The following is a 114,005-nucleotide window of genomic DNA, read 5'->3' on the forward strand; positions in this document are numbered from 1 at the left end:
CCAACTGCGGCTGATGCACATGCACCAACCCCTCCGCCGCCATGTCCGCGATCACCACACGAACCACACCCAGCGGAATCCGCAGCAACGCCGACACCTCCGCCACCGACCGCACCTGACGGCACAGCGTGCTGATCGCCTGGCGCTCCGGGGTGAGCGTGGAAAGGTCCTGGTGCATCGAGGTGGCGGAGGACACGAGTGCCTCCATCGCCAGCTGGAGGCGTGGCGTCGTCCGTCCTCCCGTCACCGCGTAGGGTCGGACGAGGGAGCTCTGCTCCGTCGGCGCCGGCCTCGGGACGGGGGTCGCACCGCCGTACTGCCGGTGGGCGTCGGCCACCGGCGGGTAGGGCTCGTTGTTCCAGCCGCCGCCTGCCACAACGTCCTCCTGACGTTCTTGTTGTCACTCCGGAATCCCGGTGGCCACCCCGTGCGCCCCGCTCCCGGGGCGCGTTTCCCGATCTGTCCTCCGCCGCGGTTCTCAGCTCACGGAACGGCGGGTCACCTCGGGTGGGACGACTGCAGCTCGGCCCGGACCGCGGGGGTCAGCACCTGCCCCGCACGCTCCACCAGCAACGTCATCTGATAGGCCACCAGACCGAGATCGGAGTCCGCCGCCGCCAGCACCGCCAGACACGACCCGTCACTGATCGACATGATCAGCAACAAACCCCGCTGCATCTCCACCACGGTCTGCGTGACGGGCCCGCCCTCGAACACCCGGGACGCCCCCTGCGTCAGACTGATCAACCCCGCGGCCACCGCCGCCAGCTGATCCGCCCGATCCTTGGGAAATCCGTCCGAGAACGCCAGAGGCAACCCGTCGGCCGACACCACCACGGTGTGCGCCACACCGGGCACGTTGTTCACGAAGTCCGTGATCAACCAGTTGATGCCGCGTGCGGCCTGACTCATCTCCCTCATCAGTCCTCCTTCTCACTGTCCTGGGCATCAGGCATGCCCAGGGACGCCGCCCCGGGGTATCCCTGGTCCTCTCCGGCCTCCCCGCGCGCGACCGCACGGCCCTGCCGTACGCCCTGCTGGAAGCTGGAGAGCCTGCTGCGCACCCGCTCGGGCGAGAGCACGGGCGGGGGTGGCGGCGGGGTGGCCGCCGCCGCGGGGGCGGGTTCCGCGGAGGGCGCGGGAGCGTTGGCAGAACCCGGCACGAGGTTGGCCTTGGGCACCCGCTTGGGCAGACCCGACGAGGTGACTCCGCCGAGGGCCGGCTCACTGGCCGCCTGGGCCGCCTGCCAGCCGACGTCGGCCGGGGACGACCAGGCCCTGCTCTCCGCGCCGTCCTCGGCGGAGTCGTCCTTCTCCTCCGGGCCGTCGGCCTTCTTGAACCAGTCCGACTCGACCGCGGCGAAGATGGGGAGGTACTCCTCCTCCGACTCCAGCGGCGAGCTGCGCACCACCGGAAGCGGGCCGGTGTTGTCCTCGCCTTCGAAGGAACCGCGTCCGGCCCACCCGGGCCAGCCCGCGCCGCCCTCCTCCTGCCCTCCCGGCCAGGAGGCGCTCCCCGGCGGCGGCAGGTGGCCGGGCCAGGGCGTGTCGACGGGCGCCTCACCCACGCGGCCGCGGTTGAAGGGGTTGGTGTCGAAGGGACTGGACTCGAACGAGCCCGCGTCGAACGCGCCCGAGTCGAACGGGCGTGACTCGAACGCGCGTGAGTCGAAGGGTCCGGAGTCGAAGGTCGTGGTCTCGAACGGGTCCCGCTCGGCCGGCGTCTTCTCGAACGGCGTCCTGTCGGCGAAGCCCCTGTCGGGGGCCTCCTTGTCGAGGGGCGTCTTGTCGAAGGCCGCCCGGTCGAAGGGGCCGGACTCGAACGGGCTGCGGGCGAACGGGTCGGGCTGGCCGAACCCCCCGCTGTCGAAGGGGTTGCGGGCGAAGGGATCCGGCTCCGCGGGGCGCTCGAAGCCGCCCGATTCGAAGGGGTTGCGCGCGAAGGGGTCGTTGCCCGCGTTCCGCTGCGGCGGCTCGAACGGATTGCGCGAGAACGGATCGGGGTCGAAACCGGTCGTCTCGCGCGGGAAGGTCTCGAAGGGCCCGCGCTCGAAGGAGGCGGCGGCCGGGGCGCCGACCCCTGGCGCGTCCGCGCCGAACACGGGGGTGCGCGGCGGGTTGTCGAACGAGGTCGGGCTGGCGAGGGCCGGCGCGCCGAACGCGGGCTCGCCGAACGCGGGGGCGCCGAACTGCGGCCCGGTCCCGACGGCCGGCATCGGGCTGGTCAGCTCCGGCTGGGGCATGCCCGGCACTCCCGGGAAGGCCGGGCCGGCGTGGGCCAGCAGCGACTCGGGCAGCAGCACCATGGCCGTCAGGCCGCCGCTGTCCTGCTGGCGCAACTGCACCCGGACGCCGTGGCGCAGCGCGAGGCGGCCGACCACGAACAGGCCCATCCGGCGGGACACCGACACGTCCACCACCGGCGGGTTCGCCAGGCGGTAGTTCGTCTCCGCCAGTTCCTCGGGCGTCATGCCGATGCCGAGGTCGCTCACGGAGATGATCAGGCCGCCGCCGTCGATGCGGTTGCTCGACACGGTGACCTTGGTGTCGCGCGGCGAGAAGGAGATGGCGTTCTCGACCAGCTCGGCCACCAGGTGGACGACGTCGTTGACCGCCTGGCCGACGATGGACGCGCCGGGCTGCACCTGGATGTCGACGCGCTCGTAGTTCTCGACCTCCGACAGGGAGGCGCGGACGATGTCGACGATGGGCACCGGCTGGCCCCAGCGGCGCGCGGCCTCCTGCCCGGCGAGGACCAGCAGGTTCTCACTGTTGCGGCGCATGCGGGTGGCCAGGTGGTCGAGCTTGAACAGGTTGCCCAGCCGGTCCTCGTCCTGCTCGCCCTGCTCCAGTCCCTCGATCAGGGACAGCTGGCGTTCCACCAGGGTCTGCGTGCGCCGCGACAGGTTCACGAACATCGCGTTGACGTTGCTGCGCAGGCGCGCCTCGTCGCCCGCGAGGCGGATGGCCTCACGGTGGACCTCGTCGAAGGCCCGCGCCACCTCGCCGATCTCGTCACGGCCGACCACGCCGATGGGGACGATGGCCGGCACCTGGGCGTTGTCACCGGCCTCCCGCAGCTTCTGGACGGTGTCGGGCAGGCGCTGCCCGGCGACCTCCAGGGCCTCGCTGCGCAGTCGTCGCAGCGGGCGTACGAGCGAGCGGGCGACGCCGGCGGTGACGAGCAGCACCGCGATCAGCAGGAGCGCGACGGCGACGGCGATGACGACGGCCCGCTGCTGCTCGTCGTCCTTGAGCGACTGGCCGCGGGCCACGATCGCCGACGTCAGCTTGGCCTCGACGGTGCGCATCCGGTTGATCGGCTGCGAGATCGCGTCGAACCACAGACGGGTGTCGTCGCGTACGGACTGGTCGAGGCCCCTGAGGTCGAAGCCCGAGTTGGCCCGGTCGAGCACGAGCGTCCGGAGGAACTCCGCCTGGTCGACCCTGCCGCCGGAGACCGTGTTGTCGTAGTCGGTCCGTTCCTCCGGCGTGGCGCTCTTGCGGAACGCGCGCAGCTCGCTCTCCTGGGCGGACATCGCGCCGAGGAAGCTCTGGAGCTGGGCCTGCTCGAACCGGCCGGAGGTCAGCACCGTGGACAGCAGGCCGCGCTGCTGGGAGGCGCTCTCCTTCGCGCGGGCGAGTGCGGCCAGGGTGACCGACATCGCGCCGAGCCGGTCGTCGACCGTGCCCTTGGCCAGTTCGTCCTGCAGGGCCAGCAGGTTGTCGATGACGAGGGTGTACTGGTCGAGCACCGCCCGCGGCTGCAGGTTCCCCTCCGCGGCCTGGCCGCGCAGCGACTCCACGCCGTCGAGCTTGCCGAGGATGTGCTCGATCTCGGCCGAGGCCCGGTCGCTCACGCCGGTCCTGATCTCGTTCGCCAGGTCGCGTACGGCGGTGGCCGCCTTGTTCGTGAGGATGGTCTGCGCCTTGACGGCGGCGGCCGCCTTGGCCGGGCGGCCGATCGTGGCGTTCCACGCGGCCCGGTCCCGCTCGGCCTGCAGTTCGTGGGTGAGGTTCGCGACGCGGTCCACCAGCCGGGCCAGCTGGCTCGTCTGCTGGTACTGCGCCGCCGTGGCCACCGAGGTCACGATGCGGAACCCGCCGAGCACCAGTGCGGCCAGCGTGGGTATGAGGATCAGCGCCACCAGCCGGGAACGCACCCGCCAGTTACGCAGGAGGAAACGGCTTCCCTCGTCGGGCTCCTGCTCAGCCGGAACCCCGTTCCCGGGGCTCTCGTCGGTCCGGGGGTCTAGTGTCCTCACAGGCTTCGCAACCTCTCGCCGTATGTGCGCACAGGGGGAGTGTCTCGTCACGGATGTGGTCGGCGTGACACGGGAGACGTCCTGCAGGCGAGGGTAATTGCAGCACACCGACACCAGGGAGGCCAACCGAACACCCGTGCACAAACAACCTATACAGGCACGGAGATGATGTTATTTGAGCAAATATCGGGTCGTCTTCATTACCGGATTCTGCCCTTCCGGCTAGGTCACCATCTCACGAAACCACAGGCAGAAGGCTGGGAATCCGGTGACGCGGGCGGCCCGGACGGGCGCGGCCGCTGCCGGACGCCACGAAGGGCGGCACCCCCCGGGGGTACCGCCCTCGCCGCCCTCTCCCCGAGGGCTCACGGGACCGCGCTCAGTACGTCCTGCCGTAGGCGGCCCGGACCGTGAGCACGTACTCGACCAGGCTGATGAGCGTGGACTTGACGGCGTCCCGCGACCTGGCGTCCGTGCGGACGACCGGAACGTGCGGGGGCAGGGACAGCGCCTCGCGGACCTCGTCCTCCGAGTGGAGGAACTGCCCCTCCCAGCCGTTCATCGCGACGAGGAACGGAAGCTGGGCCTCCTCGAAGTAGTCGATGGCCGGGAAACAGTCGGCGAGCCTGCGGCTGTCCACGAGCACGACCGCCCCGATGGCACCGCGGACGAGGTCGTCCCACATGAACCAGAAGCGGTGCTGCCCCGGAGTGCCGAACAGATAGAGAATGAGGTCCTGGTCGAGCGAGAGCCGGCCGAAGTCCATCGCGACCGTCGTGGTCGTCTTGTTCGGCGTGAGCCCCAGGTCGTCGATGCCGGCGCTGGCGTCGGTCATCACGGCCTCGGTCGTCAGCGGAAGGATCTCGGAGACGGCACCGACGAAGGTCGTCTTCCCGACGCCGAACCCACCCGCCACGACGATCTTCGTCGAGGTAAGACCACGACTAGAGCCTGCGTAGTCCACTGAGCACCCTTTCGAGCAGGTTGAGGTCTGGCTGTCCCTGGTTGAGCTGCGGCATGTGCAGGCGGACCAGACCCTCGTCGGCCATGTCGGCGATGAGCACACGGGCCACGCCGAGCGGGACCCGGAGCAGCGCCGAGATCTCCGCGACCGATCGTACGGTACGACACAGCATCATGATCGATTCCTGCTCCGGACCGAGCAGGGAATAGTCATTGCTCTTCAAGGCCACCGATGATACGAGCGTTTCCATCGCCAGGTGATAACGCGGCTCGGCTCGCCCACCGGTGACGGCGTACGGACGGAACAGAGGTTCGTCCTCTGTCCCGTCACGATCGCGCATGCCTCACTCCCATGGTCATCGCCGCGATGTCTGCAGCTCGGCGCGCAGCGCCGGGGTGAGCACCTGTCCGGCCCGTTCCACGAGCAGGGTCATCTGGTAGGCCACCAGACCCATGTCGCAGTCCGGGGAGGCCAGCACGGCCAGGCAGGACCCGTCGCTGATCGCCATGACCAGCAGCAGGCCGCGCTGCATCTCGACCACGGTCTGGGTGACCGAGCCTCCCTCGAACACCCGCGAGGCGCCGACGGTGAGGCTGAGCAGGCCGGCGGCGACCGCCGCGAGCTGGTCGGCTCGGTCAGGGGGGAAGCCGTCCGATTGGGCCAGCCGCAGGCCGTCCGACGAGACCACCACCGCGTGCGCCACCCCAGGGGTGGTGCCGACGAAGTCGGTGATCAGCCAGTCGAACCTGCGTGCTTCCACGCTCAGCTCAGTCACGAGCCCTCCTCCTCTTTACCCGACCCTTCGGTGAGGCCGCCGGCCGCTTGGGCCCGGCCCCGCCGCACACCCTGCTGGAAGCTGGAAAGGCGGTTGCGCACCGCCTCGGCCGAGACCGGCGGACGCGGAGGCGCGGCGCTCTCCGTGCCGACCGAGCCGGGCACCAGGTTGGCCTTCGGCATGCGCTTGGGCAGTCCGGCGGCGGTGACGCCGCCGAGCGACGGGTCGCGCACGCTCGCCGCGGCCTGGAAACCGCTGTCGGCCCGCGACCGCCACAAGCCGGTGTCGCCGGACTGCTCGGCGGCGTTCGCCCGTCCGTCCGCCGGCCCGTCCATCGGCCCGGGGGCCGGTGCGGGGGCCGCTGCGGCCCGGGGGGTTCTCGCGATCTCTCCTGTGGTCTCCGCCGCGGTCTCCCCGTCCGCGGGCGGGACCGCGGTGGGACCGGTGTCGGAAGGACGGCGGAACCAGGCCGACTCGACCGAGGCGAAGATCGGCAGGAACTCGTCGCCGCGCTCCAGCGGCGAGTCCTCCGCCTCCGGCAGCGGACCGGTCGCCGACGCGAGGTCCCCCGCGCCGCCGGCCCGCGCCCTGGCGGGCGGCGGCGGGAAGGCGGTCGGCCCGGTGTCTCCCGGCGATCTCGTGACTCCCGGCGCCGGAGTGAAAGCGCTCACCCCCGTGCTTTCCCGAGCGAAGGCGTTCGGACCCGTGCTCTGCGGCGACGGCGAGACCGCGTTCGGCCCGGTGCTCTGCGGTGACGGGGGGAACGCGTTCGGCCCGGTGCTCTGAGGCGAGGACGGGAAAGCGTTCGGCCCGGTGCTCTGCGGTGACGGGGGGAACGCGTTCGGCCCGGTGCTGTAAGCAGAGGGTGCGAGCGCGTTCTCACCCGTGCTCTGCGGCGGCTGCGGGAACGCGTTCGGCCCGGTCGTGCCGGCCGGCGTGGCCGCGTCCCGCCGCGGGAGCGGGGTCGGCCCGGTGGGCAGCGACGGCCAGGAGGATTCGGACCGGCCGGGCGCGGGCTCCTCATCGAGCGGCGTGCCGAACGCCGGGGGCCACGACGCGCCCGCCTGCCCGCCGAAGGCCGGGCGGAGGGAGTCCGCGTCCGGAGACCCTCCCGGTGCTCCGGGCATCGGCTGCGGGCCCGAGTTCCCCGTGTACGTATTACCGGTGGCCGTGTTTCCGGCGTATGGGGTCTCGGCCGGCGGCGCCTCGGCGGGACCCGGCGCGCCGTACGGGTGCTCGGGCGGCGCGGGCGCCTCCCTGACCGGAGCGCCGAACGCGGAGAAGCCACCCGAGCCGTTTCCGCCGGACCCGGCGCCGCCGGCCACCGGGGGGCGGCGCGATCCCACGCCGCCGGCCGCGCCGTTGCCGGGGTTCCACGGCTCGAACGGGCCCGCTCCCGGCGCCTGGCCGGTGGGGTTGGGCTCGGCGAACGCCTGCCGGGCCGGCAGCCCGGCCGCGGTCTGCCCGACCGGGACCGACGGACGCGGCATGAGGGGCTGGTCGGCGTTGGAGATGAGCTGCGCGGGGAACAGCACCATCGCGATGATGCCCGCGCCGTCACCCCGGCGCAGCTGCACCCGGATGCCGTGGCGCAGCGCGAGGCGGCCGACCACGAACAGGCCCATCCGGCGGGACACCGACACGTCGATCGTGGGCGGCTCGGCGAGGCGGCGGTTGATCTCCGCCAGTTCCTCGGCGGACATGCCGATTCCGGCGTCGGTGACCCCGAGCATCACGGCCCCGCCCTCGACCGGGCTGCTGGAGACCACGACCTTGGTGTTGCGCGGCGAGAAGGCGATGGCGTTCTCGACGAGCTCGGCCAGGAGGTGGACGACGTCGTTGGCGGCGTGCCCGGCCAGGGCGATGCTGCGGGGAATCCGGACGACGACCCGTTCGTAGTCCTCGACCTCCGACAGCGAGGCGCGGACCACGTCGACCAGCCGGGCGGGCTGGCTGCGCTTGCGCGGCGGCTCGTGGCCGGCGAGCACCAGGAGGTTCTCACTGTTGCGGCGCATGCGGGTGGCGAGGTGGTCCAGCTTGAACAGGTCGGCGAGGCGCCGGCCGTCCTCCTCGCCCCGCTCCAGGCCGTCGATCAGTGAGATCTGACGCTCCACCAGCGTCTGGGTGCGGCGCGAGAGGTTCACGAACATCGAGTTGACGTTGGCCCGCAGGCGCGACTCCTCGGCGGCCAGCCGTACCGCCTGCAGGTGGACCTCGTCGAAGGCCTGGGCGACCTCACCGATCTCGTCGGTGCTGCCGACCGCGATCGGCTGCACCTGCGACTCCCGGTCGGGGTCGTCCGACTCGCGCATCCGCCGTACGATCTCGGGCAGCCTGCGTCCGGCGATGTCGAGCGCCTCCACCCGCAGGCGGCGCAGCGGCCGGACCATCGAGCGCGCGATGAGCGCCGTGGTGGCCAGCACGAGGACGAGGAGGGCGAGGATCAGGGCCCCGGCGATGAGGGCGTTGCGCTGCTCGGCCGACTGCAGGTCGCGGGTCCGGTCCTGCACCAGCGACGACACGCGGCCCTCGACGGCCGCCATCTGCTCGATGGTCTTGGTACTGTCCTGGAACCACCGCTGGGCCGTGTTGTCCCTGCTGCGGTAACGGCTGAGCGACTGGTTCTGCAGGCCCAGCCTGAGCGCCCACGACTTGGTCAGCTCGCCGTTCACGACGCCCGGATCGGCGAAGAGGGTCACCAGGCGGGTCGCCTCGGCCTGCGGGGCCTCCGAGTAGAACGTCGCGAGGTAGCTCGCCTGGCGCGACTGGGCGGCCAGGAAGTCCTGCAGCTCGAAGGTGGTGAAGGTCTGGTTGCGCTCCATGAACTCGCGGGTGAGGGCGGCCCGCTGCAGGGCCACCTCCTCCTTGGCGTGGGCGAGACCGCCCAGGGCGCGGACGTCGCCCACGATCTCGGGGGCGCCGTCGCTCGTGCCCAGCTCGTCGTGCAGGCGCAGGATGTTGGCGATCAGCGCGCTGTAGTCCTCCGGCGCGCCGTTGGCGCGGATGCCGGCGAGGCTGGCGAAGCGGCTCGTGAGCTGCTGGGCCTGCTCCCCCGCCCGCGCGCCGTAGTCCGCGTCGACGTTCTTGAGGTCGGCCCTCACCTGCTGCACCAGGGGGTCCACCACCGCGCGCTGGTCGGCGCGGGTCAGCTCGGTCTGGCCGTCGATGTCGAACTTGCGCCTGCTGTTGCCTCCCCAGACGAACAGGTCGCGTTCGAGGGCGAGCTGTTCGGCCAGGTCCCGCAGGTGCACCGAGTACTCCGCCGCCGACCTGGTCCGCTGGTAGGCGGTCAGGCTGTCCATCGAGCTCACGACGCGGAGGCCGGCGAGGAGCACGGCCACGAGCGTCGGAGCGAGGATCAGCGCGGTCAGGCGTGTGGGAACCCTCCAGTTGCGCGGTGAGAACGGGCTCCTCCGCCTGCGGTTATCGGTATTCGACTGCTTCATGCTCACCGGCCCCGCCATCGTTCGGCCTGCCTTCACGCGTCTGGACAGCATGAAGTGACACAGCTATATAAGCGGGGACAATTCGACCACAAGGTCATCAAGGCGAGCGGCCCTACCCCTGCCGCAGCGCCCCAATTGTTACCAAGAGGTGAGGATCGTGACCCTTATCACCTGAGGGCCGCGAGGACGTGCTCACGCACCTGGATCCGCTGCTGTTCGTCCACAATGGGGCGGCCCGTACGATCCGCCACATAGAAGACATCCACCGCTTCTGCGCCCAGAGTCTCCACACGCGCGGCCCGTACGTCAAGTCCGCACTCGCCGAAGGCACGGCCGATACGCCACAGCAGACCAGGCCTGTCGTGCGCTCTCACCTCCACCACACTCGCCGTGTTGGACTCGTCGTCAAGTAGCGTGACGCGCGGCGGCGCCACCGGCACCCGGGAAGGGCGCATGGACCTCGCCCGCCGGGCCAGGCGCTGCTCGATGTCGAGCCGTCCGGCCAGGACGAGGCGCAGATCGGCCTCCAGCGTCGCCGGATCCGGCGGCGAGCCGTACTCGGGAACGACGACGAACTCGATCACGGCGGTCGACCCGGCGGACGCGGCGGAGGCGGCGCGCACCGCCATCCGGTGCGCCGCGAGCACCCCGGCCGCCCGCCACAGCAGGCCCGGCCGGTCGGGCGCGACCACGGTGACCGCGCTGCCGTTGACCCGCACCGCTCCGCCGCCGTGCCGGGCGAGCGCCGCCTGCTCGGCCGACAGCGCGGGCGCCGGCGCCGGCGGGGTGCCGGACAGCACCGACCTCACCCGTCTGACCAGGTCGGAGACCAGGGACGCCTTCCAGGAGTTCCACGCGGCCGGGCCGGTCGCGGTGCCGTCGGCCACGGCGAGCGCGGCCAGCAGTTCGAGGACCTCCCGGGAGCCGATCGCCTCGGCCACCCTGGAGATGGTCACCGGGTCGTCGAGGTCCCGCCGGGTGGCGGTCTCGGGCAGCAGCAGGTGATGCCGCACCACTGTGGCGAGGATCTCCACGTCCGCCTGCGGCAGGCCCATCCGGGTGCCGATGTCGCGGGCGACGATCTCACCGGTGGTCGAGTGGTCGCCCGGCCAGCCCTTGCCGATGTCGTGCAGCAGCGCCGAGATCAGCAGCAGGTCCGGGCGGGACACCTCGCGGGTGAAGGCGGCGGCTCCGGCCGCGGTCTCGATGAGGTGCCGGTCCACGGTGTACCGGTGGACCGGGTTGCGCTGGGGACGGTGCCGCACGCGCTCCCAGTCGGGGATCAGCTTGACGAGCACGCCGGCCTGGTCGAGCTCCTCCCAGACCGGTACGGCGGCGCGGCCCGCGCCGAGCAGCGCCACCAGCGCGCCGCGTGCCTCCGGGGGCCACGGCACGGGCAGCGGAGGCGACTGGGCGGCGAGCGCGTTGACCGTCGCCGGCGCCATCGGCAGCCCCGCCTCGGCGGCGGCCGCCGCCGCCCGCAGCACGAGCGTGGGGTCGGAGCGCGGGGTGACGCCGCGGGCCAGCACGACCTCGCCGCCGTGTTCGACGACGCCGTCCGCGAGCGGCCGCCGCCCGCGCGGCGCGGGACCGGTCAGCAGCCGGTCGACGGTGCGCCAGGTGGCGTCGAACGCGTGGGAGATGGTGCGGCCGGCCTCCGCCAGGCGGCGCATCAGCGCCTCGGCGTCGAGCATGCCCAGCGTCCCGGCGACCGCGTCCTGCTCTTGGAGCACCAGGCGGTCGGTTCCCCGGGCGGTGACCAGGTGCAGCCCGTGCCTGATGTCCAGCAGCAGTTCGTACGCCTCGCGGACGCGGGGGCCGGGGGCCGAGGCCACCCAGGCGGCGGCCACGGCCTGCATCGCCTGCACGTCACGCAGGCCGCCCCTGGCGTCCTTGAGGTCGGGTTCGAGGAGGAAGGCCAGCTCGCCGCCGGTCTCGGCGCGTTTGTCCGCCGATGCCCGCAGCTCGGCCAGCCTGCGCCGGGAGTCGGCCCGCCACTCCACGAGCACCGCCTCCCGGGCGGACCGGGTCAGTTCGGGATCGCCCACCACGTGCCGCGCCTGGATCAGCCCGAGCACGGCCTTGAGGTCCTCCCTCGCGACCTTCACCGCCTCGTCCACGGTGCGGACGGAGTGGTCGAGACCGATCCCCGAGTCCCAGATGGGGTACCAGATGCGGTCGGCGATCCTCGCCACGTCGTCGCGGCCGTTGTGGAGCAGGACGAGGTCCAGGTCGCTGCCGGGGGCGAGTTCGCCCCGGCCCAGGCTGCCCACCGCGACCAGGGCCACGCCGCTGATCCCGGTGGGAGCGGCGGGGCCTCGCTCGTCGGGGAGGCCGCCCTTCCCTCCCGATCCCTCCTCCCGCGCGTACGGCCGGGTGGCCGCCGTGCGGAACAGATCGGTGAGCCATCTGTCGATGTCCGCGGCCCGGTCCTTGCGGGTCGCGGCGAACGAGCGCGCCTCCCCTCTCATCATCCGGTTACAGCGCCTCCGGTCCGCGCTCCCCGGTGCGGACCCGGATGACCGTGTCCACGGGAACCGACCAGACCTTGCCGTCGCCGATCTTCCCGGTCTGCGCCGCCTTGACGATGACGTCGATGACGTCCTCGGCGTCGTCCTCCTCGGCCAGGACCTCGACCCGGACCTTGGGCACGAGGTCGACCTGGTACTCGGCGCCCCGGTAGACCTCGGTGTGGCCACGCTGGCGGCCGTAGCCGCTGGCCTCCGAGACCGTCATTCCCTTGATGCCGAACTGCTCCAGGGCGGCCTTCACGTCGTCCAGTTTGAACGGCTTGATGACTGCGGTGATGAGTTTCATGCGTCGACCTTCTTCGCCTGTGCCGCGGAAACGGGCCCGTTGACGGAGGCCACTCCCGAGGAGTGGACGGTGCCGAGGTCGTACCCGGTCTCGGCGTGGGTGGTGATGTCGATGCCGGTGACCTCGTCCTCCTGCTCGATCCGGAAGCCCATCGTCTTGTCGATGATCTTCCCGATCACATAGGCCATGATGAAGGAGTAGAGGCCCACCGCGACAGGGCCGAGCGCCTGGACGCCGAGCTGCGAGATCGGGCCGCCGTAGATGAGGCCCTGGTTCTGGCCGTCGGCGAAGGGGTAGCGGGCGATGAGACCGAGGGAGACCGCGCCGATCGCGCCGCCGACCAGGTGGACGCCGACCACGTCGAGCGAGTCGTCGAAGCCGAAGCGGTACTTCAGGCCCACGGCGTACGCGCAGACCGCGCCGGCCAGGAGGCCGAGCACGAGCGCCGCCCACGGGTCGACGAAACCACAGGCGGGGGTGATGGCGACCAGACCGGCGACGGCGCCGGAGGCGACGCCGAGGGTGGTGGAGTGGCCGTCGCGCAGCTTCTCCACGAGGATCCAGGCGCCGGCGGCGGCGGCCGTGGCGACCTGGGTGTTCATGAACGCGAGACCGGCGGTGCCGTCGACGGCGAGCTCGGAGCCCGCGTTGAAGCCGAACCAGCCGAACCACAGCAGGCCCACGCCGAGCAGGACCAGGGTGAGGTTGTGCGGGCGCATGGGGTCCTTGCGCCAGCCGGTCCGCTTGCCGAGCACGAACGCGAGCGCGAGGCCCGCGGCTCCGGCGTTCACGTGGACGACGGTGCCGCCCGCGAAGTCCTCGATACCGAGACCGGCCAGCCAGCCGCCGCCCCAGACCCAGTGCGCGACCGGGAAGTAGACCAGCGTCGCCCAGGCGATGCCGAAGACCACCCACGCGCCGAACTTGGCCCGGTCGGCGATGGCGCCGCTGATGAGGGCGACGGTGATGATCGCGAAGGTGAGCTGGAAGGCCGAGAACACCAGGTTCGGCATGCCGGTGCCGTCGTCCTTGGTGGCCGTGTCGATGAGGCTCTGCAGACCCAGGGCGTCCCCGCCGCCGATGAGCTTGTTGATGACGTTGTCCCCGTCACCGAAGGCGTCAAAGGCCAGCGAGTGGCCGTACAGGACCCAGGTCAGGGTGACGGTGATGATGCTGACGAACGACATCATCATCATGTTCAGGACGCTCTTCGCCCTGGTCATGCCCCCGTAGAAGAACGCGAGCCCGGGCGTCATCAACAGCACCAGTGCGGTTGCTGTGATCATCCAGGCGGTGGTACCGGTATCGATCTTCACCGACGCGGCCCTCCTTACATTTGGCGTGTGGCCGGTTATCACTCCCTCAGTGGCGTCGTCCCGGGCTTCCTCGGCCGGCTGGCTCACTGACGTTGGCGAAAGCGTGTTCTTCCGCCGTTTCAGCTCATGACCATGCGTGTTTCACATGTGTGAAACTCGCCCATCCCGTGTTTCGGCCAAGTTTCGGACGTGCTGGGAACGACAAAACGCGCACCCCTGGGGGGTGCGCGTCGTCGTGGGCGGCACGCCGGCCGCTAAGGGTGCCGCCGGGGTTCACCGAGCCGCTTCAGGGGCCGCCCGGGCCACCCGCCGGGCCACCCCGGTATGGCCAGGTCGTCAGGCGGCGCTGGCCATCTTCCGCAGCCGCGTCAGCGCGTCGCGCTCGATGCGCCGGGCGCGGTCACGGCCGATGCCGTAACGCTCACCCACCTCGGTGAGGGTGTGCTCGCGGCCGTCCACCAGGCCGTACCGCCAGCGGAGCATGTCGCGGATCTGGCCCTCCAGGCCGGTCAGCCACTGCTCCAGGCGCTCCTTCTCCAGCGTGGCCATGGCCTGCTGCTCAGGGTCGGCCCAGGTCTCGTCGGCGATCATGTCGCCCAGCTCGGTCTCGTCCTCGTCGCCCACCCCGAGCTGGAGCGAGACGGGGTCGGACGCCCAGCGGCGCAGCTCCTGCACGCGCTCGATCGGCAGGTCGAGCACCTCGGCGAGGTCGGCGTCGGTCGGCTCGGCGTCGAACTCGGCCAGCATGTCCCTGCGGACCCGCATGAGCCGGGTCATCTGCTCGCCCGCGTGGGTGGGCAGCCGCACCGGCCGCGCCTGCTCGTGGATGGAACGGCCGACCGACTGCCGGATCCACCAGGTGGCGTAGGTCGAGAACTTGTACCCCCGGCGGTAGTCGAACTTCTCCACCGCCCGGACCAGCCCGAGGTTGCCCTCCTGGACCAGGTCGATCAGGGGCATCCCCCGCCCCGAGTACTTCCTCGCCACGGCGACCACGAGACGCAGGTTGGCCTGGATGAACTCGTCCTTCGCCCGCCGCCCCGAAACGGCGAGGCGCTCGAGCTCCTCGTCGGTCGCGTCCGCGATCTTGGGCTCGGCCCTCCCGCCGTCGAGCAACTGCTCGGCGAACAACCCCGCCTCGATCCGCTTGGCGAGCTCGACCTCCTGGTCCGCGGTCAGCAACGGAACGCGGCCGATCTCGGCCAGATACGTCCCCAGCAGATCCCGGTCAGCGATCTGCTGCTCCTGCGTCCGATTCCCCGTCGCCATACGATGGCACCTCGTTCCGCCGCCACGATATGCAATATGTGAGCCGGTGACCGGACACGTCCGCCCCGTTCGGCGTGGCCCCCGGCTTCCTGCTCCTGACCCGGTCAACGGCCGGTCCATGGCAAAGATTCCCCAAATGAATACGACCGGGGAATGGTTTCCAGTTCCTCCCCAAGGAGGATGCGGGGCCGGGAAAAAAGCCGTTTACCCAGGTGTCCCGGGTCTAAACAAGGCGGCGTCCCCCTCGCCACACCTGTGCCACCAGCGGCACGCCGGGCCGGTACGCCAGGTGGACGTACGAGGGCGCCTCCAGGATGACGAGGTCCGCGCGGCCGCCCACGCACAGGGTGCCGACATCGGTGCGCCGCAGCGCCCGGGCACCCCCGCGGGTGGCCGCCCGTACGGCCTCCAGCGGCGTCATGCCCATCTCCCGGACGGCCAGGGCGATGCAGAACGGCATCGACGTGGTGAACGACGACCCCGGGTTGCAGTCGGTGGCCAGCGCCACGGCGACCCCCGCGTCGAGCAGCCGCCGCGCGTCGGGGTACGGCGACCTGGTGGAGAACTCCGCTCCCGGCAGCAGCGTGGCGACCACCCCGGAGGACGCGAGCGCGTCCACGTCGGCGTCGCCGAGGAAGGTGCAGTGGTCGGCCGACGCCGCCCCCATCTCACAGGCCAGCCGCACGCCCGGCCCCTCCCCCAGCTGGTTGGCGTGCACCCTGACCTGGAGCCCGGCCTCGCGGCCCGCCGCGAGCACCCGCCTCGCGTGCTCCTCGCCGAACGCGCCGCGCTCGCAGAACACGTCCACCCACCTGGCGTACGGCGCGCACGCCTCCAGCATCGGGCCGGTCACCAGCTCGACGTACTCGTCGGCGGTGGTCTCCGGCGGGACGACGTGCGCGCCCAGGAACGTGGTCTCCTCGGTGAACTGCCGGGCGATCTCCAGGCTGCGCCGCTCGTCCTCGACGGTGAGGCCGTACCCGCTCTTGATCTCGAAGGTCGTCGTGCCCTGCATCGTCATCTCCGAGACCAGCAGCGCGGTCGTGGAGACGAGCTCGGGGATGGTGGCCGCCCGGGTCGCGGCGACGGTGGCGCGGATTCCGCCCGCCGTGTAGGGCCGGCCCGCCATCCGCGCGGCGAACTCCGCGGTGCGGTCGCCCGCGAACACCAGATGGGCGTGACTGTCGACGAACCCCGGGATGACGGCGCGTCCCTCGACGCCGACCCGCTCGTCGGCGGGCGGTGCGCCGGCCGTGGGCCCGATCCAGCGGACCACCCCCTTCTCCGCGACCAGCGCGGCGTCCCGGATCTCCTCTCGTTCGGGATCTCCCGTGAACAGCAGTCCGATCTCGGTGAACACCGTGGAAGTCGCGTCGCTCGGCCACACGTCTCCTGATCCTCGCCAGGCCCCGCGCCGCGCAAACCCGCCGGGCCCGCCTGGAATCCCCTATTCGGGGCCGAGCACGGCGCCCGCGCGCCCCGGGCCGGCCGCGGCGCCGGTCAGGGGACGAGCGGGGCGAGCGCCTCGCGCAGCAGCGCGCCCGCGTCGCCGAGGACGTGCCGCCCGTCCGTCACGACGCGCCGCCCGCCGGACACCACCGAGTGCACGTCGGCGGCCGTCGCCGCGAAGACCACCGACGCCGCCGCCGACGCCCTCGTCGCCCCCGCCGTGCGGACCGAGTCGAGCCGTACGGAGACGAGGTCGGCCCACGCGCCGGGCACCAGGCACCCCGCGTCGGGGAAGCCCAGGGACGCCTGCCCGGCGGCTGTAGCGGCGTGCAGGAGGTCGGCGGGCGGCCAGTGGCCGCGCTCCCCCGTGACCAGCCGCTCGTCCAGCTCCACCGCCCGCGCCTCCTCGAACAGGTCGATGACCGCCTGGCTGTCGCTGCCCAGCGTGACGGGCGAGCCGGCGTCCAGGAGCCGGCGGGCGGGGCCCACGCCGTCGGCGAGGTCCCGCTCGGTGGTGGGGCACATGCACACGTGGCTGGTCGAACCGCCCAGCAGCGCCACGTCCACGTCGGACAGGTGGGTGGCGTGCACCGCGGTCGAGCGCGGCCCGAGCGCGCCGTGGTCGTGCAGCACCTGCACCGGTGTCGCCGCGTACGCCTCCACGCACGCCTCGTTCTCGGCCCGCTGCTCGGACACGTGGACGTGCAGCGGGCCGGTGTGCCGGTGGGCGAAGTCGACGACGACGTGCATCTGCTCGGGAGGCACCGCGCGCACGGAGTGGATGGCCGCGCCGATCTCCACGTCCCGCGCCCCCTCGTGCGCCCGCGCCAGTGCCTCGGCCCTGGCCGCCCAGCGCTCGGCGTCCCCGTCGCCGAACCGCACCTGGGCACCGGTGAGCGCGTCGCCGATGCCGCCGGTCAGGTAACAGGCGTCCAGCAGGGCGATGCGCAGACCGGCCCGCCTGGCCGCCTCGACCAGCGCCTCGCCCATCGCGTTCGGGTCCGCGTACGGCGTGCCCCCGGGGCCGTGGTGCAGGTAGTGGAACTCGGCCACGGCGGTGATCCCGGCGAGCGCCATCTCCGCGTACGTCGCGGTGGCCAGCGCGAGGTAGCGGTCCGGGTCGAGCGTCTCGGCGACCGCGTACATCCGCTCCCGCCAGCTCCAGAAGTCGCCCCGGCCCGTCTGGGTGTGGCCGCGCAGGGCACGGTGGAAGGCGTGCGAGTGGCAGTTGGCCAGACCGGGCAGGGTCAGCCCGGCCAGCCGCTCGGCGCCCGGCGGAGGCGGCACACCCGGCCGGACGTCCCCGATGCGGGAGCCCTCGATCGCCACCGCGACGCTCTCCACGACCTCGCCGGGCGGCAGCCACGCCATCTCGCACCAGTAAGTCACGTGCACCGGTCCTCCAGCTGGGCGGCGTGGCTGGCGCCACGGCCGGTCCGACGGGCCGTCAGCGGGTCGGTCCCGCCGCCGGCCGCACGGTGATCTCGGTGACATGCGCGTCCGGGGTGGCCGTCACCGCGGTCAGCACGGCGCGCGCCACCGACTCCGCCTCCAGGTACCTTCCCGGCTCGTACGGCTCACCCTCCTGCTCGCGCACGTCCCTTTGCATGTCCGTGGCCACCCGGCCGGGGAAGATCGAGGTGACCCGCACGCCGTTCGCGTGCTCCTCCTCGCGCAGCACGTCACCGTACGCGCGGAGGGCGAACTTGCTCGCGGCGTAGGAGCCCCAGTTGGGGTTGGCCCGCTGCCCCGCGCCGGAGTTGATCAGCACGACGTGCCCTCGGGCCGCCCGGAGGGCGGGCAGCAGCAACCTGGTCAGCTCGGCGACCGCGACGACGTTGACCTCCAGCGTCCTGCGCCACACCTCGACCGGCGTGTCGGCGAGGTGGCCGAGCCTGGCGATCCCCGCGCTGTGCACCAGCAGGTCGAGCCGTTCCACCCCCTCCACCTCGGCGGGGGTCAGGTCGGTGAGCTCCACCGCCCAGGGACGGGACCCGGGCAGCTCGTGGCACATCGCGTCGAGCGCCGTGCCGTCCCGGCCGCCGAGCAGCAGGTCGTACGTGGGGGCGAGGGCGCGGGCGATCGCCGCGCCGATACCGCGCGAGGCGCCGGTGATCAAAGCCGTGGGTCGCATGGAGCACTACCTTAGGTCGCCACGCCGGGTCGCCGCCGTCCCGCCCCGCGCACGCCGGCCCGGCCCGCGTTTCCGGTGGACCGCTCTGGAACGTGGCGGGGCGCCCCGGCCCACTGACCGGGGCGCCCCGCCTCCGGCCCGGCCACCGGGCGCGCCCGCACGCGCGTTGCCCCCGGCGTCCGGGGCGGTGGTGAAGGAGAGGTAACGCACCTCCTGCCTTCCCGGCTCCCGGTCGAAAGAAGCTGTGGTCAGGTGTAAGGGCTGCTCACGGTTCCCCATCACCCGTCCGATCGCCCGTCCGGCGGCCCGTCGGCGCGGGCCCGCCGGTCGCCGGTCAGGTCGCCACGAGGAACTGCGTGGCGGCGAGCTCCCGGTAGAGCGCGTCGGCCGCGACGAGCTCGTCGTGGGTGCCCCAGGCCCGCACACGCCCGGCCTCCATCACCACGATCCGGTCGGCTCCGGTCACCGTGGACAGGCGGTGGGCGATCACCAGGACCGTCGTCTCCCGCGCCACCTCCGCCACGACCTCCCGCAGCCGCAACTCGTTGACGGCGTCGAGCTGGGACGTCGCCTCGTCGAGCAGCAGCAGCCTCGGCCGGCGCAGCAGCGCCCTGGCGATGGCCACCCGCTGCCGCTCCCCGCCCGACAGCAGGACCCCGCGGTGGCCGACCGGCGTATCCAGCCCCTCGGGCAGCCGCTCGACCAGGTCGTCGAGGCGGGTGCGGGCCAGGGCCCGGGCGATCTCCTCGCCGGTCGCCTCCGGCGCGCCGAAGACCAGGTTCTCCCGCAGCGTCCCGGCGAGAACGGGGGCGTCCTGCTCGACGTACCCGAGCATGGCCCGCAGCTCGCCGAGCGGCCAGTCGCGGATGTCGCGCCCGCCGACCGCGACGGTGCCCTCGCTGGCCTCGTAGAACCGCTCGATGAGGCCGAACACCGTCGACTTGCCCGCGCCTGAGGGCCCGACCAGCGCGGTCATGCCGCCCGCCGGCACCTCGAAGGTCACGCCGTGGTGCACGACCGGCCGGTCCTCGTCGTACCGGAAGACGACGTCCGTGAACGTGACCCCGACGGGCGCGCCGCCCGCCGCCGGGGCGGGCGCGGCGACCGGCTCCGCGGGCAGCAGGGCGATCTCCTGGATGCGCGTGACCGCGGCCAGGCCGTTCTGCATCTGGGTGAGGCTCTGGATGATCTGCCCGATCGGGGAGACCAGGTAGAACAGGTACATGAGGAACGCGATCAGCGCGGAGATCTCCATCTCCCCCGACGCGACCCGGGCGCCGCCCACTCCCAGCACCGCGAGGAAGGCGAGCTGGATGGACGTCCACGCGCCGACCCCGGCCAGCGACGTCCACCCGGCGGCGGCCACCCCGCGGTCGCGCGCCTCGGTGGCCGCCGCGGTCACCACCGCGGTCTCGCGGGCCTCCGCGCCGCTGGCCTTGACCGTACGGAACGCCTGAAGCGCCCGGTCGAGCATCGAGCCCATCTCGCCCAGCGCCTCCTGGGCCCGCAGCGAGGCCCGTCGGATGCGCGGGGCGATCACCACGCCCATGACCGCGACCAGGGCGACGACGGCCAGGGTGACCCCGAGCAGCAGGCCGTCCATGATCGCCATCATCACCGCCGCGCCGAGGAACGTGAACGCGCCTCCGACCAGCGACGCCAGCGCGTCCGTGCAGACGGCCCGCAGCAGGGTGGTGTCGGAGCCGACGCGCGACAGCAGGTCGCCGGGACTGAGCCGGTCCACCTCGGGCACCCTGAGCCGCAGGATGCGGTCCACCAGGGTCCGGCGCGAGGCGAGCACGATGGTCTCGCCCATGCGTTCGAGGAGGAAGCGCCCCGCCGCCGCGACCAGCGCACCCGCCATGACCGCGGCCGAGAGGCCGAGCACCGGCCCGGTCATCGTGCCGCCCGCGCCGAACGCGTCGATCACCCGCTTGGCCATCAGCGGCATCGCGAGCCCGGCGAGGCTGCCGGCGAGGCTGAGCAGGCCGCCCAGCAGGAGCGTCCGCCGATGCGGCCGGACCTGGTCGAGCAGCACCCGCCAGGCGGCCCGGTCCCCCAGTGACGCCTTGCGCGGCGGAGCGGGTGAACCGTCGTCGTCGCCGTCCGTCGCCACCGCAATCTCCTCCGCGAGAGCCCACCGTGCGATCTTCCGGGGACCCTAACGCACCGGAAAGGCCGGTGCGCGCGGAGATTCCGCGTCTCTGGCCGGCGCACCCGGCCGGCCCGTGACCTCGGGCCGCGCCGGCGAGCGACCCCTCAGCCTCCTACGCCGTAGAGCAGCCGGATGTCCCTGATGGTGTCCATGATCTCGTACCAGGTGAGGCACAGGGAGGCCTCGGCCTCCTCGGTGCGCGCCTCGGCGGCCATCAGGCGGTCGCCGGTGAGCAACGCCGCCTCCTGTTTGAGTTGCGCCGCCATTTTCCGGAACACGAATCGCCCGCGAGACTCCATGCCGACCCTCCCGCCCCCCGCCAGCTTTTACATAAGCTGAAATACCCACAGAATCCGACGAAATTCTTTTCGTCCGATCAGCGGACCCTCGTTCCCGGACGCAGCGGGTTCCCGGGCGCTCAAGGGGGCTCCCGGACGCTCAGCGGGCCCGGGGGCGGCCCGACCGCCAGTGCCGCCCGGCCCGCTCCGTCCCCCGCCGGGGACGCGGGGCCACCGCCCGCCGCCGGTGGCGCCGTACGGGCGACGCGGGCGCGGGAAGGTCGTGACGGCCGGAGACGAACTCCTGGATGGCGATCTTCACCCGGATGACCGGCCGGCGCCAGCGCTCCTCCCGGTGGATCGCCTTGGCCATGAGGCGGGGCCGGGGGCGCCGCGCCCGCTCCGAGTAGAACCAGCGGGCCCACGGCGAGCCGGGGCGGGCCACCCGCACCGCCCCCACGTACAGCGACGGCGGCACGAACAGCCCCAGCAGGCCGCTCCAGATCTTCCCCTTGAGCAGGGTGATCACGGCGAAGACGAGGTTGACCACGAGGAAGGCGGGGGCGGTCCCGCCGTCCCAGCCGAGCGGGTGCAGCCCGAACAGGAGCAGGCCGGTGGCGGCGATCGCCACGAAGACCGCGTCGACCGAGGTGCGGCCCTCCTCCTGCCAGTAGACGTCCCGCAGGTGCAGGATCAGCGCGAACTCGTCGAGCACGAGGGCCGCGCCCACGCCGAAGACGGCCGAACTGAACGAGTACCACCCCTGGGAGACGCCCGACAGGACCAGCCCGGCCACCCCGCCGAGCAGGGTGAGCACCACCCCGAAGACGACGTGGTGGATGTGCATCTCGCCGACGCTGACGTTGCCGAACCACCGCGTCCTGGCCCTGATCAGCCGGACGTTGACCCGCGTGCACAGGAACGCCGTGATCAGCGCCACGAAGAAGCAGAACAACGGCAAACGGTGCGCGTCGACGACGCGTTCGCGAAACCAGTCGGCCATACGGCTATCCATCCCCTGGTCCCCGATGCTACGGCCCGCATCGCAGTGGTCGGGCAACGGTCATGCGGTGCGCGCCGGACCCGGCGGCGCTCAGGCAGCGCTTCACGCGGCGCTCAGGCAGCGCTCACGCGGTGCTCGGGCAGTGCTCACGCGGTCCCAGGCGGCGCTTACGCGGGGCTCAGGCGAGGAAGCCGCGCAGGAGCGCGGCCGTCCCCTCCAGGTGCTCGGCCACCGCCCGGCCCGCCGCCTCGGGGTCGCCGTCCAGGATCGCGGCGGCGATGGCGGCGTGCTGCACCGCCGCGTGCTCGATGTTCGGACCCAGCACGGGGATCGCGTCGAGCAGGTCGGTGACCCGCAGCCGGGCGTCCGCGCACGCGGCGGCCAGCAGCGGGGAGCCGGTGAGCTCCCCGATGGCGAGGTGGAAGGCGATGTCCCTGCGGCGGTAGTCGGCCGGGGCGGCGTCGTTCACCCCGGCCAGCCGGGCGTTCAGGGTCTCCCGCCGGTCCGGGGTCAGCTCGGTCGTCGCGAGGACCCGGGCCGCCCCGCACTCCACGGCCATCCGGAACGTCAGGGCGTCTTCTAGCTCGTCCTCGCCCATCCGGGTGAGCGCCCTGCGCAGGTCGCCCTTGCGGGGGCGCGGCGGGCGGTAGACGACGAACGCGCCGCCGTACCTGCCGCGCCGTACGTCGAGGTAACCGGCTTCCTGCAGGGCGCGGATCGCCTCACGAAGGGTGACCCTGCTGATGCCGAGCCGGTTCGCGAGCTCCCGCTCGGGCGGCAGCTTCTCCCCGTGCGCGACGACACCCAGCTTGATGGCCTGGAGCAGGCGCTCGACGGTCTCCTCGAACGCGTTGCCCGCCCGCACCGGCCGCAGCAGCGACACCCCGCCCGTGAGCGCGCCGTCCGCCGCCCTGTCCCCGGCCTTGGAGTCCTGCCGTACGGCGGCCCGCGGCGCGGAGGCCGGGCGCGGCTCGGGGGCGGGCCGGGGGGCGGGCGCCCGCGCCGGGGTGCTGTCCATGCCTCGCCGTCCCTCCGCCCCTTCTCCGCCCTGACACGCCGTGCCCGCGCGTCCCGCCGTATCCCCCGCGCGTCCCGCGTGAACAGCGGCGTGTCCACCGGGTCCTCCGCGCGGCGATGGCCCGCCACACGATCGAGGTTAGTCCCGCGTGTTGTTGACGACGAGGGGAGCAGGGTGCTTGCATGCCTTCAATGGTCTGATTCTAGACATTTGGACGGGAGGCGTCGTGCTCGCCGTGGAACGACTTCGCGACGATGTCGAGGCGGGCCGGGTCGACACGGTCCTGCTCGCCGTCACCGACATGCAGGGACGACTGCAGGGCAAGCGGCTGTCCGCGCGCTACTTCCTGGAGGAGGTGCTGGACCACGCCGCGGAGGGGTGCAACTACCTGCTCGCCGTGGACGTCGACATGAACACCGTGGACGGTTACGCCATGTCGTCCTGGGAGCGCGGCTACGGCGACTTCGTGATGCGGCCCGACCTGTCGACGCTGCGCCGGGTGCCGTGGCACGAGGGCACCGTGCTGCTGCTGGCCGACCTGGTGTGGGAGGACGGCTCGGACGTCGTGGCCTCTCCCCGGCAGATCCTGCGCCGCCAGCTCGCCCGGCTCGCCGAACGCGGCTGGACCGCCCAGGTCGGCACCGAGCTGGAGTTCGTCGTCTACGACGACAGCTACGAGCAGGCCTGGCAGCGGGGCTACCGCGACCTCACTCCGGCCAACCTCTACAACGTCGACTACTCGCTGCTCGGCACCTCCCGCATCGAGCCGCTGCTGCGCAGGATCAGGCTCGGCATGGAGGGCGCCGGGCTGTACGTCGAGTCCGCCAAGGGCGAGTGCAACCTCGGCCAGCACGAGATCGCCTTCCGTTACGCCGACGCGCTCACCACCTGCGACAACCACGTGTTCTACAAGAACGGCGCCAAGGAGATCGCCGCCCAGGAGGGCAGGTCGATCACCTTCATGGCCAAGCCGAACCAGCGCGAGGGCAACTCCTGCCATATCCACCTCTCGCTGCGGGACGCCGACGGCAGGCCGGTCATGGCGGGCGACGAGCCGTACGGGCTGTCGGAGACCGGGCGGCGGTTCGTTGCCGGCCAGCTCGCGGGGCTGCGCGAGCTCACCCTCTCCTACGCCCCCAACGTCAACTCCTACAAGCGCTTCGTGCCCGGCAGCTTCGCGCCCACGGCCGTGAAGTGGGGGGTGGACAACCGCACCTGCTCGATGCGGCTGGTCGGCCACGGGTCCTCGTTGCGGGTGGAGAACCGGGTGCCGGGCGGCGACGTGAATCCGTACCTCGCGGTCGCGGCGATGATCGCGGCCGGGTTGCGCGGCGTCGACACCGGGCTCGATCTGGAGGAGCCGTTCGGCGGGAACGCCTACGACTCCCCGGCCGAGCGGGTGCCGGCCACCCTCCGCGACGCCCTGGCCCTCTGGGAGGGGTCGCGCATCGCCGAGGAGGCGTTCGGCAAGGACGTGGTCGAGCACTACGCCAACAACGCGAGGGTCGAACTGGCCGCCTTCGACGCGGCGGTCACCGACTGGGAGCTCTATCGGGGGTTCGAGCGGCTGTGAAGATAGTCAATCCGGCGACCGAGGAAGTGATCGCCGAGGTCGAGATGGCGGACGCCGCCGAGGTGGACCGCGCCGTCGAAAGAGCGCGCGCCGCGTTCCCCGCCTGGCGGGCGGTCGCGCCGGGCGACCGGGCGCGGCTGCTGCGCCGCTTCGCGCGGATCGTGGACGAGCACGCCGAGGAGCTCGCACGGCTGGAGATCACCGGCGCGGGGCACACGGCCGGCAACGCGCGCTGGGAGGCGGGCAACGTCCGCGACGTGCTCGACTTCTACGCGGGCGCGCCCGAGCGCGACCACGGCAGGCAGATCCCGGTGCCGGGCGGGGTGGACGTCACGTTCGCCGAGCCGCTGGGCGTGGTCGGGATCATCGTGCCGTGGAACTTCCCGATGGTCATCATGACCTGGGGGGTGGCCCCGGCCCTGGCCGCCGGCAACACGGTGATCGTGAAGCCCGCCGAGTGGACCCCGCTGACCGCGCTGCGGCTGGCCGAGCTCGCCCTGGAGGCCGGGCTGCCCGAGGGCGTGCTCCAGGTCGTCCCGGGTGAGGGGGAGGTCGCGGGAGCCCGGCTGGTGGAACACCCGGACGTACGGAAGATCGTGTTCACCGGGTCGACCGAGGTCGGGAAGCTCATCGGAGCCAAGGCCGCCGAGCAGGTCAAGCGGGTCACGCTGGAGCTCGGCGGCAAGAGCGCCAACATCGTCTTCGCCGACTCCGACCTCGCCAGGGCGGCGGAGTCGGCCCCGATGGCGGTCTTCGACAACTCCGGACAGGACTGCTGCGCCCGCTCGCGCATCCTCGTGCAGCGTTCCGTCCACGACGACTTCCTCGCGCGGCTCACCGAGGCCGTACGCGAGGTGAAGGTCGGGGACCCGGGCGACCCGGCGTCGCAGATGGGCCCGCTGATCAGCGCCGAGCACCGGGAGCGGGTCGCCTCGTTCGTCACCGAGGCGGACGTGTACGCGCGGGGGTCGTGCCCGAGCGGGCCGGGCTACTGGTTCCCGCCCACGGTGCTCGCCGGGTCGTCCTCGGAGTCCTTCCGGCGGGCCTTCACCGAGGAGATCTTCGGGCCGGTGGTCGCCGTCGTGCCGTTCGAGGACGAGGCCGACGCGGTGCGGATCGCCAACGACACGGCGTACGGCCTGTCGGGGTCGATCTGGACCCGCGACGTGGGCCGGGCGCTGCGCGTGGCGCGGGCCGTCGAGGCGGGCAACCTGTCGGTCAACTCGCACTCCAGCGTCCGCTACTGGACCCCCTTCGGCGGCTTCAAGCAGTCGGGCCTGGGCCGCGAGCTCGGCCCCGACGCCCTGTCCGCGTTCACCGAGACCAAGAACGTCTTCATCTCCACGGAGTAGATCAATGCAGCGTTTGCAGGACCGCGTCGCCGTCATCACCGGGGCGGGCAGCGGCATCGGGCTGGCCACGGCCCGCCGGTTCGCCGAGGAGGGCGCGAAGGTCGTGGTCGCCGACCTCGACGAGACGGCCGGCGCCAAGGCCGCCGACGAGGTGGGCGGCCTGTTCGTCCGGGTGGACGTGGCGAACGAGGACGACGTGGCCCGGATGTACCGGACCGCGTCCGAGGAGTTCGGCGCCGTCGACATCGCGTTCAACAACGCGGGCATCTCCCCGCCCGACGACGACTCGATCCTGGAGACCGGGATAGACGCGTGGCGGCGGGTGCAGGAGGTCAACCTCACCAGCGTGTACCTGTGCTGCAAGCACGTGATCCCGTACATGCGGAGGCAGGGCAGGGGCTCGATCATCAACACCGCGTCGTTCGTCGCGGTGATGGGCTCGGCCACCTCGCAGATCTCCTACACCGCGTCCAAGGGCGGGGTGCTCGCGATGAGCCGTGAGCTGGGCGTCCAGTTCGCCCGCGAGGGCATCCGGGTGAACGCGCTGTGCCCCGGGCCGGTGGACACCCCGCTGCTGCGGGAACTGTTCGCCAAGGACCCCGAGCGCGCCCAGCGCCGCCTCGTCCACGTGCCGATCGGGCGCTTCGCGCGGGCCGAGGAGATCGCCGCGGCGGTCGCGTTCCTCGCCTCCGACGACGCGTCGTTCATCACCGCCTCGGAGTTCCTGGTCGACGGCGGCATCTCCGGCGCGTACGTCACTCCGCTGTAGGGGGCTCGGCGGAGGTCTTCTGTGGTCAGACGAGGGGGAGGCAGGGCATGTCCCGTCCGGTCATCGGCGTCACCTGCTACGTGGAGCCGGCGAGGTTCACCGTGTGGGACATGCCGGCGGCGCTGCTGCCGTACATGTACGTCGACCACATCGTGCGGGCGGGCGGGCAGCCGGTCATCCTGCCGCCCGCCGGGGAGCCCGCCGCGCTGGCCGGCCGTCTCGACGGGCTGATCATCGCGGGCGGGGGCGACATCGACCCCGCGCGGTACGGGGCCGTCCCGGCCGAGCAGACCGGCTACATCCGGAAATTTCGGGACGATGCCGAGTTCGGGCTGATGAGCACCGCGCTGGCGGCCGGGCTGCCGTTCCTGGGCATCTGCCGGGGCCTCCAGGTGCTCAACGTGGCACTCGGCGGCACCCTCCACCAGCACCTTCCCGCGGTCGTGGACCACACCGGCCACTCCCCCGCCCCCGGGGTCTTCGGCCGCCTCCCCGTACGGCTCTCGCCGTCGCTGGCCAAGGTCTACGGCGACGAGGAGCTGGCCCCGGCGCACTACCACCACCAGGCGATCGACCGCCTGGCCGACGGCCTGGAGGTCACCGCCCGCTCGGACGACGGCACGATCGAGGCCGTCGAGGTCACCGGCGCGGCGTTCGCCCTCGCCGTCCAGTGGCACCCCGAGGCCGACGAGGACGGCCCCTTGTTCCACGCCCTCGTCGAGGCCGCCCAAACTCGCTCCTGATCGTCTGGCGGCGGTCAGTCCGCCGTCCACAGGTACCAGCCGCCGCCGAGGTGACGCACCAGGTCGTCGAGTTCCCGTTCGTCGCCGGGACCCTCAGGCAGGTAGGCCATGCCGTACCGCTCCAGGGACAGGAACGACCCCGACCGGGCGATGGCGAAGCTGACACCGCCTCCCGTCAGCCGTTGCGGGGAGGCGACCGTGAAGACACCGACCCTCTTCTGTCCTTCACCGGCGGTCCCGGCCGCCACCGCGTGCGCGTAGTCGTTCAGGGCCGCTTCGGACAGCTTGAAGCCCGCCCACGTGCACGCCCCGCTGAAGGCCGCCACCAGCGTGACCAGCGCGATGAGCGGCGTCAGCGCGACCGCGGGTGCCGGCCGATGTCGCCTGCTCACCAGTATCGCCGTGAGCCAGGCGCAGAACAGCAGAAGCCAGCCGAGCGCGATCGGCTCACGAAACAACCACCTGACGCCGGGGGTGGCCGCCGCCGTCATGGTCACCATCGACAGCAGCGTGGTCGCGACCGGCACCACAATCCACACCGCCCGGGCGGCCCATGGAACCGTTCGCATCGAATCCACTCCCGACATGGCACGGCAATACAGAGCCGACACGACAGTCATCCGGGTAGGGGCACGCTCGCCCGTACGGAAACCGAGGCGGGGCCCTCAGCGCCTACGGCTGCCTTCTATTTTCCCTATTCGTGCGACCTCATGAGGACCGGAGCCGCACATCCACACACTGACGCCGTTGAGCACGTCCGGTTTCAAACCGAGGCGATGACCAGGACACAAGGGCCAGACCCGCCAAAACTCGTCGATGTAGTCCCCTTGAATGCCCGCCGCGATCTCTACCAGAGTGTCCTGGAATCCGATCCCGAACACCTCCCACCCGTGGACGACCACTCCCTCCCGAGCGGGTTCACCCATCGAGACTGTGGGAGCGATGTACCAGTCGAGGGCATCAGGAAAGTCCGAAAGCACCAGCCGAAGAGCTTGCTCGGCATGGGCGAACCGCAGGGCCAGCAATCGCCTCCGAAGGTCGTCCCCGAAGAGCAGACCATCTTCGGCGTAGATTCTCCGCAGTTCTGTGATGGCCTCCGTGCCGAGGCGATCCACCTCGGCGTCAAATGCCTCGTCCTCTCGCAGCAGCGAGATCCACTGCGCGAACTCATCATCGGGATTCAATCGTTCCCCTGTGCTCGAGACCGGCGACCCGCAGTCGTATCCAGCAGCAGGCGGTGGTGACGCCTCCAGCCCGGTGCCACATCGGCTACTTCAGATACTCCCACCCGGGAGCCACCTCACCAATTCGTCGTCACGACGTTGAGGCAAGCCCAGAAGACCGGCCAGACAATCCAGGGGACCGCCGATCTCATGTTCTCGCGCAGCGCGAAGATCGTCACGACTGCCACGACCTGAATAACCGGAATCGCCCAAATGATCGCAATGATTACGATAGGCCCAGGCGCCATGGTGAATAACAGGAACGAGAGCATCACATGCGTCGCGAAAGAGAAGAAGATTTTTAAAAGAAGCCTTCCCGCCCTGGGGACGAGGTCGGCAGGCTCACTGTTCTTCTTCGTTGAAAGACTCGTCACCGCTCGGTCTGCCGGCCTAGGAGACGTCACGATTCCCACCAGCGCATATCACTAGGAGGACCGAAATCGGGCCGCTCGTAGACCGTCGGCTCTTCAACTAGATCCTTGCCCTTCCCTCCTCAATTACCGTCTTGATTCTTAGAGGGCGGATCACGAAACATATCGGCTATGATCATCACGCTTGCGATGAGGATACCCGGAATAATCCCGGCCGCCAGACCGCTGGCGACCGTCCCCTGATTGAGGACAGCCACGACGGCGATCACCAGAACCGTCCCGGCGCCACACAGTGCTGCGAAGGCAACTTCTCGCCCCGTCACCCTACGTCGAGCCATAAGCGACCTTCCTGCGAACGAAGGGGCGGCCACACCAGGTGCGGCCACCCCCGAGTTTTATTCAGCTACTTGTTGTTGTTCGCGTGCTGAACACTGTAGATACCTGAAAGGATATAGCCGACCACGGCCGACATGACGATGGAGACCTGCCTGCCCGCCTTCGTACCGAGCGCCCAGCGAATCGCCCGGGTAAGAGCAGAGCCAAGCTTGTTGGCCAAGGGGCGTATCTTTCCGATCAGCCACTTCCCCCACTTCGTCCTGAGGAACTTGCTGGCTCCAGGAATAGCGAGAGCTGCTTTGACGACGGAACCGGCAAGCTTGCTCCCAAGCGTTCCCCAGGTGAACCCGCCGTCCCAACGCGTCTCCACCCAGTAACTGATACCTGTCGCCGCTGCCACCGCGACGACATGGCAGAGCGCGATTCCAAGGCCGGACGTGGCGCCGCCGCAGGCGGCGAGAACAACCGTTTCGACTATACCGTCGACCGCTGCTACGGCGACGTTGCAGGCAACGCTCGACCAACTCCACCCATTGGGGCATCTCCCGTCGAGGTCCCTGCAGTTTATCGGGTCTGAATTGCAGTAATCGTAGGCGTTGGCACTCGCCCCGACCACCGGATCGACCTGAAGGAATCGGCCGGTCGCGGGGTTGTAGAGGCGGACGCCCATGAGGACGATGTCGCCGACGGTGTCGCTGGCACGTTGGGCGCCTCCCAGCCATTCGTAGCGGTCGCTCGTGTTGGTCGCACGGTCGAGGCCATATTCGGTCTGTTCCGCGTAGTTGTCCACACCTGTGGCGCCACTGTTGTCGGCACAGGTCGCGATCACGTCCCCATGCAGGTTGGTGAGTTGCAGTGTGAGCGTGCCGCCGCTGGTCTGCGTGGCCGACAGGCCGGTGAACGCCGTGACGTTGCGGGTCCAGCTGCCATTGACCTCGCCGATCCAGGCCGGCGAGTCGCCGCCACCGGTGTAGTGGTTGGTCTGGGTGCCGGCCGAGGACGTGGTCTGGCGGATGCGGCCGAGAGGGTCAAGGGTGAAGGTCTTGGTCGTGGACGCCTGGGTGAGTGTCCTGACCATGTCGCCCGCGTAGTAGCCGGCCGTGACCGCCGCGCCGTTGGCGGTAGACGAGGCCGGTACAGCGGTCGTACGGCCGAAGGCGTCGTAGGAGTACCCGGAATCGGTGATCCGGTCCGCCGAGTCGAAGGTGTGAGTTGCGGTCGTCGGTGTTGTCGAGGTGGAGCAGGAGCCGTCGTCGGCCGCAGGGTAGCTCGCCTGGGAGGTGCGGTTGGTGTCCACGTCGAACCCGTAGGTGCGGGTCTCGCACGACAGGTTGTAGGTGTCGGCGACCTTGGTCAGGCGTCCGGCGGTGTCGTAGGTGTAGTGCTGCAGGCTGCCGTTCGGCCCGGCCGTCTCCACTGTCCGGCCCTCGACGTCCGGAGTCGCCGTGAATGCCAGCCAGGTCGTGCCCGACTTTGCGTAGGTCAGGCCGGTTTGTTTGCCGGTGCCATCCCACGTGCTGGTGGCGGTCAGACCGTTCGGGTACACCTGCTTGCTGAGGTTGCCGGCGGCGTCGAAGGCAGCCGTGAAGGAGCCGATTGTGGAGACCGCGATTCCCGTGGGCACGCCGCGCCGCTCGGCCTTCCCCGCGGCGTCGGTGCCGTCATAGGCGTAGGTGTAGGTGCCCTTGCCGTCGTTCACCGAGGCCACCCGGCCCGCTGTGTCGAATGTCGTGAGGGCGGTGTTGCCGTCCGCGTCTGTGGTCGAGTAGGCCCGGCCCAGGGCGTCGTACGCGGTCGTGACCGAGACCCCTCCGGCGGTGACCCCGGTCCGCAGACCGGTGGCACTGTCGTAGGCATAGGTCCGGTCCGGCAGCGCGCTGCTGCCGGCGCCGGTCTCTGTCACGCTGGTCTGGCTCGCGCGGCCCGCGACGTCGACCGTCACCGTCGATGTCCGCGTCGCTGAACCCGACGTCTCCACGGTCTGAGCGGTCTGGCCCCAGTAGCCATAGGTGGTAGTGGTGACAGGCAGGGTCCCGCCACCGGAGGGGCTGGCGGCGGCGGCAGTGCGGCACACGAGCCCGGACCACTGGGGTTTGCCACCGCACGAGGGGTACGTGGAGTTGGCCGCGGCGGTGTAGTAGGTCGTGGTCGCGGTGCCCGCATCCGAGCCCGAGGAGGACGGCATCCGCCGCTCAACCTGCCGGCCTGCATCGTCATAGCGGACCTTGCGGATGATATCCGCGCCGCCCGCGACGACGGTCTTCTGGCTGGTCGGTTGGAAGAGGTCCCAGCCGGAGGGGTCGCCGGAGACGATCGGGTCGTAACCGGTCTTCTCAGCATGGGTGTCGCCCGCTGCGACCACGCCTGCTCCGTTGACGACCAGGGGCTTCACCGTCGTTGTGGTCACGAGGTGGTAGTCGGTGTCCGGATCGGGCTTGCCCTCGTCATAGGTGTAGTCGGTGTGCTGGCGGGCGGACACAAGCGTGCCGTCCGTGAGCATCGCCTGGTGGGCGGGTCCGTCACTGCTGACGACATCCCCGTCGTCGTTGTAGACGGTGACGTCCGCCAGCAGGTCAGCGCGCTCGGCGGTGCTGGCGCGCCCGGCCACATACGCGTCCGTCGAGGACGTGGGCGTCAGAGCCTCGGTCCGGTTGCCCGCGGACAACTCCCAGATGGTGTTGCCGTCGTCGTCGTACCGCGTCGCCGAGACCTGCCACGCGCCCGCGCCGTACGTCGCCGTGTTCACAGCACGGCCGTTGACGTCCATGTACGTCAGCGCCGCGTACGGGTAGTCGGCCGCCGCCGGTGTGTAGGACCCGTCGCCGGCCTGCGGGGGCACTCGCCACGCCGGGAAGACCGCGCTGCCGGTGCGGGGCAGGTCGGTGGTCTGCGACCAGGTCGCGGCCGTGGCGCCGGTGACGTCGACGGGCGAGTTGATCGGCACCCCGTACGAGACGGCCTGGACGATGTCGGTGGCGCCTGCCTCGCGCTGGACGTCGGCGACCCGGCCCGAGGTGTCGTAGTTCACCCGCCAGGGGTTGAGCCCCGGCGGGGTGATCTGCGAGATCCGACCGGCCGCGTTGTAGTAGTAGGTGAAGGTCAAATTGGTGCGGGGATCGGTCACCGTACGCAGGTGCCCGGTGGAGTCGTAGGTGTAGGCGGCGAGGGTGGTGGTCTTCATCGCCGAGGTGGTCGGGTCGTAGGCGGTGTAGGAGATGGACTTGGTGAGGCCGGTGTAGTCGCCCCAGCCGCTGGACACGCCGCTCGCCGTGGTGCTTGCCGCGTAGGTGATGTCGAGTGTCTTGCAGCCGGCGACCAGGGTGGTGCAGGTGACTCCCGCGGGGACGGGGGCGAGCATCCGGCTGACCCGGCCGGAGGCATCGTAGGTGTAGGTGGTGGTGTTCTCGGCGCCTGCCTCGTCGATAGAGCTGACCGTCCATGCGCCGCCGGAGGCGGTGAAGATGGTCTTGGTGCCCTCGGTGTCGGTGTGGGTGAACTGGGTGCCCGAGTCCTTGGTCACCGTGGAGCCGTCGGAGGCGTCGGAGATGCCCTTGTAGGTACCGTCCGATTGCACCGTGTAGGTCTCGGTCGAGCCGTCGGTGCCGGTGAACAACACGTACCCGGCGCCTGAGTGGTCCTCGAACCTCATTCCCGACACGCTGGAGGCACCGCCGGGGAAGGACGCGGTCCAGCCGGGGCCGAACACTCCTGCGACGCCCGACGCCGTGGCGGGGGCCAGAGTGGTGTGACCGCGCGAGACCGACAACCCGAAGGCCGACACGTCGGTGGCGGAGACCGAGTAGTCGCCGGTCAGCAGGGAAACCTCGCCGGGGCCCAGTTGCTGGGTGGCGTAGGAGGAGCCGAAGGCGGCGCGCTCCAGGGTGAACTCGCGTGCGTCGGAGCAGGCCTCGCCGGAGGTCTTGACGAAGCAGGCGCGCACCTGCACCGGGCCGTCACCCCGGCCGGCCGCGGCCATCGTCGCCGCCACGTCCCAGTACAGCGAGCCGAAGACCGCGCTGGTTCCGGTGGTCACGGTGGTGTACGGCCAGCCGGAGATCGGCGTCGCCGACCCCGGCACGGTGACGTGCGTGGTCGGGATCGCCGCCCACGTCCCGGAGCCGCTGACGTCGGCCTTGTATTCGTAGCGGACCCCGGTGGCGCCGGGGGCGGCCCGGGAACCCAGCGTGACGGCGGCCTGGGTGCGGTCGCCGGCCAGCGGCGCGGTCACCTCACCGGCGCCCGCGCCGAAGCTGTAGGTGGTCACGGTGGAGGTGCGCAGCGCCATGTCGCGGGCCTTGACCGACAGCGTGTGCCAGCCCTGGGCGGGGTCGATCGTGATCGTCTTGGCGTCACCGCCGCCGTCGTTGTCCTCGACCAGGGTCGGCGCCGAGGCGTCGTCCAGGCCCCAGTAGTAGCCCGCGCCGTCGGCGGAGGTGGTGTCGAGCGTGCAGGTGACCGGAGCGGACGCCTTCGCCGTCCAGACGCCCGAGGCGTAGTCCGGGCAGGAGATCGTCGGCGCCGCCGGGGCGGTCATGTCGACGGTGAAGTACCGGTAGGAGGAGTAGTCGCGGGAGTAGTCGGTGCCGTCGTCGCCTCTGGCCCGCCACCGGTAGTGGTACCCGTTGACCAGCTTGCCCGACGGGACGGTCACCGTGCCCAGTTCGCCCTGCAGGATCCCGGTCACGCTGCCGGTCCACACGCTGCCGGTGCCCTCGGCCGGGTAGCTCGGGTCGTGTTCCAGGTAGAAGCTGATCGTCTCGGTGTCCCACTCTCCGTCCCCGACCATGCCGGTCATCGTCGGCGTGAGCGAGGTGACGAACGTGCCGCCGTTCGTGCCGCCCGCGCTGGGGTTGACGGTCAGATGGTGCGGGACGGTCGGGTAGGAGTTCCACTGGATCGTCAGCCGCGGGCCGTCCGCGCCGACGGTGTTCTCGGAGGAGCGGTACATCCGCCAGTTGGTGGCCTGGGTCTCCGACACCGCCCGGACCTGCAGGCCGTAGTTCTCGGCCGGGTGGTCGGTCCAGTACTGCACGATGTCCTCGATCGACCACAACATGTCGTGTTCCGGACAGCTGGAGTCGTACCCGTAGGCCTGGCTGGTGTTGTCCACCATCCCGGTCGTGGTCGAGGTCGGGTGGTTCGACTGCGTCAGCGTGGACGACGACCAGGCCGAGGTGACCCGCTTGACCCGGATGCCCAGACCGGCGGCCACGCCGCCGCAGGCGTTGGCCTTGTAGTTCGACAGGTACAGGTCGGCGTTCATGATGTGCTTGCTGACCAGGCCGCCGAGCTTGAACTGCAGGTAGGTCCGGGCGGTCTTCGTCCCCGACCCGAACCGGCCCACGTGCAGCCAGGTCGCCGAGGTCGCCGAGTTGGGGTAGTCGTCGGAGACGAACGTGTCGGTCTGCAGGGTCATCTGCATGTACGGGTCGATCGTCACCGGGTACGTCACGTCCGGCGCGTTCAGGAAGTCCATCGACGGCTTCAGCACCAGGACCGGGCCGTCGGAACCCTTCTCGATCGCCGAGCCGACCTCCGACCGCTTGCCCGCGTCCGGTGAGTCGGCCGCCGCCGCGTCCCACATGTGCGGCGGCGGCGCCGCGGCGACCAGGTCACCCTTGCCCTTGCCGGCGTTGTCGACCAGCTTCAGCCGGTTCCTGGAGTCCTTGGACAGATCGGCTCCGGCCAGCTCGACCGGCAGCCGGATCTCCACCGGCGCGGTCGGCTTCCGCTTCAGCACCACGTAGTGCACGAATCCCCGCGGCTGCGCCTGCACCACCAGGTCCGCGCCGGGCGCGATGTCCGCCCACGTCGCGGTGTTGCCCGACACCTGCGGCCCGCCCAGGGAGGTCGGCCAGCGCACGCCGAACCGGTGCTCGTCCTTGCCCGATCCCGTGACCAGCTCGGCCAGCGGGCCACTGCCCCCGGCCGAGATCTCCACCTGCGCCCCGGCCGCGGCCGCCTTCGGCTCCAGATGGCCGTTCCGCTCCACCAAGGTGGTGTCCACCGGCGTCCACGCGCCGTTCTGCTTCACCCGCACCGGACCGGCGAAGATCTCCGTCCTCGCCGAGCCGTCCGGCAGGTAGACCGTGGTCGAGTCCTCCGTACGCGCCGACAGGTCCTCGACCGGAGAGTTCTGCAACCGTGCCGACAGCGCCGCCGACGTCGCGTCCGGACGCTCGGAGACCGGAGCCGGGGATGCCGGCGCCGCCTTGGCCACCGGCACGGCGACCGCGGGCGGCACCACCAGCAGGGCCGCCACCATGGCCAGGCCGGTCACCACCGCCGTGAGCCGTGTTCGTCGCTTCACCTGCCGATTCCGAGCGGTGACAGCGAACATCTGCCGAAGAGGGGGGATCATATCGACGCTCCACAGGCCGGGGGCATACGCGCCAGACGCTACGGATCATCGACATACAACCAACACATTTCTGATACACGTCACCTATCCCGCCTCCTCGCCAGCGGGGGCGCGGCTGACGTCCTTCTTCCTCCGTGACAGCCGTGGGCGGGGCCAGAGCTCACCGGCACCGTGCACGAAACGACATCAAGTGTGCAGAAAAAGACAAGACACTTATGTCCGTTCCTTGCATGCTGATTTCAGCGGACACCGGGGAAGCCGTCGAAGCGGAAAAACGCTCACTAGCCGCCATGCGCGAGGGGGACCGTGCTGTACGCGCTGCTTGGACCGTTCCTGGCCTTCGACGTCCAGGGCGAGGTCATCGCGGAGCTCACGCCGAGGCAGCGGCAGCTCCTGGCGTTGCTCCTGCTCAACGTGAACATCGTCATGCATCGTGACAGGCTGATCGACCTGCTGTGGAACGGCCGTCCGCCCGACTCCGCCCGCCGCAATCTCACCACCTACATCGCGCGCCTGCGCCGCCTGCTCTCCCCTCGCGAACCGGCGCACTCCGCGCTGCGGACGGCCGGCAGCGGCTATGTCCTTTCCGCGCCCTCGGCCTCCGTGGATGTCGACAGGTTCAATTATCTGACAATGCACGGAAGAACGGCCCGGGACAATCGCGATTACCACAATGCGGCCGAACTGCTGGGAGACGCCCTGCGGTTGTGGCGGGGCGACGCCCTTCTCGATCTCAGGCGCGTCGACGCACTCGCGGTGTGGGCCGATCGGCTCGACGAGGACCGGCGCACCGTCACCGAGGACCTGTTCGACGTACGGCTGGCAGCCGGGCAGCACCACGAGGTCGTCGGCGCCCTGGCCCAGTGGGCGTCGACGCACCCGTTGCGTGAACGCCCTCACCAGCAGCTCATGCTCGCCCTGCACAGATCCGGTCGGACGCATGAGGCGTCCATGGCCTACCAGCGCCTTCACCGGACTCTCGTCGACCAGATGGGCGCCGGGCCCGCTCCCGGCACGCGGACCCTCCACCAGCGCATCCTGGCCGACGACCCGGAGATCGGCGGGTCCCTCGCCTACGTGTCCACTGCCGGGTGAAGCACCGCGCGTCCGTCCCCGGTCCAGCCGCCGAGGAAATGACTTAACCAGTGTCAGCGCCGTGACCCCGGCCCTCGGCGGCAGGTCGAGGGCGACACCGAGCGCGCGCAGGCACGAGGTGCGACAGGAACGCGCCCGCGGCCAGTGAGTACAGGCTCACCGAACGACGCGCACGCGGGAGTCGCCGGCCGTACCGGTGTCGGCGTCCTCCTCCCGCCTCATCGGCCCGCGTAACCACCACCCAGATCAACCACGCCTGTGCCGCGAGGGTCGCCGCGAGCACGATCGCGACGGCGACAGGAGGTCCGGGAGGGCGCCTCGTGGGACCGGGTGGCCGGGCGTTCGTCCCGCCCGGCAATCATCGCCCGGTGGGGATCCCTCTTGCCGCCTTTTGCACCGCCTCATGGCGAATCCCGGTGATGTAACCGATTTCATAAGATGCACGTGCATGTTCGCAGGGCATTCATGACTTTACGGAACGCAATGCCGAGTGGCCGACAACACATCTACGGGCGGCCGGAAAACGCGTAATTTTGACGAATGAAGGCGGGGAGAGATATCGTCAAACGCCGATCAAAGCCGCCGTCGTCGGCGCGTTCACGCTGCCTTGCGCGAGGGGAACCGTGTTATACGCCGTGCTCGGACCGTTTTCGGCCATGAACGACCGAGGAGACGCCATCGCCGGCCTCGCCGCGAGACATCGGCAGCTCCTGGCGCTGCTCGTCCTTAATGCGAATATCGCGCTGCACCGGGACCAGCTCACCGCACTACTGTGGAATGGCCGTCCCACTATTTCGGCGCCGCGCAATCTTACCACCTACGTCGCCCAGGTACGGCGGCGGCTCTCCCCTCGCGACCCCGGCCTTTCTCCGGTCCGTACGGTGAAGGGCGGATACCTTCTTTCCGTCCGGCCCGGCTCCGTGGACGTTGCAGAATTCAACCAATGGGTGGCACAGGGCAGAATCGCTCGCGAGAATGGCGATTACCACAATGCGGTGCGGTTGTTCGAGAACGCGCTGAGCCTGTGGCGGGGCGACGCCCTCCTCGATGTGCGGCAGGTCGACGGGCTCCGCGTGTGGGCCGAACGGCTCGACGAGGACCGGCGGGCGGTGACCGAGGACCTCTTCGACGTACGGCTGGCGCTCGGGCACCACCGCGAGATCGTCGGCGGCCTGGCCCAGTGGGCCACCCGGCACCCGCTGCGCGAACGCCCCCACCGGCAGCTCATGCTGGCCCTCCACCGCTCGGGCCGGACCCACGACGCCTTCGCCTCCTACCAGCGGCTGCGCCGCACCCTGGTCGACCGCCTCGGCACCGAGCCGTCCCCCGACACCCAGGCCCTCCACCAGCGGATCCTCACCGGCGACGCCTTGAGCGCCTTTCCCGCCCGTGGCCGCACGACCCCCAGGGGCATCACCCCGAGCGCGAACTAGGCACCTGAAAGCGGGCGACCCGGCAGGTTACGGGGACGGCGGCGAACCACTAGGCTGGCAGCGCACCGATCATCCCGTGCGGGAGAGCGTCCTGGCAGCCGGTCAGGGCCCCTGAAGGAGCAAGCCCTCCCCGCGAACCTCTCAAGGCAAAGGACCGCGCGGGCCAGGTGACCTCTGGAAAGAAGGCCGCGAGGCCTCGCCGAAGGTGAAAGTCCGGCAAAGATCGGACGAAGCTCTCAGGCGCCGATGACAGAGGGGGAGGATGCCCGATAGTTCAGTGCAGCATCCGTCCTTTCCGAGGTCCGCATGTCCCGATCCACCCCGCTCCGCGGGGTACACGAACGCCTAGGCGCGACCCTGACCGACTTCGCCGGATGGCAGATGCCGTTGCGGTACGGCAGCGAGTCGGCCGAGCACAACGCGGTGCGCACGGCCGCGGGCCTGTTCGACCTGTCCCACATGGGGGAGATCTTCGTCACCGGCCCGCAGGCGGGCGAGGCGCTCGACCACGCCCTGGTGGGCCACCTCAGCATCCTCGCTCCCGGCCGCGCCCGCTACACGATGATCGTGGACGAGGACGGCGGCATCCTCGACGACCTCATCGTCTACCGTCTCGACGAGGACCGGTACATGGTCGTCGCCAACGCCTCCAACTACGCCGTCGTGGCGCGTGAACTGGCCGCCCGGTCCGAGGGGTACGACGCGCGGGTGACGGACCGGTCCGACGAGTACGCGCTGGTGGCCGTGCAGGGGCCGCGTGCCGCCGAGATCCTGCGCGGGCTGACCGACGCGGACGTCGACGGCCTGAAGTACTACGCCATCCTCCCCGGTGTCGTCACCGGCGCGCCCGCCCTGATCGCGCGGACGGGCTACACCGGCGAGGACGGCTTCGAGCTGTTCGTCCTCAACGAGCACGCCGTCCCCCTGTGGGACGCGCTCGGCGAGGCGGGCCGTGACCTCGGGCTCGTTCCCGCGGGGCTGTCGGCCCGCGACACGCTGCGCCTGGAGGCCGGCATGCCGCTGTACGGCAACGAGCTGACCTCCTCGGCCACCCCGTTCGACGCCGGCCTCGGGCGGGTCGTCCGCTTCGACAAGCCGGGCGACTTCGTGGGCCGGTCCGCCCTGGAACGGGCCGCGCAGAACGGCTCCACTCGGCGGCTGGTCGGGCTGGTGGCCCGCGGCCGCCGGGTGCCCCGCCACGGCTACCCCGTCACCCGGGAGGGCGCCGTCGTCGGCGAGGTGACCAGCGGCGCGCCGTCGCAGGCCCTCGGCAAGCCGATCGCCATGGCGTACGTCACCGAGGACGCCCTCCGCGAGGGCGGCCTGACGGTCGACATCCGGGGCAGCCATGAACCGGTCGACGTCGTCGATCTGCCTTTCTACAGGAGGAGCAAGTGAGCAGCATTCCCGAGGAGCTGAGCTACACCAAGGAGCACGAGTGGGTGGCCGGGATCGACGACGGCCTCACCGTGACGGTGGGCATCACGGAGTACGCCGCCGAGCAGCTCGGCGACGTGGTGTTCGTGCAGGTGCCGGAGGCGGGCACGACGGTGGCGGCCGGTGACGCGGTCGGCGAGGTCGAGTCGACTAAGTCGGTGAGCGACATCTTCGCCCCGGTCGGCGGCGAGATCGTCGAGATCAACTCCGCCGTCGTGGACGACCCCTCCCTGCTCAACACCGACCCGTACGGCGACGGCTGGCTGTTCCGGGTGCGCGTGGAGGGGGAGCCGGAGGACCTGCTGTCCGCGGCGGAGTACGGCACCCTCACCTCCGGCGAGTCCTGACGGTCCCGGCCGCGCACGGGAAGGGCGACGATCAATGGCGATCAGCGTCTTCGACCTGTTCAAGGTGGGGATCGGGCCGTCCAGCTCGCACACGGGCGGCCCCATGGCCGCGGCGCACAGGTTCGCCCGCGGGCTGCACGAGGACGGGCTGCTGGAGAAGGTCACCCGGGTCGAGGCCGTCCTGTACGGCTCGCTCGGCCTGACCGGCAAGGGTCACGGCAGCGACAAGGCGGTCCTGCTCGGCCTGTCCGGCGACAAGCCCGAGCTGGTCGACGTCGACACCGTCGACGAACGGCTGGCCGCGATGCGGGCGAGCGGCACGGTGACGCTGCACGGCCTCCGGGAGATCCCGTTCGTCGTCGGCGAGCACCTCGTCTTCGAGCGCAAGGTGTCGCTCCCCCACCATCCGAACGGCATGCGGTTCACGGCGTACGCCGACGAGGCCGTGCTGCGCGAGAAGGTGTACTACTCGGTCGGCGGCGGCTTCGTGGTGGACGAGAACGCCACCGGCGCCGACCGGATCAAACCCGACGACACGGTGCTGCCGTACCCCTTCACGACCGGGCGGGAACTGCTCGCGCACTGCGCGGAGACCGGCCTGTCGATCTCCGGGCTGATGATGGAGAACGAGCGGGCCTTCGGCCGTACGCCGGAGGAGATCCGGGCCCGCCTGCTGCACCTGTGGGCCGTCATGGCCGAGTGCGTGCGGCGCGGGACCACCCGCGAGGGCGTCCTGCCGGGCGGGCTCAAGGTGCGGCGCCGGGCGCACCAGCTCCACCGCAAGCTCCAGGGCGAGGCCGACGGCGCCGACCCGCTGCGGGCGATGGACTGGATCACGCTGTTCGCGCTGGCCGTGAACGAGGAGAACGCGGCGGGCGGCCGGGTCGTCACCGCTCCCACCAACGGCGCCGCCGGGATCATCCCGGCCGTCCTCTCCTACTACACGCGGTTCCTTCCCGGCGCCGGAGATGACGGCGTCGTCCGGTTCCTGCTCACCGCGGGCGCTATCGGCGTGCTGTTCAAGGAGAACGCCTCCATCTCCGGCGCGGAGGTCGGCTGCCAGGGCGAGGTCGGCTCCGCCTGCTCGATGGCCGCGGCGGGCCTCACCGAGGCCCTCGGCGGCACCCCCGAGCAGGTGGAGAACGCGGCGGAGATCGGCATCGAGCACAACCTCGGCCTGACGTGCGACCCCATCGGCGGCCTGGTCCAGATCCCGTGCATCGAGCGCAACGCCGTCGCCTCGATCAAGGCCGTGACCGCCGCGCGCATCGCGCTGCGCGGGGACGGCCGGCACTTCGTGCCGCTCGACAAGGCCATCAAGACGATGCGTGACACGGGCAGGGACATGCTCGACAAGTACAAGGAGACCTCGCGCGGCGGCCTCGCCGTGAACGTCATCGAGTGCTGATCCCCCTTCGCGGGCGCGGACGGCACGCCGGCGGACGCCCAATAAGGTGGTGATCTCGCCGACGAGGAGGAGGGCCGTCACGTGAGGTGGCGCGAGGCGCTGCGCCCGCATCGGGCGTTCCTGGTCCTGCTGGCGGCGGGCGCCGCCCTGCGCGCGCTCGCCGTGCTCGGCTACCGGCCCGCGCTGTGGTTCTGGGCCGACTCGTTCGCCTACCTCAGCTCCGCCCTCGACCTGCGGCCCCTGCCGTCCCGGCCGTCCGGCTACTCGCTGTTCCTGTGGGCGCTCAGCCCCCTGCACAGCGTCACCGCGGTGGTGGTCGTCCAGCACCTGCTCGGCCTCGGCATGGCGGTCTGCGTCTACGCCCTGCTGCGCCGCCGTACGCGGCTGCCGGGCTGGGGGGCGGCGCTGGCCGCCGCGCCGGTGCTGCTCGACGTCCACCAGATCCAGCTCGAACACCTGGTCATGGCCGACCTGCTGTTCACCGCCCTGGTCGTGGCCGCCGTGACGATCCTGCTGTGGCGGCCCCGGCCGGGCGGGTGGCTCGTCGTCGTGGCGCTGCTGCTGCTCGGGCTGGCGACGGTCACCCGGACCCTCGGGCTGCCGCTGATCGCGCTCGCGCTGCTCCCGGCGCTGTTCGCCCGGCGCTGGCGGACCGCGCTCGCCGGGCTCGCGGCCGCCTCGGCCGTCCTCGGCGGGTACGCCGTCTGGTTCCACGACGCCCACGGGTCGTACGGGATGGGCGGCAGCAGCACCTGGCTGTGGTCGCGCACGATGACCTTCGCCGACTGCGCGGTGATGAAGCCGCCGCCGGACCTCGCGGTGCTGTGCCCGTCGGGGCCCCGGCTCGCCGCGCCCGCCTACATCTGGGACGCCCGCTCCCCCATCCAGCGGGTCAAGAAGGACCGGGAGCGGCTGGCGGGCGAGTTCGCCTCGCTGGCGATCCGCAGCCAGCCGCTCGACTTCCTGGCGACCGGCCTGCACGACGCCCTGTGGGCGTTCGAGTGGGACCGCAGGCCGTACCCCTCCCCGGGGCCGCAGAGCGCGTACGTCTTTCCCGCCTCGGTGAAGCCGTTCACCTCCAAGGTGGCCTCCGGCGGCCGTACGGCGGCCGAGCTCACCACCGCCTACCAGGGCGCCTCGGGCGGCACGCGGGTGGCCGAGCCGTTCGCGGGATGGCTGCGCGCCTACCAGGAGCAGGGCTTCCTGCGCGGGCCGCTGCTGGCGGTGGTGCTGCTGGCCGGGCTCGCCGGGGTGCTCGCGCGGCGGTGGGCCGCGCTGCTGCCGTGGACCGCCGCGATGGTCCTGCTCCTGCTGCCGCCCCTGATCGCCGCCTTCGACCACCGTTACGTGGTGCCCGTCGTGCCGCTCGCCTGCCTGGCCGCCGGGCTGGCGCTCGGCGCCCCCGTGGCCCCCGTGGCCTCGACCGGCTCCTCCGCCCGGACCGCGGCCGGGGGCCGGAGACGGTCAGCGTCCGCGAACGTGCAGGCGGACGACGGCGGGCGCGTCGTCCCGGCCGACCGTGCGGCGAAGGCGTGAGACCGCCGACTCGTCCAGCCGCCTGATCACCTGCCGCAGGTCGGCCGATCGCTGCAGGGACACCGACACCCGCAGCCTGCCGTCCCCGACGACTCTGACCGACAGGCGGCCGATCCCCTCGACGCCCTTGAGCGCCACGCCGAGCATCGCGATGCCCGCGCCGGTGCGCCTGCCGAGCCGTCCCCAGCCGAGGGCCAGGACGAGCCAGCGGGTCGCGACCAGGGCGACCAGCATCGCCGCCCCGGCCAGCAGGGGGAGCGCCCACGGCCGGCCGCCGAGCACGCCCACACCGACCGGCGGCGATCCGGGCCGCCGTACGACGGCCAGCAGGCCGAGTCCTCCCGCGACCAGCACCAGACCCACGAGGAGCAGTCCGACGCGGTTTCCGAGACGCGGGCGCATGTCAGTTTCCCCTCCCCCGGAGCCGTACGACCACCTCGTGGCGGGCCTGGACGCCGAGGCCGGCCAGGCGGTCGCCCACGGCCGCGCCGACCTCGCGCAGGACCGCCCCGGTCCTGGCCGTGCCGGTGACCACGGTGACCTCGATCCGGCCGCGCAGGATGTGGACGTTGGCGCGCCGGACGTCCTCGACCTCGCGGGCCGAGGAGATGAGCGTGCGACGCAGCCCGACGCGGGTCAGGCCCATCGCGAGCAGCGGGTCCTCGCACCGCAGGGGCACGAGACGGGGACGGCCGGGCACGACGGCGAGAGCCACCAGGCCCGCGCCGCAGACGATCATGCCGACCGCGGCGAGCGGGACGGCCGGGTCGGCCAGGGTGAGGTTCAGCAGGCGGGGCGGCAACCGCCAGGGCACGGGCACCCTGAGCATGACGGCGACGGCCTGGGCGGTGAGCGCCCAGCCGAGCAGGGCGAGCACGGCGGCGACGACGATCGCGGCGGGAGTGCGTCCCGGCCGCAGGACACGTGCGACGGTGCGACGACCGGCCGTGCCGTCCTCCGGGACCGTCGTGCCGCCTCTTCCGGCGCCCTCGTCGCTCCGGGCCCAGCCGGCGGGTCCGGAACGGATGGCGGTTCCGCCTCCCGTGGCGCGTACGGCGTCCTCGGCGTATTCCGCGCGCATGTCGCCGCCGGCGCCCGTGACGCCTCCGGCATCCCCGGTGCCACTGGTGGTGGTCCTGGCGCTCCTGGCCGACGAACCCGTCAGGATCTCCTGCAGGATGCTCATCAGCCGCTCACCCCTCCCGCGCACCGCGCAGGGCCCGCTCGGTAGTCACGTACTCATGGGTATATCGGCGCCGCGCCGCGCCGGGCGGGACACCCGCCCGGATGGGTGATCATGGCGGCTTCCCGGCCGAGATTTTGCCTGGGCCAAGTAACGTGAACCAGGCTCATGTACTCCGCGTTAGGCTGCCCCCATGGACGACCGGCAGCGCCTCGACCGGGCGACGGCCCACCTGGAGCCCCCCTTCGCGGTCCTCGACATGGACGCCCTGCGGGCGAACGCGGCCGGCATGGTGCGCCGGGCCCGGGGCAAACCGATCCGCGTCGCGAGCAAGTCGATCCGCTGCCGGGCCGTGCTGGAGCGGGTCCTGGACATGGACGGCTTCTCGGGAATCATGGCGTTCACGCTGCCCGAGGCGTTGTGGCTGGCCTCCACCGGCCTGCGGGACGTGCTCGTGGCGTACCCGACGGCCGACCGGACGGCCCTGCGCGCCCTGGGGTCGGACGAGGCCGCGGCCCGGGAGATCACGGTGACGGTCGACTCGCCCGAGCACCTCGACCTGATCGAGAGCCTCCGGACGCCTCACCCCATCCGCGTCTGCCTCGACATCGACGCGGGTTTCACGGCCTTCGGCGGCAGGTTCCGCGCGGGCGCGCTGCGGTCGCCGGTCCGCGAGCCCGGGCAGGCCGCCGCCATCGCCGCCGACGTCGTCCGGCGGCCCGGGCTGCGCCTGGCCGGGCTCATGGCGTACGAGGCGCAGATCGCCGGGGTGGGCGACGCCGTCCCCGGGCCGTACGGCGGGGCGGTGCGCTGGATGCAGCGGCGGTCGCGCCGCGAGCTGGCCGTACGGCGCGGCCGGATCGTACGGGCCGTACGGCAGGTCGCCGACCTGGAGTTCGTCAACGGCGGCGGCACGGGAAGCATCGAGAAGACCATCGCCGAACGGGCGATCACCGAGGTCGCGGCGGGGTCGGGGTTCTTCCACCCCCGGTTGTTCGACTTCTACCGCGGCTTCACCGGCCGGCCCGCGGCGCTGTTCGCCCTGCCGGTGGTGCGCCGGCCCTCGCCGGAGGTCGTGACCGTGCTCGGCGGGGGCTATCCCGCCTCCGGAGCGGCGGGACCCACCCGGCTGCCCCAGCCGTACCTGCCGCACGGGCTCCGTTACCACCCGGACGAGGGAGCGGGCGAGGTGCAGACGCCCCTGCTCGGGGAGGCCGCGGCCGGGCTGCGCCTCGGCGACCGCGTCTGGTTCCGCCACGCCAAGGCCGGGGAGCTGTGCGAGCGTTTCCCCGTCCTGCACCTGGTCGAAGGGGACCGGGTGACCGAGGAGGTCCCGACCTACCGGGGCGAGGGCATGACGTTCCTCTGACGCCCTGCCCTCCGGTCTTCGTGATCGGTGCGGGCCGGTCAGCGGGACCGGCGGCGCAGCAGCACGATCGTCGCGCCGACCGCCACCACGATCCCCACGCCGATCAGCACCGGGGCGAGGCTGCGCGCCGGATACTCGCCGGGCTCGGCCTCGGCGTCCCCCGGGCCGTACGTCGTGATCCCGCGCGGCGTGCCCAGCACCAGGTCCTCCACGGACGCGACGAAGTCCATCGCGTTCGACTTGGCCTTCGCCACGCCGCGCTCGGCGACGCGCTTCGGGCTCACCCGGTCCGCGATGGCGTCGACCGTGCGAGCGAGCTCCGCCCGCGTGCGCTCGATCCTCTTTTCCAGCGCATCGGGATCGGTGTCCGCCATGCGATCCCCCTCCTGTGGTATTCGTGTGTGATCAGTCTGCCAGGTCCGGCGGTCGCCCCGTGCAGCGGCCGAGCCGGTAGTTTGGTTGTCGCTTGCCCGCCGATCGCCGCGGGTCACCTTTTCCGGAGGACGTGATGAGCAAGCTCCAGCCCGGCGACGCCGCGCCGGACTTCACCCTTACCGACGCCGACGACAACGAGGTCTCGCTGGAGTCCTTCCGCGGCCGCCGGGTCATCCTGTACTTCTACCCGGCGGCGATGACCCCCGGGTGCACCAAGCAGGCCTGCGACTTCCGCGACAACCTCGGCGCCCTGACCGAGCAGGGTCTCGTGGTGCTCGGCGTGTCCAAGGACAAGCCGGCCAAGCTGCGGCAGTTCCGCGAGCGCGACGCGCTCACGTTCCCGCTGCTGTCGGACACCGGTCTCGACGTGCACAAGGCCTACGGCGCGTACGGCGAGAAGACGAACTACGGCAGGACCGTGATGGGCGTCATCCGGTCCACGTTCGTCATCGACCCCGACGGAAAGGTCGAGAAGGCGCTCTACAACGTGAAAGCCACCGGCCACGTCGCCCGCCTCGTAAAAGAGCTGGGAATTTCCTGATCCACCCCTTTCGCGAAGCTCCCGGAATTGTCGGCGACGGCCGATACATTCCGGGGCATGGCGAAGTACAAGTACACCCGCGAACTGCTGACCGAGGCGGCGGCCAACGCCGTGAGCATCGCCGACGTGCTGCGTTATCTCGGCGTTTCGTGGTCGGGCGGCAGCCACGCCCACATCAGCCGCCGCCTCAAGCACTTCGGTATAGACACCTCCCACTTCCTCGGTCAGGCTCATAGGCGGGGCCAGCCGTCACCGCGACGTAGACTGCCGGCGGACGTGCTGGTTCTGCAGCCCTCAGGTGCCCCCCGCGAGAAGCCGTCCAAGCTTCGGCGGGCCCTGCTCGAAGCCGGAGTGTCCTACCGGTGCTCAGACTGTAAGATAGACGGCACTTGGCAGGGCCGATCGCTCACATTGCACATCGACCACGCCAACGGAAACTGGCTGGACAACAGGAAAGAGAATCTGAGATTTCTCTGCCCGAACTGCCATTCTCAGACCGAGAATTTCGCGGGAAAGGGAAGAGGAAAAGGGGTCGTAGTCCAACGGCAGGAGACCGCGGCTTTAGGTGCCGTACAGTGCGAGTTCGAATCTCGTCGACCCCACCAGAATTCAAATAAAAATAGCGGCGCATTTGATGCGGCGACACAGGGCGATTCTTCCGGCGGAAGGAGAACGGCGCCCGCGAAAATGGCCGTGATGGTTTCGGCGGACGACCTCGCCTTTCTCGAGCGGTATGTCGCGGCGGAAGAGGCCCCCTCCCGGTCCTCCGCGATCCGCACGGCCATCGCTCTGCTGCGTGCTCGGAGTGAGCGGGAGTGACGTCGTGCGGAGACTTCCACGGTGGCGGCCGAAGGGCCAGTTGTTCGACCGTGGCCGCCTGCTGTTGGGCCGTCTGTCACGCGGCGTCCCTAACGTGCCCGTCATGAGAAAGCTTTCGATCACGTTGGGTGCCGCCGCGCTGGCCCTCGGACTGTCGTCCCCCGCCATGGCCGTTCCCCGGCCCGCGGACTTCGGCCAGGCGACGCTCACGGGATTCGCCGTCCTGCCCGCCGAGACCTTCGTCCCCGGCAGCGAGCCCTCGGGGTCGGCCATCGGCGCCGGGCCCTTCAACGGCATCGCCGCGCCCTTCTCCGGGCAGCCCGTCCAGGGCTTCAGCGGCGTCGTCAGACGAGGTGACGGCACCTACGACGTGCTGTCCGACAACGGCTACGGCAACAAGGCCAACAGCGCGGACTTCCTGCTGCGGGTCCACCGGATCAGGCCCGGCCTCAGGGACGGGAAGCTGAAGGTGCTCGGCGGGTTCAACCTGAGCGACCCCGACAAGCGCGTGCCGTTCGCCCTGACCCGGGCGGACCGCGTGCTCACCGGCGCCGACTTCGACGTGGAGTCGATCGTGCGGTCGTCCGACGGCACCTACTGGATCGGCGACGAGTTCGGCCCGTTCCTGCTGCACTTCTCGTCCTCCGGGCGGCTCCTGCGGGCTCCGATCCCGCTGCCCGGGGTCAAGGCTCCCGAGAACCCGGACCTGAACGGCGGGCAGCCGAACATCCGCAGCAGCAAGGGGTTCGAGGGCATGGCGCGCTCGGTCGACGGCCGCCACCTCCACCCCCTGCTGGAGGGGACGGTGGATGGTGACACCCCCGGCGACCTGCGCATGTACGACTTCGACCTGCGCACAGGCCGGTACGGCTCAGCATGGCGGACCTATCGGCTGGAGTCGCCGTCGAACGCCATCGGAGACGCGATCTCCGTGGACGACAACCGTTTCCTGGTCATCGAGCGGGACAACGAGCAGGGTGACGCCGCGGCCTTCAAGCGCGTCTACCTGGCGGACGCCGCCGACCGCGACCACGACGGGCGCATGGACAAGACTCTCGTCGCCGACCTGCTGAACCTGGCCAACCCCAGGGGTCTCGGCGGCTTCGGGCGGACGTTCCGCTTCCCGTTCCAGACGATCGAGGACGTGGCCCTGCTCGACGACCACACGCTCGCGCTGCTGAACGACAACAACTTCCCGTTCTCGTCCGGCCGCACGGCGGGCAAGGCCGACAACGACGAGTTCATCACCGTACGGCTCGCGCGGCCCCTGCACGCGGACCGGCGCGCGCTCCAGTGATCCTCGGCTGATCCGCCGGGCCCCGTGACCCGAGGCACCGCGGTGGTTCCGCGGACCCGGTGAGCATCGGGCCCGCCGGGAGAACATGCAGGCGCGTGCCGGCCGCCCCGTCGGCACGCGCCTGCCGGAAACGACGTCTCAGCCGTTCGGCCGGCAGACGATGCCGGTCTCGGTGCGCCGGCACCACTGGGGCAGGCGGCCGTCCTCGCCGCCTGGGAGGTTCCCGCCACGAGGAAACAGGCCGTCCTGATCGCCGCCGGCCTCCCGGGTCGCCCCGGCGTGCGTCTCATCCCAGATCAGACCGGTGGCGGCTACGACGCCGCCGCCGAGGAGCGCTCCGACGAGCGCCGACGCGATGCCGACGGTGATCAGCCGCCCGGTCTGGCCACGCGGCAGCCGCTCCGTCAGGCGTCCGCCCAGGCCCCCCGGCGACCGGACGGACTCGCTTCGCAGGGCGCCCGCGGGGTGCGTAGCCGCTTCCCGCCAGCCGGGGGCCTGCCATCCGGCCCCTCCGGGGCCGAACGCCGACCCGCCGCCCAGCGGAGGGATCGAGGTGGTGCCCGGCGGAAGGATCGCGGGCCTGCCCGAGGGAAGGGCGCGGCGCGCGTTCGCGTAGCCGGCCGGACGTGGTCCTGGGGCCCCCGGCGATATGCCCGCGGGGCCGACGAATGAGGGCGGTCCGAGAGGGCTCGCAGGACCGGGCGGAGACACCGGCTGCGGCATGGCACTCCCCTGCGGCACGATGCTCACCTCCGTTACAGCACTCCCCTGCGACATGGCGGCCGACTCAGGGCGCGGGCCGCGCGGCTCGTCCTCAGCACCGCGCGGCACCGCGTCCTGACCCGCCATTCAGATCTCCCTTTACCCCGCTTCCAAGAAGCGTTCCCGGTAACAAGGATGCGCCGTGATCCGTAAGAATCGCGTAAGGGCCGCCGTCGACTGCGACCTGAGTCGTACGGCGGTATCCGTCGCAAGGGTGAGACCTTTGTGAACAGCCGATACGTATCGTTGGGTACGTGTTCGGCAGTATGCGCGCCTGGACTCGGCGCCACAGCAGGATCGTGGACACGCTGGCGATCTTCCCGCTGGCGCTCTTGTGCGTGTCGACGGTCGAGGCGTTCAGTCGCACCAGCGGGATGATGCACGCGCGGCACGTCGGCGTGCCCGTGCTGCTGCTGCTGTCCGCCGCTCTCGTCGTGCCGCTGCTGTGGCGCCGCAACCACCCGCGTGAGGTGTTCGCGGTGGTGTCCGTGGTCAGCTTCGCGCAGTGGCTGCTGAACATCGCCGTCCTGCCCGCGAACCTGGCGGTGCTCGTCGCGATGTACGGCGTCGCCGCCCGCTGCCCGCGGCGGTGGGCGCTGGCCGCCGGGGTGGTCGCCGAGGGAGGGCTGCTGCTCGCCATGCTGAGCTGGTCTCCCGATCCCATGCGGGCGTGGCCGTCGGCCTCGGTCTTCGTCGTCGCCGTGTGGATCGGCGGCATGTACGCCAACACCCGCCGCCGTTACGTCGAGAGCCTGGTGGAACGCGCCGAGCGGGCCGAACGGGAACGCGACCAGCAGGCCCGCATCGCGGCCGCCGCCGAGCGGGCCCGCATCGCCCGCGAACTCCACGACGTGGTGGCGCACAACGTCAGCGTGATGGTCGTCCAGGCCGACGGCGCGGCGTACGCGATCGACAGCGACCCGGAACAGGCGCGCCGCGCGATGCAGGCGATCTCGGCGACGGGACGTCAGGCGCTGGCGGAGATGCGCAGGCTGGTGGGCGTGCTGCGGCAGGACGCGGGCAGCCCGGCCGAGGAGTACGCGCCGCAGCCCGGCGTCGCGCAGCTGGACGAGCTGGTCAGGCAGGTCAGGGACTCGGGGCTGCCGACGGAGTTCACGGTGTCCGGCACGCCCCGCACGCTCCCGGAGGGCGAGCAGCTCGCCGTCTACCGGATCGTGCAGGAGGCGCTGACGAACGCGATCAAGCACGGGGGGCCGGGCACGCGGGCGCGGGTGGAGATGGCGTACGGCCCTGGGCTGATCGAGCTGCGCATCAGCGACGACGGCAGGGGCGCGGCGGCGCCGCGGGTGGTCGGCGGCCATGGTCTGATCGGGATGCGGGAGAGGGCGGCGATGTACGGCGGGAGCATCGAGGCGGCCCCTCGCACGGGCGGTGGCTTCCGGGTGGTCGCCCGGATCCCCGCCGGAATGGCCGCCTGAATCCATGAGCCGCCCGAAGCCCGTACCGGATTCGCCGGCGCCGCGTCAGCCGTCCGGGCCGGACCGGGGAAAGACGGGGAGCCTGACCGCCGGCGGGCTCGCGTACGGTGTCGGAAGCGCGACGGTGACGAGCGGAGCGAAGTGGCAGTGATACGCGTCATGCTGGTCGACGACCAGGAGCTGGTGCGGACGGGGTTCCGGATGGTCCTCGGAGCGCAGCCGGACATCGAGGTCGTGGGTGAGGCGGCGGACGGGCAGGCCGCCGTCGAGGTGCTGCGCACGGTCGAGGCGGACGTCGTCCTGATGGACGTCCGCATGCCCCGGATGGACGGCGTGGAGGCGGCCCGCGTCATCTGCGCCGCGCCCGACGGCCCGAGGGTGCTGATCCTGACGACGTTCGACCTGGACGAGTACGCGTTCGCGGCGATCAAGGCGGGCGCGGCGGGGTTCCTGCTCAAGGACGTGCCCCCGGCCGAGCTGATCAGCGCGATCCGGTCGGTCCATTCGGGGGACGCGGTGGTCGCGCCGAGCACGACCCGCCGGCTGCTCGACCGGTTCGCCGTGCTCCTGCCGGAGGGGGACCGGCGGCGGCAGGACACCGGCGCGCTGACGGCGCGGGAGCGGGAGGTGCTCTACCACGTGGCCCGCGGCCTCTCGAACACCGAGATCGCGGCGCGGCTGCATCTGGCGGAGGCGACCGTGAAGACCCATCTCGGCCGTGTGCTGGCCAAGCTCGGGCTGCGTGACCGGGCCCAGGCGGTCGTGTACGCGTACGAGACCGGGGTGGTGGCCCCCGATCATCCGAGGGGCTGAGCCGGGGGTACCCCGGAAGTCGCACCCGCGCTTCGCCTCCCGGTCCCGGGGCCGCAGATCGAGAACGTCCGCGAGGCCGAGGAAACGCCCTGATCACGCCCATAGCGTGAACTCATGAGCACAACAACTCAGACCCGCACCGCCGTGGTCGCGCGCGGCCTGACCAAGGTGTACGGCGCGGGCGACGCGGCGGTGCACGCCCTTCGCGGCGTCGACGTCGACTTCGCCGCCGAGGCGTTCACCGCGATCATGGGGCCGTCCGGCTCCGGCAAGTCGACGCTGATGCACTGCCTGGCCGGGCTCGACACCGTGACGGACGGGCGGGTCGGCATCGGCGACGCCGAGCTCACCCGGCTGAACGACAAGCAGCTCACGCTGCTGCGGCGCGAGCGCGTGGGTTTCATCTTCCAGGCGTTCAACCTGTTGCCGACGCTGACGGCCGAGCAGAACATCCGGCTGCCGCTGGAGATCGCGGGCCGCCAGGCCGACCAGGCGCTGTTCGACCGGGTGATCGAGACGGTCGGCCTGCGGGACCGGCTCGGGCACCGGCCGAGCGAGCTGTCGGGCGGCCAGCAGCAGCGCGTCGCCGTGGCACGGGCGCTGATCAGCAAGCCTCAGGTGATCTTCGCCGACGAGCCGACCGGCAACCTAGACTCGCGCAGCGGCGCGGAGGTGCTGGCGTTCCTCCGCAGGTCGGTACGGGAGCTCGGGCAGACGATCGTGATGGTGACCCACGACCCGGTGGCGGCGTCGTACGCCGACCGGGTGATCTTCCTGCGGGACGGGCTGCTGGTGAGCGAGCTGGAGCGGCCGACGCCGCAGACCGTGCTCGACGCGCTGATGGCGCTGGAGGCCTGAGCCGTGCTCCGGACGACTCTCGCCGGGCTCCTGGCACACCGGCTGCGCCTGCTGCTCACCTCCCTGGCGATCGTGCTCGGGGTCGGGTTCATCGCGGGCACGTTCGTGCTCACCGACACGATCGACGCCGGGTTCTCCCAGTCGTTCGCCGCGGACGCCGACAAGGTGGACGTGGTGGTGACGCCCGCCGAGGACGACGGGACTCTGCCGGAGCGCGCGCTCGCCGCGGTCAGAGCGGTGCGGGGCGTCCGGGACGCCCAGCCCGTGCTGTCCGGCGACGCGCCGCTGATCGGCAGGGACGGCAAGGTCGTGGGCGACTACCCCACCGCCGGCGTCTCCATCCCGGCGAGCCGCATGAAGCTCACTTCCGGTAGGGCGGCCTCCGCCGCCGGTGAGGCGGTGCTCGACGAGAACACCGCCAAGGCCCAGGGTTACGCACCCGGGGCCACCGTCGCGGTGCTGGACAAGGCGGGCGAACGGCACGAGTTCCGCCTCGTCGGGACCTTCGACGTGGGTCTCGACCCGGACCTCGCCTACCGGGGGGCGGTCGCGTTCACGCCGGAGACGGCCCGGCTCGTGACCGGCGCGAAGGGCTTCACCGAGATCGACGTCCTCTCCTCCGGTCCCGCGCCGGAGACCCTGCGTACGGCCGTCGCGGCGGCCGTGGGGAGCGGCGCGAAGGTCGTGACCGGGCGGGAACGCGGCGACGAGCTGGCCCGGCGCAACCACGTGGACACGGCGTTCCTCCGGACCGGGCTGCTGCTGTTCGCCGCGGTCGCGCTGCTCGTCGCCGCGCTCGTGATCTACAACACCTTCGGCATCCTGGTCGCCCAGCGGACCCGCGAGATGGCGTTGCTGCGCTGCATCGGCGCGACCCGGCGGCAGGTGTTCGGCTCCATCGTGCTGGAGTCGGCCGTGGTCGGCCTGCTGTCGTCGGTGCTCGGCCTGCTGACCGGCCTCGGCCTCGGGGCCGCCGCGGTGGCGGTGCTGAGGGCCACCGGTACGGACGTCCCCACGGGCACGGTGAGCCTCTCCCCGCAGACGATCGCCATCGGGCTGTGCACCGGCGTCGTCGTGACGGTTGCCGCCGCGCTGCTCCCCGCGCGCCAGGCCACCCGTGTGCCGCCCGTCGCGGCGCTGGGCACGCAGACCGAGGAGCACACGTTCCGCACCGGGGTCGTCCGGGTGGTCTTCGCCACCCTGTTCACGGTGGCGGGGGCCGGCCTCACGGCGGCGGGCGTGCTCCAGAACCCGGGCCAGGTGGCGCTGCTGACGGTCATGGCCGGCGGTGTGCTCGTCTTCTTCGCGGTGCTCGTCCTCGGCCCGGTGATCGTACGGCCGCTGAGCGGGCTGGCGGGCTGGGTCCCGGCGCGGCTGTTCGGCGTGCCGGGGCGGCTCGCGGTGGGCAACTCCCGGCGCAACCCCAGGCGCGCGGCGACCACCACCGTGGCGCTGACCGTCGGCGTGACCCTGATGACGTTCATGTCGGTCCTGACCGCGACGGTGCGGAGCACCGTGAGCGACCAGCTCGACCGGCAGTTCCCGGCCGACTACATCCTGACGGCGCAGACGGGCGGCATCCCCCGCTCGGTCGCCGACACGTTGCGCGCGAGCCGCGACCTGTCCGCGGTGACCGAGTTCCGGGGGAAGAAGGCCAAGGTGAACGGCCACGACTACGAGGTGGGCACCGTCACCCGGTCCGCCCTCGGCACCTCCGTCAAACCGGAGGCGTCGGCCGGCACGCTGGACGGCCTCGGCGCGGGTGATGTCGCGGTGGCCGACTTCGTGGCCCAGGACCTCGGCGTCAAGGTCGGCGACCACGTGACCGTCACGTCCGGCGGGCGGAGCGTCCCGCTCACGGTGGTGGCGGTGCTGAAGGCCGGCGTTTCCCTGCTGCCGCCGTTCACCATGGCCGAGCAGGCCTTCGAGCAGCGCTTCGGCAGGGTGGACGACGCGCAGATCCTGCTGAACGCCGCCCCCGGCGTGCCCGCCGAGCGGGCGCGCGCGGTCGTGGACGACGCGACCGCGGCCTACCCGGCGGTGAAGGTCGGCAGCACGACCGAGATCCGCGGCCAGTTCGACGAGGCGATCGACACCGTGCTCATGGTGGTCACCGGGCTGCTGGCCCTCGCGATCGTGATCTCACTGCTCGGCATCGCGAACACGCTGTCGCTGTCGGTGCACGAGCGCACCCGCGAGTCGGCGCTGCTGCGTGCGCTCGGCCTGACCCGGCCGCAGCTTCGGGGGATGCTGTCGGTCGAGGCGCTGGTCCTCGGCCTGGTGGGCGCGATCGTCGGCGTCGTGCTCGGGGTGCTGTACGGCTGGGCGGCCACGGCGACGCTGACCAGGGACGTCTCCTTCCGGCTCCCGGTCACGCAGATCCTGGTCTTCATCGCCGCGTCGGGCCTGGCCGGGGTGCTCGCCGCGGTGCTGCCCGCCCGGCGCGCGGCCCGCGCGTCGGTCGTCGGCGCGCTGGCGGCCTCCTGACGGGCCTTCTCTCGTGAATCCGCGCCGCGTCCGCCGGATCGGGTGGACGCGGCGCCCACACACGCCGGGAGCGCCGATGCGCACCGCGTCCTCCCGGGCAGGCTTGCCTCGCGTCGGCTACCGCCTGCCGACGGTGTAGGTCAGGTGGGTCACCCGGGATGACGCGTCCGTGCGGGTCTGTTCGAGGGCGAGGCGGGCCGGGTCCACGCGGTCGAACAGGCGGATGCCGGTGCCGAACAGCACGGGCGCGAGGGTGATCGAGAACTCGTCGAGCAGACCGCTGTCCAGGTACTGCTGGATCGTCTCGGCGCCGCCGGCGATGCGGACGTCGCGGTCGCCCGCGGCCTCGCGGGCCTGGTCCAGTGCGCTGGAGACGCCGTCGTTGACGAAGTGGAAGATCGTGCCGCCCGGCCGCTCCCACGGGTCACGCTTGGTGTGGGTCACGACGAACACCGGGGTGTGGAACGGCGCCTCCTCCGGCCAGGCCGGCTCGCCGGCGTCGAACATCCGCTTGCCCATGACGCTCGCGCCGGTGCGCTCGTACGTCGCCCGAGCGATGTCGTTGTCGAGTCCTTCCTCACCGCCCTCGCCGAGCTTGAGGTTCTCCCGGATCCACCGCTGCGGGAACGCCCACGCCTGCAGTTCCGACCACTTCGTCATCCAGCGCTGGACTCTCGGGTCGTTCCGGCCTTCGGGCGAGAAGACGTCCTCGACAGGCACGGCCTCCGGCGCCATGAAGCCGTCGAGCGACATCGTCACGCTGAAGAACACCTTCCCGGCCATCAGTCCTCCGCTCCCTTCGGTGTGGTCTCGTTCCGGGTGAGTTCGGCGACGTAGGCCGCCAGGTTGCCCAGGGTCTGCTCGCCGCCCTCGATCGCGTGGTATTTCTGCACGGCCTCCTCACGGAGCTCCTTGGTGGGGAACACGGTGCGCATCGTGATCCTGGTCTTCTCGCCGACCAACTCGAAGGTCAGGACTGACTCGAAGGCGTTGGGGTCGTCGCGGTACTCGCCGTGCACCAGCGCGATCCGCTCCGGCGGGACGATCTCGGTCCAGGTGATCCACTCCTGGTAGTCGGTCCCGTCCGGCCCGTGCATCACGAAGGCCCAGGCCCCGCCGACGCGGAACTCGAAGGACCGCGTCGTGGTCGTGAACCCCTCCGGGCCCCACCACTGCGACAGGTGCCGGACCTGCGTGAACGCCTCGAACACCAGCTCCCGCGGGGCGCCGATGGCCCGGGAGAGCACGATCTCGCGGTCCGTGGTCGTGTGGTCGGGCTCGCCGCCGCTACCGGTCGTCGCCATCCGGTGGTTCCTCCTGCCTTGCCTGTTCCAGATTTCGCACGTACTCGTCCAGCCGGTCGAAGGTCTCGTCCCAGAATCTCTCGAAGCCGCCCACCCACTCGTGGACCGGCCGCAGCCCGCGGGCGTCCAGGCCGTACAGCCGCTGCTTGCCCGCCCCGCGGACCCGCACCAGCCCGACCTCGCGGAGCACCCGCAGATGCTTGGACGCCTGTGGCTGGCTCATCCCCAGGTCCCGCGCCAGTTCGGTCACGGGCCGCTCGCCACCCCGCAGCAGCACCAGGATCTCCCGCCGCTGCGGCTCGGCGATCGCGTTGAACGCGTCCGAGGTCGTTGCCGCTCGTGCCATGACCCCATCATATGCCTATATCGGAATGCGTAAGACGGCCTGTGCTCGACGACCGGCTCGGGCTGGTCCGGCTTGGCAGGCCGTGTCTGTGGCGGCGTTCGGTTCAGACCGCGTCACAGACGGCGGCCCTGGCGGTCGACGACCACCGCGAAGACGCCCGTGACGTCCTCGTACGGCGGGTCCACCGCCATGTGACCCCGCTGGGCGTCGATCCACACGACCTCTCCCCGGCAGTTCACGGCGTTCCACGCGTGGCTGCCGCCCCCGGCCCACCGGGTGATGAGGACGGCGGCCGCGCCGTGCCCGCCGAAGATCAGCCGCTGCGCGACGGCCACGTACGCCCGGCGGCCGTGGCCCACGTACTCGAAGCGGTGCCCGAGCCACTCCTCGGCCCGCGCGACGCCCCCGGTCTCCCCGGTCAGCAGCGGCCGACCCGACGGGTCGTACTCCGGGTGCCTGCGCGCCGCCACCACGGGCTCGCCGTGCCAGGTCGACATCACCGACAGCGCGCAGTCGACGGCGTTGTTGGACCTGAAGGCGTCCTCCGTCGGGCCCTCGGCGTTGATGAGGCGGATCCAGGTGCCGCGCGGGTCCGGGAAGCGCCCGTTCACCGCCTGTGCCAGGCTCGCCTGACCATCCGGGTCCGCCTCGGCGAGGCCGCCCGGCCGGCCGTACGTGCGGGTCTCCTCCAGCCGCCGCGGACGATCGGGGCCGTCCAGCCAGTCGCGCTCCGTCTCGTCCCGCAGGACGGCCGACCAGAAGTCGTCGCCGTCCGCGAACTCCTCCATGCCGGCGCCGCTCCCGTGAACCGTCACCGCGTCGAGCTCGGGGCCTGCCTCGGAAGCCGCCCCCGCGCCCGCCTCGGGGTCGTCGCCGGGCGCCTCGTCCCGGCGGGTTCCGGCGGTCTCGTCCACGTGCCCGCGACGGTCGGTCTCCTCGTCCGGCCACGCGCACCCGGCCGAAGCGGTCTCATCCGTTTCCCCGGGGACCGGTCGCTCTCCCTCCGGGGCATCCGTCGCGCCGCCGTCCACCACGCCGTCGCCGGCGTACGGGAGATCGGCCTCGGCGCAGGGGGGATCGGCCTCGGCCGTCCCGGTGAGAGCGTCCTGGTCGTCCTCCACGGGCGCGAGCGCGCCGGTGTCCTCCACGCCAGTCGGCAAGCCGTCGGGAACGGCGTCGGCGGCGGTCCCCCCGGCCGTCGCCTCCGACGTCTCCCCGGTGGTCTCCGCGGTGGCCTCCCCGATGGTCTCCCCGATGGTCTCCCCGATGGTCTCCCCGGTGGTCTCCCCGGTGGTCACGGCGACCTGAGGATCACCGGCGTCCGCGGCGGGCGTCGTGGCGGCCACGGCGTCCCACACCGCCGGCGGCCCGCCGCGGCGGCCGGTCAACGTGCTCATGCCGTGGCCCGCGTTGTCGCCGTTCCTGGCGGCGGGGACGACCGGCACGGCCCCGGTGTCCGCGCCCAGCGGCAGTGCCGCGATCCGCACCTCCAGGCGGCGGTCCCCCAGCGAGGGAGCAGGCGCCTCGGCCGCCTGCTCGTAGTCCCGCCATCGCCGGCCGTCGGCCGCGACGACCGGGTTGTACACACCCGACGGCAGCCGCCACCTCGCATGCCGGCGCGCCTTCTCCTGGTTCACGCGTTTGGCCCCCCTCTTCGCGCCCCATCAGGGTGCCGATGGTAGGGGCGGGCCGTACGGGGCGCGGCGGGTTTTCCCAACTCCAGACCCGGCCCGTTGTGAGCGCCTCAGCGGGCCGTGACGGTGATGGAGTGATACCCGGTCGCGCCGTCCGGCGCGGGCGGCGCCTCGTCCGCGGTCTGGGTGTAGCCGGTGGCGTCGGTGGCCCGCACCGAGATCGTGTGCCTGCCCGGCGTCAGGTCCACCTCGGCCGACCACTGCCGCCAGGTGTCGGGGCCCGTGACGTCGGCCAGCTTCGCCTGCCGCCAGCCGGCGCCGTCCACCCGGACCTCCACCGCGTCGATCCCCCGGTGCTGGGCCCACGCCACGCCGGCCACGGTCGTACGGCCCGCCCGCACCTTGTCCCCGCCGCGCGGCAGGTCGATCCTCGACTGGGTCTTGATGGGGCCCTTCGCGGCCCATCCGCGGGGCGTCCAGTACGCCTCGTCCCGGTCGAACCGGGTGACCCTGATCTCGGTGACCCACTTGGTCGCCGAGACGTACCCGTACAGGCCGGGGACGACCTGACGGACCGGGAAGCCGTGCTCCTCGGGGAGCACCTCGCCGTTCATCGCGACGGCCAGCAGCGCGTCCCGGCCGTCCATGACCACGTCGACCGGTGTGCCGCAGGTCCAGCCGTCCTCCGAGACGCTGAGCAGCATGTCGGCCTCGCGCCGGATCCCGGCGTCGCGCAGCACGTCGGCCAGGCGCGCGCCGAGCCAGCGCGCGTTGCCGGCGTACGACCCGCCGACCTCGTTGGACACGCACGTCAGCGTGACGTCGGCCTCCGTCAGCGGCCGTTTGAGCAGGTCGGCGAAGGTCAGCTCGACCGGCCGGTCCACCAGTCCGTGGATCTTCAGCGTCCAGCGGGCCGGGTCCACCGTCGGCACCACGAGAGCGGTGTCCACCCGGTAGAAGTCCGCGTTCGGGGTCACGAAGGGGGTGAGGCCCGAGATGCGCAGGTCCGCCCCGGCCGGGATGGGCGCGGCCGGTCGCGCCGCACGCGGAAGGATCTTCGCCACGCCGCGCCTGGCCAGCTCGCCGTTCTTGCGCCCGGACAGCAGCCATCCGCCGAACCCGCCGGCCCCCGCGACCACGACGCCCGCCGCCACCCCGTTCAGCAGCCTGCGCCGGTCGAAGGCGTACGGCTCGGCGGGCTGCGCGGAAAACGGCGCGGAGGACGGCGCGGGGACGGGTGACACAGGGCCGGGTGACACAGGGCCGGACGACACAGGGCCGGGCGACACGGTTCCCGCCCGCATCACGGCCGGCTTGGCCGGGCTGATCGGGCTGCCGACCGGGCCGGCGTCGCCGACCGGCTGGGCCGGCGTGCGGCTCCGCACCTCGGCGGCCCTGTAGGAGGCCCTGTCGGCGGCCCTGCTGGCGGTGACGTATTCGTCCTCGTCGCTCCGCGTGGCCCGGCGCCACAGCCGCGAGAGGGCGTACGCCCCGGCCGCCGCCCCCGCGAGCGAGGGCAGCACGTGCGCCGCTCCCGCGTCCGGCCGGGACAGCGCCGCGGCGGCGCCGACGAGCCCGAAAACGGCCAGCCCCGCCATGCCGTACGCGGTCCGGCGGCGGGCGAGCAGCCCCAGGCCGGCGGCGACGAGCGCGAGCACGACGACGATCCCGGTCAGCAGCACCGGTTTGTCGGCGGAGCCGAACGTGCGGATCGCCCACTCCTTCAGACCGGCGGGCGTGGCGTCGATCACGGCGCCGCCCACCGCGACGACCGGCGCCGCGGCGGGGTCGACCAGACCGGCGACGAGCTGGGCCGCCCCCAGCGCCACCCCGGCGGCGACGAGACCGGTCAGGACGGCGGCCCAGGCGGGCACGCCGCTGCCTTCGCGGGCGCCTTCGCGGATGCCTTCTGCGTTCACGGTCCGAACGCTACGCCCGCCTCCGCCCCGGCGGTCTTACGGCGCGATTACGAGACGACCTGACCGATCACCGGGGCCAGCGCGCGGAAGGCCCTGCCCCGGTGGCTGATCGCGTCCTTCTCCCCGGCCGACATCTCCGAGGTGGTCCGGGTGTCGCCGTCCGGCACGAAGATCGGGTCGTAGCCGAAGCCGCCCGTGCCGCGCCGCTCCCGGATGAGGAAGCCGTGCATGGCCCCCTCCACCACGTGTTCCTCGCCGTTCGGCAGCGCGAGCGCCGCGCAGCAGGCGAAGTGGGCCTGGCGGCGGCCGTCCGGCACGTCGCCGATCTGCGCCAGCAGCAGGTCGAGGTTGGCGTCGTCGTCTCCGTGGCGGCCGGACCAGCGGGCGGAGAAGATGCCGGGCATGCCGTTCAGCGCGTCCACGCACAGGCCGGAGTCGTCGGCGACAGCGGGCAGGCCGCTCTGCGAGGCGACCGCGTGCGCCTTGAGCAGCGCGTTCTCGGCGAAGGTGAGGCCGGTCTCGGCCACGTCGCCGATGTGCGGGAAGGCCTCCAGGCCCAGCAGTTCGACCGGCACCCCGGCGTCGGCGAGGATCCGGCGCAGCTCGACGATCTTCCCGGCGTTCCGGGTGGCCAGGACCACCTTGTTCATGCTCTCGTCCTCGGTGCTCGTCAGGTGCTCGTCAGGTTAGGAGAGGGCCTCGGTCTGCAGGCGGGTGAGGTCGGCGCAGCCGCTCGCGGCGAGGTCGAGCAGGCCGTTGAGCGTCGTGCGGTCGAAGGGCGTGCCCTCGGCCGTGCCCTGGACCTCCACGTAGTCGCCCCTGCCGGTCATCACCACGTTCATGTCGGTCTCGGCCTTGACGTCCTCGCTGTAGTCGAGGTCGAGCATGGGCTCGGTGCCGACGATCCCGACCGAGACGGCGGCGACCGAGTTCACCAGAGGGTCGCCGGGGCACATCCGGCGCTGCCGCATCCAGGTGATCGCGTCGGCGAGCGCGACGTACGCGCCGGTGATGGCGGCGGTGCGGGTGCCGCCGTCGGCCTGCAGCACGTCGCAGTCGAGCAGTACGGAGTTCTCCCCCAGGGCCTTGTAGTCGACGCAGGCGCGCAGGGAACGGCCGATCAGCCGGGAGATCTCGTGGGTGCGCCCGCCGATCTTGCCGCGGACCGACTCGCGGTCGGTGCGGGTGTTGGTCGACCGGGGCAGCATGGCGTACTCGGCCGTCACCCAGCCCAGCCCGCTGCCCTTGCGCCAGCGGGGCACGCCGCTTTCGACCGTCGCGGCGCACAGCACCTTGGTGCCCCCGAACTCCACCAGTACGGAGCCCTCCGCGTGGGCGAGCCAGTTCCGGGTGATGGTCACGGGGCGTAGCTGGTCGGATCGACGACCGTGTGAACGAGCCATACGGGTCACCCTAGGTCATACACGGCGCCGCTCCGTGCCAACTCCATCGGCCCGTCGAAACCGCCGCGTGAGGCGTCCTCCAGGACCCGGGCCTTGTCGTACCACGGCACGAGATGGGTGAGGACGAGCGTGCCCGCCCCGGCCCGCGCGGCGTGCTCGGCCGCCTGCCTGCCGCTGAGGTGCAGGCCGGGCGTGAGGTCCGGCCCGTCGAGGAAGGATGCCTCGCACAGCAGCACGTCGGCGTCGTGGGCGAGCTTGACCAGTTCGGCCGACTCCCCGGTGTCCGCCGAGTACGCCACCGAACGGCCCCTGCTGGACACGCGGAAGCCGTACGTCTCCACCGGGTGGTTCATGGGGGCGGCCGTCACCTCGAACGGGCCGACGTGCCGCGTGCCGGGTGACAGCCGCAGGAAGTCGAAGGAGTTCTCCAGCACCGGCTCGTCCGGCATGGCGTACGCCGCGTTGAGCCGCTTGGACGCTCCGGCGGGGGCGTACACCGGGATCTTCGGCAGCGGGCCGTCCGGGGTGTAGGTGCGTACGACGTGGTAGGCGCACAGGTCGAGGCAGTGGTCGGCGTGCAGGTGGGACAGCAGGACGGCGTCGACGTCGTAGAGCCCCGCGTGCCGCTGGAGAGCGCCCAGCGACCCGCTGCCGAAGTCGACGAGCATCCGGAAGCCTTCGGCTTCGAAGAGGTAGCAGGAGGACGGGCTGTCTGGGCCGGGGAAGCTGCCCGAGCACCCGACGACGGTCAGCTTCATCTCGGACTCCCCACGCCGGTCGCCTCGCCGAGCCCGGGGGCGGTCCGCTCCACCGACTGCAGCTCCGGGCCGAGGAACCGCTGGCCGAGCCGTTCGAACAGTTCCGTGTCGCCGGTCGCCCGGAAGCGGTGCCTCGGCCGGCCCGCGCCGTTGGACAGCCCCCGGTCGTGCAGGATCCGGTAGACGTCCTTGGCGGTCTCCTCGGCGCTCGACACGAGCGTGACCCCGTCTCCGGCGACGTACGACAGCGCGCCGGTGAGCAGCGGATAGTGGGTGCAGCCGAGGATCAGCGTGTCGCAGCCCGCGTCCTGGATCGGCTTGAGGTAGCCCCGGACCACCTCGATGAGGTCGTCGCTCATCGTCTCGCCGCGCTCGACGAACTCCACCAGCAGGGGGGTGGCCACCGCGACCAGTTCGACGTCGGGGGCCGCGGCGAAGGCGTCGTGGTAGGCCATCGACTCGATGGTGGCCCGCGTGGCGATCACGCCGACCCTGCCGTTCCCGGTGGCCCGCACGGCCCGCCGCGCGGCGGGCTGGATCACCTCGACGACGGGCACGTCGTATCGCTCCCTGGCGTCCCTGAGCACGGCGGAGCTGGCGCTGTTGCACGCGATGACCAGCATCTTCACCCCGTGCTCGACCAGGTGGTCCATCACCTCCAGCGCGTAGGCGCGGAGCTCGGCGATGCGCTTGGGCCCGTACGGCTGGTTGGCCGTGTCGGCCACATACAAGATCGATTCGTGGGGCAGCTGGTCGATGATCGCCCGGGCGACGGTCAGGCCGCCCACCCCGCTGTCAAAGATCCCGATCGCCCTGCTGTTGTCCTCCGGCACGCTTCCCAAGGTTAGGGGACCGGTCCCGGCCACCGGCGGTAAGAAAGCTCACATCGCGAGCCGCCGCGCCGGAGGCCCGGCGATCGGGCAGCGCCGCCGCGCCGGAGGCACGGCGATAGGGCAGGGCTCAGCCGCGGCCGAGCCGGGCGAGCTGGCGCGACTGGGCGACCAGCCGGCCCGCCGAGTCCCACACCTCGACCTCCTCGTCGAACCAGCCGTCGCTGATCAGCCGCCCGCCACCGATGAGGGTCAGCCACCCCGGGGCGGGCAGGGCGCGCAGGTGCCAGGTCAGCTCGACCGTGGGGGCCCATCCGCGCGCCCCCGCCGAGAACACGACCGGCGGCAGCGCGTCCACCGCCATCGCCAGCACGAACGGGTCGGGGTCCTGCGGCTCGGCCAGCCGGAAGTAGGCCCGCGACTCGGGCCGCCCGGTGGGCTCCCCGGTCAGCCAGCCGATCGTGGGCGGGTCGAACCGCATCTCCATCCGCGCGCTGAAGTTCATGGCCGACGCTGCTTTCGGATCGGGCAGGCGCACGCAGTCCGCCAGGCCGGGCATGGCCACCGAGGGGCCGTCCGACCAGTCCGGGTCCGCCGACCCGTCGAGCGTGGCGGTCGCGACGAGCATCTCGACGAACGCCTCGCCGTCCCGCACGAGCCGCGCCCGGGTCATCGCCGCCGTACGGCCCGACTTGAGCTGGTCGAGCACGACCTGGGCCGGGCCCGGCCGGGCCACCCGCAGGAAGTGGGCGCTGGTGGACACCGGGTGCGGGTGCGCCGAGGCGTCCGCCACCGCGCGCAGCACGGTGGCCATCAGATAGCCGCCGTTCAGCGGCCCGCCCATCGAGTATCCGTCGTCGAGACACACGTCGTAGGTGGTGTCGTCGACCCGGATCGCCCGCGTGGCCTCGTCGAACTTGGTCATGCGCCCCTCGCCGCTCTACCGAATGATGTTCTGCTGGTTACTGTAGCGTGGCGCTCTCCGCCGCAGCGGGCGGGGATCACCCGGTCATCACCTGGGGATCAACTGAGCGCGACGGTCAAGCGGGCTGCAAGCGCCCTTCTAGCGGCCGCTCCTAACCTCCGGGCGACGACGCCTCCGGGCGTACGACCCGACGACGCTAGTGAGTGAGCCAATGCCCGCCGACCGCTCCCCCCGGCAGCCGGACCCCCGGACTCCGCACCCCCGACACGCCGAACCGGCGTCGGGCCCCTGGAGCCCGCGTGACGAGAGCGACCTCGACCGCACCATCTCCTACCGGTTCCCCCGCCCCTCGGCCCGGGAGGCGCACACCGTGCGGCTGCCCGGCTGGAGCGAGCAGGAGGAGATCGGCTTCACCACCGTGGCCGAACCGCCGCCGCACGCGCCGGCTCCGGCGCCGGCTCCGGAAGGTCGGCGGGGAGCACGCGGCTGGATCCTCGCGCTCGTCGCCGCCGTGCTCGTCGGAGTGGTCGGCGGGGGCGGCGTGTGGGCCGCCTCGAAGCTCAGCGGCGGCGGCACCCAGCCGCAGGACGTGCTGCCCGCGGACGCGATCGCCTACGTCCGGCTCGACCTCGATCCTTCCGCCGACCAGAAGCTCGCGTTGTTCGGCATCGCCCGCAGGTTCTCCGCCACCCGGGACGCCTTCGGCGGCGACGACCCGCGCGAGGCACTCGTCACCGCCCTGGGGAAGGACGGCTCCGGCCTCGCGAAGGTCGACTACGCCAGGGACGTCGAGCCGTGGCTGGGCGACCGCGTCGGCCTCGCCGTGCTCCCCTCGGCCGGCGGCGGCGACCCCGTCGGCGCGATCGCCGTACAGGTCAGGGACGAGGCGGCGGCCAGAGAGGGCATCGCGCGCCTCGGCCTGCGCGACGGGAAGGGCGGCCTCGCGTTCCGCGACGGGTACGCCGTCATCGCCCCGACCCAGGAGCTGGCCGACCGGTACGTCACGGCGGCGCCGCTGTCCGGCGAGCCCCGCTTCGCCGACGACCTCCGCACGCTGGGTGAGCCGGGCGTGCTGTCGTTCTGGGCCGACGTGGAGAAGGTCGCCGCGGCCGCGTGGCCGTCGGCGAACGGCGCGGAGCCGCTGCTCGACCGCGTCAGGGACATGCGCTTCGCCGGCGCCCTCCGGTTCTCCGGCGACTACGCGGAGCTGGCCGGGATCACCCGCGGCGGGAAGACGGCGCCGGGCCGTCCCGAGCCGGTGCGGATCGGCGAACTGCCCGCGTCCACGGTCGCGGCGGCCTCGTTCTCCGGCCTGGGCGACCTGCTGCGCGAGCAGTGGTCCTCGATCGAGCGGGCGGCGGACGGCGCGGGCGGCGGGCCGTACGCCGAGACGCTCGACGCGGCGCGGCAGTACGGCCTGTCCCTGCCGGACGACCTGGTGACGCTGCTGGGCAGGAACCTCACGCTCGCCCTCGACGAGCAGGGCCTGGACGGCTCCCAGCCCCACTTCGGCGCGGTGCTCACGACCGACGCCGCCAAGGCCCAGGACGTGGTGGACAGGGTGAAGGCCTACCTCGACGGCATCGAGCGGCCGGCGGACTTCGCCACCGCGAGCGGCGACGGCCGGTTCGTGCTCGCGACGACCCCGGACTACGCCGCCACGCTGGGCGGCGGCGGCGCGCTCGCCGAGTCCGAGACGTTCCGGCTGGCCGTCCCGGACGCCGGGAACGCCACCTACGCGGTGTACGCAGACCTCGACCGGCTGGAGAAGCTGTACCTGAGCGGCGCCGGGGACGCCGGGCGGCGGGACCTGGAGAAGCTGCGGGCGGTCGGCCTGAGCGGCGCCTCGGGCGAGGCCGGGTCGAGCTTCACCCTCAGGGTCGTGTTCGACTGAGCCCCCGGCCCGCACGGCCGCGCCGCCGTCCGGCGGGTGGCGCGGCGGCGGGCCGGAGTCAGGCCCAGAGCTGGCCCTCCAGTCGGTCCTCGGCCTCGTCGAGCGTGCCCTCGTAGGCGCCGGTGGACAGGTACTTCCACCCGCCGTCGGCCACGATGAACACGATGTCGGCCCGCTCCCCCGCCTCCACGGCCTTACGGGCCATGCCGAGGGCCGCGTGCAGGGCGCAGCCGGTCGAGATGCCGGCGAAGATGCCCTCGGACGCCAGCAGCTCACGGGTGCGCCGCAACGCGTCGGCGGAGGTCACCGAGTAGCGGGTGGTCAGCACGGACGCGTCGTACAGCTCGGGGACGAACCCCTCGTCCACGTTGCGCAGGCCGTAGACCAGCTCGCCGTACCGCGGCTCGGCGGCCACGATCTTCACGTCCGGCACCTGCTCGCGCAGGTAGCGCCCGACGCCCATGAGCGTGCCGGTCGTGCCGAGCCCGGCGACGAAGTGGGTCACACCCGGCAGGTCCGCGAGGATCTCCGGCCCGGTGGACTCGTAGTGGGAGCGCCAGTTCGCCGGGTTGCCGTACTGGTAGAGCATCACCCAGTCGGGATGCTCGGCCGCCAGGCCCTTGGCCACCCGTACGGCCTCGTTGGAGCCGCCCGCGGCCGGCGAGGAGATGATCTCCGCGCCCCACATGCGCAGCAGCTGGCGGCGCTCCTCCGAGGTGTTCTCGGGCATGACGCAGATCAGCCGGTAGCCCTTGAGCCGGGCCGACATCGCCAGCGAGATGCCGGTGTTGCCGGAGGTCGGCTCCAGGATCGTGCAGCCCGGCGTGAGCAGCCCGTCCTTCTCGGCCTGCTCGATCATCCACAGCGCCGGCCTGTCCTTGACCGACCCGGTCGGGTTGCGGTCCTCCAGCTTCGCCCAGATCCGCACGTCGGCGGACGGCGAGAGCCGGGGCAGCCCCACCAGCGGGGTGTGCCCGACCGAGTCGATCAGCGAGTCGAAGCGCATCTAGCGCGCTCCGCCCGCGACGGCCGGGAGCACGGTCACGGTGTCGCCGTCGGCGACCGGGGTGCCGAGCCCGCCGAGGAAGCGCACGTCCTCGTCGTTGAGGTAGACGTTGACGAAACGGCGCAGCCCCGACTCGTCCACCAGCCGGCTCTTCAGGCCGGGGTGGCGCGACTCCAGGTCGCCGAACAGCTCTTCGAGGGTCGATCCCTTGGCGTTGACCGCCTTGGCGCCATCGGTGTAGCTGCGGAGGATGGTAGGAATGCGGACCTCGATGGCCATCTCGGCTCAATCTCCTTGATCTGTGGTCGTCGTTGTGGTGGGCGTCCGTTTACTCACGTCCGCCGGGCGCGTCCGTTCATCTGGATGGAACATGGCGGGACGGGCGGCGATTCCAGCCGGGCGGCGGCAGCCGGCCGGGGCTCAGCGACAGTCGTAGACGACGACGGACGGCGTGTGCGCGAAGAGGAACGCCTGAACAGGAGATTCCGGGCGTACCCGGCGCATCAGGACAGCCGGTGACGACACAGGACGAGCGTCATCGTAAGGCATGGTTCAAGTTTAACCGTACGCCTCGACGATCTTGACGTCCTCCTCCGTCACAACCCCGTCATTGATCCGGAACGACCGGAACGGCGTCTCCTCCTCGGAGGCGGTCGAGACCAGCACGTAGTGGGCGTCGGGCTCGGAGGCGTAACCGATGTCCGTGCGGGAGGGGTACGCCTCGGTGGCGGTGTGGGAGTGGTAGATCACGACGGGCACCTCGTCCCTGTCGTCCATCTCCCGCCACACCCGGAACTGCTCCATGGAGTCGAAGCGGTAGAACGTCGGGGACCGCTCGGCGTTCTCCATGGGGACGAAGCGCTCGGGACGGTCCGATCCGGCGGGCCCGGCCACGATGCCGCACGCCTCGTCCGGGTGATCGGCCCGCGCGTGGGCCACGATCCTGTCGACCAGCTCGCGTGAGATCGTCAGCATGCCGGAAAACCTACCAAAGGGCCCGGACGAGGCTGTCCTGCAGGTAGGTGAGCCAGTCGTAGGTCACGAACGCGGGATAACGCGGGTCGTCCTCGGACATCGAGGCGATCTCCTCGTGGACCTCCTCGGTCACCTCCAGGCGCACGCCGAGCGCGAGGCGGACGTCGTTGAGCGCCCTCAGCCACGCCTGCCCCTGCTCCGCGGTCAGCGTCAGCCGCCCCGGCGCCGCCGTCTCCAGCAGGGTGGTCGCGTCGGCCCGCTTGCCGTCGCGCAGCGTCGCCTCCGTGTAACGCCGGAACTCCCCCGCCGCCTCGTCGTCCTCGGCGTACGCCGAGGGGAACAGCCGCGCGAGCACGGGGTCGTCCGGCGGGGTGGCCGAGCCGATGCCGAGCGCGCGCTCCAGCGGATCGTCCCCCGTGGTGCCCGGCTCCACCAGGCCCAGCACCTGTGACACCAGCGAGCGCAGGATCGACACCTCGCCCGCGTCGAGGTGGATCGAGACGCCGTCGCGTGCCGCCTTGAATCCCGTGCTCATCATCTGTCCTGCTGGACGGTCGCCCACAGGCCGTAGGAGTGGAGTATCTGCACGTCCCGCTCCATCTCCTCCCGGGTGCCGCTGGAGACCACGGCCCTGCCCTTGTGATGGACGTCCATCATCAGCGTCTCGGCCTTCTGCCGGGGATAACCGAACACGGTCTGGAAGACGTACGTGACGTACGACATGAGATTGACCGGGTCGTTCCACACGATCGTGAGCCACGGCAGATCGGGGCGCACGTCCGACGACGGACGCTCTACCTCGGCTGGAGCTGTGCTACCCACGTAACCATCCTGCACCACGACCGTCGTAGTCTTCGACACGTGCGCATGACCACGGGCACGGCCCTGCTGACCGACCAGTACGAACTGACGATGCTCCAGGCCGCGCTGGCGGGCGGTGCGGCGCACCGGCGGGCGGTCTTCGAGGTGTTCGCCCGGCGGCTGCCCGGAGGACGGCGCTACGGCGTGGTGGCCGGCACCGGGCGGTTCCTCGACGCGCTGGAGGACTTCCGCTTCGACGAGCAGGACATCGAGTTCCTGTGCTCCGCCGGGATCGTGGACGGGCCGACGGGCGACTTCCTCGCCGGCTACCGCTTCTCCGGCAACGTGTACGGCTACCGCGAGGGCGAGGCGTTCTTCCCCGGCTCACCGATCATGGTGGTGGAGGGGACCTTCGCCGAGGCCGTGCTGCTGGAGACGCTGATCCTGTCGATCCTCAACCACGACTGCGCGATCGCCGCCGCCGCCTCCCGCATGGCGCAGGCGGCCGGCGACCGGCCGCTGATCGAGATGGGCTCGCGCCGCACCCACGAGTGCGCCGCGGTCGCCGCCGCCAGGGCGGCCTACCTGTGCGGCTTCGCCTCCACCTCCAACCTCATGGCCGGTCACCTGTACGGCGTGCCGACCGCGGGCACCGCCGCCCACGCGTTCACCCTGCTGCACGACTCGGAGGCGGAGGCCTTCCGGATCCAGATCGAGTCCCTCGGGCTCGGCACCACCCTGCTCGTGGACACCTACGACGTGGCGAGGGCCGTACGGACGGCGGTGGAGCTGGCCGGGCCGGACCTCGGCGCGGTCCGCATCGACTCCGGCGACCTCGCCGTGGTGGCCGTCGAGGTGCGCCGCCTGCTCGACGACCTGGGCGCGGACCGGACGCGGATCGTCGTCACCAGCGACCTGGACGAGTTCGCGATCGCCGCGCTGGCGGCGGCGCCGGTCGACGCGTACGGCGTCGGCACCGCCCTGTCCACCGGGTCGGGCCACCCGACGGCCAGCCTGGTCTACAAGCTGGTCGCCAGGGAGGACGCGTCGGGCGTCCTCCAGCCGGTCGCGAAGGCGTCCGTCGGCAAGCCGAGCGTCGGCGGCCGCAAGTGGGCCTACCGCAGGACCGGCGGCGGCACCGCCACCGCCGAGGTGATCACCCGCGAGCCGGTGGAGTCCGAGGACCGCCCGCTGCTGGCCGAACTCGTCCGGGACGGCAAGGTCGTGGGCCGGGAGAGCCTGCTGACCGCCCGCGAGCGCCACCGGGCTACTTCGGCGGAGTTGCCACTCGAAGCCCGCAGCCTCTCCCCTGGAGACCCCGCAGTCCCTACTATCTTCAAGTGATCGCGGAGGACCGGCGCATGAGGACGACGCCGGTCCTCCGTGATCGCCACTGTGAGGTGACCCCATGAAGACCGCGCTCATCATCGTGGACGTGCAGAACGACTTCTGCGAGGGCGGCAGCCTGCCGGTCGGCGGGGGCGCCGGGGTGGCCGCCGCGATCGGCCGCCACGTCGACGAACACGGGTACGACCACGTGGTGGCCACCCGTGACTACCACGTCGATCCCGGACCGCACTTCGCCGCCGAGCCCGACTACGTCGACACCTGGCCGCCGCACTGCGTGGTCGGCACCTCCGGCGCCGACTTCCACCCGGCCTTCGACACGGCGAAGGTCGAGGAGATCTTCAGCAAGGGGGCGCGGCAGGCGGCCTACAGCGGGTTCGAGGGCGCCACCGCCGACGGCGTGGGGCTCGCCGCGTGGCTGCGTGAGCGGGGAGTGGAGGCCGTCGACGTGGTCGGCATCGCCACCGACCACTGCGTCCGGGCCACCGCTCTCGACGCGGCGGCCGGCGGCTTCTCCGTACGGGTCCTGCTGGACCTGACCGCCGGCGTCGCCAGGGAGACGACCGAGGCGGCGCTCTCCCGGCTGGCCGAGGCCGGCGTGGAGCTCACCGGGGAGCCCGTCCTCCAGTCCTGATCCACGCCGCGCCGGACGTCAATTCCTTCACCGCGAAGCGTCACGGGTGTATTACCTGGAGTGACGACCCTTCGTGGATTGGCGGCCCGATGTTCGCGTTCTCGCTCGGCCTGTGCTGGCTCGTCCTCACCCCGGCCTGCGTCTGGCTGCTCTTCGGCCGCGGCCACCGCGGTGCGCTTCGCGCCGCGGGCGCGCTGACCCTGGCGGCGCTGCAGGCGGTCACGATCGCCCTGGGGTTCGCCCAGAGGCCCGAGGCGACGCCCGCGCGGACGGTCGCCGTCCGCGACACCGGCGCCGCCACACCGAAGGAGCGCCCGCCGGCCGCACCCGGGCAGGACGAAACGGACGGCCAGAGCGGGAAGGACGGCCAGAGCGGGCGGGAGGCGCCAGGCGGCCCGGCGGGCCCCGTCACCTCGCCGGCGTCACCCCCGCCCCTGGCGAGCGGCGGGTCCGCCTGCGACGAGCGCGTCGCCACCCCCGACGCCGTACGGCTGTCGTTCCACGGACGGGCCCTGCACGGCCTCACCGTCTACTGGCCCGCCACCACGGGGCAGTGCGACACCGCGACAGTGGCGGTGCACCAGGCCGGGCACCGCCTGCGCATCTGGGTGCGGGAGGGCGCGGAGGACGGGCGCCAGGAGGGGACGCACCGCGTTCCGATACGCGTGGAGGGGGGCGTCGCCTCCCTCAGCCTCCGGCTGAGCCCGGCCACCCGGCACCATCGCCGCTACGTCGCCATCGACGGCCACACCGGCGACCGAATTCCGCTCAGGTCGCACATGTCCTAATGAATGGCGATTCACGTTTCTCGGCTTCCCGGTGCCGGTAGAAAAAACACACGCGCCGCTCCCGCTTCCGGTGGCCATTCATACACCGGTGTGGACAACCCTTATCCCGCCCAGGAAGCGCGGCGAATTTCCTGAATCCTCGCCCTCCCATGACGGTTCGAACCTGATAGCAATGTCCTCCGCGCACCCCGCCTTCGCAGCGCACCCCGGCAGCGCTGCCCTAAAGTTGGAGGACGCCCTATGGCCATGCCCACCCTCAAACAACGCGTCAAGCGCTTGGAGAATGACTTCATGGAACTCAGCGTCCATTGCCGCAAGCAGGCGGCAGAGCACGCGTACGACGCGATGCAGATGACTTGGGACAAGATCGATGCGATGAGCGACCGCCTGCTCCGGGTGGAGCGGGTCGCCGCGGAGACGAGAGCTGACGTCGGCATCCTCAAGCGGCAGATGGGCGTCGTGACCATCCGGCTCGACCGCATCGACGGCGAGATCAGCCGCCTGGACAGCAACGTCTCGGCCCTCAACGTCCGAGTCGATGGACTCACCCACCAAGTCGGAGACCTCACCAAACGAGTCGACGGCCTCAACGACCGAGTCGACGGCCTCACCAAACGGGTCGACGGCCTCAACGACCGAGTCGACGGCCTCACCAAACGGGTCGACGGGCTCAGCGACCGAGTCGACGGACTGACCGAACGCGTCGACGGACTGACCGAACGCGTCGACGGCCTCAACGACCGAGTCGACGGCCTCACCAAACGAGTCGACGGCCTCAACGACCGGGTCGACCACCTCACCCGGCGCGTCGACAGCCTCCACGACCGGGTCGACGGGCTCAGTGACCGGATGGACCGGATGGCGGAGTCCAACGCGACGATGTTCGAGGCCGTTCTCCAACGGCTGGACGACCTGTCCGCCCAGGTCCGCATGAACCAGCACGCCTCGCGAAGCGGGACTCCGCGCCAGGGAGAGTGACGGCGTCCCTCGGTTCGCCGCCCTGTCAGGGGCGGCGGACCGAGGGCCGAGGTGGGTTCACCTGCGCTGGGTGGCCCATTTGCGGATCATCGCGATCCGCTCACGGACCTGCTCGGCGGTGGCCTGGGCGATGGCGGGCCCGCCGCAGGCCCGGCGCAGCTCCGCGTGGATGACGCCGTGCGGCTGGCCGGTGCGGTGGTTCCACGCCCCGACGAGGCCGTTGAGCTCCTTGCGGAGCTCCGCGAGCTGCTCGTGCGGCGCGAGGGCCGGCGCCTGCTCCTCGCCCTTGCGGGTCTTGCGCATCGCCGCCTGCTGGTCGGCCTGACGCTTACGCAGCAGCGACGCCACCTGGTCGGGCTCCAGCAGGCCGGGCAGGCCGATGAAGTCCTCCTCCTCCGGCGAGCCGGGGGCGGCGGCGGTGCCGAACTCGCCGCCGTCGAACAGCACCCGGTCGAAGGTCGCGGACGCCTCAAGGGTCTGGAAGGGCAGCTCGTCGCCGAGCGCGTCGGGCTGCTTCTTCTCCTGCTGCGCCTGCTCCAGCAGCATGTCGTCGAGGCCGTCCTCGTCGCGGCGGCGGCCCAGCACGTGGTCGCGCTCGGTCTCCATCTCCCCCGCCAGGCCCATCAGGACGGGCACCGACGGCAGGAACACCGAGGCCGTCTCGCCGCGCTTGCGGGCGCGCACGAACCGCCCGACGGCCTGGGCGAAGAACAGCGGGGTGGAGGTGCTCGTGGCGTACACGCCGACGCACAGCCGGGGGATGTCGACACCCTCGGAGACCATCCGGACCGCGACCAGCCAGCGCCGCTCGGAGGTGGCGAAGTCCTTGATCTTCTTGGACGCGCCGGGGTCGTCGGAGAGGACGACCTCCGCGCCCTCGCCGGTCACGGTCCGGATGTGCCGGGCGTACGCCCGGGCGGACTCGTGGTCGGAGGCGATGACCAGGCCGCCGGCGTCCGGGACGCCGCGCCGGACCTCGGTGAGCCTGCGGTCGGCGGCGTGGATGACCTGGCGGATCCAGTCGCCCTTCGGGTCGAGCGCGGCGCGCCAGGCCTGGGAGAGCTGGTCCTTGGTCAGCGGCGTGCCGAGCGTGGCGGCGATCTCGTCTCCGGCCCGCGTGCGCCACTTCATCTCCCCCGAGTAGGCGAGGAAGATGACCGGCCGGACGACGCCGTCGCCCAGGGCCGGGCCGTACCCGTAGGAGTAGTCGGCGACGCTGCGCAGGGCGCCCTCGCCGTCCTCCACGTAGGTGACGAACGGGATCGGGCTCTCGTCCGACCGGAACGGCGTGCCGGTCAGCGCCAGCCGCCTGGTCGCCGGCTCGAACGCCTCGCGGACGCCGTCTCCCCACGACTTGGCGTCACCGGCGTGGTGGATCTCGTCGAAGATCACCAAGGTCTTGCGCGCCTCGGTGCGGGCACGGTGCAGCGCCGGGTGCATCGCGATCTGGGCGTAGGTGACCGCGACACCGGTGTAGTCGCGGGAGGTCGCGCCCTGGCTGTTCTTGAACTCGGGGTCGATGCCGATCCCGACCCGCGCCGCCGCGTCGGCCCACTGCCGCTTGAGGTGCTCGGTCGGCGTGACGATGGTCAGTGCGCGCACGACCCCGCGGCTGAGCAGTTCGCTGGCGATCCGCAGCGCGTACGTCGTCTTGCCGGCGCCGGGGGTGGCGACGGTCAGGAAGTCTCTCGGCTCGCGCCGGACGTAGAGGTCGTAGGCCTCCTGCTGCCAGGCACGCAGCTTGGGGGCGGTCCCCCAGGCGGCTCTGTCGGGGTAGGACGGGGAGAGGTGGGACGCGGCCGAAACGCTCAACGACGCCTCCCCGAACTCATCGGAACACTGGTGTCTCTATCGGTTCGCTCCCTCACAGTGCCATCAGAGTAGCCCGCCGCACCGACAGAACGCGCCGACCACACGCATGGTGGTCCGAAATCGCATGGTGTGGGAATCCCCACAGCTCCGGAACGGACCGCCGTCCGACGCGGCCGGATGCGCACCGGGCGGAGCCACGGACCAGGAGGATCGCGGCCCAGGCGGGACGGCGGGCACGCACGAGGCGGCCGGCCCGCGGAGCCCCCAGGCATCCGCGGACCACCCGCCCCGGCGTCGGTCAGCCCGTCGTCACAGACGCGCCGGCGTGGTGCAGTCCGAGGCGGTCAGCGGCAGGGTCGAGGCGCCGCTCGTGTTCGCGACGCTGCAGTCGGAGACGAAGATGCTGCCGTCGGCCTTCCGCACGGTGACCCTGAGCCGTCCCACGGGAATGCCGCTGGCGGTGAGGCTGCTCAGAACGCCGCCGGTGCCCAGCAGGGTGGTGCTCGGCGCCGGCGCCAGGGTCACGTCGTACAGGAAGCCCGGGGAGAACACCGAGGTGAGGTCGGCCCAGGACGTGCCGTCGTTGACGAACACGTGGCCCCGGCGCGCCGAGCCGGTGAAGGTCTGCGAGCTGAGCGGCACCACGCTCGTGGTGGTGCCCGCCGCCGGCAGCACGTTGAAGGTCGTGATGATGTTCGCCGAGTCGAGACGCGGCAGGGGAATGAAGCTCTTCTCCCCGCCCTGCGGACTCGTCGCCCCATGCGCGACCGGGGTGGTCTTCGTCGAGGTGGCGCTCGCCGCGATCGAGCCCGACAGCCCCACGGTCGCGCAGGTCACCGCCACCGCGGCGGACCAGGTCAGCAGGCGACCGGCGCCACGCGAACCAGAGGCAGAGCTGCTCCTACGAGAAATCAATTTGATTTCCCCCCATGGTGAGAATTGGTCTTTCCGGGTCACCGCGATTTTCGTGCGATGCGACCTCGAAGATACCCGTCCGGAGAAACGCGGGCAGCGAGCCACTTATCGGATACCGGCAAACAGATGTTACGCCTATCTCAAAGCCGTTCCGGCGATTGTCGCGATTCCCCGCATCACACGACGGAACCGCCGATCGGGTACTCGCCCATTCAGATACTCATCCGCCCGGGCATACGGGACAGAGCGCGCGACCGTTATGACAGCCGGTTTTCCGATTGAGCCGCTATATCGGGCAGAACGCCGCCAAGATGCCAATTTCCGGGCACGCGACGTGCCGGTCCCGCCGTACGGAGAAGGCCCGGCGGATCGGTCCACCGCCGTCAGCGGGCGCCCCACATGAGGCCCTCGATCTCGGCCCGGGACCGCGGCTGGTCGGGGTGCGCCAGCCCGAGCAGGACCGTGCTGCCGCCGTCGGACCGGGTCAGCAGGGTCACCCGCATGAAGGCGGGCTCGTTCACGACGTCGCTGTACTCGGCCCGTACGGCCCGCGTGTGGCCCGGCCGCCCGCCGACGGTCACCGCGCGGTCGTCGAGCACCTCGACCTTGTCACCGTGCAGCAGCAGGCGGGCGTAGAGGTCGCTCAGGTCGATGACCTCCGAGCGGAGGCCGGGCGGATCGACCGGGTCGCCCGGCCGGGCCATGACCGTGGCGCTGTCCCCCCGCGCGGCGACGGTGGTGAAGCCGCTCACCGGGGCGACCACCCCCTCACGCCACTCGGGCGGGAGGGTGTAGGCGACCCCGGCGACCTGGTCGTGGATCACGGTGGGCGGCACGCGCTCGGCCCGGTTCAGGACCGTGACCACCACCGCGCCGATGACCGCCGCCGAGCAGGCCAGCGCCAGGCCGCCCACCAGGAGCCGCCACAGCCATCGGGGCATGCGCCGGGGCGGCGTGGCGGGCGCGCCGTACCGGCGGGCGGCGGGCGGAAGCTCGTCCTCCTCCTCGCCGGGCGGCGTGAGCGGCCACACGGAGGGTTCGGCCGTCGCCCGCCCGGAGACCGGCGCGCCGTACGGGGCCGTGCGCTCGCGCCCGTCGCGCGCCGGGCGGTGCCGGCCGGAGGCGCCCTCCGCCCCCGCGTCCCCGCCCGCTCCCGGCACACCGTACGGACGCGTGAGGCCCCTGCCGGTGGTCTCGGGGCCCGCCTCGCCCCGGCCGGGGGGCTGCTCGGCGGGCGGCCAGACCCGGCGGGTCCACTCGTCATCCACAAAGCCTCCCGGGCGACCTGGCCGGGCGTGCGTGGGACGGAACCGGCGAGCGACGGAGCGGCCAGGGCCACCCGCGGAGCCCTGTGACCGTGAACGCTGCTGGGAGTTATTCACACACGCGCCGCCGCGTCAACGCCTCCCGGCCGATTCGTCATCGGGCGGTGCGGCGAGAGCGTCCGACGTCACCTCCGGGTCGGCGCCCCGCGGACCCGGCCGGCGGTACACGTCCCACATCTGCCGGATCCGTACGGCCTGGCCCGGGGTGAACTCGCGCATGCACCGGTCCTGGGAGTAGTCCATGAAGTTGTGCGTCGGGTCGTTCCCCGGCGCGGGACAGCTGTCCTTCCTCGGCGGGCAGCCGGTGGTCGGCCGGGCCTCGGCGGGGGTGTCGTCCACCGAGTCGCCCGGTGCGGCGCAGCCGTTCTCGAAGGTGTGCAGCAGGCCGAGCCAGTGGCCGATCTCGTGGACGGCGGTGAAGCCCCTGGCGAAGTCGCGCAGGGGGCCGCCGGGCACACTCCGCCAGTCGACGACCACTCCGTCGAGGCCGGGGTCGTCCTTGTACCAGTAGGGATAGGTGGAGTATCCGAGCACGAGCCGGCTCATCTGGGCGATGAAGAGGTTGAGCGTCTCGGGGCCGCCGGTGCGGAGCTTCTCCTTCAGCGGCTCCTCGTACCCCAGAGGGTCGCGGAACCAGGCGCGGTTGTCGGTGTGGGTGACGCCCTTGAGCTCGAACCTGACCCCGGTGTCGGCGCCCCCGTACCCGCCGGAGTAGGCGGTGTTGAGCACGGCGATCTGCCTGGCCACGGCGGCGTCGGGCAGGCCGAGCGCGCCGTCCCTGACGATGTGCACCCACACCGGGACGGTGATCCGCTCGACGGCGCCCGGGTCGCGCCGGGAGAGACCCGCGGCGCCGCTCCGCTCCGCCGCGCGGAGCCTGCGGTCGAGATCGGCCGACATGCGGGCGGCCTCGCCCGGTCCGGGGTCGCGCGGCTCCATCGCGTGCGTGAGCCGCCGAGGAAGGGCGGTTTCCGCGCCCGGGCGCCGCGCGACGCCGGTCTGGGCCGCCGCAGGGCAGTCATCCGGCCGGGCGGCCTGCGGGGAGGCGGCGGACGCCGGGGCGGCGCGGACGCCGCCCAGCGCGTACAGGCATGCGAGGACGACGGCGATGGGTCGCCGAACCATTCTTTCCCCCGATACGGCTGGTCAGAAGGCTGACGTTAGCCGTCGGGGGGAAGGTCATCCCGTACCGACACTCACTCGGCGGGCGGCTCGCCCTTGGGCAGCCCTTCGTAGATCTCCTTGCACTCCGGGCAGACCGGATACTTCTTCGGGTCGCGGCTGGGCACCCAGACCTTGCCGCACAGGGCTCGCACCGGCGCACCGGTCACGTAGCTCTCGGTGATCTTGTTCTTGTCGGCGAAGTGCGAGAAGCGCTCGTGGTCGCCGTCGCCGTGCGAGAGCCGGGGTGTTACGTCGCTCTCGGGAAGAATCTTCGTGCCGCTCACGAGGACCAAGTCTATTGCAGCGGGCGCGCTCCCCTCGGTCCGCGGACGCGCGCGGCGGGCCGCCCCGCGCCGGAGACGCGTACGGCCCCCGCGTGGTGGCGGGGGCCGTAAGAGGAGCGGACGGCGTGCCGTCAGCCCAGGTGGACCGGGGCGCCCTCGGTCTTGCGGCCGGCCCGGACGAACAGGGCCAGGGCCGCGGCGAGCAGGGCGACGGCCGTGCTCACGAGGAAGCCGAGGTGCAGGCCGTCCATGAAGGACAGGTGTGAGGCGTCCGCCAGCACCTTCGCGAGGGGGCCGGTCCCCGGCGGGGCGGCGCCGACCGACGCGGCGGCCTCCAGCAGGCCCATCTGCTCGGGCGGCACGGCCGCCGCGGCCGGGCCGAGGTGGCCGGGCAGCACGTCGGCCACCCTGGCGGACACGATCGCGCCGAGGATGGCGGTGCCGAGCGCGCCGCCGACCTGCATGGCGGAGTTCTGCACACCGCCGGCGACGCCGCTCAGCTCCTCCGGCGCGTTGCCGACGATGATCTCGGTGGCGCCGACGAACACCGGCGACAGGCCGAACGCGAGCAGCACGAACGGGATCGCGGTGTCGGCGAAGGCGGCCTCCACGCTGAGCCGCGACATGAGGAACATCGCGACCGCGCTGATCACCATGCCGCCCGCGATGGTGATCTTCGGGCCGAGCTTGCCGATGAGGAGGCCGGCGATGGGCGAGGCGACGATCATGCCGGCGCTCATGGGCAGCATGCGCAGACCGGAGTCGAGCGGCGTGAGCCCGTGCACGCCCTGGAAGAAGAACGTGAGGAAGAACATCGCGCCGAACATCGAGAACGCCATCAGGATCATCAGCACGGTGCCGATCGAGACCGACGCGTTGCGGAACAGGCTGAGCGGCAGCAGCGGCTCGCGGACCCTGGACTGCCAGAACACGAACAGCGCGCCGAACACCACGGTGGCGGCCAGGAAGGCGAGGGTGCGCACGTCGCCCCAGCCCCAGCTGGGCGCCTTGATGATGGCCCACACCAGGTCGAACATCGCGACCGACAGCAGCAGGACGCCGAGCCAGTCGACCCTGGACAGCGCCTGCGCCCTGCTCTCCCGCAGGGCCCACAGCCCGAACGCCAGGGCCGCCGCGCCGACCGGCACGTTGACGAAGAACACCGACTGCCAGCTCACGTTCTCCACCAGGAGGCCGCCGATGATCGGGCCGCCCGCGCTCGACAGGCCGATGATCGCGCCCCACGCGCCCATGGCCATGTTCAGCCTCTCGGCGGGGAACGCCGACCTGAGCAACGCGAGCGCGGCGGGCTGGAGCAGCGCGCCGAAGAGTCCCTGCAGCACCCGCAGCGCGATCAACATGCCCACCGAGGACGACAGGCCGATCGCCAGCGAGGTCAGCGCGAAGCCGGCCACGCCGGCGAGGAAGACCCGCTTGTGCCCGAAGAGGTCGCCGAGCTTGCCCGCCGTGATCAGGAAGACCGCGAGCGCGAGCAGGTAACCGCTGGTCACCCATTGCAGGTCCGACAGCGTCGCCTTGAGTTCGACCTGGATCACCGGGTTGGCGATGGCCACGACCGTGCCGTCCAGCATGACCATGATCACGCCGAGCGAGACGGCGAGCAGCGTGAGCCACGGACGTCCCTGGCCCCGTCCTGGAGGCGCGTCCGCGTCCACCGATACGGCTTGTGTCATCGAGGTTCCCCCTAAGCACCACTGAGCAGACCCCTGGCAATTTAGTGTCAGCCCATGACAGATGACAAATCCTTTTATCCGACATACGGTGACATCTGCAGGTTGCTACCGGCAGTTTTCGAGGAGGTGACGCCGTGGGGCTCCGCGAGCGCAAGAAACAACGCACCCGGGACGCCCTGGTCGACGCGGCTCTCGACCTCTTCCTCACCAGGGGCTACGAGGCGACCACGGTCGAGCAGATCGCCGCCGAGGTGGACGTGTCGTCGAGGACGTTCTTCCGCTACTTCGCCTCGAAGGAGGACGTGGCACTCTCGCTGACCGCCGAGGAGCAGGAGATGTTCCTCGCCGAACTGGTCACCCGCCCGGAGTCGGAGTCGCCGTTCACGGCGCTGAGTCAGTCGATGCGGGCCATGCTGGGCATCCTACGAGAGCTCGACGAGGTGGAGACGGGCAGGATCGTCAAGGCCCGCCGGCTCATCCACTCCACCCCGTCCCTGCTGGCCGGGGGCATGCGGCTGGTGCGGGAGAACGAGCGCAGGCTCGTCGCCGAAGTGGCCCGCAGGATGGGAGTCCCGCCCGACGACCTCCAGCCGCAGTTCGTCGTGTCGCTGTTCGTCGGCATCGGCCTGCTCTGCCTGGACGGGCCGACCGAGGATCTGGGCGACATGGCACGGCGGTACGAGGACCTGCTCACGCTCGCCGAGCGCTCCCTCCGCCCCGGCTGGGACCTGCCCGTACGCCCCGCCGGAGTCGTTCCGCCTCCGCGCTGAGGGCCCCCGGCAGGAGGACGACTCACAGGAGGACGACGCAGCCGCGCTCGCGCAGCGGCCGGACGCAGGCGGGCGCCTCGTCGAACTTGACCCAGCGCAGGTCGAGCTTCTCCAGCAGCGGCAGCTCCGCCAGCCCTGCGGGCAGCTCGGTGAGGCGGGTCGCCCGCAGGTCGAGGTGGGTCAGCCGCGTCAGCCCCACGACGGACCGGGGCAGCCGTTCCAGGGGGTTGCCCCGCAGGTCCAGACGGCGCAGCCCACCCAGCCCCCCGATCGACTCGGGCAGCGCGGTGAGGCGGTTGTTCCTGAGGTGCAGCTCGCGCAGCCCGGTCAGGCGGCCGATCGTCTCCGGCAGCTCGGTGAGCCGGTTGTCGTGCGCGCGCAACTCGTGCAGGGCCGCCATGCCGCCGATCGACGCGGGCAGCTCCGCCAGCCGGTTCTCGGCGAGGTTGAGGTAGCCGAGCCGGTCGAGCCGTCCGAGCGAGGCGGGAACCGTCGTGAGCCCGTTGTCGCTCAGGTAGAGGTAGTCGGTCAGACCGGGCAGGTCCCCGATCTCCGCCGGCACTTCACGGAGCCGGTTGTGCCCCAGGTCGAGCATGCGCAACGCGCCCAGACGGGCGAGGCCGGGAGGCAGATCGGCGATCTCGTTCTCGGCGAGGTTGAGCGACCGCAGCCGGCTCAGCCGCCACAGCGCGGCGGGCACGGAGGTCAGCGCGTTGCGTCCGAGGCCGAGGTGTTCGAGCGCGGTCAGATCCCCCAGCTCGGGTGGGATGGCCGTGATCCGGTTGCCGTAGAGCCACAGGACCCGCAGGCGTTCCAGCCGCGCGATCCATCCGGGCAGCGACGTGAGCGCGTTCCCGTCGAGGTCGATGTGCCGGAGCGTCTCCGCCCCCCGCACGGCGGCCGGCAGCGACGACAGCCCGGCGTCGGCCGCCACCAGGGCGACCGGGACACCGCCGGCGAGCCGCACGGCCTCCTGGGGCGGCCAACCGGGTTCGGGCACGTCCGCGACCCTACCGGCCGCCGCGCGGCCGGTGAACGTTTCATCGGGTCGCGGCGGCCCAGGTGAGGGGGACGGGAAGCGATCGCGCTGGTCCGGCGGCCCATCCCGCCGAACCGGTTCAGTTGCAGCAGGCCCGCCCGGCGGCCACGCCGGTCCGTCTCCTGTACGGTCCCGGGCCGTGCCGCCTATGGTGCCGGAGGCGCTCCCAACGGCGTCGCTCCCCCACCCGAGGTACAGAATGAAGACACGTCTCATCGCCGTGGGCGCGGCACTACTCGCCCTCCTGCTGTCGGTGGCCGCGATGAACCAGACCGCACAGGCCGCGACCGGCCTCCACGTCAGCGGCACGAAAATCGTCGAAGCCAACGGGAACAACTTCGTGATGCGCGGCACCAGCCACGCGCACACCTGGTACGCGAGCCAGACGAGCTCGTTCGCGAACATCAAGTCGCTGGGCGCCAACACCGTGCGCGTCGTGCTGAGCGGCGGCCGCTGGACGGCCAACTCGGCGAGCGACGTCGCCAACGTCATCTCGCTGTGCAAGCAGAACCGGTTAATCTGCGTGCTGGAGAACCACGACACCACCGGGTACGCCGAGCAGAGCGGGGCGTACACGCTCGACCAGGCCGTCGACTACTGGGTCGGCCTGAAGAGCGTGCTGACCGGCCAGGAGAACTACGTCGTCATCAACATCGGCAACGAGCCGTACGGCAACAACAACCCGTCCGCCTGGACCACCGCGACCAAGAACGCGATCGTCCGGATGCGCGCCGCCGGGTTCCAGCACATGCTCATGGTGGACGCGCCGAACTGGGGCCAGGACTGGCAGTTCGTCATGCGCGACAACGCCGCCTCGGTCTTCGCGAGCGACACCCAGAAGAACACCGTCTTCTCGATCCACATGTACGGCGTCTTCGACACGGCGGCCGAGATCACCGGCTATCTGCAGGCGTTCCAGACCGCGAACCTCCCGCTGGTCATCGGCGAGTTCGGCAACATGCACTCCGACGGCGACCCGGACGAGGACACGATCATGTCCCAGGCCCAGTCGCGGGGCGTCGGCTACCTCGGCTGGTCCTGGAGCGGCAACGGCGGCGGCGTCGAGTACCTGGACCAGGTCACGAACTTCAACGTCGCCCAGCTCACCTCCTGGGGCCAGCGGCTGTTCAACGGCGCGAACGGCATCAAGTCGACCGCCAAGGAGGCCACGGTCTACAGCGGGCCGCCGGTGAGCCCGTCGGCCAGCCCGTCCGGCTCGCCCAGCACGTCCCCCAGCACCTCCCCGAGCCCGCCCCGCAGCCCCTCCGCGTCGCCCAGCGCGTCCCCGAGCGCGTCGCCGAGCACGTCGCCCAGCGGCAACGGCCGGGGCTGCTCGGCGACGTACCAGGTCACGAACCAGTGGGGCGGCGGCTTCCAGGCCGAGGTGACCGTCAAGGCCGGCGCCGGCGCGATCTCCGGCTGGACCGTCACCTGGACGTACGCCAACGGCCAGACGGTCACCCAGGCGTGGAACGCCGCGGTGACGTCGAGCGGCTCGTCGGTCACGGCGAAGAACGTGAGCTACAACGGCGGCCTCGGCGCCGGAGCGTCCACCTCGTTCGGCTTCCTCGGCTCCTGGAACGGCGCCAACCCGGTGCCCGCGGTGACCTGCACCGCGAGCTGAGACACGGCGACTCCTGAAAGATCATCAAAGGCCGGGCGCGCTCACCGCGCCCGGCCTGCGCCGTACAGGCCGATCGGGTCCCCGAGAAGGCCGGTGGTCAGTTGAGCAGCGGGTCGTCCGGGAACGTGGCGACCAGGGCGAGATCGCCCTTCTGCCGGCGCAGCACGGTGCGCCACAGCGCGGAGGGGTCGGGGTCGAAGGTGTCCCCCTGCTCCGAGTCGACGACGTACCAGGCGCCCTCCTGCAGTTCGTTCTCCAGCTGCCCCGCCGTCCACCCCGCGTAGCCCGCGAAGATCCGCATCTGCGAGATCTCCCCGGCGAGGATCTCCGGGGGCGCGTCGAGATCCACGGTGCCGAGACGCGACACCGCGGCCCTGCCCTGCAGCCGGCGCCAGCCCAGCGGCTCCTCCCCGCTCAGCACGACGGCGAGCGCGAGCGCGCTGTCCGTCTGCACCGGGCCTCCCTCGAACAGCACCGGAGGACCGGTGACCAGGGGGTCCCACGAGGGCAGGACCTGGGTCACCGCGATCTCACTGGGCCGGTTGAGCACCACGCCCAGGGTGCCGCCGTCCTCGTCGTGCTCCAGCACGAGCACGACGCTACGCCGGAAGTTGGGGTCGTCGAGCAGTGGCGTCGCTACTAGCAACCCGCCGACGTAGATCGCCTCCGCCATACATCCCATCATGAGGGAGGAATGCGAATTCGTGTACGTCGCCCCCGGTTTGCCGCGGCATGTGACCCAACGCGACCGGAGCGTCGCCGTGGGTGCCGGACGCCGGTCAGGCCTCGGTGAAGCCGCGCGGCCGGCCTCCGGCCGACTCCCGTACGGCGGCCGCCACCGCGTTGGCCACGTCGGGGTGGAAGACGCTGGGGATGATGTAGTTGGGCCCGAGTTCCTCGGCGCTCACCACCGCGGCCAGCGCGCGGGCCGCCGCGAGCAGCATCTCCGGGGTCACGCCGTCCGCCTGCGCGTCGAGCAGCCCCCGGAACACGCCCGGGAACGCCAGCACGTTGTTGATCTGGTTGGGGTAGTCGGACCGGCCGGTCGCCACGACCGCCGCGTGCTCCCGGGCGTCGTCCGGGGAGACCTCGGGCTCGGGGTTGGCCAGCGCGAACACCACCGCGTCCCGCGCCATCGCCGCGACGTCGTCCCCGGTGAGGATTCCGGGGGCGGAGACGCCGATGAAGACGTCGGCGCCCTTGACCGCGCCGCGCAGGTCGCCGCCGTAGCCGTCGGCGTTGGTGTGCTCGGCGATCCACCGGAGCGACTCGTCGAGGTCGTCGCGCCCGAGGTGGACCGCGCCCCGGTAGTCGCAGACGACGACGTTGCGCGCCCCGGCGGCCAGCAGCAGGCGGAGCACCGCGGTGCCGGCCGCGCCCGCCCCGGCCATCGCGATCCGCACCTCGGAGATCTCCTTGCGGACCACCTTCAGCGCGTTCGTGAGGGCGGCGAGCACGCAGATGGCGGTGCCGTGCTGGTCGTCGTGGAAGACCGGGATGTCGAGCAGTTCGCGCAGCCGGCGCTCGACCTCGAAGCAGCGCGGCGCGGAGATGTCCTCCAGGTTGATGCCGCCGAACCCCGGCGCGATGGCCCGCACGGCCGCGACGATCTCGTCCACGTCCTGGGTGTCGAGGCAGATGGGCCAGGCGTCGATGCCGGCGAACCGCTTGAACAGGGCGGCCTTGCCCTCCATCACCGGCAGCGCGGCGGCGGGGCCGATGTTGCCGAGCCCGAGGACGGCGGAGCCGTCGGTGACGACCGCGACCGAGTTGCGCTTGATGGTGAGGCGGCGGGCGTCCTCCGGATTGCGCGCGATCGCCAGGCTGACCCGCGCCACCCCCGGGGTGTAGGCCATCGACAGCTCGTCGCGGTTGCGCAGGGGGACCTTGGACTGCATCTCGATCTTGCCGCCGAGGTGCATGAGGAAGGTGCGGTCGGAGACCTTGTGGATGACCACGTCCTCGACCGCGCCGAGGCTGTCCACGATCGCCTGGACGTGGTCGGCGTCCTTGGCCGCGCACGTCACGTCGATGCGGAGCTTCTCGTGCCCGGCGTTGGTCACGTCGAGGGCGGTCACCACGCCGCCCGCGTTCTCCACCGCGTGGGTCAGCAGGCTGACGGCCTTGCCTCCCGCGGGCACCTCGAGGCGCACAGTGATCGAGTAGGAAACGCTGGGCACTGTGGCCACGTCTATCCGCTCCTTTGCGGGGGTGGTGCCTGGCCGCGCCCGCCCGGCTGCTCCCGTACGCGCGGCCTCCGCGTGGCGGTCACGCTCTCGCACCCCGGCGTGGGCGGCACATGAGTGTTATCCATCGTGCCATCTCCGGCCGGGTGTTTCAGCCCACGCTCCGGACGCCGCGCGGCGCCGTAACCACGACCGAGTGCGGCGGGAACGGGACGGCGCCGGAACGCCGTCCCGCCGGCCGCTCTCAGAACAGGGCGTTGGCGAGGGCCCTGCGCGACCGTACGACCGAGGGGTCGTCGGCCGGCAGCGCGTCGAACAGCCCGAGCAGGTGCACCCGGACCCGGTCCCTGTCAGCGCCGCGGGTGCGCCGCACGAGCCCGATGAGCCGGTCGAAGGCCTCGTCCACCCGCCCGCTCACCATTTCGAGGTCGGCGGCCTGGAGCTGGAGGTCGACGTCGTCGGAGGCGTCCGCGGCCCGCCCGAGCACCTCGGCCTCGTCGAGGTCCATCGTGCGGCGCAGCAGGCCGACCCCGGCGAGCCCGATCTTCGCGCCCTCGTCCCCCGGCGACCTGGCCAGCAGGCGCTGGTAGGCGGCGGCCGCCGCGTCCAGGTCGCCCTTCTCGACGGCCTGCTCCGCCCGCAGGAGCTCGGGGTCGACCGGCGGCTCGTCCGACTCGTCCGCGGGCGCGGCCGCCTCGACGCCGAGCTGCTCGAACACCTGCGAGAGTGCCTGCCGGAGCTGCGCCTCCGGCAGCGGACCCTCGAACAGGGGCATGAGCTGTCCCTGGAAGGCCAGGTAGACGGTGGGCACCGCGCGCATCCGCAACGCCTGGGCGAGCTGCGGCTCGGCCTCCACGTCGACGCGGGCCAGCAGCCACGCGCCGGCCGCCTCCGCGGCCAGCTTGTCCATCACCCCGCTGAACTGCTGGACCTGCTCGGCTCGGCGCATCGTCGCCTCGACGATCACGGGCACGCTCAGCGAGCGCTCCACCACGTCGGCGTTGAAGGTGGCCGAGGTCACCTCGATGACGGCCGCCGAGGCGGCTCCTGACGGACCTGCGGCCTCACGCCGCGCCTGGGCCTCCAGGGCCTGCTTGCGCGCGCCGAGGTCCACGGCGCCGTAGAGCGATCCAGGTCGAGAGAACTCCGCTGCCATACCCCCAATCCTGCCGTACTCTCCCGCGTGATCCGTGCCATCCTCGCTGTCTTCCTCCGCGATCCGGGCGGGCCGGCGCCCGTCATAGGGTGAACGGCGCGGATCGCCGCGTCGAAGGGAGCAGGACATGGCAGTGGAACGCATCGGCCCGCCGAGCGTCGCCGGTGAGCGCGAGATGCTGCGCGCGTTCCTCGACTTCCACCGGGCCACGCTCGCGCTGAAGTGCGAGGGCCTGTCGGACGAGGAGCTGCGCCGCACGTCGATGCCGCCTTCGACGCTCTCGCTGCTCGGCCTGGTCAGGCACATGGCGGAGGTCGAGCGCACGTGGTTCCGGCGTGTGATCGGCAAGGAGGACGTGCCGCTCGTCTGGTCGCCGGAAGGCGACTACCAGGCGGCGTACGACGCGAGCGGGTCCACCGGCGCGGAGGCGTTCGCCGCCTGGCAGGCGGAGGTCGAGCACTCCCGCAGGATCGAGCGGGCGGCCGAGTCGCTCGACGTCACCGCCTACCAGCCCCGGTGGGGCGAGGAGGTGTCGCTGCGGCTGGTGATGCTGCACATGATGCACGAGTACGCCCGGCACAACGGCCACGCCGACCTCCTGCGCGAGGGCGTCGACGGGACCGTGGGCGTATGAGCGTGGGCGTATGAGCGTGTCCGGAAGCGGCTAGAAGGCGGCGGGCTCGGAGTAGGTGCCCCACTCCTCGCGCAGGACGTCGCAGATCTCGCCCAGGGTGGCCTCGGCCCTGACCGCCGCCAGCATCGGCGGGATCATGTTCTCGGCCGTCCCCGACGCGCTCCGCAGGGCGGCCAGCGCCGCGTCCACCGCCTGCCGGTCCCGTGCCCCGCGCCGCTCGGCGAGCACCCGGCGCTGCTCGGCCTCGACCTCGTGGCCGATCCGCAGGATCTCCAGCGGCTCCTCCACCGTCGAGGTGTGGCAGTTCACGCCGACGATCCGCTTGTCGCCCTTCTCCAGCTTGCGCTGGTAGTCGAAGGCCGACTCGGCGATCTCCGACATGAACCAGCCGTCCTCGATGCCCCGCAGGATGCCGGCGGTCATCGTGCCGTCGCCGCCCATGTCCCGGATCCTGGCGAAGATCTCCTCCGCCTCCGCCTCCAGCCGGTCGGTCAGCGCCTCCACGTACCAGGAGCCGCCGAGCGGGTCGACCACGTTGACGACCTCGGTCTCCTCCATGATCACCTGCTGGGTGCGCAGCGCGATCTCGGCGGCCTTCTCCGACGGCAGCGCGAGCACCTCGTCGAGCGCGTTGGTGTGCAGCGAGTTGGTGCCGCCGAGCACGGCAGCCAGCGCCTCGACGGCCGTACGCACGATGTTGTTGTCCGGCTGCTGCGCGGTCAGCGACACCCCGGCCGTCTGGGTGTGGAAGCGCAGCCACTGCGCCTTCTCCGTACGGGCGCCGTACACGTCGCGCATCCAGCGGGCCCAGATCCGGCGTGCCGCGCGGAACTTCGCGATCTCCTCGAAGAAGTCGATGTGCGCGTCGAAGAAGAACGACAGCCCCGGGGCGAAGACGTCCACGTCGAGTCCGCGTGACAGGCCGAGCTCGACGTACCCGAACCCGTCGGCGAGCGTGAAGGCCAGCTCCTGCGCGGCCGTGGACCCCGCCTCGCGGATGTGGTAGCCCGACACCGACAGCGGCTTGTACGCGGGGATCTCGGCGGCGCAGAACTCCATGAGGTCGCCGATCAGGCGCAGGTGCGGCTCCGGGGCGAACAGCCACTCCTTCTGCGCGATGTACTCCTTGAAGATGTCGGTCTGGAGGGTGCCGTTCAGCCGCCCGGCCGGCACGCCCTGCCGCTCGGCCGCGACCACGTACATGCAGAAGATCGGTACGGCCGGCCCGCTGATGGTCATCGAGGTGGTCACATCACCGAGCGGGATGCCGTCGAACAGCAGGTCCATGTCGAGGGCCGAGTCGACCGCGACGCCGCAGTGGCCCACCTCGCCGAGCGAGCGCGGGTCGTCGGAGTCGCGGCCCATCAGCGTCGGCATGTCGAACGCCACCGACAGGCCGCCGCCCCCGGCGCCGAGGATCATCTTGTAGCGCTCGTTGGTCTGCCGGGCGTTGCCGAACCCCGCGAACTGCCGGATCGTCCAGGGACGGCCGCGGTAGCCGGTGGCGTACAGGCCCCGGGTGAAGGGGAACTCCCCCGGCCACCCGATGCGCCCGAACCGGGGGTCCGCACCGGGCGGGCCGTAGACGGGGTCCACCTCGAGCCCCGACAGGGTCCGGAACTCGCGGTCCCGCTTGAAGGCGGCGTCGTACCGCGCCTGCCAGCGGGCCCGCCCCGCCTCGATCGGCTCATCCGGCTGCATGCGTCCTCCCCGGTCGTCGCTCCTCTCCGAATACTAGGACGTCCTAGTAATTTCGGCCACCACCGTCTGACTCCCCGGTTCCACCAAGGTCACGTCACACGTTGGTCGCGAAATCCAACAGGCCTTTGACAGCGCGCGGAAATCTTCAAATATGGTCACCGCCCTTGAAGGTCCACACGGAGGTGGATGTGAACCGCTTGACAGTCGTCGCCGCGACCGCGGCGATGGTGGCGGCAACCCTTGCCGTACCCGCGCAGGCCGCACCGGCGGCCGCGGGATCGGCGACCCAGACCGAGTACGTGGTTTTGTACAAGGAAGGCACGTCCGCGGCGGACGCCCAAAAGGCGATCGAGGCCGCCGGCGGCAGCGTGGTGAAGGTGAACGCCGAGGTCGGCGTGGCCACGGTCAGCAGCACGAACGCCGGCTTCGCCAAGGCCCTCGCCGGGGCCGCGGCCATCGAGGGCGTCGCGCCCAACCGGGTGATCGGCAGCGCGCCCGACGACGCCAAGGCGTCCGCCGCCGCGCGGAAGGGCCCCTCACGGGCGGCCAGGAACCGGGGCGTCGAGAGGGAGGGCCGGGGCGGCAAGGGTCCCAAGTGGGGGCGCAACGTCAAGGACGAGCCGCTCGCCGACCTGCAGTGGGACATGAAGCAGATCCACGCGGACGAGGCGCACAGGTACGAGCAGGGTGACAAGCGCGTCCTCGTCGGCATCCTCGACACCGGCGTCGACGGCTCGCACCCCGACATCGCGCCCAACTTCGACCGCAGGCTGAGCCGGAACTTCACCGTCGACGTGCCCGCGGACGCCAACGGCACCGAGATCGACGGGCCGTGCGAGGACGACCCCGACGGGTCCTGCACCGACCCGAACGACGTGGACGAGGACGGCCACGGCACCCACGTCGCCTCGTCGATCGCCTCCCCCATCAACAAGCTGGGCATCTCGGGCGTCGCGCCCAAGGTGACGATCGTGAACCTGCGGGCCGGCCAGGACTCGGGCTACTTCTTCCTCCAGCCGACCATCGACGCCCTCACGTACGCGGGCGACGTCGGCGTCGACGTGGTGAACATGAGCTACTACATCGACCCGTGGCTGTTCAACTGCGCCGACAACCCGGCCGACACCCCCGAGGAGCAGGCGCAGCAGCGGCTCTACATCGCCGCCACCCAGCGGGCGATCGATTACGCCCACGCGCACGGGGTGACGCTGGTCGGCGCGGCCGGCAACGAGGCGATCGACTACACCAAGACCAACGTCGACGCGACCAGCCCCGACTACGCCACCTTCCCCGGCCAGGCGGCCAGGACCCGGACCATCCCCGCGTCCTGCGTCTCGCTGCCGGCCGAGGCCGAGCACGTCATCTCGGTGTCCTCCACCGGCATCAGCAAGCGGAAGGCCTACTACTCCAGCTACGGCAACGGCTACATCGACGTGGCCTCGCCCGGCGGCGACGTCTACGACACTCCCGGCAACACGCGGGACGTCAGCAAGGCCACCCTGTCCGCCTACCCGAAGGCGCTGGCCGTGGCCAACGGCGAGATCGACGCGAACGGCGACCCCACCGTCGACTACGTGGTGAAGGACTGCAAGGGCTCGACCTGCGCCTACTACCAGTACCTCCAGGGCACCTCGATGGCCTCGCCGCGCGCGGCCGGTGTCGCGGCGCTGATCGTCAGCCGGTACGGCCAGCACGACCGCTTCCGTGGCGGCCTGACCCTGAACCCGGACAAGGTCGAGGCGATCCTCAAGGGGACGGCGACCAAGACGGCCTGCCCGAACCCGCCCGCCTACACCTACACCCGCAACCTGCCGAGCGGCAGCACGGTGACCGCCACGCACGTCTGCGAGGGCACCGCCGCCGGCAACGGCTTCTACGGCAAGGGCATCGTCGACGCCCTCCACGCCGTCGGCCACTGACCATCGCCGGCCGGTGGCGCGCCCGTGACACGCGGGCGCGCCACCGGCCCGCCCTTCCGGGCCCCGGCCGCCGACGGCCGGGGCCCGTCCACGTCAGGGGGCCTTGTCAGAGGGCCTCGTCAGGAGCCGGGCCAGGAGACGGGGTCAGGGGCTGAAGTCGCCCGCCGCGACCCGGAGCGTCCGGAGCAGGCCGAACATCTCGCCCAGTTCGGCGTCGTCGTACATGCCCAGGCAGAAACCGGCGTTCATCAGGTCGTCCGTGGCCCGCCGTACGATGTCCCGGCCCTCGTCGGTGATCTCGGCGAGCACCCCGCGGCCGTCGCGCGGGTTGCGCATGCGCCGCACCAGCCCGGCGCGCTCCAGCCGGTCGACCGTGTTGGTGACGCTCGTGGGATGCACCATCAGCCGCTCGCCGATCTTCGACAACGGCAGCGCCCCCGTCCGGCTGAACGTCAGCAGCACGAGCGCCTCGTACCTGGCGAAGGTCAGATCGTACGGCTTGAGCAGCGTGTCCAGTTGCGCCAGCAGGATCTGATGGGCTCTCATGATCGAAGTCACGGCGGCCATGGCGGACGACGGCCCGAACGTCGCGCGCCAGGTCTCGGCGGCCCGCTCGATCGGGTCGAACGGGAGCTTGAGCGGCCGGGGACCGGCCACGGGCGGTGGCTCTGAGCTGGGCGGAACGGACACAGCGATATACGGTAGCGCGGCGCCGGCCATGATCGGCCGGGGCACCCAGCGTAACCGGACTGATTCCTTGACCCCAGAACTCCTCCCGGCAGGGTCACGCTCCGTTATGGTTGCCACGTCGAAAGGTGAGGCGGCGGCAAACCCGGCGGCACGGGGAGCCCCGTCTGCTACCGGGTGTCACAGGATCTCTCCGCAGGGGAAGCGGCCGGTCATCAGCCGGCCGCCGCGGGCAACGGGATCCGGGACACCGGCCCGGAGCAGGCGAGGCGGGGCCGGCCGGCGGACCAGCGCCACGGGGAACGGCGCGGGGTCGCACACCGCTCACACAGACACGGGGGAGATTCTCAATGGGCAGCACTGCTGTCCCGGCGCCGCATGCGCGCCGGACTTCGACGGCGTGGCCGGGGGCCGCGCCCGGCTGTGGGTGAGCACAGGGGCGGTTCACGCGGAGAGCTGAAACACGGCGTGCTGGTCGCGGGGACCGTGCTGCTCGTGCTCGGGCTCGTCGCCGCGTGGAGCGTCCTGATTCCCGGTTTCATGGACTGGGACGAGATAGTGGCGGCCGTCATCGGCTCGCTGCGGCTGACGGGGCCCGTCGGCGCCGCGTTCGCGGCGTGGGTGGCGCTGCGCAGGCGCCGCGCCGAGCACGGCCGCGTCCTGACGCCCTGGCGGGCCGCCAGGGCGCCGTTGTCGATCATCGCGGTCGTGACCGGATCCTTCGGGGCGACCGTCCTGCTGCTCGGCCTGCGCGCCGCGCTGACCGGGCAGGGCGGCGCGCTGCTGCCCGGCGGCCTCGCCATGTCCGTCGCGGGCCTGGGGCTGTACGTGATGGTCGGCTGGATACTGGGCTGGCTCCTGCCGGTCACCGTCGTCCCGCTGCTCGCGGCAGCGGGCACGTACGGCGTGTTCACCCTGCTGGCGACGGGGCCCAACTGGGCCGGCCGGCTCATCCCCGCCGCCCGGCAGCCGTACGAGCTGCTCACGGTCGGCGAGACCGCCTACGCGGACCAGGCGCTCTGGCTGGTGGGGCTCAGCGCCGCGCTGTTCCTCGGGTGGGTCGCCCTGGTGACCGGAAGGACGCTGGCGCTGGCCGCCGCGGTGATCGCCGTCCTGGCGGCGGGGGCGGGCGCGGCCCGGCTGGTGAGCGAGCCGCGGACCACGCTCGCGAGCGAGCGCTACGCCTGCCAGGAATGGCCCATCACGGTGTGCGTGCGTCCGGCGCTGCGCGCCGGGCTGACCGACCTCGCTGGCATGTTCACCATGCTCGCGGCGCGGCTGGCCGGGACCCCGGCCGCCTTCAAGCGGGTCGAGCAGCGCGCGCCCGGCGAGGACGGGCCGGTGGCGCCGGGTGTCGTGGTCGTCCACCTCGGTGATCTCGGTGCCGGGTACGTCCAGCGGGCCGCAGGCGAGTTCCTCGACGGGCTGGCCCGTCCCTGCTCCGGGGTGGTCGCGGAGGGCTACCGGGCCATCGTCGTCGCCTGGCTGCGCAACGATCCGCTGCCCCCGGGGAACCTGCCCGAGCAGCACGCCGCCGCCCTGTGGTTCTCGGAGCTGACCGATGCCCAGCGGCACGACTGGCTGCGGCTGTTCTACTCCGACTTCGTCTCCTGCGGCCTGCAGGCCAGGCACTTCGGGGGCGGCACCCGGCCCGTGAACCCCGCCGTGACTCCCTATCCCGTCGATCCCACCCCGGCCGGGCACGCCGGCGCGACGCCGTCCGCCGGTACGGGGCCCGGGGGCGCGAGTCCCGGCACGGGTCCGGGCGGTGCTGGTCCGGGCGGTGCCGGTCCGGGCAGTGCTGGTTCGGGCGGGGCTGGTTCGGGCGGGGCCGGTTCGGCGGGCCTGGACGGCGCCGCCGACGCGGGGGGTTCCGGCGGGCGGACCCGGCCCGGTGCGGCCGGCGGCCCCGGCGAGGGCCTTCCGCCCGGCTCCTGGAACTCCGAGAGCGCGCGACCGGGGACCTCGGGGGGCCCGGCCTCCGGGCGGCACGGCCGGGCACACGACGCGGGCCCGGCGGACGAGAGGAGTTCTGGAGGGCGGCGGCCCGGCGATCCGCCGGACCATGCCCCTGGGCACGTCGAGCGTCGCGGCGCCGTGGAACGCGTCCCCGGCCCCGGCCGCGACGCCCCGCGCACGGACGACGGCCCCCGGCGCGACGGCACCGGCAGTCGCGACACCGGCACCCGTGACACCGGCAGTCGCGACGCCGGGGACTCGCAGGAGGCCCCCCAGGTGACGGACGTGCCCGCCGCCCTCCTGGCGCCCGCCTGATCCAGGGGCGGGCAGGCGTCCTGGTTGGGGCGGGCCGAAGACGGGGTTTGGGAGAGCCGAAGACCGGCGAAAAGGAGAATCGATCTTGCCCGGCGTGAGATCGCCGAAATACCGGGAAGATTCCACCCGTGGACCGACAGACACGTCCCTCCTTCGCACCGGCCGACGCCGGCCCCACGGCCGACGCCGCCACCGACACCACGACGGGCGCCGGGAGACCCGCCCGCCGCCCGGGGCGCGGCTGGCGGGTGCTCGCCGGTCTGCTCCTCGTGATCGTCCTGCTCGTGGTCGGCGCCCGCCTGACCTGGTCCTGGATCGACCCGCTGGGCGATCAGACCATCGACAGGAGCGGGCCCGCGCTGCTGCGGTCGGTGCGGAACCTGAGCCGCTTCGAGGCCGCGACCGGCGAGTTCCAGGTGATCGTCGATCTGGAGAAGGACGCGAAGTTCCTGCCCGACGCGATCAAGGGCAGCCGGACGCTGTTCGTCGGAGCCGGCAGCGTCGACGCGTACGTGGACTTCTCGGGCCTGCCGAAGGACGCGCTCACGGTCTCCCCCGACCGCACGGCGGTGACCGTACGGCTGCCGCACGCCGAGCTGGAGAAGCCGAACCTCGACAACAAGCGGTCGTACGTGTTCGCGCAGGAGCGGGGCATCTTCGACCGCATCTCCGACGTGCTCTCGTCCTCGCCGCAGAACCAGCAGGAGCTCTACGTCCTGGCCGAACGCAAGATCGGCGACGCCGCCGCCGCCAGCGACCTGCGTTCCAGGGCCGACCAGAACACCAAGGCCATGATGGAGGGCATGCTGAAGTCGCTCGGCTTCACCAGCGTCACCATCAAGTACACCGGCGAGCCCTGACCCACGCGGCCCGGCTCCGGCAGGGGGGCGAGGGAGGCGGCGGGCCGGGCGGCACGTCACGGACGCGAGGCACGGCCTGCCGGGTTTCGCGACGGCACGATGCGCGGAGCGCCTGCCTCAGTGCAGCGCGGCGATGAGGTCGTCGGCTGCGGTGTAGGGGTCGGTCCCGGCGTCGAGCAACCGCGCGGCCAGCGCGTCCAGGCGGCCGCCGTGCAGCCCCGCGAAGCGGGAGCGGAGCCTGGCGAGCGCGATGGCCTCGATCTCGTCGCGGGCGCGGGCCAGCCGCCGCCTGCGCCCCTCGTCCGACTCCTCCAGGTATGCCTGATGCTTGTCGAGCACCGCCATGAGATCGTCGGCGCCCTCCTCCCTGGAGGCGACCGTCGTGACGATCGGGGGTCGCCACGGCGGCTCGGCGAGCCCCGTCATGTTCCGCAGCTCGCGCACCGTCGCCTGGACGCCGTCCCGGTCGGCCTTGTTCACCACCAGGACGTCGGCGACCTCCAGGATGCCCGCCTTCGCGGCCTGCACGCCGTCGCCCATGCCGGGGGCGAGGATGACGACGGTGGTGTCCGCCAGCCGGGCGATGTCCACCTCGGCCTGACCGACGCCGACCGTCTCGACCAGGATCACCTCGCAGCCGGCGGCCTCCAGCACCCGCAGCGCCTGCGGCGTGGCCCACGCGAGGCCGCCCAGGTGGCCCCGGCTGGACATGCTGCGGATGAAGACCTCCGGATCGGTCGCGTGCTCCTGCATCCGCACGCGGTCGCCGAGCAGCGCGCCGCCGGTGAACGGGCTGGACGGGTCGACCGCCAGCACCCCCACCCTGCTGCCCCGCCTGCGGAACGCCCGGATGAGCATGCCCGTCGAGGTCGACTTGCCGACGCCGGGCGCGCCGGTCAGGCCGATCACCCGGGCGGTGTACGGCCTGACCGCGCCGGTGGCGAGGTCGGCCATGACCTCGCGCAGGACGTGGTTCGTCCCCCCGGCCTCCGCCCCGCCTCCACCACCCGGACCGGCGGCGTTCCCGGTCGCGTTCTCCGCGATGTTCTCCGCGATGTTCTCCGCGGCGTTCTCGACGAGTGAGATCAGCCGGGCGACCGCCCTCGGCCGTCCCAGCCGCACCTGGGCGGCGAGCTCCCGGACGTCCACGTTCGCTCCGTTCCCCGGTCAGGCGCCGGGCGCGGGCACCCGGATGATCAGCGCGTCGCCCTGCCCGCCGCCGCCGCACAGGCCGGCCGCGCCGAGGCCACCGCCGCGCCTGCGCAGCTCGTGGGCCAGGGTGAGCACTATGCGGGCGCCGGACGCGCCGATCGGGTGGCCGAGCGCGATGCCGCCGCCGTTGACGTTGATCTTGTCGAGCGGTACGCCGAGCTCCTTGGCCGACTGCAGCACGACCTGCGCGAACGCCTCGTTGATCTCCAGCAGGTCGAGGTCGTCCACGCCGATCCCCTGCTTGGCCAGCGCCTGGCTGATCGCGTTGGCGGGCTGCGACTGGAGCGAGTTGTCCGGCCCGGCCACGTTGCCGTGCGCGCCGATCTCGGCCAGCCATTCGAGGCCCAGCTCCTCGGCCCTGGCCCGCGACATCACGACCACGGCGACGGCCCCGTCAGAGATCTGCGAGGCGGATCCCGCCGTGATCGTGCCGTCCTCGGTGAACGCCGGCCGCAGTTTCGCCAGGGACTCCGCCGTGGTGTCCGCGCGGATGCCCTCGTCGGCCGAGAACAGGACCGGCCCTCCCTGTGTTTCCCCCCCACGGCCACGCCCCGCCGCCCCCCTTCGCTGCGGCAGCGGCACCGGGACGATCTCGTCGTCGAACAGGCCCTTCTCGGTGGCCTCGGCGGCGCGCTGGTGCGAACGCGCGGAGAAGGCGTCCTGCTCCTCGCGGGTCAGGCCGAGCCTCGCGTTGTGACGCTCGGTGGACTCCCCCATCGCGATCTGGTCGAAGGCGTCGGTCAGGCCGTCGTACGCCGTCGAGTCCAGGATCTCGCCGCCGCCGTACTTCACGCCCTTGCGCAGCCCGGGCAGCAGGTGCGGGGCGTTCGTCATCGACTCCATGCCGCCCGCGACGACGACGTCGAACTCGCCCGCGCGGATGAGCTGGTCGGCCAGCGCGATCGCGTCCAGGCCCGACAGGCAGACCTTGTTGATGGTGAGGGAGGGCACGGTCATGGGGATTCCGGCCTTCACCGCGGCCTGGCGGGAGGGGATCTGCCCGGCGCCCGCCTGGAGCACCTGACCCATGATCACGTACTGGACCTGGTCCGGTGAGACACCCGCCCGCTCCAGCGCCGCCCTGATCGCGATTCCGCCCAGTTCGACGGCGGACAGGCCGGACAGTGAGCCGAGAAGGCGTCCGATGGGCGTGCGTGCTCCGGCGACGATGACGGAACCAGACATTTCGAGACCCTCCACTGCGAGATCGGGGGCAACGGTGTCACCATACCCAGGAGTAGTAGGGTCGCCCGGATTCGGGCGCGGCGAAGGGACCTGCGATGCTCCTGCGGATCGACCACGTGGGCGTGGCCTGCACCAACCTCGAAGAGAAGATCGAGTTCTACGAGTCGGTCTTCGGACTGACCGTGGTCAGCCGGGAGGTGAACGAGGAGCAGGGCGTCCGGGAGGCGATGCTGCACGTCGCCGACGGCGACCAGGGCGCGTCGTACGTCCAGCTTCTCGAACCGCTGCACCCCGACACAGCCGTGGGCAAGTTCCTCGCCAAGCGGGGCGAGGGCGTGCATCATATCGGTTACGGCGTGGCGGACGTCACCAAAGCCCTGGAGGAGATCGGGGCGAAGGGCGTGCGCCTGATCGACCAGCGGCCCAGGCACGGCTCGATGGGAGCCTCGATCGCGTTTCTGCATCCCAAGGACGTGGGCGGGGTTCTCACCGAGCTTGTTGAGTCGTCCAGGCGTTAAGTAAACGCAAGAAACGTTCATACGTAACAAGTCGCGCAGAAAGTCGGAGGGGGCCGCCAACGCGGCAGTACCGGAGTACGCTGGCGTTCATCACCGGACGTGGATGCCAATGCCGGCTCCTCGCCTCGGAACCGACCCCCCCCCGTCCGGCCCCTGTAGCCGTCTCGACAACCAGGATCGAGCCTCATGCAGTCCGACATCGACGCCCAGCTCAACAACTTCTTCGAGGATGCCCCTTCCCGCGAATTCGACGTGGTGCTCCGGGGTTATGACCGGCACCAGGTCCACGACCACCTGAAGACGCTCGACACCGAACTGCGGCAGGCCAAGGAGCAGGTCAGCGGGCTCCAGCGGGAGCTCTCAGACTCCCAGCGCCAGCTACAGGAGCAGGAGCGGCCCACGTACTCGGGTCTCGGCGCCCGCATCGAGCAGCTGCTGCGGCTGGCGGAGGAGCAGGCCACCGAGCTGGTGCAGGCGGCCAGGTCGGAGGCGAACGAGATTCGCGCCGCCGCGAAGGTGGACGCCGCCGACCTGCGGGCCGCGGCGGAGAACGAGGCGGCGGAGAAGCGGGCGCTGGCCGCTCGCGAGGCCGAGGAGATGCGCAGCACCGCTGAGCGCGATGCCGAGGAGATCCGTTCCACCGCACGGCGCGAGTCCGACGAGCTGACCGCGACGACCGAGCGCGAGGTGGCCAAGATCCGGGCCACCGCCGACCACGAGGTCGCGGAGAAGCGGGCCGACGCCGAGCGGGAGATCGCCAAGCTGCGCACCACGACCGAGCGCGAGGTGGCCCAGCTGCGGGCCTCCACCAAGCGCGAGCGCGACGAGGTGCTCACCACGGCCAAGCGCCAGGCGGACGAGATGCGGGCGCAGGCGCAGCGGATCCTCGAGGAGTCGGAGGCCAAGCGGGCCCAGGACGAGGCGGAGTTCGAGATCCAGCTCGCCGCCCGCCGCGAGGACGCCGAGCGCCAGGAGGCCGAGCGGCACGCCACCGCCCAGGCCAACACGCAGAAGCTGGTCGCCGAGGCCGAGCAGCGCGCCGCCACCGCCGAGCAGCGCGCCGCCAAGGCCACGCAGCAGGCCGAGCAGACCCGCCGCGAGGCCGACACCCACGCCAAGCAGCTGCTGGCCAACGCGCGCAAGAACGCCGACCAGCTCGTGGCCGAGGCCAAGACCAGCGCCGACACGATAGTGACCGACGCGAAGAACGAGGCCGAGCGCACCCGTACGGCGATGCAGCGCCAGGTGGACGAGCTGACCCGCCAGCGCGACAGCATCACCAGCCACCTCGCGCAGCTCCGTCAGCTGCTCGGCGGCGCTCCGCTGCCGGGCATGGACGCGGCGGAGCCGGCGCCGGTCGCCGCCGCTCCGGCGAAGCCGGCCCTCTCGGCCGCTCCGCCCATCGCGGACAAGCCGGCCGTTTCCGCCGCTCCGGCGGAGCCGATCAGCTCTGCGAAGAGCGACGACGATTCGGAGTGGTGGCAGGAGTAGATCACCGGCACATTCGGGGGAGTCGACGACGGCCGCGCGGCGGCCAGGTGACAGTGACGGCTAAGCGAACGGGGCCCGGCGGACACCGCCGGGCCCCGTTCCGCGTGACCGGGCTCCACGTAACCGGACACCGGGTAACCGGACACCGCGTGACCCGGCTCCACACGACCGGGCTCCACGTGACGGGACTCCATGTGACCGGACTCCGGGTCCCGGGTGAGCAGACCTACGCCTGATCAGACGGCGATCAGGGCGCGAGGGATTTCACGAACTCCGCGACCACGCGGTTGAACGCCTCGGGCTGCTCGATGGCCGACAGGTGACCCGCCTTCTCGATGACGGAGAGCCGCGCGTCCGGGACGGCCTCCGCCATCGCCCGCGCGTCCGCGATCGGCGAGATCTCGTCCTCGTCGCCCACCACGACCAGCGCGGGCACCGTCAGGGACCGGAGCGTGCCGAACGCGTCGGGCCGGGCGGCCATCGCCCGCTGGGCCCAGGCGACCGCCGCGGGAGGCGCCGCCTGCATGAGGCCGCGGACCCTCCCCAGGACCATCCCCCTGCGCTCCCTGGTGGTCGCGCCGACCAGCGTGGGCAGCCCGTCGAGCAGGACGCCCGTGTCGCCCGCGAGGACGGCAGCGGCGATCCGCTCCCGGTTGGCCCGCACCGGCTCCGGGTCGGCCTGCGCCTTGGTGTCGGCGAGGATCACCCCGAGCACACGGCCGGGGTGGCGGCGGCACAGCGCCATGGTCACGTAGCCGCCCATCGACTGGCCGCCGACCACCGCGCGGTCGACGCCCTCCTGGTCGAGCAGCCGCACCACGTCGTCGGCCATCGCGTCGACCGAGGGCTCGTCGTCGCCGAGGAGCGTGCCGCCGAAGCCGCGCAGGTCGGGAGTGATCACCCGGCAGAGGGGCGCCAGGCCCTCCCGCTGGGCGAGCCACATCGCCGACGACAGCGGAAACGCGTGGAGCAGGACGACAGGCAGGCCGCTTCCTGCGGATCGCGAGTAGAGCTGCATCAGCTCACGGTAACGCGCGGCACACCTCCGGCCGCCCTTCGTCACCGATTCGCGACCTGGCGCGCGCGTGCGCCGCGTACGGACGGCGGGCGCACGCGCGGGCGGCGGGTCACACGGTGGTGGGCAGGGGCGCGGCGGCGGGGTTCAGGCGCTTGACGATCTCGTCGAGCACGACGCGCACGTACGGCTCGCCGACCCACAGGTGCTTGGCTCCCTCGACGCCGACGACCTCGGCCTGCGGTGCCGCGGCGAACCGCAGCGCGGCCTCCTCGGGGCGCAGGTAGTCGTCGAACTCCGGGACCAGGGCGACCAGCGGGCGGCCGAACTCGCCCCAGGCGGCGACGTCCTCGTCCCCGGCCCGCTTCAGCGGCGGCGACAGCAGGATCGCCCCCCGCACGAGCGGGTCGCGGCCCCAGCGCAACGCGAGCTCGGTGCCGAAGGACCAGCCGAGCAGCCACGGGTTCGGCAGGTCGTGGAAGTCGGCGTACTCCAGAGCGGCGGCCACGTCCCACCGCTCCCCCTCTCCCCCGTCGAACGCCCCCTGCGAGGTGCCCCGGTCGGAGGTCGTGCCGCGCGTGTTGAAACGCACCACGGCGATGCCGGCGAGCGCGGGCAGCCGGTACGACGCCTTGCGCAGCACGTGGCTGTCCATCATGCCGCCGTGGGTGGGCAGGGGGTGCAGGCAGACCAGCGTGGCCACCGGCGGGCCGGTCTCGGGCATCGCCAGCTCGCCGACGAGGGTCAGCCCGTCCGCCGTGTGCAGCTCGATGTCCTCGCGCCGGGCAGGCAGCACCGTGGAGGCCCTGATGTCCATTCCCACCTCGTATACGTCGTGTCAGTAGCGGCTGCGGCCCGGGCCGCGGTTGACCCGGTTGCGCCAGCACGCGGTGTGCCAGTGCCGCCTCTCGTCCTCGCCCCCGGACCACGCCGGCCAGCTCACCACGTGCGGCAGCCCCGGCCTGATCTCCTGCTCGCAGCCGGGACACCGGTAGGCCTTGCCCTGGGTGACGCCGGAGACGTTGCGGACGACCCATTCCCCGTCCGGCGCGCTCTCCACGCGGTCCACGCCCGGAACCGAAACGCCGACCGGTCGTGCCGCGCGGCCGTCCGGGCGTTCGAACGGGCCGCGGCGGCGGGCACGACGGGGGCTCACGGCGGGCGTCCTTCCGGGGCGTTCATGTCAGGCGGAACGGGAGATCTCACTCCATTCTTCCAGCACCGGTTCACGCGCGTACGCCGGGATGCTCGTCGCATCGGTCACGCCGGGACGACCGGGTGACGGCGCGGACACGTCGCGCCCCGGCGGACGGTTCCGCAGAACGGCTCCGGCCCTCCGGAAGCCCGATAGGGTTGGCGCTCATGCGGCTGGTCATCGCGCGGTGCAGCGTCGATTACGTGGGGCGGTTGACGGCTCACCTTCCCATGGCGCCCCGGCTCATCCTGATGAAGGCGGACGGCAGCGTGTCCATCCACGCCGACGACCGGGCGTTCAAGCCTCTGAACTGGATGAACCCGCCCTGCAAGGTCCGCGAGGAGACGATCGACGGTGTGCTCACCTGGTCGGTGGTGCACGGCAAGACCGGCGAGAAGCTGGTGCTGACCATCGAGGAGGTCCTGCACGACTCCAGCCACGAACTGGGCATCGATCCAGGGCTGCGCAAGGACGGCGTCGAGGCGCACCTGCAGGAACTGCTGGCCGAGCACATCACCACGCTCGGGGACGGCTGGACGCTGGTGCGCCGGGAGTACATGACCGCCATCGGGCCGGTGGACATCCTCTGCCGCGACCACCTCGGCGGCGCGGTGGCCGTGGAGATCAAGCGGCGCGGCGACATCGACGGCGTGGAGCAGCTCACCCGCTATCTCGAACTGCTCAATCGCGACCCACGTCTGGCGCCGGTGAAAGGGATCTTCGCCGCCCAGGAGATCAAACCGCAGGCACGCGTGCTCGCCACCGACCGCGGCATCGACTGCGTCACGCTCGACTACGACGCCCTGCGCGGCATCGAGCCGGAGAACCCCACTCTTTTCTAGATACTTTCCGGAGACTTCGCGAAGAACGGCGAAGCCGACGTCACGTTCCTCCAGCTTCGCACCCCGTCTCGCCACGGGCCTGACCGGCCCAGGTGAGACGGGTGATCGACGTGCGGCGGGCCCGGTCCCGGCGCGTCCCCGGGACGGCACGCGGCCGGTCACGGCTGCCGCTCGCCGCGGGGATGACGACCGCCTCGCCCCCGAACGGTCCGAAATCGCAGATGCAATTGCATCTGTACCGGTTCACACCTATTGCTAATAGTCGTGAGGATTGATGCTTATGTCAAGCCATTCGGCCGGTTTAGCATGTTCCCAAATCAGCTAATTCCCAGCACTTCCACTAAAAGGATCTTGCGTTCATAATGGGGAGTTCTGGGGGACTAGGAGAGCGCGAGGTGAAGAGTGGCGGGAAGGGACTATCGGGGGATGTCGGCTGCCGAAAGGCTGGCAGACAGGCGGGAACGGCTCATATCAGCCGCTTACTCCTTGTTCGCGCACCCCGGCTTCCACTCCACCACCATCGAGCGGCTCTGCGCGACCGCGCGTATCTCGAACCGCGCCTTCTACGAATGCTTCTCCAGTCGCGAGGACCTGATGCGGGCGGTTTATGACCGGTGCATCGAGGAGACTCTGACCTCGGTGGGCGAGGCCATCGAGAAGGCCCCGCCCACGCTCGACGACCGCATCGTCGCGGGCATCGCCGAGTACGTCCGCTTCGTCACCGCGGACGTGCGGCGCGCCCGGGTGATGCACCTGGAGGTACGGCGAGCCGGCAACGTGCTGAGCGGCGCCAGGCAGCAGGCCGTGGCCGCCTTCACCAAAATCATCGAAAGCTCGGCGCGGGGCGCGGGCCGTACGCCTCCCCTGGACCTTCACCTGCTGGCGCTCGGGCTCATCGGCGCCATCACCGAGTTGCTCATCGAGTGGGTGCTGACCGACCCGGCTCCGCCCACGGACGAGCTCGTCGAGACCTGCGTGTTCATCTTCCGCCGCACCTTCGCCGCGGACGGATCACAGGCGGCCTCCGCTTACTGAGGCGGCGGACGGCGGCTACGCTGAGCGGCATGACCCGAGCCGACAACGACAAGCCCGTCGTGCTGTCCAAGATCTACACCCGTACGGGCGACGACGGCACGACCTCCCTCGGCGACATGAGCCGCACCCGCAAGACCGATGCCCGCCTGGCGGCGTACGCCGACGTCGAGGAGGCCAACGCGGCGATCGGGGTCGCCCTGGCCACCGGCGGCCTGCCGCAGGACGTGGTGGCGGTGCTGGGCAGGGTGCAGAACGAGTTGTTCGACGTGGGCGCGGACCTGTGCAACCCCGTCGCGGAGGATCCCACGCGGCAGGAGTACGCCCCGCTGCGGGTGGAGGAGTCCTACATCGTCTGGCTCGAAGAACAGTGCGACCGCTTCAACGCGACCCTCAAGCCGCTGCGTAGTTTCATCCTGCCCGGCGGGGCCCCCGCCACGGCCTTCCTCCACCTCGCCCGCACGGTCGTACGCCGGGCCGAGCGGATGGCCTGGGCGGCGCTGGAGGCGCACGACGACGTCAATCCCCTGACGGCCAAATACCTGAACCGCCTGTCGGACCTGATGTTCATCCTGTGTCGCGTGGCCTCCGCCGGCGACGACGTCCTCTGGAAGCCCGGCGCCACCCGCTAGCGCGCTCGCCGAGGGGCGCGCCGCCGGAGGCGCGGCACTTCTAAGCCGCGTCGAGGTGGGCGCTGGGCGGGGCGGACTCCAGCCAGGCGAGGAAGCCGGTCAGGGCGTCCTCGCTCATCGCCAGGCACAGCGGGCCGGCCATGACGGGCCGGGTGGCGCTCGCCGCCGAGCGGTCCGTCGAGCAGACGACGGTCCAGTAGCCGGCGGGCCCCTCACCCGAGCCGAGCATCCTCCGGCTGGAAACCGTGAGGCCGCGCCTCGCGATCGCGTGGCGCGGCCTCAGGCCGAGTCCCAGGAACGGGATCCAGTGGAGTTCTCCCCCTACGTAGCGGGCGACCCCGCTCTTCCAGCCTCCCCGGCCGTCACGTACCCGGCAGACGATCGTGCCCCGGGCCCGGGCCAGGGCGAAGCCCCGGAGGACGAGGAGTGCGAGCACGGCGACAACGCCCGTGAGAACCTCAAGCGCCGCCACTGCCGCCTCCTCTGCCGTGTCAGACCTCTTCGCCGGCGGCCCGCAGCCGGGCGGCCGCCCGCCTGGCCTGGTGCCGCGCGTCCGCGTCCTCCTGGTCGGCCTCGATCGAGGCCTGCGCACGCTGCAGCGCGTCCTTGGCCCGTGCGACGTCGACCTCGGAGCCGAGCTCGGCCGTCTCCGCCAGAATCGACACGTCGTTGTTGGCGACGGAGATGAACCCGCCGTGCACCGCCGCGACGAGGTCGGCGTCGCCGTCGCGCTTGACGCGCAGCACCCCGCCCTCGACGAGGACGCCGAGCACGGGAGCGTGTTCCGGCATAATACCGATCTCGCCGTCCACGGTCTTGGCAATGACCATGTCGGCCTCGCCCGTCCAGAGCTCACGTTCCGGCGAGACGACGCCCACGCGAAGCTTTGCCACTTCTCAGCTCCCTTTCGACGGACGCCTGCACGGCCCGGCGGACGCCGGGCCGTGCAGGCGCCGAAGGTGTCCTAGCGCTCGAGGTCCTTCGCCTTGGCGATGGCCTGCTCGATGCCACCGACCATGAAGAAGGCCTGCTCGGGCAGGTGGTCGTACTCGCCGGCGCACAGCCCCTTGAAGGAGGCGATGGTCTCGTCCAGCGGGACGAACTCGCCCGGCTGGCCGGTGAACGCCTCGGCGGCGTACATCGGGTGGGACAGGAACCGCTCGATGCGGCGCGCCCGCTGAACGGTGACCCTGTCCTCTTCGGAGAGCTCGTCGATGCCCAGGATGGCGATGATGTCCTGCAGTTCCTTGTACTTCTGCAGGATCCGCTTGGTCTCCTGGGCGACCGCGTAGTGCTCGTCACCGATGATCTGCGGGTCGAGGATCCGCGAGGAGGAGTCGAGCGGGTCCACCGCGGGGTAGATGCCCTTCTCCGAGATCGGCCGGGACAGCACGGTCTGCGCGTCGAGGTGCGCGAACGCGTTGTGCGGGGCCGGGTCGGTGATGTCGTCCGCGGGCACGTAGATCGCCTGCATGGAGGTGATCGAGTGACCGCGGGTGGAGGTGATGCGCTCCTGGAGCACGCCCATCTCGTCGGCGAGGGTCGGCTGGTAACCCACGGCGGACGGCATGCGGCCGAGCAGCGTGGAGACCTCCGAACCCGCCTGGGTGAAGCGGAAGATGTTGTCGATGAACAGCAGCACGTCCTGCTTCTGCACGTCGCGGAAGTACTCCGCCATGGTCAGAGCGGACAGCGCCACCCGCAGACGGGTGCCCGGGGGCTCGTCCATCTGACCGAAGACGAGCGCGGTGTCCTTGAGGACGTCCGCCTCCTCCATCTCCAGCCAGAGGTCGTTGCCCTCACGGGTGCGCTCGCCGACGCCCGCGAACACCGAGGTGCCCGAGAACTTCAGCGCGACGCGGCGGATCATCTCCTGGATCAGAACGGTCTTGCCGACGCCCGCGCCACCGAACAGACCGATCTTGCCGCCCTTCACGTACGGCGTGAGCAGGTCGATGACCTTGATGCCGGTGGGCAGCATCTCCGTGCGGGCCTCGAGCTGGTCGAACGCCGGGGCCGGACGGTGGATGGGCCACCTCTCGCTGACCTGGATCGAGGCCTTGTCCGCGTCGAGCGGCTCGCCGAGGGCGTTCCACACGTGGCCCTTGACAGAGTCGCCGACCGGCACCGAGATCGCGACGCCCGTGTCGGTGACGGCCGCGCCGCGGACCAGACCGTCGGTGGGCTGCATGGAGATGGCCCGGACGATGTTGTCGCCGAGGTGCTGGGCGACCTCCAGCGTCAGGGTCTTGGTCTCGCCGGCGAGGTCGACGTCGACGGTGAGCGCGTTGTAGATGTCCGGCATGGCCTCGACGGGGAACTCCACGTCGACGACCGGACCGGTGACGCGGGCGACACGGCCCACGGTGGTCTCAACAGTCTGTGCGGTCATTTCACTCTTTCCCCGCTGCGGCGTCAGCCAGCGCGTTCGCGCCACCGACGATCTCGCTGATTTCCTGGGTGATCTCGGCCTGGCGCGCCTGGTTCATCTGCTGGGTGAACACGCGGATGAGTTCGTTGGCGTTGTCGGTGGCCGACTTCATCGCGCGGCGCCGGGCGGCGTGCTCGGACGCGGCCGACTGGAGCAGCGCGTTGTAGATACGCGACTCGATGTACCGCGGCAGCAGCGTGTCGAGCACATCACCGGCCGTCGGCTCGAACTCGTAGTACGGCGGGATGCCCTCGGGGGGCGTCTCCGACTCCTCGACCTCGAGCGGCAGGATCCGCTTGACGATCACGTTCTGCGTCAGCATCGAGACGAACCCGGTGTAGACGACGTGGATCTCGTCGATCCCGTCCTCCACCTTGAACGACTGGATGAGCGCGTCGGCGATCTCCTTGGCGTTGGCGTACGACGGGTTGTCGGAGAAGCCGTCCCACTCGCCGAACATCTCCCGGCCGCGGAAGCGGTGCCAGGTGAGGCCCTTGCGGCCCACGACGTACGGCTTCACGGCCAGGCCGCGCCCGGTCAGGTGGCCCTTCAGCGCCTCGGCCTCACGGAGGATGTTGGCGTTGTAGCCGCCCGCGAAGCCGCGGTCGCTGGTGACGATCAGGACGCCCGCGCTGGCGGGCTGCTCCTTGGCCACCGTGAGCGGGTGGTCGACACCCGAGGTGTGCGTCAGGACCGCCGACACCGCGTGGGTGATCTCCCGCTCGTACGGCACGGCCGCCTGCATCCGCTGCTGCGCCTTGACGATGCGCGACGAGGCGATCAGCTCCTGCGCGCGGGTGATCTTCGCGGTGGACTTGACCGACCTGATCCGCCGCCGCAGCTGTCGAAGCTGGGCACCCATGGGCTACGCCTCGGCCTTGCGGACGTGCCTGACGACCTTCTCCTGGCCGACCTGGCTGGCGTCCAGCGCCTCCACCGGCTCGTCCCTGACGAGCAGCTCACCGCTGGAGGTGGTGAAGCCCTTCTTGAACTCCGTGATGGCGTCCTTGAGAGCGGTCACCGTGTCGTCCGCCAGCTCCCGGGTCTCCCGGATGCTGTCGAAGACGCCCTTCTGGGTGGAGCCGAGGTAGTCGAGGAACTCGGCCTCGAAGCGGCGGATGTCCTCGATCGGCACGTCGTCGAGCTCGCCGGTGGTGCCGGCCCAGACCGAGACGACCTGCTTCTCGACCGGGAACGGGCTGTACTGCGGCTGCTTGAGCAGCTCGACCAGGCGGGCACCACGCTCCAGCTGGGCGCGGGAGGCGGCGTCGAGGTCGGACGCGAAGGCCGCGAAGGCCTCCAGGTCGCGGTACTGGGACAGCGACAGACGGAGCGTGCCGGCCACCTTGCGCATGGCCTTGACCTGGGCGGAACCGCCGACTCGGGAGACCGAGACACCGACGTTGATCGCCGGGCGGACACCGGCGTTGAACAGGTCGGTCTCCAGGAAGCACTGGCCGTCGGTGATGGAGATGACGTTGGTCGGGATGAACGCCGACACGTCGTTGCCCTTGGTCTCGATGATCGGCAGGCCGGTCATCGAACCGCCGCCCATGTCGGCCGAGAGCTTGGCGCAGCGCTCCAGCAGACGCGAGTGGAGGTAGAAGACGTCGCCGGGGAACGCCTCACGGCCCGGCGGACGGCGGAGCAGCAGCGACACGGCGCGGTAGGCGTCGGCCTGCTTGGTCAGGTCGTCGAAGACGATCAGCACGTGCTTGCCCTGGTACATCCAGTGCTGGCCGATGGCCGAACCGGTGTACGGGGCGATGTACTTGTAGCCCGCCGGGTCGGACGCGGGAGCGGCGACGATGGTGGTGTACTCCATCGCGCCCGCCTCCTCCAGACGACCGCGGACCTGGGCGATCGTGGAGCCCTTCTGGCCGACGGCGACGTAGATGCAGCGAACCTGGCGGCTCGGGTCGCCGGAGAGCCAGTTCTCCTTCTGGTTGAGGATGGTGTCGACCGCGATCGCGGTCTTGCCGGTGCCGCGGTCGCCGATGATCAGCTGACGCTGGCCGCGGCCGATCGGCGTCATGGCGTCGATCGCCTTGAGGCCGGTCTGCAGCGGCTCCTTCACCGGCTGACGCTGGACGACCGAGGGGGCCTGCAGTTCCAGGGCGCGGCGCGCCTCGGCCTGGATCGCGCCCTTGCCGTCGAGCGGGTTGCCCAGAGGGTCGACCACCCGGCCGAGGAAGTCGTCGCCGACCGGCACCGACAGGACCTCGCCGGTGCGGCGGACCTGCTGGCCCTCCTCGATGCCGCTGAAGTCGCCCAGGACGACCGCGCCGATCTCGCGCACGTCGAGGTTCAGCGCCAGGCCGCGGGTGCCGTTCTCGAACTCCAGCAGCTCGTTCGCCATCGCCGAGGGCAGACCGGAGACATGGGCGATGCCGTCGCCGGCGTCGACGACGGTCCCGATCTCCTCGCGCGCTGCGCCTTCCGGCTCGTACGCCTGGACGAAGCGCTCAAGGGCGTCCCGGATCTCGTCCGGCCGGATCGTAAGCTCCGCCATCTCTTTCTTGTCTCCCTATTCGCCTCAGCCGGCCAACCGGCGGCGGACTTCTTCGATACGTCCGGCGATCGTGGTGTCGATGTAGTCGTCCCCGACCCTCACGGAGAACCCACCGAGCACCTTCGGGTCCACCTCGACGTTCAGGTGGACGTCTCGCCCATAGGTGGCTCGCAGCCAGGCCGCGAGCCGCTGCTTCTGCTGCTGCGTGAGCGGCACCGCGCTGCGGACCACGCCGACGAGGCGCTCGCGCGCCCGCGCGACGATCCAGCCGAACTCCTCCAGTGCCGTCTCCAGGCTACGTCCTCGCGGGTGCACAACCGCCTGCGTGACGAGCCGTACGGTGGAGGGCGCGGCCTTTCCGCCGAGCAGCGTGGCGAGCAGGCCGCTCTTGCGCTCGGCCGGGATGGCCGGGTCGCTGAGCGCGCGGCGCAGCTGCGGGTTCGCGGCGAGGATGCGGCCGAAGCGGAACAGCTCGTCCTCGACGTCGTCGAGGCGGCGCTCGGACTCGGCCTCGGCGGCGGCGGACATCACGCCGACGCGCTCCAGGGCGTCCGGCAGGTCGCCGGCCCTGGACCACCTGGCGCCGACCGCGGCGACCGCGATCTCCAGCGTGGCGTCGCCGACCTTGCCCTGCAGCAGGGAGCGCAGCACGCTCTCCTTCTGCCCCGCCGGGCGCGAAGCGTCCGAAAGCCCCCGCCGCAGCCCGTGCTCACGGTCGAACAGGTCGGCGACGGCGAACAGCTCCTCGGCGAGGGCGCCGAGGTCGGCGGCCGCGGCGGCGGTGTTGAACCGCTCCTCGACCTCCGCAAGGGCGGTCCTGCTGAGGCCGCGCATCAGCGGACCGCCTCCGGACGCGCCTCGAGCTCCTCGAGGAACCGGTCGACGACGCGGCGCTGGCGGGCCTCGTCCTCCAGCGACTCGCCGACGATCCGGCTCGCCAGCTCGGTGGACAGGCGCCCGATCTCACCGCGCAGCTGGGTCAGCGCCTGCTGGCGGTCGGCCTCGATCTGCGCGTGGGCGGTCTCGATGATGCGCCGCGCCTCGGCCTGGGCCTCGTCGCGGAGCTCGGCCTTGATCTGGGCACCCTGCTCCCGGGCCTCCTCGCGAAGGCGGGCCGCCTCCTGGCGGGCCTCCGCGAGCTGGGCCCGGTACTGCTCCAGAGTCCGCTGGGCTTCGGCCTGGGCGTCCTCGGCCTTCTTGATGCCGCCCTCGATCACCTCGGTCCGCTCGGCCAGCGTCTTCTGGATACGCGGGGTGAGGATCTTTCCGACGACGACGAAGACGACGAGGAAGGCGAAGCTGCCGACGACCAGCTCGTAAACGTGCGGGATGAGCGGGTTGTTCATCTCCGCCGCGAGGGTGTTAGCTGCCGAAATCATGGGTGCAGCCTTCCGTCAGAGTGGGTACGTCAGCTCGTGGGGTAGATGAAGGGCGCGACGAGGCCGATGAGGGCCAGCGCCTCGGTCAGAACGAAGCCGAGCAGCATGTTCTGGCGGATCAGGCCGTACGCCTCGGGCTGGCGGGCGATCGCCTGCACGCCCTGACCGAAGATGATGCCCACGCCGATGCCGGGGCCGATGGCGGCGAGGCCGTAACCGATCGCGCCGAGGTTGCCGGTGACTTCAGCGAGAACGCTCATTGGTGTTCTTCCTTTACTGGTCGGCCGGTGAGTGCCTCACTCACCGGTCTGGTCTACGTCAGGGGCGGGTCTCAGGTGTCCGTCAGTGGTCCGCGTGCAGGGAGCCGCCGATGTACATGGCGGCGAGCAGCGTGAACAGGAACGCCTGCAGGAACTGGATGAACAACTCGAAGCCGGTCATCGCGATCGTCATGACGACACCCACGACGCCGAGGCCCGAGCCCAGCGGAGTGAGCTTCTCGAACAGGAACCAGAATCCGACGGCGCTGAAGAAGGCCAGGATCAGGTGACCGGCGAACATGTTCGCGAAGAGCCGGACGGCGTGCGTGAACGGCGCGATGATCAGGTTCGACAGGAACTCGATCGGCGCCAGCAGGAAGTAGATCGCCTTCGGCAGTCCGGGCGGGAACATCATGTTCTTGAAGTAGCCGCCGAAGCCCTGGTGCTTGATGCCCAGATAGATCTTGAGGATGTAGATCGTGGCCGCGAAGACGATCGGGAACGCGATGTGCGAGGCGATCGGGATCTGGATCAGCGGGATGACGCCGAAGAAGTTCCACAGCAGGATCAGGAAGAACAAGCTGATCAGCAGCGGCATCCAGCGCTCGGCGTCCTTGCCCAGGAACGGGCGGGCGACCTGGTCGCGGACGAACTGGTAGCCCATCTCACCGATGTTCTGCATGCCCCGGGGCACCAGCTTCGGATTGGCGAAGGCGCTCCATGCGAGAGCGGTCACCAGGAGGGCGCCGACGACGGCGAAGAGCACGGGCTTGGTCAGCCAGTAGGGCGCGCCTTCGAAGAGGGGCGGGAAGTCGAAGATCGACGGCCCCGGCGCCGTGAACGCGTCCTCGGCGACGAGAACGAGGGGGGTCACCTTGTCACCTCGCCTACCCGCTCGGGGCGCAATGCCCGAAGCATGTGCTTGTTCGTCCGTTCGCTACGCTCGCGCACGGGCGTTCCCTTCAACGATTGGATCAACGGAAGAGCGTGGGAAGCGGGCCGGCTGTCAGCGGCCGTACTTCAGATAGATGAGGTAGGCAGCCAGCCCGACCCCGAGAACGACGCCTATGGGGATGAACGCGTGCACGCCGGTCCACCAGCTCAGCAACCAGCCGATGCCGCCCCACAACAGGATCCCGGAGATCAGATAGCTCGGGACCGACCAGGCGGCGTCGGCGAAGTCGCGGCCGTCGGTCTCGGGCCTGCGCTCCTGTTCGCTCATCGCGGGCACGACGATAGCAGGAGCCATGCGGACTAGTCATATCGGGCTGCCCCGTACGCATGGTCATCCGCGTCCCCGCCCGGGGACCTCGGCGTCCGGCTCGACGTAGAGCATCTTGAGCTTCATGAATCCGCGCATCTCACCGATGGTCCACGCGAGCGTGCAGGCGATGACGCTCAGCGCGAGCACCCGGGAGTCGAACGCGGTCGTCCCGTCGAGGGCCCGCAGGATCGCCATGATCACGAGGACCTTGACGGCGTAGCCCACCACGGCCGCCGCCATCATCGCCATGGGCGAGACCCGGCCGGCCCAGGAGACGACGGCCAGGCCGACGGTGAAGAAGACGGCGACGATGACGAGACCGATGCCGGCGCCCAGAGCACCCTTCGCACCGGTCGCGATCGCCGCGACGAGGACGGCGACGAGACCGACGATCAAGGTCGGCACGGCGGCGCCCTTGAGCACGCGCACGTCGTTGGCCTGCATCGGAACTCCAGGATCGGTTGTCAAACGAGCGATTGCTACCTGCCGGGGCGTCGTGTGCCTCGCCCCTTGCTAGTGAAAGCTATCACAAGCCTCGGAGTGCCACCTTTACCTGGCGTTTCTGCTGGTGCGGGCGCGCCGGTCGGGGGTCAGCGGAAGGTTTCCGCGTCCGTGCGGGAGGTCGTGGGCGGGATGGCTCCGGCACCCGTGGGGCCCTGTCCGGGGTAGGGATTCCGGCCGTTCGCGGGAAGCCTGCCGGGCGCGGCCTGCCCCGGCACGACGGGCGGGGCCTGCCCGGGCGCGCCGGGCGCGTGCCGCCCGGAAGTCAGGGGCGGCGCCGGCGGGGGGACGACGGGGAAGACGAGCGTGTCGTGCTCGGTGGTCGTGGGGCGCGAGGGGCGAGCGGGGCGGGAGGCGGCTACGCCGCCGGCCGCGAGGGCGCCGGTCTTCTGGTCGCGCGCCAGGGTGCGGCGCGACCGCCACCGCGGCAGGCCCATGATGACCAGCACCGCCACCGCGAACACGATCGTCAGCGGGAACACGACGACACCCACGCCGACGATCGACAGGCCGACGATCGTGAAGGCGAACAGGAACGTCCACGCGTACATGATCAGAACGCTGCGCCGGTGGGAGTGCCCGATGTCGAGCATCCGGTGGTGCAGGTGGCCGCGGTCCGGGGCGAACGGCGATAGCCCGGCCGACGTGCGGCGGACGACCGCCATTATCAGGTCGGCGAGGGGCAGGACCACGACCGCGATCGGCAGCACGAGCGGCAGGATCACCGGGAACTTGTTGATCTTGCCGACGATCGCGTCCGGTTCGACCGAGGAAAGGATCGTGATCATCGAGGTGGCCAGCAGCAGGCCGATCAGCATCGCCCCGGTGTCACCCATGAAGATCTTGGCGGGGTGGAAGTTGTGCGGCAGGAAGCCGGCGCACATCCCGATGAGGATCGCCGCGATGGCGGCCGTCCCGTTGATGCGCGAACCGCTCGCGGTCTGCTGGAGCACGATCGAGTAGGCGAAGGTCGCCGCGGCGGCGATCCCGACGATGCCCGCCGCCAGGCCGTCGAGGCCGTCGACGAAGTTCACCGCGTTGATCACGACGACCACGATCATGATCGTGAGAATGGTGCGCAGGGTCGTGTCGAGCGCCTGCGACCCGCCCATGAACTGCGGCAGCGGGAGCCACTGGAGATACATGTCGAAGTAGACGAGCAGCCCGCCCGCCGCGATCTGCCCGCCGAACTTGACCAGCGCGTCCATGCCGAGCCAGTCGTCCAGGAACCCGGTGACGACGATCAGGCCGCCCGCCGCCAGGAGGGCGAGCACCGTGCGGCCCGTCTGGCCGCTGCCGAACGCGCCGCCGACGTACGGGAGGTTGGCCGCCACCAGCAGCGCCGCCACCATCCCGCCGAACATCGCCAGGCCGCCCAGCCGCGGGGTGGGCACCTTGTGCACGTCCCGCTCCCGCACCTCGGGTGCGGCGCCGATGCGCAGCGCGAACACCCGGACCGGCGGCACGAGCAGATACGTCACCGCTGCCGCCACGAGCGCCAAGAGGAGATATTCCCGCACGGACCTAGTTTCCTGGATAGGCGGATCAGTTGTGACGGGCAAAAAGACACAGATCGCCCTATCCCTAGAGGGGATATGCCGGATGCTCCGCGGTCAGCCCCTTTACCCGTTCGAGAACTGACGGTATCGCACCCGGCCGCCGGATGGCCCGGACGACGAGAGACCCGATCTCCTCCATTCCGGCCGCGCCCATGCCCTCGGCACCGCGCGGGAGACGCCGAGGTCCGTCCCGGAGGGCCCGATCCGGGAGGGCCCGATCCGGGAGGGCACGGTCAGGTGCCGGGCGTACGGCCGGTGCGGCGGCCGGCGGGCCACCGGCGGCGTGACAGGTGCCGGCGGGTACCGGCAGGTGCCTCGGAGGCACCCTCAGGTGTCAGGAGGTGAACGCGTGCGGCGCGCTGGTCTTGCCGGGGATCCAGCGCGGCGTGTCCGCCGCCTGGTCGCTGATCGCCGTGAGCACCGCCTGGCGGTACATGCCGAGCCTGCTGCGCCACTCCGCGACGTCCTGGACGTACCGGCCGGCGACGGGCGCGTCCCAGACGTCCCTGCTGCGC

General features: G+C 71.6%; 104 protein-coding genes, 1 tRNA gene, 1 pseudogene and 1 riboswitch (1 of these 107 running past the window's edge). Of the genes and pseudogenes, 34 read left to right on the plus strand and 72 right to left on the minus strand.

Annotated elements, in window-relative coordinates:
* The 18 genes from HHX33_RS24035 to HHX33_RS24120 all read right to left on the minus strand — a co-directional run.
* The coding region (locus HHX33_RS24035) for a DUF742 domain-containing protein (RefSeq protein WP_182876609.1) at window positions 1–376 on the minus strand (376 nt) is incomplete at its 3' end.
* Window positions 377–498: 122 nt separating this feature from the next.
* Window positions 499–912 carry a roadblock/LC7 domain-containing protein gene (locus tag HHX33_RS24040; RefSeq protein WP_204288658.1) on the minus strand — a complete coding sequence of 138 codons (414 nt, stop codon included), beginning with the start codon at window positions 910–912 and terminating at the stop codon, window positions 499–501.
* A gap of 8 nt (window positions 913–920) precedes the next feature.
* Window positions 921–4,265 (minus strand): nitrate- and nitrite sensing domain-containing protein, encoded by a 3,345-nt coding sequence (locus HHX33_RS24045; RefSeq protein ID WP_182876610.1) that lies wholly within the window; start codon window positions 4,263–4,265, stop codon window positions 921–923.
* Window positions 4,266–4,644: 379 nt separating this feature from the next.
* On the minus strand, window positions 4,645–5,229 hold the full coding sequence (locus HHX33_RS24050; RefSeq protein ID WP_111699515.1) for a GTP-binding protein: 585 nt from the start codon (window positions 5,227–5,229) through the stop codon (window positions 4,645–4,647).
* Entirely contained in the window at window positions 5,210–5,569 is a 360-nt protein-coding gene (locus HHX33_RS24055; RefSeq protein ID WP_111699516.1) for a DUF742 domain-containing protein, read from the minus strand. Before HHX33_RS24055 ends, HHX33_RS24050 begins: the two co-directional genes overlap by 20 nt.
* Window positions 5,570–5,584: 15 nt before the next feature.
* Complete coding sequence (locus HHX33_RS24060) at window positions 5,585–6,004, minus strand: roadblock/LC7 domain-containing protein (protein ID WP_111699517.1); 420 nt, start codon at window positions 6,002–6,004, stop codon at window positions 5,585–5,587.
* Window positions 6,001–9,450, minus strand: coding sequence for a nitrate- and nitrite sensing domain-containing protein (locus HHX33_RS24065; RefSeq protein ID WP_182876611.1), 3,450 nt, complete (start codon window positions 9,448–9,450; stop codon window positions 6,001–6,003). The genes HHX33_RS24060 and HHX33_RS24065 overlap by 4 nt, the downstream gene beginning before the upstream one ends.
* A 167-nt stretch (window positions 9,451–9,617) precedes the next feature.
* A complete protein-coding gene (locus HHX33_RS24070; protein ID WP_259402816.1) occupies window positions 9,618–11,924 on the minus strand; it encodes a [protein-PII] uridylyltransferase in 2,307 nt (768 codons plus the stop codon).
* A gap of 4 nt (window positions 11,925–11,928) precedes the next feature.
* The gene (locus tag HHX33_RS24075; RefSeq protein ID WP_111699519.1) at window positions 11,929–12,267 is read right to left on the minus strand and encodes a P-II family nitrogen regulator; all 339 of its coding nucleotides are present in this window, start codon (window positions 12,265–12,267) and stop codon (window positions 11,929–11,931) included.
* The gene (locus HHX33_RS24080) at window positions 12,264–13,553 is read right to left on the minus strand and encodes an ammonium transporter (RefSeq protein WP_220499591.1); all 1,290 of its coding nucleotides are present in this window, start codon (window positions 13,551–13,553) and stop codon (window positions 12,264–12,266) included. The genes HHX33_RS24075 and HHX33_RS24080 overlap by 4 nt, the downstream gene beginning before the upstream one ends.
* A 366-nt stretch (window positions 13,554–13,919) precedes the next feature.
* Entirely contained in the window at window positions 13,920–14,852 is a 933-nt protein-coding gene (locus HHX33_RS24085; RefSeq protein ID WP_111699521.1) for a sigma-70 family RNA polymerase sigma factor, read from the minus strand.
* A gap of 223 nt (window positions 14,853–15,075) precedes the next feature.
* The gene (gene hutI / locus HHX33_RS24090) at window positions 15,076–16,212 is read right to left on the minus strand and encodes an imidazolonepropionase (RefSeq protein ID WP_310741499.1); all 1,137 of its coding nucleotides are present in this window, start codon (window positions 16,210–16,212) and stop codon (window positions 15,076–15,078) included.
* A gap of 140 nt (window positions 16,213–16,352) precedes the next feature.
* Window positions 16,353–17,696: a formimidoylglutamate deiminase gene (locus HHX33_RS24095; protein WP_310741500.1), complete on the minus strand. Its 1,344-nt coding sequence runs from the start codon at window positions 17,694–17,696 to the stop codon at window positions 16,353–16,355.
* 52 nt (window positions 17,697–17,748) lie between these two features.
* The gene (locus tag HHX33_RS24100; protein ID WP_182876615.1) at window positions 17,749–18,435 is read right to left on the minus strand and encodes an SDR family oxidoreductase; all 687 of its coding nucleotides are present in this window, start codon (window positions 18,433–18,435) and stop codon (window positions 17,749–17,751) included.
* 334 nt (window positions 18,436–18,769) lie between these two features.
* On the minus strand, window positions 18,770–20,551 hold the full coding sequence (locus tag HHX33_RS24105; protein WP_310741501.1) for an ABC transporter ATP-binding protein: 1,782 nt from the start codon (window positions 20,549–20,551) through the stop codon (window positions 18,770–18,772).
* A 143-nt stretch (window positions 20,552–20,694) separates the two neighbouring features.
* Window positions 20,695–20,856: a hypothetical protein gene (locus HHX33_RS24110; protein ID WP_165900921.1), complete on the minus strand. Its 162-nt coding sequence runs from the start codon at window positions 20,854–20,856 to the stop codon at window positions 20,695–20,697.
* Between the two features lie 172 nt (window positions 20,857–21,028).
* On the minus strand, window positions 21,029–21,871 hold the full coding sequence (locus HHX33_RS24115; RefSeq protein WP_182876616.1) for a hypothetical protein: 843 nt from the start codon (window positions 21,869–21,871) through the stop codon (window positions 21,029–21,031).
* A 178-nt stretch (window positions 21,872–22,049) separates the two neighbouring features.
* Complete coding sequence (locus tag HHX33_RS24120) at window positions 22,050–22,889, minus strand: FadR/GntR family transcriptional regulator (protein ID WP_182876617.1); 840 nt, start codon at window positions 22,887–22,889, stop codon at window positions 22,050–22,052.
* 235 nt (window positions 22,890–23,124) lie between these two features.
* Between HHX33_RS24120 and HHX33_RS24125 the strand changes: the two genes are divergently transcribed.
* From HHX33_RS24125 to HHX33_RS24140, 4 genes are read left to right on the plus strand one after another with little or no spacing between them, the layout of a single operon-like run.
* The gene (locus tag HHX33_RS24125) at window positions 23,125–24,462 is read left to right on the plus strand and encodes a glutamine synthetase family protein (protein ID WP_182876699.1); all 1,338 of its coding nucleotides are present in this window, start codon (window positions 23,125–23,127) and stop codon (window positions 24,460–24,462) included.
* A gap of 44 nt (window positions 24,463–24,506) precedes the next feature.
* Window positions 24,507–25,814: an aldehyde dehydrogenase family protein gene (locus tag HHX33_RS24130; protein ID WP_259402819.1), complete on the plus strand. Its 1,308-nt coding sequence runs from the start codon at window positions 24,507–24,509 to the stop codon at window positions 25,812–25,814.
* Between the two features lie 4 nt (window positions 25,815–25,818).
* Window positions 25,819–26,583 carry a 3-oxoacyl-ACP reductase gene (locus tag HHX33_RS24135; RefSeq protein ID WP_182876618.1) on the plus strand — a complete coding sequence of 255 codons (765 nt, stop codon included), beginning with the start codon at window positions 25,819–25,821 and terminating at the stop codon, window positions 26,581–26,583.
* A 47-nt stretch (window positions 26,584–26,630) separates the two neighbouring features.
* Window positions 26,631–27,326, plus strand: coding sequence for a gamma-glutamyl-gamma-aminobutyrate hydrolase family protein (locus HHX33_RS24140; RefSeq protein ID WP_182876619.1), 696 nt, complete (start codon window positions 26,631–26,633; stop codon window positions 27,324–27,326).
* 14 nt (window positions 27,327–27,340) lie between these two features.
* On the opposite strand, the gene HHX33_RS24145 is transcribed toward HHX33_RS24140, so the two are convergent.
* The 5 genes from HHX33_RS24145 to HHX33_RS24165 form a co-directional block, all read right to left on the minus strand.
* Window positions 27,341–27,895, minus strand: a complete 555-nt coding sequence (locus HHX33_RS24145; RefSeq protein ID WP_182876620.1) for a hypothetical protein — start codon at window positions 27,893–27,895, stop codon at window positions 27,341–27,343.
* Window positions 27,896–27,991: 96 nt separating this feature from the next.
* Complete coding sequence (locus HHX33_RS24150; RefSeq protein ID WP_182876621.1) at window positions 27,992–28,510, minus strand: hypothetical protein; 519 nt, start codon at window positions 28,508–28,510, stop codon at window positions 27,992–27,994.
* A 116-nt stretch (window positions 28,511–28,626) separates the two neighbouring features.
* Window positions 28,627–28,962, minus strand: a complete 336-nt coding sequence (locus tag HHX33_RS24155; protein ID WP_182876622.1) for a hypothetical protein — start codon at window positions 28,960–28,962, stop codon at window positions 28,627–28,629.
* Between the two features lie 80 nt (window positions 28,963–29,042).
* Window positions 29,043–29,189, minus strand: a complete 147-nt coding sequence (locus HHX33_RS24160; protein WP_182876623.1) for a hypothetical protein — start codon at window positions 29,187–29,189, stop codon at window positions 29,043–29,045.
* Between the two features lie 134 nt (window positions 29,190–29,323).
* Entirely contained in the window at window positions 29,324–35,566 is a 6,243-nt protein-coding gene (locus HHX33_RS24165; protein WP_182876624.1) for a DNRLRE domain-containing protein, read from the minus strand.
* A gap of 357 nt (window positions 35,567–35,923) precedes the next feature.
* Here HHX33_RS24165 and HHX33_RS24170 point away from each other — a divergent pair, with 357 nt between their 5' ends.
* The 6 genes from HHX33_RS24170 to HHX33_RS24195 all read left to right on the plus strand — a co-directional run bounded on the left by HHX33_RS24170 (window position 35,924) and on the right by HHX33_RS24195 (window position 42,873).
* Entirely contained in the window at window positions 35,924–36,712 is a 789-nt protein-coding gene (locus tag HHX33_RS24170) for an AfsR/SARP family transcriptional regulator (RefSeq protein WP_182876625.1), read from the plus strand.
* A gap of 656 nt (window positions 36,713–37,368) precedes the next feature.
* Window positions 37,369–38,145: an AfsR/SARP family transcriptional regulator gene (locus HHX33_RS24175; RefSeq protein WP_182876626.1), complete on the plus strand. Its 777-nt coding sequence runs from the start codon at window positions 37,369–37,371 to the stop codon at window positions 38,143–38,145.
* Window positions 38,146–38,214: 69 nt separating this feature from the next.
* Window positions 38,215–38,312: riboswitch (glycine riboswitch) on the plus strand.
* Between the two features lie 139 nt (window positions 38,313–38,451).
* On the plus strand, window positions 38,452–39,543 hold the full coding sequence (gcvT, locus tag HHX33_RS24180; RefSeq protein WP_182876627.1) for a glycine cleavage system aminomethyltransferase GcvT: 1,092 nt from the start codon (window positions 38,452–38,454) through the stop codon (window positions 39,541–39,543).
* Window positions 39,540–39,929 (plus strand): glycine cleavage system protein GcvH, encoded by a 390-nt coding sequence (gene gcvH / locus HHX33_RS24185; protein ID WP_111700047.1) that lies wholly within the window; start codon window positions 39,540–39,542, stop codon window positions 39,927–39,929. The genes gcvT and gcvH overlap by 4 nt, the downstream gene beginning before the upstream one ends.
* A gap of 34 nt (window positions 39,930–39,963) precedes the next feature.
* A complete protein-coding gene (locus HHX33_RS24190; RefSeq protein WP_111700046.1) occupies window positions 39,964–41,337 on the plus strand; it encodes an L-serine ammonia-lyase in 1,374 nt (457 codons plus the stop codon).
* 81 nt (window positions 41,338–41,418) lie between these two features.
* Window positions 41,419–42,873 carry a hypothetical protein gene (locus HHX33_RS24195; RefSeq protein ID WP_182876628.1) on the plus strand — a complete coding sequence of 485 codons (1,455 nt, stop codon included), beginning with the start codon at window positions 41,419–41,421 and terminating at the stop codon, window positions 42,871–42,873.
* Here HHX33_RS24195 and HHX33_RS24200 read toward each other — a convergent pair.
* Window positions 42,802–43,275, minus strand: coding sequence for a hypothetical protein (locus tag HHX33_RS24200; RefSeq protein WP_182876629.1), 474 nt, complete (start codon window positions 43,273–43,275; stop codon window positions 42,802–42,804). The genes HHX33_RS24195 and HHX33_RS24200 overlap by 72 nt on opposite strands.
* A gap of 1 nt (window position 43,276) precedes the next feature.
* Window positions 43,277–44,059, minus strand: a complete 783-nt coding sequence (locus HHX33_RS24205; RefSeq protein ID WP_182876630.1) for a DUF6286 domain-containing protein — start codon at window positions 44,057–44,059, stop codon at window positions 43,277–43,279.
* 190 nt (window positions 44,060–44,249) lie between these two features.
* On the opposite strand from HHX33_RS24205, the gene HHX33_RS24210 reads away from it, so the two are divergent.
* Window positions 44,250–45,425: an amino acid deaminase/aldolase gene (locus HHX33_RS24210; RefSeq protein ID WP_182876631.1), complete on the plus strand. Its 1,176-nt coding sequence runs from the start codon at window positions 44,250–44,252 to the stop codon at window positions 45,423–45,425.
* 38 nt (window positions 45,426–45,463) lie between these two features.
* On the opposite strand, the gene HHX33_RS24215 is transcribed toward HHX33_RS24210, so the two are convergent.
* Window positions 45,464–45,799 carry a DUF3618 domain-containing protein gene (locus HHX33_RS24215; protein WP_117408107.1) on the minus strand — a complete coding sequence of 112 codons (336 nt, stop codon included), beginning with the start codon at window positions 45,797–45,799 and terminating at the stop codon, window positions 45,464–45,466.
* A 134-nt stretch (window positions 45,800–45,933) separates the two neighbouring features.
* Between HHX33_RS24215 and bcp the strand changes: the two genes are divergently transcribed.
* From bcp to HHX33_RS24230, 3 genes are all read left to right on the plus strand, one after another.
* Window positions 45,934–46,401, plus strand: a complete 468-nt coding sequence (gene bcp / locus HHX33_RS24220; RefSeq protein WP_182876632.1) for a thioredoxin-dependent thiol peroxidase — start codon at window positions 45,934–45,936, stop codon at window positions 46,399–46,401.
* Window positions 46,402–46,929: 528 nt separating this feature from the next.
* Window positions 46,930–47,006 (plus strand) — tRNA-Leu (locus HHX33_RS24225).
* Between the two features lie 317 nt (window positions 47,007–47,323).
* A complete protein-coding gene (locus HHX33_RS24230; protein ID WP_182876633.1) occupies window positions 47,324–48,517 on the plus strand; it encodes an esterase-like activity of phytase family protein in 1,194 nt (397 codons plus the stop codon).
* Window positions 48,518–48,655: 138 nt separating this feature from the next.
* On the opposite strand, the gene HHX33_RS24235 is transcribed toward HHX33_RS24230, so the two are convergent.
* Entirely contained in the window at window positions 48,656–49,366 is a 711-nt protein-coding gene (locus HHX33_RS24235; protein WP_182876634.1) for a hypothetical protein, read from the minus strand.
* A gap of 167 nt (window positions 49,367–49,533) precedes the next feature.
* Between HHX33_RS24235 and HHX33_RS24240 the strand changes: the two genes are divergently transcribed.
* From HHX33_RS24240 to HHX33_RS24255, 4 genes are all read left to right on the plus strand, one after another.
* Complete coding sequence (locus tag HHX33_RS24240; RefSeq protein WP_310740589.1) at window positions 49,534–50,718, plus strand: sensor histidine kinase; 1,185 nt, start codon at window positions 49,534–49,536, stop codon at window positions 50,716–50,718.
* Between the two features lie 147 nt (window positions 50,719–50,865).
* Entirely contained in the window at window positions 50,866–51,531 is a 666-nt protein-coding gene (locus HHX33_RS24245) for a response regulator transcription factor (protein ID WP_208759158.1), read from the plus strand.
* 114 nt (window positions 51,532–51,645) lie between these two features.
* A complete protein-coding gene (locus tag HHX33_RS24250) occupies window positions 51,646–52,389 on the plus strand; it encodes an ABC transporter ATP-binding protein (protein WP_138462186.1) in 744 nt (247 codons plus the stop codon).
* Window positions 52,390–52,392: 3 nt separating this feature from the next.
* Window positions 52,393–54,876 (plus strand): ABC transporter permease, encoded by a 2,484-nt coding sequence (locus HHX33_RS24255; RefSeq protein ID WP_182876635.1) that lies wholly within the window; start codon window positions 52,393–52,395, stop codon window positions 54,874–54,876.
* Between the two features lie 117 nt (window positions 54,877–54,993).
* Here the strand turns inward: HHX33_RS24255 and HHX33_RS24260 are convergent, their stop codons facing one another.
* The 10 genes from HHX33_RS24260 to HHX33_RS24305 all read right to left on the minus strand — a co-directional run bounded on the left by HHX33_RS24260 (window position 54,994) and on the right by HHX33_RS24305 (window position 63,995).
* Complete coding sequence (locus HHX33_RS24260) at window positions 54,994–55,659, minus strand: dihydrofolate reductase family protein (RefSeq protein ID WP_182876636.1); 666 nt, start codon at window positions 55,657–55,659, stop codon at window positions 54,994–54,996.
* Window positions 55,659–56,180 carry an SRPBCC family protein gene (locus tag HHX33_RS24265; RefSeq protein ID WP_117409405.1) on the minus strand — a complete coding sequence of 174 codons (522 nt, stop codon included), beginning with the start codon at window positions 56,178–56,180 and terminating at the stop codon, window positions 55,659–55,661. The genes HHX33_RS24260 and HHX33_RS24265 overlap by 1 nt, the downstream gene beginning before the upstream one ends.
* Window positions 56,164–56,526, minus strand: coding sequence for an ArsR/SmtB family transcription factor (locus tag HHX33_RS24270; protein WP_117409404.1), 363 nt, complete (start codon window positions 56,524–56,526; stop codon window positions 56,164–56,166). The genes HHX33_RS24265 and HHX33_RS24270 overlap by 17 nt, the downstream gene beginning before the upstream one ends.
* Window positions 56,527–56,639: 113 nt before the next feature.
* Window positions 56,640–58,163 carry a toxin glutamine deamidase domain-containing protein gene (locus HHX33_RS37365; RefSeq protein WP_310741503.1) on the minus strand — a complete coding sequence of 508 codons (1,524 nt, stop codon included), beginning with the start codon at window positions 58,161–58,163 and terminating at the stop codon, window positions 56,640–56,642.
* A 107-nt stretch (window positions 58,164–58,270) separates the two neighbouring features.
* A complete protein-coding gene (locus tag HHX33_RS24280; RefSeq protein ID WP_310741504.1) occupies window positions 58,271–60,079 on the minus strand; it encodes a molybdopterin-dependent oxidoreductase in 1,809 nt (602 codons plus the stop codon).
* Between the two features lie 47 nt (window positions 60,080–60,126).
* Window positions 60,127–60,729, minus strand: coding sequence for an RdgB/HAM1 family non-canonical purine NTP pyrophosphatase (gene rdgB, locus HHX33_RS24285; protein WP_182876637.1), 603 nt, complete (start codon window positions 60,727–60,729; stop codon window positions 60,127–60,129).
* A gap of 36 nt (window positions 60,730–60,765) precedes the next feature.
* Complete coding sequence (gene rph / locus HHX33_RS24290; RefSeq protein WP_117409402.1) at window positions 60,766–61,482, minus strand: ribonuclease PH; 717 nt, start codon at window positions 61,480–61,482, stop codon at window positions 60,766–60,768.
* A 5-nt stretch (window positions 61,483–61,487) separates the two neighbouring features.
* On the minus strand, window positions 61,488–62,240 hold the full coding sequence (locus HHX33_RS24295) for an MBL fold metallo-hydrolase (protein WP_182876638.1): 753 nt from the start codon (window positions 62,238–62,240) through the stop codon (window positions 61,488–61,490).
* Entirely contained in the window at window positions 62,237–63,073 is an 837-nt protein-coding gene (gene murI, locus HHX33_RS24300; protein ID WP_396699189.1) for a glutamate racemase, read from the minus strand. The genes HHX33_RS24295 and murI overlap by 4 nt, the downstream gene beginning before the upstream one ends.
* Before the next feature lie 127 nt (window positions 63,074–63,200).
* Entirely contained in the window at window positions 63,201–63,995 is a 795-nt protein-coding gene (locus tag HHX33_RS24305; protein ID WP_182876639.1) for a thioesterase family protein, read from the minus strand.
* A gap of 211 nt (window positions 63,996–64,206) precedes the next feature.
* On the opposite strand from HHX33_RS24305, the gene HHX33_RS24310 reads away from it, so the two are divergent.
* A complete protein-coding gene (locus tag HHX33_RS24310) occupies window positions 64,207–65,889 on the plus strand; it encodes a DUF3352 domain-containing protein (protein ID WP_182876640.1) in 1,683 nt (560 codons plus the stop codon).
* Window positions 65,890–65,947: 58 nt separating this feature from the next.
* Here HHX33_RS24310 and HHX33_RS24315 read toward each other — a convergent pair whose 3' ends face one another.
* The 5 genes from HHX33_RS24315 to clpS form a co-directional block, all read right to left on the minus strand.
* Window positions 65,948–66,895 (minus strand): PLP-dependent cysteine synthase family protein, encoded by a 948-nt coding sequence (locus HHX33_RS24315; RefSeq protein ID WP_182876641.1) that lies wholly within the window; start codon window positions 66,893–66,895, stop codon window positions 65,948–65,950.
* The gene (locus tag HHX33_RS24320) at window positions 66,896–67,174 is read right to left on the minus strand and encodes a MoaD/ThiS family protein (protein ID WP_182876642.1); all 279 of its coding nucleotides are present in this window, start codon (window positions 67,172–67,174) and stop codon (window positions 66,896–66,898) included.
* A 279-nt stretch (window positions 67,175–67,453) separates the two neighbouring features.
* A complete protein-coding gene (locus tag HHX33_RS24325) occupies window positions 67,454–67,870 on the minus strand; it encodes a Mov34/MPN/PAD-1 family protein (protein ID WP_117409395.1) in 417 nt (138 codons plus the stop codon).
* Between the two features lie 10 nt (window positions 67,871–67,880).
* Window positions 67,881–68,405, minus strand: a complete 525-nt coding sequence (locus tag HHX33_RS24330) for a DUF2017 domain-containing protein (RefSeq protein ID WP_117409394.1) — start codon at window positions 68,403–68,405, stop codon at window positions 67,881–67,883.
* Window positions 68,405–68,692, minus strand: a complete 288-nt coding sequence (gene clpS / locus HHX33_RS36430) for an ATP-dependent Clp protease adapter ClpS (RefSeq protein WP_182876643.1) — start codon at window positions 68,690–68,692, stop codon at window positions 68,405–68,407. Before clpS ends, HHX33_RS24330 begins: the two co-directional genes overlap by 1 nt.
* A 39-nt stretch (window positions 68,693–68,731) precedes the next feature.
* On the opposite strand from clpS, the gene HHX33_RS24340 reads away from it, so the two are divergent.
* The 4 genes from HHX33_RS24340 (at window position 68,732) to HHX33_RS24355 (ending at window position 72,418) form a co-directional block, all read left to right on the plus strand.
* Entirely contained in the window at window positions 68,732–70,015 is a 1,284-nt protein-coding gene (locus tag HHX33_RS24340; protein WP_310741505.1) for a nicotinate phosphoribosyltransferase, read from the plus strand.
* Between the two features lie 64 nt (window positions 70,016–70,079).
* Window positions 70,080–70,652: an isochorismatase family protein gene (locus tag HHX33_RS24345; RefSeq protein WP_182876644.1), complete on the plus strand. Its 573-nt coding sequence runs from the start codon at window positions 70,080–70,082 to the stop codon at window positions 70,650–70,652.
* 89 nt (window positions 70,653–70,741) lie between these two features.
* Window positions 70,742–71,440 (plus strand): hypothetical protein, encoded by a 699-nt coding sequence (locus tag HHX33_RS24350; protein WP_182876645.1) that lies wholly within the window; start codon window positions 70,742–70,744, stop codon window positions 71,438–71,440.
* A gap of 240 nt (window positions 71,441–71,680) precedes the next feature.
* A complete protein-coding gene (locus HHX33_RS24355) occupies window positions 71,681–72,418 on the plus strand; it encodes a hypothetical protein (protein ID WP_182876646.1) in 738 nt (245 codons plus the stop codon).
* Window positions 72,419–72,475: 57 nt separating this feature from the next.
* On the opposite strand, the gene HHX33_RS24360 is transcribed toward HHX33_RS24355, so the two are convergent.
* From HHX33_RS24360 to HHX33_RS24385, 6 genes are all read right to left on the minus strand, one after another.
* A complete protein-coding gene (locus HHX33_RS24360) occupies window positions 72,476–74,230 on the minus strand; it encodes a DEAD/DEAH box helicase (RefSeq protein ID WP_182876647.1) in 1,755 nt (584 codons plus the stop codon).
* A 309-nt stretch (window positions 74,231–74,539) separates the two neighbouring features.
* Window positions 74,540–75,067, minus strand: a complete 528-nt coding sequence (locus HHX33_RS24365) for a hypothetical protein (protein WP_182876648.1) — start codon at window positions 75,065–75,067, stop codon at window positions 74,540–74,542.
* A 461-nt stretch (window positions 75,068–75,528) separates the two neighbouring features.
* On the minus strand, window positions 75,529–76,413 hold the full coding sequence (locus HHX33_RS24370; protein WP_182876649.1) for a hypothetical protein: 885 nt from the start codon (window positions 76,411–76,413) through the stop codon (window positions 75,529–75,531).
* Between the two features lie 129 nt (window positions 76,414–76,542).
* On the minus strand, window positions 76,543–77,595 hold the full coding sequence (locus HHX33_RS24375) for a zinc metalloprotease (RefSeq protein ID WP_182876650.1): 1,053 nt from the start codon (window positions 77,593–77,595) through the stop codon (window positions 76,543–76,545).
* Between the two features lie 71 nt (window positions 77,596–77,666).
* Window positions 77,667–77,918 (minus strand): DUF3039 domain-containing protein, encoded by a 252-nt coding sequence (locus HHX33_RS24380; protein WP_373868705.1) that lies wholly within the window; start codon window positions 77,916–77,918, stop codon window positions 77,667–77,669.
* 131 nt (window positions 77,919–78,049) lie between these two features.
* The gene (locus HHX33_RS24385) at window positions 78,050–79,612 is read right to left on the minus strand and encodes a DHA2 family efflux MFS transporter permease subunit (RefSeq protein ID WP_182876652.1); all 1,563 of its coding nucleotides are present in this window, start codon (window positions 79,610–79,612) and stop codon (window positions 78,050–78,052) included.
* A 134-nt stretch (window positions 79,613–79,746) separates the two neighbouring features.
* On the opposite strand from HHX33_RS24385, the gene HHX33_RS36435 reads away from it, so the two are divergent.
* Window positions 79,747–80,382 carry a TetR family transcriptional regulator gene (locus HHX33_RS36435; protein WP_182876653.1) on the plus strand — a complete coding sequence of 212 codons (636 nt, stop codon included), beginning with the start codon at window positions 79,747–79,749 and terminating at the stop codon, window positions 80,380–80,382.
* Between the two features lie 22 nt (window positions 80,383–80,404).
* Here the strand turns inward: HHX33_RS36435 and HHX33_RS24395 are convergent, their stop codons facing one another.
* Window positions 80,405–81,382 (minus strand): leucine-rich repeat domain-containing protein, encoded by a 978-nt coding sequence (locus HHX33_RS24395; RefSeq protein WP_310741506.1) that lies wholly within the window; start codon window positions 81,380–81,382, stop codon window positions 80,405–80,407.
* 238 nt (window positions 81,383–81,620) lie between these two features.
* Between HHX33_RS24395 and HHX33_RS24400 the strand changes: the two genes are divergently transcribed.
* Window positions 81,621–83,045 carry a cellulase family glycosylhydrolase gene (locus tag HHX33_RS24400; protein ID WP_182876655.1) on the plus strand — a complete coding sequence of 475 codons (1,425 nt, stop codon included), beginning with the start codon at window positions 81,621–81,623 and terminating at the stop codon, window positions 83,043–83,045.
* A gap of 97 nt (window positions 83,046–83,142) precedes the next feature.
* On the opposite strand, the gene HHX33_RS24405 is transcribed toward HHX33_RS24400, so the two are convergent.
* The 3 genes from HHX33_RS24405 to HHX33_RS24415 all read right to left on the minus strand — a co-directional run bounded on the left by HHX33_RS24405 (window position 83,143) and on the right by HHX33_RS24415 (window position 86,387).
* Entirely contained in the window at window positions 83,143–83,718 is a 576-nt protein-coding gene (locus HHX33_RS24405; RefSeq protein ID WP_117409087.1) for a YqgE/AlgH family protein, read from the minus strand.
* 106 nt (window positions 83,719–83,824) lie between these two features.
* Window positions 83,825–85,234: an NAD-dependent malic enzyme gene (locus HHX33_RS24410; protein ID WP_182876656.1), complete on the minus strand. Its 1,410-nt coding sequence runs from the start codon at window positions 85,232–85,234 to the stop codon at window positions 83,825–83,827.
* A 241-nt stretch (window positions 85,235–85,475) separates the two neighbouring features.
* Window positions 85,476–86,387, minus strand: a complete 912-nt coding sequence (locus tag HHX33_RS24415; RefSeq protein ID WP_182876657.1) for a tetratricopeptide repeat protein — start codon at window positions 86,385–86,387, stop codon at window positions 85,476–85,478.
* A 127-nt stretch (window positions 86,388–86,514) separates the two neighbouring features.
* On the opposite strand from HHX33_RS24415, the gene HHX33_RS24420 reads away from it, so the two are divergent.
* The gene (locus tag HHX33_RS24420; protein ID WP_182876658.1) at window positions 86,515–87,021 is read left to right on the plus strand and encodes a DinB family protein; all 507 of its coding nucleotides are present in this window, start codon (window positions 86,515–86,517) and stop codon (window positions 87,019–87,021) included.
* Between the two features lie 30 nt (window positions 87,022–87,051).
* On the opposite strand, the gene HHX33_RS24425 is transcribed toward HHX33_RS24420, so the two are convergent.
* Window positions 87,052–88,722, minus strand: a complete 1,671-nt coding sequence (locus HHX33_RS24425; RefSeq protein WP_182876659.1) for an acyl-CoA mutase large subunit family protein — start codon at window positions 88,720–88,722, stop codon at window positions 87,052–87,054.
* Window positions 88,723–88,910: 188 nt separating this feature from the next.
* Between HHX33_RS24425 and HHX33_RS24430 the strand changes: the two genes are divergently transcribed.
* Entirely contained in the window at window positions 88,911–90,641 is a 1,731-nt protein-coding gene (locus HHX33_RS24430; RefSeq protein ID WP_244302223.1) for a S8 family serine peptidase, read from the plus strand.
* A 144-nt stretch (window positions 90,642–90,785) separates the two neighbouring features.
* On the opposite strand, the gene HHX33_RS24435 is transcribed toward HHX33_RS24430, so the two are convergent.
* Window positions 90,786–91,331 (minus strand): MarR family transcriptional regulator, encoded by a 546-nt coding sequence (locus HHX33_RS24435; protein WP_244302225.1) that lies wholly within the window; start codon window positions 91,329–91,331, stop codon window positions 90,786–90,788.
* A gap of 420 nt (window positions 91,332–91,751) precedes the next feature.
* On the opposite strand from HHX33_RS24435, the gene HHX33_RS24440 reads away from it, so the two are divergent.
* On the plus strand, window positions 91,752–93,602 hold the full coding sequence (locus HHX33_RS24440) for a hypothetical protein (protein ID WP_182876660.1): 1,851 nt from the start codon (window positions 91,752–91,754) through the stop codon (window positions 93,600–93,602).
* Window positions 93,603–93,730: 128 nt separating this feature from the next.
* Window positions 93,731–94,462, plus strand: a complete 732-nt coding sequence (locus HHX33_RS24445) for a DUF4230 domain-containing protein (protein WP_310741507.1) — start codon at window positions 93,731–93,733, stop codon at window positions 94,460–94,462.
* A 117-nt stretch (window positions 94,463–94,579) separates the two neighbouring features.
* On the opposite strand, the gene meaB is transcribed toward HHX33_RS24445, so the two are convergent.
* Together meaB and HHX33_RS24455 are read right to left on the minus strand one after the other, a co-directional pair.
* Window positions 94,580–95,611: a methylmalonyl Co-A mutase-associated GTPase MeaB gene (gene meaB, locus HHX33_RS24450; RefSeq protein WP_182876661.1), complete on the minus strand. Its 1,032-nt coding sequence runs from the start codon at window positions 95,609–95,611 to the stop codon at window positions 94,580–94,582.
* Between the two features lie 18 nt (window positions 95,612–95,629).
* On the minus strand, window positions 95,630–96,859 hold the full coding sequence (locus HHX33_RS24455; protein ID WP_117409053.1) for an acetyl-CoA C-acetyltransferase: 1,230 nt from the start codon (window positions 96,857–96,859) through the stop codon (window positions 95,630–95,632).
* Window positions 96,860–96,954: 95 nt separating this feature from the next.
* On the opposite strand from HHX33_RS24455, the gene mce reads away from it, so the two are divergent.
* Window positions 96,955–97,377, plus strand: a complete 423-nt coding sequence (gene mce / locus HHX33_RS24460) for a methylmalonyl-CoA epimerase (RefSeq protein WP_117409054.1) — start codon at window positions 96,955–96,957, stop codon at window positions 97,375–97,377.
* A gap of 186 nt (window positions 97,378–97,563) precedes the next feature.
* Window positions 97,564–98,868 carry a DivIVA domain-containing protein gene (locus HHX33_RS24465; protein WP_117409055.1) on the plus strand — a complete coding sequence of 435 codons (1,305 nt, stop codon included), beginning with the start codon at window positions 97,564–97,566 and terminating at the stop codon, window positions 98,866–98,868.
* A 247-nt stretch (window positions 98,869–99,115) separates the two neighbouring features.
* On the opposite strand, the gene HHX33_RS24470 is transcribed toward HHX33_RS24465, so the two are convergent.
* The 3 genes from HHX33_RS24470 to HHX33_RS24480 all read right to left on the minus strand — a co-directional run bounded on the left by HHX33_RS24470 (window position 99,116) and on the right by HHX33_RS24480 (window position 101,039).
* A complete protein-coding gene (locus HHX33_RS24470; protein ID WP_182876662.1) occupies window positions 99,116–99,886 on the minus strand; it encodes an alpha/beta fold hydrolase in 771 nt (256 codons plus the stop codon).
* 109 nt (window positions 99,887–99,995) lie between these two features.
* Entirely contained in the window at window positions 99,996–100,700 is a 705-nt protein-coding gene (locus tag HHX33_RS24475) for an alpha/beta hydrolase (RefSeq protein WP_182876663.1), read from the minus strand.
* A 21-nt stretch (window positions 100,701–100,721) separates the two neighbouring features.
* Complete coding sequence (locus tag HHX33_RS24480) at window positions 100,722–101,039, minus strand: ATP/GTP-binding protein (protein ID WP_182876664.1); 318 nt, start codon at window positions 101,037–101,039, stop codon at window positions 100,722–100,724.
* Between the two features lie 206 nt (window positions 101,040–101,245).
* Between HHX33_RS24480 and nucS the strand changes: the two genes are divergently transcribed.
* The 3 genes from nucS (at window position 101,246) to HHX33_RS24495 (ending at window position 103,584) form a co-directional block, all read left to right on the plus strand.
* A complete protein-coding gene (nucS, locus tag HHX33_RS24485; protein ID WP_117409059.1) occupies window positions 101,246–101,920 on the plus strand; it encodes an endonuclease NucS in 675 nt (224 codons plus the stop codon).
* Window positions 101,921–102,346: 426 nt separating this feature from the next.
* Complete coding sequence (locus tag HHX33_RS24490) at window positions 102,347–102,955, plus strand: TetR/AcrR family transcriptional regulator (protein WP_117409060.1); 609 nt, start codon at window positions 102,347–102,349, stop codon at window positions 102,953–102,955.
* A 29-nt stretch (window positions 102,956–102,984) separates the two neighbouring features.
* The gene (locus HHX33_RS24495; RefSeq protein WP_182876665.1) at window positions 102,985–103,584 is read left to right on the plus strand and encodes a cob(I)yrinic acid a,c-diamide adenosyltransferase; all 600 of its coding nucleotides are present in this window, start codon (window positions 102,985–102,987) and stop codon (window positions 103,582–103,584) included.
* Between the two features lie 40 nt (window positions 103,585–103,624).
* On the opposite strand, the gene HHX33_RS24500 is transcribed toward HHX33_RS24495, so the two are convergent.
* The 13 genes and pseudogenes from HHX33_RS24500 to HHX33_RS24560 form a co-directional block, all read right to left on the minus strand.
* The gene (locus HHX33_RS24500) at window positions 103,625–104,056 is read right to left on the minus strand and encodes a DUF2550 family protein (protein ID WP_117409062.1); all 432 of its coding nucleotides are present in this window, start codon (window positions 104,054–104,056) and stop codon (window positions 103,625–103,627) included.
* A gap of 19 nt (window positions 104,057–104,075) precedes the next feature.
* A complete protein-coding gene (locus HHX33_RS24505; protein ID WP_117409063.1) occupies window positions 104,076–104,477 on the minus strand; it encodes a F0F1 ATP synthase subunit epsilon in 402 nt (133 codons plus the stop codon).
* Between the two features lie 71 nt (window positions 104,478–104,548).
* On the minus strand, window positions 104,549–105,976 hold the full coding sequence (gene atpD / locus HHX33_RS24510) for a F0F1 ATP synthase subunit beta (protein ID WP_138462208.1): 1,428 nt from the start codon (window positions 105,974–105,976) through the stop codon (window positions 104,549–104,551).
* A 1-nt stretch (window position 105,977) separates the two neighbouring features.
* Entirely contained in the window at window positions 105,978–106,877 is a 900-nt protein-coding gene (locus HHX33_RS24515) for a F0F1 ATP synthase subunit gamma (protein ID WP_117409065.1), read from the minus strand.
* Window positions 106,878–106,880: 3 nt separating this feature from the next.
* Window positions 106,881–108,527, minus strand: coding sequence for a F0F1 ATP synthase subunit alpha (gene atpA, locus HHX33_RS24520; protein ID WP_117409066.1), 1,647 nt, complete (start codon window positions 108,525–108,527; stop codon window positions 106,881–106,883).
* Window positions 108,528–108,551: 24 nt separating this feature from the next.
* A complete protein-coding gene (locus tag HHX33_RS24525; protein ID WP_182876666.1) occupies window positions 108,552–109,361 on the minus strand; it encodes a F0F1 ATP synthase subunit delta in 810 nt (269 codons plus the stop codon).
* Window positions 109,361–109,906, minus strand: coding sequence for a F0F1 ATP synthase subunit B (locus HHX33_RS24530; RefSeq protein ID WP_182876667.1), 546 nt, complete (start codon window positions 109,904–109,906; stop codon window positions 109,361–109,363). The genes HHX33_RS24525 and HHX33_RS24530 overlap by 1 nt, the downstream gene beginning before the upstream one ends.
* Window positions 109,907–109,935: 29 nt before the next feature.
* Window positions 109,936–110,166 (minus strand): ATP synthase F0 subunit C, encoded by a 231-nt coding sequence (gene atpE / locus HHX33_RS24535; protein ID WP_182876668.1) that lies wholly within the window; start codon window positions 110,164–110,166, stop codon window positions 109,936–109,938.
* Between the two features lie 82 nt (window positions 110,167–110,248).
* Window positions 110,249–111,040 (minus strand): F0F1 ATP synthase subunit A, encoded by a 792-nt coding sequence (gene atpB / locus HHX33_RS24540; protein WP_182876669.1) that lies wholly within the window; start codon window positions 111,038–111,040, stop codon window positions 110,249–110,251.
* A 132-nt stretch (window positions 111,041–111,172) separates the two neighbouring features.
* The gene (locus HHX33_RS24545; RefSeq protein WP_244460565.1) at window positions 111,173–111,415 is read right to left on the minus strand and encodes a hypothetical protein; all 243 of its coding nucleotides are present in this window, start codon (window positions 111,413–111,415) and stop codon (window positions 111,173–111,175) included.
* A 36-nt stretch (window positions 111,416–111,451) separates the two neighbouring features.
* On the minus strand, window positions 111,452–111,874 hold the full coding sequence (locus HHX33_RS24550; protein WP_182876670.1) for a hypothetical protein: 423 nt from the start codon (window positions 111,872–111,874) through the stop codon (window positions 111,452–111,454).
* A 443-nt stretch (window positions 111,875–112,317) separates the two neighbouring features.
* A pseudogene (locus HHX33_RS24555) lies at window positions 112,318–113,451 on the minus strand (MraY family glycosyltransferase); the annotation flags it as partial.
* A 373-nt stretch (window positions 113,452–113,824) separates the two neighbouring features.
* On the minus strand, window positions 113,825–114,005 hold the final stretch of the coding sequence (locus HHX33_RS24560; RefSeq protein ID WP_182876671.1) for a hypothetical protein. It continues 209 nt past the right edge of the window; the window shows 181 of its 390 coding nt (coding positions 210–390); its start codon lies beyond the right edge, outside the window; its stop codon occupies window positions 113,825–113,827.

Source organism: Microbispora sp. H10670, from assembly GCF_014161385.1.
Classification (GTDB): Bacteria; Actinomycetota; Actinomycetes; order Streptosporangiales; family Streptosporangiaceae; genus Microbispora; species Microbispora triticiradicis.

What these genes read in the sequence shown, in the direction of transcription:
- HHX33_RS24040 (WP_204288658.1), bottom strand. Translation starts at nt 912, where the DNA reads ATGAGTCAGGCCGCACGCGGCATCAACTGGTTGATCACGGACTTCGTG.
- HHX33_RS24055 (WP_111699516.1), bottom strand. Translation starts at nt 5,569, where the DNA reads ATGCGCGATCGTGACGGGACAGAGGACGAACCTCTGTTCCGTCCGTAC.
- HHX33_RS24065 (WP_182876611.1), bottom strand. Translation starts at nt 9,450, where the DNA reads ATGAAGCAGTCGAATACCGATAACCGCAGGCGGAGGAGCCCGTTCTCA.
- HHX33_RS24070 (WP_259402816.1), bottom strand. Translation starts at nt 11,924, where the DNA reads ATGATGAGAGGGGAGGCGCGCTCGTTCGCCGCGACCCGCAAGGACCGG.
- HHX33_RS24075 (WP_111699519.1), bottom strand. Translation starts at nt 12,267, where the DNA reads ATGAAACTCATCACCGCAGTCATCAAGCCGTTCAAACTGGACGACGTG.
- HHX33_RS24080 (WP_220499591.1), bottom strand. Translation starts at nt 13,553, where the DNA reads ATGATCACAGCAACCGCACTGGTGCTGTTGATGACGCCCGGGCTCGCG.
- HHX33_RS24085 (WP_111699521.1), bottom strand. Translation starts at nt 14,852, where the DNA reads ATGGCGACGGGGAATCGGACGCAGGAGCAGCAGATCGCTGACCGGGAT.
- HHX33_RS24100 (WP_182876615.1), bottom strand. Translation starts at nt 18,435, where the DNA reads ATGCGACCCACGGCTTTGATCACCGGCGCCTCGCGCGGTATCGGCGCG.
- HHX33_RS24110 (WP_165900921.1), bottom strand. Translation starts at nt 20,856, where the DNA reads ATGGCGGCGCAACTCAAACAGGAGGCGGCGTTGCTCACCGGCGACCGC.
- HHX33_RS24115 (WP_182876616.1), bottom strand. Translation starts at nt 21,871, where the DNA reads ATGGCCGACTGGTTTCGCGAACGCGTCGTCGACGCGCACCGTTTGCCG.
- HHX33_RS24120 (WP_182876617.1), bottom strand. Translation starts at nt 22,889, where the DNA reads ATGGACAGCACCCCGGCGCGGGCGCCCGCCCCCCGGCCCGCCCCCGAG.
- HHX33_RS24130 (WP_259402819.1), top strand. Translation starts at nt 24,507, where the DNA reads ATGGCGGACGCCGCCGAGGTGGACCGCGCCGTCGAAAGAGCGCGCGCC.
- HHX33_RS24135 (WP_182876618.1), top strand. Translation starts at nt 25,819, where the DNA reads ATGCAGCGTTTGCAGGACCGCGTCGCCGTCATCACCGGGGCGGGCAGC.
- HHX33_RS24140 (WP_182876619.1), top strand. Translation starts at nt 26,631, where the DNA reads ATGTCCCGTCCGGTCATCGGCGTCACCTGCTACGTGGAGCCGGCGAGG.
- HHX33_RS24145 (WP_182876620.1), bottom strand. Translation starts at nt 27,895, where the DNA reads ATGCGAACGGTTCCATGGGCCGCCCGGGCGGTGTGGATTGTGGTGCCG.
- HHX33_RS24175 (WP_182876626.1), top strand. Translation starts at nt 37,369, where the DNA reads ATGAACGACCGAGGAGACGCCATCGCCGGCCTCGCCGCGAGACATCGG.
- gcvT (WP_182876627.1), top strand. Translation starts at nt 38,452, where the DNA reads ATGTCCCGATCCACCCCGCTCCGCGGGGTACACGAACGCCTAGGCGCG.
- HHX33_RS24190 (WP_111700046.1), top strand. Translation starts at nt 39,964, where the DNA reads ATGGCGATCAGCGTCTTCGACCTGTTCAAGGTGGGGATCGGGCCGTCC.
- HHX33_RS24200 (WP_182876629.1), bottom strand. Translation starts at nt 43,275, where the DNA reads ATGCGCCCGCGTCTCGGAAACCGCGTCGGACTGCTCCTCGTGGGTCTG.
- HHX33_RS24205 (WP_182876630.1), bottom strand. Translation starts at nt 44,059, where the DNA reads ATGAGCATCCTGCAGGAGATCCTGACGGGTTCGTCGGCCAGGAGCGCC.
- HHX33_RS24210 (WP_182876631.1), top strand. Translation starts at nt 44,250, where the DNA reads ATGGACGACCGGCAGCGCCTCGACCGGGCGACGGCCCACCTGGAGCCC.
- HHX33_RS24215 (WP_117408107.1), bottom strand. Translation starts at nt 45,799, where the DNA reads ATGGCGGACACCGATCCCGATGCGCTGGAAAAGAGGATCGAGCGCACG.
- bcp (WP_182876632.1), top strand. Translation starts at nt 45,934, where the DNA reads ATGAGCAAGCTCCAGCCCGGCGACGCCGCGCCGGACTTCACCCTTACC.
- HHX33_RS24230 (WP_182876633.1), top strand. Translation starts at nt 47,324, where the DNA reads ATGAGAAAGCTTTCGATCACGTTGGGTGCCGCCGCGCTGGCCCTCGGA.
- HHX33_RS24235 (WP_182876634.1), bottom strand. Translation starts at nt 49,366, where the DNA reads ATGGCGGGTCAGGACGCGGTGCCGCGCGGTGCTGAGGACGAGCCGCGC.
- HHX33_RS24250 (WP_138462186.1), top strand. Translation starts at nt 51,646, where the DNA reads ATGAGCACAACAACTCAGACCCGCACCGCCGTGGTCGCGCGCGGCCTG.
- HHX33_RS24260 (WP_182876636.1), bottom strand. Translation starts at nt 55,659, where the DNA reads ATGGCCGGGAAGGTGTTCTTCAGCGTGACGATGTCGCTCGACGGCTTC.
- HHX33_RS24265 (WP_117409405.1), bottom strand. Translation starts at nt 56,180, where the DNA reads ATGGCGACGACCGGTAGCGGCGGCGAGCCCGACCACACGACCACGGAC.
- HHX33_RS24270 (WP_117409404.1), bottom strand. Translation starts at nt 56,526, where the DNA reads ATGGCACGAGCGGCAACGACCTCGGACGCGTTCAACGCGATCGCCGAG.
- rdgB (WP_182876637.1), bottom strand. Translation starts at nt 60,729, where the DNA reads ATGAACAAGGTGGTCCTGGCCACCCGGAACGCCGGGAAGATCGTCGAG.
- rph (WP_117409402.1), bottom strand. Translation starts at nt 61,482, where the DNA reads ATGGCTCGTTCACACGGTCGTCGATCCGACCAGCTACGCCCCGTGACC.
- HHX33_RS24295 (WP_182876638.1), bottom strand. Translation starts at nt 62,240, where the DNA reads ATGAAGCTGACCGTCGTCGGGTGCTCGGGCAGCTTCCCCGGCCCAGAC.
- HHX33_RS24305 (WP_182876639.1), bottom strand. Translation starts at nt 63,995, where the DNA reads ATGACCAAGTTCGACGAGGCCACGCGGGCGATCCGGGTCGACGACACC.
- HHX33_RS24310 (WP_182876640.1), top strand. Translation starts at nt 64,207, where the DNA reads ATGCCCGCCGACCGCTCCCCCCGGCAGCCGGACCCCCGGACTCCGCAC.
- HHX33_RS24315 (WP_182876641.1), bottom strand. Translation starts at nt 66,895, where the DNA reads ATGCGCTTCGACTCGCTGATCGACTCGGTCGGGCACACCCCGCTGGTG.
- HHX33_RS24320 (WP_182876642.1), bottom strand. Translation starts at nt 67,174, where the DNA reads ATGGCCATCGAGGTCCGCATTCCTACCATCCTCCGCAGCTACACCGAT.
- HHX33_RS24325 (WP_117409395.1), bottom strand. Translation starts at nt 67,870, where the DNA reads ATGCTGACGATCTCACGCGAGCTGGTCGACAGGATCGTGGCCCACGCG.
- HHX33_RS24330 (WP_117409394.1), bottom strand. Translation starts at nt 68,405, where the DNA reads ATGAGCACGGGATTCAAGGCGGCACGCGACGGCGTCTCGATCCACCTC.
- HHX33_RS24345 (WP_182876644.1), top strand. Translation starts at nt 70,080, where the DNA reads ATGAAGACCGCGCTCATCATCGTGGACGTGCAGAACGACTTCTGCGAG.
- HHX33_RS24350 (WP_182876645.1), top strand. Translation starts at nt 70,742, where the DNA reads ATGTTCGCGTTCTCGCTCGGCCTGTGCTGGCTCGTCCTCACCCCGGCC.
- HHX33_RS24355 (WP_182876646.1), top strand. Translation starts at nt 71,681, where the DNA reads ATGGCCATGCCCACCCTCAAACAACGCGTCAAGCGCTTGGAGAATGAC.
- HHX33_RS24375 (WP_182876650.1), bottom strand. Translation starts at nt 77,595, where the DNA reads ATGGTTCGGCGACCCATCGCCGTCGTCCTCGCATGCCTGTACGCGCTG.
- HHX33_RS24385 (WP_182876652.1), bottom strand. Translation starts at nt 79,612, where the DNA reads ATGACACAAGCCGTATCGGTGGACGCGGACGCGCCTCCAGGACGGGGC.
- HHX33_RS24400 (WP_182876655.1), top strand. Translation starts at nt 81,621, where the DNA reads ATGAAGACACGTCTCATCGCCGTGGGCGCGGCACTACTCGCCCTCCTG.
- HHX33_RS24405 (WP_117409087.1), bottom strand. Translation starts at nt 83,718, where the DNA reads ATGGCGGAGGCGATCTACGTCGGCGGGTTGCTAGTAGCGACGCCACTG.
- HHX33_RS24415 (WP_182876657.1), bottom strand. Translation starts at nt 86,387, where the DNA reads ATGGCAGCGGAGTTCTCTCGACCTGGATCGCTCTACGGCGCCGTGGAC.
- HHX33_RS24420 (WP_182876658.1), top strand. Translation starts at nt 86,515, where the DNA reads ATGGCAGTGGAACGCATCGGCCCGCCGAGCGTCGCCGGTGAGCGCGAG.
- HHX33_RS24425 (WP_182876659.1), bottom strand. Translation starts at nt 88,722, where the DNA reads ATGCAGCCGGATGAGCCGATCGAGGCGGGGCGGGCCCGCTGGCAGGCG.
- HHX33_RS24455 (WP_117409053.1), bottom strand. Translation starts at nt 96,859, where the DNA reads ATGTCTGGTTCCGTCATCGTCGCCGGAGCACGCACGCCCATCGGACGC.
- mce (WP_117409054.1), top strand. Translation starts at nt 96,955, where the DNA reads ATGCTCCTGCGGATCGACCACGTGGGCGTGGCCTGCACCAACCTCGAA.
- HHX33_RS24465 (WP_117409055.1), top strand. Translation starts at nt 97,564, where the DNA reads ATGCAGTCCGACATCGACGCCCAGCTCAACAACTTCTTCGAGGATGCC.
- HHX33_RS24470 (WP_182876662.1), bottom strand. Translation starts at nt 99,886, where the DNA reads ATGCAGCTCTACTCGCGATCCGCAGGAAGCGGCCTGCCTGTCGTCCTG.
- HHX33_RS24475 (WP_182876663.1), bottom strand. Translation starts at nt 100,700, where the DNA reads ATGGACATCAGGGCCTCCACGGTGCTGCCTGCCCGGCGCGAGGACATC.
- nucS (WP_117409059.1), top strand. Translation starts at nt 101,246, where the DNA reads ATGCGGCTGGTCATCGCGCGGTGCAGCGTCGATTACGTGGGGCGGTTG.
- HHX33_RS24490 (WP_117409060.1), top strand. Translation starts at nt 102,347, where the DNA reads ATGTCGGCTGCCGAAAGGCTGGCAGACAGGCGGGAACGGCTCATATCA.
- HHX33_RS24495 (WP_182876665.1), top strand. Translation starts at nt 102,985, where the DNA reads ATGACCCGAGCCGACAACGACAAGCCCGTCGTGCTGTCCAAGATCTAC.
- atpD (WP_138462208.1), bottom strand. Translation starts at nt 105,976, where the DNA reads ATGACCGCACAGACTGTTGAGACCACCGTGGGCCGTGTCGCCCGCGTC.
- HHX33_RS24515 (WP_117409065.1), bottom strand. Translation starts at nt 106,877, where the DNA reads ATGGGTGCCCAGCTTCGACAGCTGCGGCGGCGGATCAGGTCGGTCAAG.
- atpA (WP_117409066.1), bottom strand. Translation starts at nt 108,527, where the DNA reads ATGGCGGAGCTTACGATCCGGCCGGACGAGATCCGGGACGCCCTTGAG.
- HHX33_RS24525 (WP_182876666.1), bottom strand. Translation starts at nt 109,361, where the DNA reads ATGCGCGGCCTCAGCAGGACCGCCCTTGCGGAGGTCGAGGAGCGGTTC.
- HHX33_RS24530 (WP_182876667.1), bottom strand. Translation starts at nt 109,906, where the DNA reads ATGATTTCGGCAGCTAACACCCTCGCGGCGGAGATGAACAACCCGCTC.
- atpE (WP_182876668.1), bottom strand. Translation starts at nt 110,166, where the DNA reads ATGAGCGTTCTCGCTGAAGTCACCGGCAACCTCGGCGCGATCGGTTAC.
- HHX33_RS24545 (WP_244460565.1), bottom strand. Translation starts at nt 111,415, where the DNA reads ATGGCTCCTGCTATCGTCGTGCCCGCGATGAGCGAACAGGAGCGCAGG.
- HHX33_RS24550 (WP_182876670.1), bottom strand. Translation starts at nt 111,874, where the DNA reads ATGCAGGCCAACGACGTGCGCGTGCTCAAGGGCGCCGCCGTGCCGACC.